104 protein-coding genes (2 of these 104 only partly in view) are annotated in these 115,343 nt (G+C 67.8%); 36 read left to right on the top strand and 68 right to left on the bottom strand.

The window, feature by feature from the left end; genetic code table 11:
* Both H1R19_RS04605 and H1R19_RS04600 read right to left on the bottom strand, forming a co-directional pair.
* On the bottom strand, positions 1–526 hold the 5' portion of the coding sequence (locus H1R19_RS04605; RefSeq protein WP_219850677.1) for a UvrD-helicase domain-containing protein. It extends 2,717 nt beyond the left edge of the window; only the first 526 of its 3,243 coding nucleotides appear in the window; the start codon lies at positions 524–526; its stop codon lies off the left edge, out of view.
* Position 527: 1 nt separating this feature from the next.
* Complete coding sequence (locus H1R19_RS04600) at positions 528–3,338, bottom strand: PD-(D/E)XK nuclease family protein (RefSeq protein ID WP_219850676.1); 2,811 nt, start codon at positions 3,336–3,338, stop codon at positions 528–530.
* A 225-nt stretch (positions 3,339–3,563) separates the two neighbouring features.
* Here H1R19_RS04600 and H1R19_RS04595 point away from each other — a divergent pair, with 225 nt between their 5' ends.
* A complete protein-coding gene (locus H1R19_RS04595; RefSeq protein ID WP_219850675.1) occupies positions 3,564–4,790 on the top strand; it encodes a hypothetical protein in 1,227 nt (408 codons plus the stop codon).
* Positions 4,791–4,858: 68 nt separating this feature from the next.
* On the opposite strand, the gene H1R19_RS04590 is transcribed toward H1R19_RS04595, so the two are convergent.
* The 6 genes from H1R19_RS04590 to H1R19_RS04570 all read right to left on the bottom strand — a co-directional run bounded on the left by H1R19_RS04590 (position 4,859) and on the right by H1R19_RS04570 (position 13,156).
* Positions 4,859–6,409, bottom strand: a complete 1,551-nt coding sequence (locus H1R19_RS04590) for a GTPase domain-containing protein (RefSeq protein WP_219850674.1) — start codon at positions 6,407–6,409, stop codon at positions 4,859–4,861.
* Positions 6,406–10,194, bottom strand: a complete 3,789-nt coding sequence (locus H1R19_RS04585; protein ID WP_219850673.1) for a GTPase — start codon at positions 10,192–10,194, stop codon at positions 6,406–6,408. The genes H1R19_RS04590 and H1R19_RS04585 overlap by 4 nt, the downstream gene beginning before the upstream one ends.
* A gap of 307 nt (positions 10,195–10,501) precedes the next feature.
* Complete coding sequence (locus H1R19_RS23155) at positions 10,502–11,377, bottom strand: hypothetical protein (protein WP_244970872.1); 876 nt, start codon at positions 11,375–11,377, stop codon at positions 10,502–10,504.
* Positions 11,301–12,347 carry a DUF262 domain-containing protein gene (locus tag H1R19_RS23150; protein ID WP_244970871.1) on the bottom strand — a complete coding sequence of 349 codons (1,047 nt, stop codon included), beginning with the start codon at positions 12,345–12,347 and terminating at the stop codon, positions 11,301–11,303. Before H1R19_RS23150 ends, H1R19_RS23155 begins: the two co-directional genes overlap by 77 nt.
* Before the next feature lie 49 nt (positions 12,348–12,396).
* A complete protein-coding gene (locus H1R19_RS04575; RefSeq protein ID WP_219850672.1) occupies positions 12,397–12,738 on the bottom strand; it encodes a hypothetical protein in 342 nt (113 codons plus the stop codon).
* Complete coding sequence (locus H1R19_RS04570; protein ID WP_219850671.1) at positions 12,731–13,156, bottom strand: hypothetical protein; 426 nt, start codon at positions 13,154–13,156, stop codon at positions 12,731–12,733. Before H1R19_RS04570 ends, H1R19_RS04575 begins: the two co-directional genes overlap by 8 nt.
* A gap of 51 nt (positions 13,157–13,207) precedes the next feature.
* Here H1R19_RS04570 and H1R19_RS04565 point away from each other — a divergent pair, with 51 nt between their 5' ends.
* Both H1R19_RS04565 and H1R19_RS04560 read left to right on the top strand, forming a co-directional pair.
* Positions 13,208–13,522, top strand: coding sequence for a hypothetical protein (locus tag H1R19_RS04565; RefSeq protein ID WP_219850670.1), 315 nt, complete (start codon positions 13,208–13,210; stop codon positions 13,520–13,522).
* Between the two features lie 66 nt (positions 13,523–13,588).
* On the top strand, positions 13,589–14,209 hold the full coding sequence (locus tag H1R19_RS04560; RefSeq protein WP_219850669.1) for a hypothetical protein: 621 nt from the start codon (positions 13,589–13,591) through the stop codon (positions 14,207–14,209).
* 183 nt (positions 14,210–14,392) lie between these two features.
* Here the strand turns inward: H1R19_RS04560 and H1R19_RS04555 are convergent, their stop codons facing one another.
* The 3 genes from H1R19_RS04555 to H1R19_RS04545 form a co-directional block, all read right to left on the bottom strand.
* Positions 14,393–15,556, bottom strand: coding sequence for an acyl-CoA dehydrogenase (locus H1R19_RS04555; RefSeq protein WP_188329634.1), 1,164 nt, complete (start codon positions 15,554–15,556; stop codon positions 14,393–14,395).
* A 143-nt stretch (positions 15,557–15,699) separates the two neighbouring features.
* Entirely contained in the window at positions 15,700–16,410 is a 711-nt protein-coding gene (locus H1R19_RS04550) for a TetR family transcriptional regulator (protein WP_219850668.1), read from the bottom strand.
* Between the two features lie 56 nt (positions 16,411–16,466).
* Positions 16,467–18,146 carry an AMP-binding protein gene (locus tag H1R19_RS04545; protein WP_219850667.1) on the bottom strand — a complete coding sequence of 560 codons (1,680 nt, stop codon included), beginning with the start codon at positions 18,144–18,146 and terminating at the stop codon, positions 16,467–16,469.
* A gap of 220 nt (positions 18,147–18,366) precedes the next feature.
* Here H1R19_RS04545 and H1R19_RS04540 point away from each other — a divergent pair, with 220 nt between their 5' ends.
* Positions 18,367–20,424 carry an acyl-CoA dehydrogenase family protein gene (locus H1R19_RS04540; protein ID WP_188329631.1) on the top strand — a complete coding sequence of 686 codons (2,058 nt, stop codon included), beginning with the start codon at positions 18,367–18,369 and terminating at the stop codon, positions 20,422–20,424.
* 10 nt (positions 20,425–20,434) lie between these two features.
* On the opposite strand, the gene H1R19_RS04535 is transcribed toward H1R19_RS04540, so the two are convergent.
* A complete protein-coding gene (locus H1R19_RS04535) occupies positions 20,435–21,712 on the bottom strand; it encodes an amidohydrolase (RefSeq protein WP_188329630.1) in 1,278 nt (425 codons plus the stop codon).
* 326 nt (positions 21,713–22,038) lie between these two features.
* Between H1R19_RS04535 and H1R19_RS04530 the strand changes: the two genes are divergently transcribed.
* Together H1R19_RS04530 and H1R19_RS04525 are read left to right on the top strand one after the other, a co-directional pair.
* Complete coding sequence (locus H1R19_RS04530) at positions 22,039–22,953, top strand: manganese catalase (RefSeq protein ID WP_188329629.1); 915 nt, start codon at positions 22,039–22,041, stop codon at positions 22,951–22,953.
* A gap of 94 nt (positions 22,954–23,047) precedes the next feature.
* The gene (locus H1R19_RS04525) at positions 23,048–23,758 is read left to right on the top strand and encodes a hypothetical protein (protein ID WP_219850666.1); all 711 of its coding nucleotides are present in this window, start codon (positions 23,048–23,050) and stop codon (positions 23,756–23,758) included.
* Here the strand turns inward: H1R19_RS04525 and H1R19_RS04520 are convergent.
* The 9 genes from H1R19_RS04520 to H1R19_RS04480 all read right to left on the bottom strand — a co-directional run bounded on the left by H1R19_RS04520 (position 23,740) and on the right by H1R19_RS04480 (position 31,884).
* Positions 23,740–24,306, bottom strand: a complete 567-nt coding sequence (locus H1R19_RS04520) for a DUF3093 domain-containing protein (RefSeq protein WP_219850665.1) — start codon at positions 24,304–24,306, stop codon at positions 23,740–23,742. The two genes, H1R19_RS04525 and H1R19_RS04520, sit on opposite strands and share 19 nt — an antisense overlap.
* Entirely contained in the window at positions 24,303–24,743 is a 441-nt protein-coding gene (locus tag H1R19_RS04515) for a hypothetical protein (RefSeq protein WP_219850664.1), read from the bottom strand. The genes H1R19_RS04520 and H1R19_RS04515 overlap by 4 nt, the downstream gene beginning before the upstream one ends.
* Entirely contained in the window at positions 24,740–25,558 is an 819-nt protein-coding gene (locus H1R19_RS04510) for a hypothetical protein (RefSeq protein ID WP_188329625.1), read from the bottom strand. The genes H1R19_RS04515 and H1R19_RS04510 overlap by 4 nt, the downstream gene beginning before the upstream one ends.
* 83 nt (positions 25,559–25,641) lie before the next feature.
* Positions 25,642–26,619: a porphobilinogen synthase gene (gene hemB, locus H1R19_RS04505; protein WP_188329624.1), complete on the bottom strand. Its 978-nt coding sequence runs from the start codon at positions 26,617–26,619 to the stop codon at positions 25,642–25,644.
* Position 26,620: 1 nt separating this feature from the next.
* Positions 26,621–28,294 carry a bifunctional uroporphyrinogen-III C-methyltransferase/uroporphyrinogen-III synthase gene (locus H1R19_RS04500; protein WP_188329623.1) on the bottom strand — a complete coding sequence of 558 codons (1,674 nt, stop codon included), beginning with the start codon at positions 28,292–28,294 and terminating at the stop codon, positions 26,621–26,623.
* A 48-nt stretch (positions 28,295–28,342) separates the two neighbouring features.
* Entirely contained in the window at positions 28,343–29,287 is a 945-nt protein-coding gene (gene hemC, locus H1R19_RS04495) for a hydroxymethylbilane synthase (RefSeq protein WP_188329622.1), read from the bottom strand.
* The gene (locus H1R19_RS04490) at positions 29,284–30,690 is read right to left on the bottom strand and encodes a glutamyl-tRNA reductase (RefSeq protein ID WP_188329621.1); all 1,407 of its coding nucleotides are present in this window, start codon (positions 30,688–30,690) and stop codon (positions 29,284–29,286) included. The genes hemC and H1R19_RS04490 overlap by 4 nt, the downstream gene beginning before the upstream one ends.
* Positions 30,687–31,508 (bottom strand): redox-sensing transcriptional repressor Rex, encoded by an 822-nt coding sequence (locus H1R19_RS04485; RefSeq protein WP_188329744.1) that lies wholly within the window; start codon positions 31,506–31,508, stop codon positions 30,687–30,689. Before H1R19_RS04485 ends, H1R19_RS04490 begins: the two co-directional genes overlap by 4 nt.
* Before the next feature lie 121 nt (positions 31,509–31,629).
* The gene (locus H1R19_RS04480; protein WP_219850663.1) at positions 31,630–31,884 is read right to left on the bottom strand and encodes a glutaredoxin family protein; all 255 of its coding nucleotides are present in this window, start codon (positions 31,882–31,884) and stop codon (positions 31,630–31,632) included.
* A gap of 161 nt (positions 31,885–32,045) precedes the next feature.
* On the opposite strand from H1R19_RS04480, the gene H1R19_RS04475 reads away from it, so the two are divergent.
* The gene (locus tag H1R19_RS04475) at positions 32,046–33,176 is read left to right on the top strand and encodes an HAD family hydrolase (RefSeq protein WP_219850662.1); all 1,131 of its coding nucleotides are present in this window, start codon (positions 32,046–32,048) and stop codon (positions 33,174–33,176) included.
* Positions 33,177–33,366: 190 nt separating this feature from the next.
* Here H1R19_RS04475 and H1R19_RS04470 read toward each other — a convergent pair whose 3' ends face one another.
* The 10 genes from H1R19_RS04470 to H1R19_RS04425 all read right to left on the bottom strand — a co-directional run bounded on the left by H1R19_RS04470 (position 33,367) and on the right by H1R19_RS04425 (position 44,303).
* On the bottom strand, positions 33,367–34,530 hold the full coding sequence (locus H1R19_RS04470; protein WP_219850661.1) for a zinc-binding dehydrogenase: 1,164 nt from the start codon (positions 34,528–34,530) through the stop codon (positions 33,367–33,369).
* 62 nt (positions 34,531–34,592) lie between these two features.
* Positions 34,593–35,780, bottom strand: a complete 1,188-nt coding sequence (locus tag H1R19_RS04465; protein WP_188329617.1) for a lysophospholipid acyltransferase family protein — start codon at positions 35,778–35,780, stop codon at positions 34,593–34,595.
* 480 nt (positions 35,781–36,260) lie between these two features.
* Positions 36,261–37,313 (bottom strand): NAD-dependent epimerase/dehydratase family protein, encoded by a 1,053-nt coding sequence (locus tag H1R19_RS04460; RefSeq protein WP_188329616.1) that lies wholly within the window; start codon positions 37,311–37,313, stop codon positions 36,261–36,263.
* A gap of 231 nt (positions 37,314–37,544) precedes the next feature.
* Entirely contained in the window at positions 37,545–37,646 is a 102-nt protein-coding gene (locus H1R19_RS04455; RefSeq protein WP_003402602.1) for a 30S ribosomal protein bS22, read from the bottom strand.
* Between the two features lie 329 nt (positions 37,647–37,975).
* Positions 37,976–38,209 (bottom strand): helix-turn-helix domain-containing protein, encoded by a 234-nt coding sequence (locus H1R19_RS04450; RefSeq protein WP_188329615.1) that lies wholly within the window; start codon positions 38,207–38,209, stop codon positions 37,976–37,978.
* Positions 38,210–38,396: 187 nt separating this feature from the next.
* Positions 38,397–39,257: a pyrroline-5-carboxylate reductase gene (gene proC, locus H1R19_RS04445; protein ID WP_188329614.1), complete on the bottom strand. Its 861-nt coding sequence runs from the start codon at positions 39,255–39,257 to the stop codon at positions 38,397–38,399.
* 6 nt (positions 39,258–39,263) lie between these two features.
* Positions 39,264–40,121, bottom strand: coding sequence for a thioesterase family protein (locus tag H1R19_RS04440; protein WP_188329613.1), 858 nt, complete (start codon positions 40,119–40,121; stop codon positions 39,264–39,266).
* 51 nt (positions 40,122–40,172) lie between these two features.
* Entirely contained in the window at positions 40,173–41,099 is a 927-nt protein-coding gene (locus H1R19_RS04435) for a sugar phosphate isomerase/epimerase family protein (RefSeq protein WP_219850660.1), read from the bottom strand.
* 14 nt (positions 41,100–41,113) lie between these two features.
* Entirely contained in the window at positions 41,114–43,195 is a 2,082-nt protein-coding gene (locus tag H1R19_RS04430; protein ID WP_219850659.1) for a hypothetical protein, read from the bottom strand.
* A 130-nt stretch (positions 43,196–43,325) separates the two neighbouring features.
* Positions 43,326–44,303, bottom strand: a complete 978-nt coding sequence (locus H1R19_RS04425) for a Ppx/GppA family phosphatase (protein WP_188329610.1) — start codon at positions 44,301–44,303, stop codon at positions 43,326–43,328.
* Between the two features lie 54 nt (positions 44,304–44,357).
* On the opposite strand from H1R19_RS04425, the gene H1R19_RS04420 reads away from it, so the two are divergent.
* Positions 44,358–45,218, top strand: a complete 861-nt coding sequence (locus H1R19_RS04420; RefSeq protein ID WP_188329609.1) for a DUF3109 family protein — start codon at positions 44,358–44,360, stop codon at positions 45,216–45,218.
* A gap of 17 nt (positions 45,219–45,235) precedes the next feature.
* On the opposite strand, the gene H1R19_RS04415 is transcribed toward H1R19_RS04420, so the two are convergent.
* The 4 genes from H1R19_RS04415 to H1R19_RS04400 form a co-directional block, all read right to left on the bottom strand.
* A complete protein-coding gene (locus H1R19_RS04415) occupies positions 45,236–45,922 on the bottom strand; it encodes a response regulator transcription factor (protein WP_188329608.1) in 687 nt (228 codons plus the stop codon).
* A complete protein-coding gene (locus tag H1R19_RS04410; RefSeq protein ID WP_188329607.1) occupies positions 45,919–47,331 on the bottom strand; it encodes a sensor histidine kinase in 1,413 nt (470 codons plus the stop codon). Before H1R19_RS04410 ends, H1R19_RS04415 begins: the two co-directional genes overlap by 4 nt.
* Before the next feature lie 161 nt (positions 47,332–47,492).
* Positions 47,493–47,813 carry a GNAT family N-acetyltransferase gene (locus H1R19_RS04405; protein ID WP_188329606.1) on the bottom strand — a complete coding sequence of 107 codons (321 nt, stop codon included), beginning with the start codon at positions 47,811–47,813 and terminating at the stop codon, positions 47,493–47,495.
* A 108-nt stretch (positions 47,814–47,921) separates the two neighbouring features.
* Complete coding sequence (locus H1R19_RS04400; RefSeq protein WP_188329605.1) at positions 47,922–48,668, bottom strand: phosphoglyceromutase; 747 nt, start codon at positions 48,666–48,668, stop codon at positions 47,922–47,924.
* Positions 48,669–48,770: 102 nt separating this feature from the next.
* On the opposite strand from H1R19_RS04400, the gene H1R19_RS04395 reads away from it, so the two are divergent.
* Positions 48,771–50,216 (top strand): APC family permease, encoded by a 1,446-nt coding sequence (locus H1R19_RS04395; protein ID WP_188329604.1) that lies wholly within the window; start codon positions 48,771–48,773, stop codon positions 50,214–50,216.
* 119 nt (positions 50,217–50,335) lie between these two features.
* On the opposite strand, the gene H1R19_RS04390 is transcribed toward H1R19_RS04395, so the two are convergent.
* The 3 genes from H1R19_RS04390 to mshA all read right to left on the bottom strand — a co-directional run bounded on the left by H1R19_RS04390 (position 50,336) and on the right by mshA (position 54,130).
* On the bottom strand, positions 50,336–51,940 hold the full coding sequence (locus H1R19_RS04390) for an AMP-binding protein (RefSeq protein ID WP_219850658.1): 1,605 nt from the start codon (positions 51,938–51,940) through the stop codon (positions 50,336–50,338).
* Positions 51,941–52,092: 152 nt separating this feature from the next.
* Positions 52,093–52,704 (bottom strand): type III secretion system chaperone family protein, encoded by a 612-nt coding sequence (locus H1R19_RS04385; RefSeq protein ID WP_188329602.1) that lies wholly within the window; start codon positions 52,702–52,704, stop codon positions 52,093–52,095.
* Between the two features lie 70 nt (positions 52,705–52,774).
* Positions 52,775–54,130, bottom strand: a complete 1,356-nt coding sequence (gene mshA, locus H1R19_RS04380; protein ID WP_188329601.1) for a D-inositol-3-phosphate glycosyltransferase — start codon at positions 54,128–54,130, stop codon at positions 52,775–52,777.
* 131 nt (positions 54,131–54,261) lie between these two features.
* Between mshA and H1R19_RS04375 the strand changes: the two genes are divergently transcribed.
* From H1R19_RS04375 to H1R19_RS04365, 3 genes are read left to right on the top strand one after another with little or no spacing between them, the layout of a single operon-like run.
* A complete protein-coding gene (locus tag H1R19_RS04375; RefSeq protein WP_219850657.1) occupies positions 54,262–55,194 on the top strand; it encodes a metal ABC transporter solute-binding protein, Zn/Mn family in 933 nt (310 codons plus the stop codon).
* 5 nt (positions 55,195–55,199) lie between these two features.
* Positions 55,200–56,003 (top strand): metal ABC transporter ATP-binding protein, encoded by an 804-nt coding sequence (locus tag H1R19_RS04370; RefSeq protein WP_219850656.1) that lies wholly within the window; start codon positions 55,200–55,202, stop codon positions 56,001–56,003.
* Complete coding sequence (locus H1R19_RS04365; RefSeq protein WP_372631643.1) at positions 56,000–56,887, top strand: metal ABC transporter permease; 888 nt, start codon at positions 56,000–56,002, stop codon at positions 56,885–56,887. The genes H1R19_RS04370 and H1R19_RS04365 overlap by 4 nt, the downstream gene beginning before the upstream one ends.
* A gap of 24 nt (positions 56,888–56,911) precedes the next feature.
* Here H1R19_RS04365 and H1R19_RS04360 read toward each other — a convergent pair whose 3' ends face one another.
* The gene (locus tag H1R19_RS04360) at positions 56,912–57,466 is read right to left on the bottom strand and encodes a DUF2599 domain-containing protein (protein ID WP_244970870.1); all 555 of its coding nucleotides are present in this window, start codon (positions 57,464–57,466) and stop codon (positions 56,912–56,914) included.
* Between the two features lie 28 nt (positions 57,467–57,494).
* Positions 57,495–58,307, bottom strand: coding sequence for a crotonase/enoyl-CoA hydratase family protein (locus H1R19_RS04355; RefSeq protein WP_219850655.1), 813 nt, complete (start codon positions 58,305–58,307; stop codon positions 57,495–57,497).
* Between the two features lie 229 nt (positions 58,308–58,536).
* On the opposite strand from H1R19_RS04355, the gene H1R19_RS04350 reads away from it, so the two are divergent.
* On the top strand, positions 58,537–59,340 hold the full coding sequence (locus H1R19_RS04350; RefSeq protein ID WP_188329597.1) for an alpha/beta fold hydrolase: 804 nt from the start codon (positions 58,537–58,539) through the stop codon (positions 59,338–59,340).
* Between the two features lie 60 nt (positions 59,341–59,400).
* Here the strand turns inward: H1R19_RS04350 and H1R19_RS04345 are convergent, their stop codons facing one another.
* Positions 59,401–60,954 (bottom strand): carboxylesterase/lipase family protein, encoded by a 1,554-nt coding sequence (locus H1R19_RS04345; protein ID WP_188329596.1) that lies wholly within the window; start codon positions 60,952–60,954, stop codon positions 59,401–59,403.
* 104 nt (positions 60,955–61,058) lie between these two features.
* Between H1R19_RS04345 and H1R19_RS04340 the strand changes: the two genes are divergently transcribed.
* Positions 61,059–61,811, top strand: a complete 753-nt coding sequence (locus H1R19_RS04340; protein ID WP_188329595.1) for a LamB/YcsF family protein — start codon at positions 61,059–61,061, stop codon at positions 61,809–61,811.
* A 52-nt stretch (positions 61,812–61,863) separates the two neighbouring features.
* On the opposite strand, the gene rlmB is transcribed toward H1R19_RS04340, so the two are convergent.
* From rlmB to H1R19_RS04315, 5 genes are all read right to left on the bottom strand, one after another.
* Complete coding sequence (gene rlmB, locus H1R19_RS04335) at positions 61,864–62,814, bottom strand: 23S rRNA (guanosine(2251)-2'-O)-methyltransferase RlmB (RefSeq protein WP_188329594.1); 951 nt, start codon at positions 62,812–62,814, stop codon at positions 61,864–61,866.
* Positions 62,814–64,205: a cysteine--tRNA ligase gene (cysS, locus tag H1R19_RS04330; protein ID WP_188329593.1), complete on the bottom strand. Its 1,392-nt coding sequence runs from the start codon at positions 64,203–64,205 to the stop codon at positions 62,814–62,816. The genes rlmB and cysS overlap by 1 nt, the downstream gene beginning before the upstream one ends.
* A 91-nt stretch (positions 64,206–64,296) precedes the next feature.
* Positions 64,297–65,628, bottom strand: a complete 1,332-nt coding sequence (locus H1R19_RS04325) for a condensation domain-containing protein (RefSeq protein WP_188329592.1) — start codon at positions 65,626–65,628, stop codon at positions 64,297–64,299.
* Complete coding sequence (locus H1R19_RS04320) at positions 65,625–67,082, bottom strand: condensation domain-containing protein (RefSeq protein ID WP_188329591.1); 1,458 nt, start codon at positions 67,080–67,082, stop codon at positions 65,625–65,627. The genes H1R19_RS04325 and H1R19_RS04320 overlap by 4 nt, the downstream gene beginning before the upstream one ends.
* Entirely contained in the window at positions 67,082–68,602 is a 1,521-nt protein-coding gene (locus H1R19_RS04315) for a condensation domain-containing protein (protein ID WP_219850654.1), read from the bottom strand. The genes H1R19_RS04320 and H1R19_RS04315 overlap by 1 nt, the downstream gene beginning before the upstream one ends.
* A 756-nt stretch (positions 68,603–69,358) precedes the next feature.
* On the opposite strand from H1R19_RS04315, the gene H1R19_RS04310 reads away from it, so the two are divergent.
* Positions 69,359–70,714 (top strand): condensation domain-containing protein, encoded by a 1,356-nt coding sequence (locus tag H1R19_RS04310; RefSeq protein WP_219850653.1) that lies wholly within the window; start codon positions 69,359–69,361, stop codon positions 70,712–70,714.
* Positions 70,711–71,949: a nucleotide disphospho-sugar-binding domain-containing protein gene (locus H1R19_RS04305; protein WP_219850652.1), complete on the top strand. Its 1,239-nt coding sequence runs from the start codon at positions 70,711–70,713 to the stop codon at positions 71,947–71,949. Before H1R19_RS04310 ends, H1R19_RS04305 begins: the two co-directional genes overlap by 4 nt.
* Here the strand turns inward: H1R19_RS04305 and ispF are convergent.
* Genes ispF through H1R19_RS04290 form a run of 3 tightly spaced genes read right to left on the bottom strand, consistent with a single transcriptional unit; the run spans position 71,946 to position 73,621 of the window.
* Positions 71,946–72,413: a 2-C-methyl-D-erythritol 2,4-cyclodiphosphate synthase gene (ispF, locus tag H1R19_RS04300; RefSeq protein ID WP_219850651.1), complete on the bottom strand. Its 468-nt coding sequence runs from the start codon at positions 72,411–72,413 to the stop codon at positions 71,946–71,948. The genes H1R19_RS04305 and ispF overlap by 4 nt on opposite strands.
* Positions 72,410–73,102 carry a 2-C-methyl-D-erythritol 4-phosphate cytidylyltransferase gene (ispD, locus tag H1R19_RS04295; protein WP_219850650.1) on the bottom strand — a complete coding sequence of 231 codons (693 nt, stop codon included), beginning with the start codon at positions 73,100–73,102 and terminating at the stop codon, positions 72,410–72,412. The genes ispF and ispD overlap by 4 nt, the downstream gene beginning before the upstream one ends.
* A 30-nt stretch (positions 73,103–73,132) precedes the next feature.
* Positions 73,133–73,621 carry a CarD family transcriptional regulator gene (locus H1R19_RS04290; protein ID WP_188329585.1) on the bottom strand — a complete coding sequence of 163 codons (489 nt, stop codon included), beginning with the start codon at positions 73,619–73,621 and terminating at the stop codon, positions 73,133–73,135.
* A 344-nt stretch (positions 73,622–73,965) separates the two neighbouring features.
* On the opposite strand from H1R19_RS04290, the gene H1R19_RS04285 reads away from it, so the two are divergent.
* Together H1R19_RS04285 and radA are read left to right on the top strand one after the other, a co-directional pair.
* Positions 73,966–74,667 (top strand): copper chaperone PCu(A)C domain-containing protein, encoded by a 702-nt coding sequence (locus H1R19_RS04285; RefSeq protein WP_188329584.1) that lies wholly within the window; start codon positions 73,966–73,968, stop codon positions 74,665–74,667.
* A gap of 85 nt (positions 74,668–74,752) precedes the next feature.
* The gene (gene radA, locus H1R19_RS04280) at positions 74,753–76,132 is read left to right on the top strand and encodes a DNA repair protein RadA (RefSeq protein WP_219850649.1); all 1,380 of its coding nucleotides are present in this window, start codon (positions 74,753–74,755) and stop codon (positions 76,130–76,132) included.
* Positions 76,133–76,163: 31 nt separating this feature from the next.
* Here the strand turns inward: radA and H1R19_RS04275 are convergent, their stop codons facing one another.
* Positions 76,164–76,694 (bottom strand): PaaI family thioesterase, encoded by a 531-nt coding sequence (locus H1R19_RS04275; protein ID WP_188329741.1) that lies wholly within the window; start codon positions 76,692–76,694, stop codon positions 76,164–76,166.
* Between the two features lie 107 nt (positions 76,695–76,801).
* Between H1R19_RS04275 and disA the strand changes: the two genes are divergently transcribed.
* On the top strand, positions 76,802–77,887 hold the full coding sequence (gene disA / locus H1R19_RS04270) for a DNA integrity scanning diadenylate cyclase DisA (RefSeq protein WP_188329582.1): 1,086 nt from the start codon (positions 76,802–76,804) through the stop codon (positions 77,885–77,887).
* 53 nt (positions 77,888–77,940) lie between these two features.
* Here disA and H1R19_RS04265 read toward each other — a convergent pair whose 3' ends face one another.
* Positions 77,941–78,720, bottom strand: a complete 780-nt coding sequence (locus H1R19_RS04265; RefSeq protein ID WP_188329581.1) for a hypothetical protein — start codon at positions 78,718–78,720, stop codon at positions 77,941–77,943.
* Between the two features lie 125 nt (positions 78,721–78,845).
* On the bottom strand, positions 78,846–79,496 hold the full coding sequence (locus H1R19_RS04260) for a carbonic anhydrase (protein ID WP_188329580.1): 651 nt from the start codon (positions 79,494–79,496) through the stop codon (positions 78,846–78,848).
* Here H1R19_RS04260 and H1R19_RS04255 point away from each other — a divergent pair.
* Together H1R19_RS04255 and H1R19_RS04250 are read left to right on the top strand one after the other, a co-directional pair.
* Positions 79,495–80,394: an HhH-GPD family protein gene (locus tag H1R19_RS04255; protein ID WP_188329579.1), complete on the top strand. Its 900-nt coding sequence runs from the start codon at positions 79,495–79,497 to the stop codon at positions 80,392–80,394. The genes H1R19_RS04260 and H1R19_RS04255 overlap by 2 nt on opposite strands.
* Positions 80,395–80,551: 157 nt before the next feature.
* Positions 80,552–81,535, top strand: coding sequence for a hypothetical protein (locus tag H1R19_RS04250; RefSeq protein ID WP_219850648.1), 984 nt, complete (start codon positions 80,552–80,554; stop codon positions 81,533–81,535).
* A gap of 93 nt (positions 81,536–81,628) precedes the next feature.
* Here the strand turns inward: H1R19_RS04250 and H1R19_RS04245 are convergent, their stop codons facing one another.
* Positions 81,629–82,447 (bottom strand): alpha/beta fold hydrolase, encoded by an 819-nt coding sequence (locus H1R19_RS04245; protein ID WP_219850647.1) that lies wholly within the window; start codon positions 82,445–82,447, stop codon positions 81,629–81,631.
* Positions 82,448–82,556: 109 nt separating this feature from the next.
* Between H1R19_RS04245 and H1R19_RS04240 the strand changes: the two genes are divergently transcribed.
* From H1R19_RS04240 to H1R19_RS04230, 3 genes are all read left to right on the top strand, one after another.
* The gene (locus tag H1R19_RS04240) at positions 82,557–82,865 is read left to right on the top strand and encodes an antibiotic biosynthesis monooxygenase family protein (RefSeq protein ID WP_188329576.1); all 309 of its coding nucleotides are present in this window, start codon (positions 82,557–82,559) and stop codon (positions 82,863–82,865) included.
* Positions 82,866–82,918: 53 nt separating this feature from the next.
* Positions 82,919–83,551: an LON peptidase substrate-binding domain-containing protein gene (locus H1R19_RS04235; RefSeq protein ID WP_219850646.1), complete on the top strand. Its 633-nt coding sequence runs from the start codon at positions 82,919–82,921 to the stop codon at positions 83,549–83,551.
* Positions 83,552–83,685: 134 nt separating this feature from the next.
* Complete coding sequence (locus tag H1R19_RS04230) at positions 83,686–85,185, top strand: aldehyde dehydrogenase (protein ID WP_219850645.1); 1,500 nt, start codon at positions 83,686–83,688, stop codon at positions 85,183–85,185.
* A gap of 79 nt (positions 85,186–85,264) precedes the next feature.
* Here H1R19_RS04230 and cydC read toward each other — a convergent pair whose 3' ends face one another.
* From cydC to H1R19_RS04205, 5 genes are all read right to left on the bottom strand, one after another.
* Positions 85,265–86,974: a thiol reductant ABC exporter subunit CydC gene (gene cydC / locus H1R19_RS04225; RefSeq protein ID WP_219850644.1), complete on the bottom strand. Its 1,710-nt coding sequence runs from the start codon at positions 86,972–86,974 to the stop codon at positions 85,265–85,267.
* The gene (cydD, locus tag H1R19_RS04220) at positions 86,964–88,640 is read right to left on the bottom strand and encodes a thiol reductant ABC exporter subunit CydD (RefSeq protein WP_244970869.1); all 1,677 of its coding nucleotides are present in this window, start codon (positions 88,638–88,640) and stop codon (positions 86,964–86,966) included. Before cydD ends, cydC begins: the two co-directional genes overlap by 11 nt.
* Positions 88,641–88,687: 47 nt before the next feature.
* Positions 88,688–89,770, bottom strand: coding sequence for a cytochrome d ubiquinol oxidase subunit II (cydB, locus tag H1R19_RS04215; protein ID WP_188329571.1), 1,083 nt, complete (start codon positions 89,768–89,770; stop codon positions 88,688–88,690).
* A gap of 42 nt (positions 89,771–89,812) precedes the next feature.
* On the bottom strand, positions 89,813–91,393 hold the full coding sequence (locus H1R19_RS04210) for a cytochrome ubiquinol oxidase subunit I (protein WP_188329570.1): 1,581 nt from the start codon (positions 91,391–91,393) through the stop codon (positions 89,813–89,815).
* 223 nt (positions 91,394–91,616) lie between these two features.
* Complete coding sequence (locus H1R19_RS04205; RefSeq protein ID WP_219850642.1) at positions 91,617–92,486, bottom strand: aminodeoxychorismate lyase; 870 nt, start codon at positions 92,484–92,486, stop codon at positions 91,617–91,619.
* A 74-nt stretch (positions 92,487–92,560) separates the two neighbouring features.
* Here H1R19_RS04205 and ygfZ point away from each other — a divergent pair, with 74 nt between their 5' ends.
* The 3 genes from ygfZ to H1R19_RS04190 all read left to right on the top strand — a co-directional run bounded on the left by ygfZ (position 92,561) and on the right by H1R19_RS04190 (position 94,695).
* Complete coding sequence (gene ygfZ / locus H1R19_RS04200; protein ID WP_219850641.1) at positions 92,561–93,739, top strand: CAF17-like 4Fe-4S cluster assembly/insertion protein YgfZ; 1,179 nt, start codon at positions 92,561–92,563, stop codon at positions 93,737–93,739.
* A 3-nt stretch (positions 93,740–93,742) separates the two neighbouring features.
* On the top strand, positions 93,743–94,420 hold the full coding sequence (locus tag H1R19_RS04195; RefSeq protein ID WP_244970868.1) for an MOSC domain-containing protein: 678 nt from the start codon (positions 93,743–93,745) through the stop codon (positions 94,418–94,420).
* Between the two features lie 95 nt (positions 94,421–94,515).
* The gene (locus tag H1R19_RS04190; RefSeq protein ID WP_188329567.1) at positions 94,516–94,695 is read left to right on the top strand and encodes a DUF3073 domain-containing protein; all 180 of its coding nucleotides are present in this window, start codon (positions 94,516–94,518) and stop codon (positions 94,693–94,695) included.
* 300 nt (positions 94,696–94,995) lie between these two features.
* On the opposite strand, the gene purM is transcribed toward H1R19_RS04190, so the two are convergent.
* From purM to H1R19_RS04175, 3 genes are all read right to left on the bottom strand, one after another.
* Entirely contained in the window at positions 94,996–96,132 is a 1,137-nt protein-coding gene (gene purM / locus H1R19_RS04185; protein WP_188329566.1) for a phosphoribosylformylglycinamidine cyclo-ligase, read from the bottom strand.
* 102 nt (positions 96,133–96,234) lie between these two features.
* Positions 96,235–97,836 (bottom strand): amidophosphoribosyltransferase, encoded by a 1,602-nt coding sequence (purF, locus tag H1R19_RS04180; RefSeq protein ID WP_188329565.1) that lies wholly within the window; start codon positions 97,834–97,836, stop codon positions 96,235–96,237.
* Between the two features lie 170 nt (positions 97,837–98,006).
* A complete protein-coding gene (locus H1R19_RS04175; protein WP_188329564.1) occupies positions 98,007–98,429 on the bottom strand; it encodes a sterol carrier family protein in 423 nt (140 codons plus the stop codon).
* 67 nt (positions 98,430–98,496) lie between these two features.
* Between H1R19_RS04175 and H1R19_RS04170 the strand changes: the two genes are divergently transcribed.
* Positions 98,497–100,005 (top strand): glutamate-cysteine ligase family protein, encoded by a 1,509-nt coding sequence (locus tag H1R19_RS04170; protein ID WP_188329563.1) that lies wholly within the window; start codon positions 98,497–98,499, stop codon positions 100,003–100,005.
* Between the two features lie 9 nt (positions 100,006–100,014).
* Here H1R19_RS04170 and H1R19_RS04165 read toward each other — a convergent pair whose 3' ends face one another.
* Entirely contained in the window at positions 100,015–101,094 is a 1,080-nt protein-coding gene (locus H1R19_RS04165; RefSeq protein ID WP_219850640.1) for an NAD(P)H-dependent amine dehydrogenase family protein, read from the bottom strand.
* A gap of 111 nt (positions 101,095–101,205) precedes the next feature.
* Between H1R19_RS04165 and H1R19_RS04160 the strand changes: the two genes are divergently transcribed.
* Positions 101,206–102,123 carry a glycerophosphodiester phosphodiesterase gene (locus tag H1R19_RS04160; RefSeq protein WP_219850639.1) on the top strand — a complete coding sequence of 306 codons (918 nt, stop codon included), beginning with the start codon at positions 101,206–101,208 and terminating at the stop codon, positions 102,121–102,123.
* Here H1R19_RS04160 and H1R19_RS04155 read toward each other — a convergent pair.
* The 3 genes from H1R19_RS04155 to purL all read right to left on the bottom strand — a co-directional run bounded on the left by H1R19_RS04155 (position 102,112) and on the right by purL (position 105,358).
* Positions 102,112–102,468, bottom strand: a complete 357-nt coding sequence (locus H1R19_RS04155; protein ID WP_219851520.1) for a DUF2752 domain-containing protein — start codon at positions 102,466–102,468, stop codon at positions 102,112–102,114. The two genes, H1R19_RS04160 and H1R19_RS04155, sit on opposite strands and share 12 nt — an antisense overlap.
* Positions 102,469–102,556: 88 nt before the next feature.
* Positions 102,557–102,925 (bottom strand): CD225/dispanin family protein, encoded by a 369-nt coding sequence (locus H1R19_RS04150; RefSeq protein WP_219850638.1) that lies wholly within the window; start codon positions 102,923–102,925, stop codon positions 102,557–102,559.
* A gap of 135 nt (positions 102,926–103,060) precedes the next feature.
* Entirely contained in the window at positions 103,061–105,358 is a 2,298-nt protein-coding gene (purL, locus tag H1R19_RS04145) for a phosphoribosylformylglycinamidine synthase subunit PurL (RefSeq protein ID WP_219850637.1), read from the bottom strand.
* A gap of 243 nt (positions 105,359–105,601) precedes the next feature.
* Here purL and eccA point away from each other — a divergent pair, with 243 nt between their 5' ends.
* The 3 genes from eccA to H1R19_RS04130 are packed head-to-tail and all read left to right on the top strand — an operon-like array spanning position 105,602 to position 108,434.
* Positions 105,602–107,401 (top strand): type VII secretion AAA-ATPase EccA, encoded by a 1,800-nt coding sequence (eccA, locus tag H1R19_RS04140; protein WP_219850636.1) that lies wholly within the window; start codon positions 105,602–105,604, stop codon positions 107,399–107,401.
* Between the two features lie 41 nt (positions 107,402–107,442).
* A complete protein-coding gene (locus tag H1R19_RS04135) occupies positions 107,443–107,880 on the top strand; it encodes a hypothetical protein (RefSeq protein ID WP_244970867.1) in 438 nt (145 codons plus the stop codon).
* Positions 107,881–107,894: 14 nt separating this feature from the next.
* On the top strand, positions 107,895–108,434 hold the full coding sequence (locus H1R19_RS04130) for a hypothetical protein (protein WP_188329556.1): 540 nt from the start codon (positions 107,895–107,897) through the stop codon (positions 108,432–108,434).
* A 19-nt stretch (positions 108,435–108,453) separates the two neighbouring features.
* Here H1R19_RS04130 and H1R19_RS04125 read toward each other — a convergent pair whose 3' ends face one another.
* From H1R19_RS04125 to cysD, 3 genes are all read right to left on the bottom strand, one after another.
* Complete coding sequence (locus tag H1R19_RS04125) at positions 108,454–109,221, bottom strand: 3'(2'),5'-bisphosphate nucleotidase CysQ (protein WP_188329555.1); 768 nt, start codon at positions 109,219–109,221, stop codon at positions 108,454–108,456.
* Between the two features lie 84 nt (positions 109,222–109,305).
* The gene (gene cysC / locus H1R19_RS04120; protein WP_219850635.1) at positions 109,306–111,168 is read right to left on the bottom strand and encodes an adenylyl-sulfate kinase; all 1,863 of its coding nucleotides are present in this window, start codon (positions 111,166–111,168) and stop codon (positions 109,306–109,308) included.
* Positions 111,168–112,118: a sulfate adenylyltransferase subunit CysD gene (gene cysD, locus H1R19_RS04115; protein ID WP_188329553.1), complete on the bottom strand. Its 951-nt coding sequence runs from the start codon at positions 112,116–112,118 to the stop codon at positions 111,168–111,170. Before cysD ends, cysC begins: the two co-directional genes overlap by 1 nt.
* A gap of 45 nt (positions 112,119–112,163) precedes the next feature.
* On the opposite strand from cysD, the gene H1R19_RS04110 reads away from it, so the two are divergent.
* The 4 genes from H1R19_RS04110 to H1R19_RS04095 all read left to right on the top strand — a co-directional run.
* On the top strand, positions 112,164–113,093 hold the full coding sequence (locus tag H1R19_RS04110) for an IclR family transcriptional regulator (protein WP_219850634.1): 930 nt from the start codon (positions 112,164–112,166) through the stop codon (positions 113,091–113,093).
* A 114-nt stretch (positions 113,094–113,207) separates the two neighbouring features.
* Positions 113,208–113,687: a hypothetical protein gene (locus H1R19_RS04105; RefSeq protein ID WP_219850633.1), complete on the top strand. Its 480-nt coding sequence runs from the start codon at positions 113,208–113,210 to the stop codon at positions 113,685–113,687.
* A 67-nt stretch (positions 113,688–113,754) separates the two neighbouring features.
* Positions 113,755–114,672, top strand: coding sequence for an enoyl-CoA hydratase (locus tag H1R19_RS04100; RefSeq protein ID WP_219850632.1), 918 nt, complete (start codon positions 113,755–113,757; stop codon positions 114,670–114,672).
* Between the two features lies 1 nt (position 114,673).
* Positions 114,674–115,343 carry the 5' portion of an acyl-CoA dehydrogenase family protein gene (locus H1R19_RS04095; RefSeq protein ID WP_188329549.1) on the top strand. It continues 497 nt past the right edge of the window, so only the first 670 of its 1,167 coding nucleotides appear in the window; the start codon lies at positions 114,674–114,676; the stop codon falls past the right edge of the window.

Here is a 115,343-nt window from a genome sequence, read left to right as displayed (position 1 = left end):
GCGCGTCGGCGAGTGTGCGCATCTGGTCGAGCGATGCTCCGGCGGCCATCACGATGCCCATGGCGTCGACCAGCATGGGTGGGGCGTCGTCGGTGAACAGTCGGGTGCGCATGCGACGCCAGCGGCGTTCGAAGGACAGCTGGGAGCCCATGGCGTCGACGACCGCGATGTGTGGTGGCACACCGGCTTCGAGGGGATGCTCGCCGATGATGCAGGCCGCGAACGCGTGCAGCGTCCCGATGGCTGCGGTGTCGATCTGTTCGAGAGCGGCTCGCGCACGGTCGGTGTCGTGTCTGGCGAGTTCGACACGCACGCGTTCGCGGAGTTCGGCTGCGGCTTTCTCGGTGAAGGTGATGGCGGCGACGGCGTCGAGTTCGATGCGGTCGTGCAGCACGAGGTGACAGATGCGGCCGACCAGCGAATGGGTCTTGCCGCTGCCGGCGCCGGCTTCGACGAACAGGGTGGCGCCGGTGTCGGTGGTGATGCGATCGCGCGCAGCCTGGTCGGCGAGTTGTGCTGCGGTCATCTCAGCCTCCGTACTTCTGCACGTAGTCGGACAGTTCGTCGACGTGTTCCAGTGCGGCCCAGGCGCGTCGCAGCCCGGCACGTCCGAGGAGGTCGATGACGGGCAGGTCCCAGTGGGTGTCTTCGATCTTGGGCGGGAAGTAGCCGGCCCGGATCGACTTGTGCACGAGCGTCATGTCGTCGATGAGGGTGGCGACGACATCGGCGGTGACGGGGTAGCCGACCGAGGCGAACTTGCCTTTGCTGGTGATGAACCAGTACCGAGCTTCGACGTCGGCGCCGAAGGTGCGGGCGAACAGTCCGTAGACGGGAAGCTGGAATTGCAGACCCGAGTTGGTGGGTGTGCTCTCGGCGAGGTCCTTGTACTTGTCGGCCTTGCCGGTCTTGTAGTCGGTGACGCGGATGCGGCCGCCATGGTGGCGATCGATGCGGTCGATCTGCCCGCAGAAGCGAATCTTGTTCTCGCCCAGTGCCAGCGAGACCTCGTGAGTGCCGGGCGCGTCGAGGCCGAAGTCCGCCTCCGCGTGAGTCGGCCGCCAACCGTCGGCGGCGTCGGTGTGGTCGTGGGTGAACCATTCGTCCAGGTCGCGCATGATGGTGCCGCGGTCCTTGGCCCACAGCTGTTCGAGCCAGCCCGGACTGTTGGCCTGCGCCTCGTCGAGAACTTTTTCAGCAACAATCCGCAGGCGGGCGAGATCGAGCTCTGCGCCGTCCATGGTCGCGCGGACGTACCGCTCGAGAATGGTGTGGATCAGGGTCCCCCGCGTCAATGCGTCGATCTGGGCGATCTCGTCGGGGTCGTCGAGGGCACGCAGGCGCAGGATGTGTTCGAGGAAGTACTGGTAGGGGCTCTGCACCCACAGTTCGAGGCCGGTCGGCGACACCGGCTGATCGAAGGTGGTGATGAGTCCGCTGACCGACGACAGGTTGCCGTTGAACCGGGTGAAGCGGCCGTTGAGGCGGTCGCTGCGCATGTGCATGCCACGGTTGATGATCGGATCGTCGAGCGCGCCGCGACGACTGTCTGCTGGGACGGCGGCGAGTTCGCGGAGGCGCCATTCGGTGTCGGAGGCCGCGGAGGCGCCGATGCGCTCGTCGGCGCGTTGGGCCGCGACGTCGAAGGAGTCGACTGCAACGATCTGCGGCGAATTCTCCGTCGCGCGTTGCCAGTTGACGACGTCGACGTCGCGCCCGGCGAGATCGGCCAGCGCCGGGAGTAGCCAGCGGGACGGTACCTTCTCGGCGCCGCCGCGCAGGTTACCGCGCGGGAACGTGACGACCCGTTCGGCGCGGCCGGCGCTCACAGCACCGGCGAAGGCGAGGCGTTGGCGTTCCATGTGATCGCGGGCGGTGATGCCGATCAGTTCCGGCGGGAGAAGCGGGTCGTCGCGGCGGGGTGTGGGCACGATGCCTTCGGCAGCACCGACGACGACGCAGACGTCGAGGTCGCGGCCGACTCCCGATGAAATCGGTGCGACCGTGACGCCTGCACCCGACGTCCCGTGCATGCCTCGGTGCGCGTTCAGCCGGATCGAGACCGCGTCGAGCACCCGAGCCGCGGTGGGTTGCGGTGCGATGCCGTCCATCAGGGCGATTCCCGCGCAGTCGGCGCGGATCGCGGCGAGGTCTGCGACCGCGGTCTCGCGTTTCGGCGTGCGAAAGTAGGTGGCGAGCAAGGTGTTCAGATGTCCGGCGACGGTGGCCCAGTCCGGCGCGTCGACGAGAGCGCGCAGGTCGGCCTGCAGGCGACGGACGTAGGAGTGGACGGCAGCGGCCCTGGCGTGGTGCTTCTCGTGCGCGGCGACGCGGGTGAGGCGCTCCCAGTCGTCACCGCCGACGATGGGTTCGTCGCTGCGCGTGAGGCGTTCGATTTGAGGCTGCGTGATCGGCGTGTCGTCGAGTTCGGGGCGTCGGAGTGAGCCTTCGGCGAGGAGGGTGAACAGTTCCCGTCGGGGCATCGCGTCGTGGTCGAGTGCCAGCAGACCGAGTAGTGCGCGACCGGTGGGACGGTCGACGAGGGTGTGGCATTCGGGTCCGGTGAACGCGATGTGGCCGGCGGTGAGGTGCTCGTGGAGCAGCGGCAGGTAGGGGTCGTCGGTGCCGTAGAAGATGCCGATGCGGTGGCCGGGCACCCCGCTGGCGAGGTGTTTGCGGACCAGCCGGACGACAGCGCGGATCTCGTCGTCGGCGTCGGAGGTGTGGATGACCTGGGTGGGTGAGACGTGGGTGTTCGCGTCGATGGTCTCGCCGCAGCGCCGGAGCTCACGGAGAAGGGCTTGCTCGGCGGGCGTGTGAGCGGCCGGGTGATGGACGATCACCGACCCGAGCTCGTCTAGTCGTTCGGCGGCGACCGAATACGCCTCCTGCTGAGGGTAATACGAGCCGGTCAAACGCTCCGTGGTGGCGCGATGGATACGCAGCAGATCGGCGACGAGGGGCGTCGGCGACTGCATCGCCGGCTCGGCGATACCGGTGAGTTCCCAGGCTGCGCTCGCGAGCGCCTGTGACGTGATGGGCTCGTCGGCAACGTCGGCGAAGACGCCCGGCGCGTCGGCGAGGACCCGCTGGACCGCCGCCTCCAGGAGCGGATACTGCAACGGTTGGCGAGGCGCGAGAGCGGGTGCGGCAAGCTTGTCCACCACCTGCGCAAGCGTGAGGACGCTGGTGTTGGCCACTCCCTGCGTCCGCGCCAGGTGATGCAGGACGTCCCGGCCGGAGCCGTGGCTCGGCACGATGACGGTGACCTGGGTCAGCGGTGAGCCGGACTTGGCGCGGGACACCGCCTCCGTCAACTGGTCCATCACGGTGGGCATGGGGTCATCATGCCTGGTGGGTGTGACATGGTGACCGAACCTGCGAAATCCTCTCCAGCCCCATCGAGCGAACAAAGTGCACGACACGTCTGGGCAGCAGACTCGTTTAGCGTCGCGGGAACGCTATTCCCCGCTCGACGCCCCCGTTGCGATTCCGGTGCCAACAGAGTTATAGATTCGTTTGACGGCAGTCGTTCTCGTACCGGGTTCCGAAGGAATACATGCATGGGTTCATCGCTCGAGGTTCCGAGTGTCAGCAGCATTCGGTCTGCACTGCAGGACATCCCAGGGGCCATGCGGGAAGACGTGCCTCTCCCCGAGTTCGTCGAGATCGGCGGCGATCCGGCGCTCGAGGTACCGAACTCCACCGACCTATCGGTCGTGGGTGTCGACACCGAGGACTTTGAGATCGAGGACCAGACGTTCGCCGACGACCCCATGGTGTTCTTCGAGGTTCCACCGGAGATCACCGACGACGACCTCCGGAACGCGCTCGGAAAAGAGCGCCTGGAGCAATTGCAGCGTCTCGAACAGATCCACGGCTTAGACGCTCTCGGATGGTACGTCACATTCCACCAGCGCTCCTATCAGCACGGCGTTCACATTCCGTTCGACGGTGTTGTCTACCTGGCCATCCGAGCTTTCAGTACCCTCCCACTACCGACGTCACGAAAGGTGGAACTCGCCTTCCACGCAATCGCACGACACGAGCTGTTTCACTTCTCGGTGGACTGTATGGCGGCGAACTGGGAGCTTGCCACCGGAGTGAGCGTGTTCTGGCCTGCGGCGGCGGAGCTTCGCAATTCGAACGGGTACGACGAATTGGAAGAAGCCCTCGCCAACGCCTACATGTTGCGCGGCTTCCGCCACCCGAGCCAGGTCCTGTCCAACTCGGGTGGCGCCTACGGCGCACTTAAGGAGTTCTGCAAGCAGCAACCCGCCGGGTACTGCGACGGTCCGGATTACGCGCGGTCCCGCAGCCATTACCTCGACCACTGTCGCCAGCTCTCGCGCGATCACCACAAGTCCTCCGCGCCGACTTGGCGTGCACCCGACGCTCTGGACCCCCTGATCTTCTACCCGGGGCTGGTGCGCGTCGACTGGACCCGCTGCCCGATCATCGTCCACGATCGCGACGATCTGCTGATGACGCTCGGGATCGGGATTTCGGCGTTTCGCACGATCCTGGAGATTACGGAAACGTCAGGTTTCACACGATCACTGCGCAAACTCGACAAACGCTTGCAGAAGCAATGGCAAATACGGAAGGCCGACTTGAAGAGGTCGACCGCACTTAAGAGTCTTGATTTCAAACGCTGGAAACCGGGTGGCCCGAACTACTACTCGGTGCGGGTGGACAGCAACTTCCGAGCCCACCTTCGCTATAATCCGGATGAGACAGTCTGGGCCGCAGAGGACATCGGCAACCATAAAGCCATGGGGCACGGCTGAGGACACCTTCTCGACGAGTCCGCGCGGCGCCATGTTTGCTCTGGAGTCCGCGCCCACCGGCGGGACGATCAGAGGTTACTTCCCTCCTGTACCGCCGTCTCCAAGTCTTGGACTATCCTTCGTAGACTCTCGTCGAGCGCCGCCTGCTCACCCGACTCGGCGTCGATCAATGCCCGTACGTCTTCGACGAACGGGGCCCACGCATCGTTCGCCTGACGCGTACATTCACTCACCGCTTCCGTCAGGCTGTAGGCAGCCGCACCCTGACCACCCGCCATGGCGGCATTCCGGTCATCCACGATCTTCGCGATGTACAGTGCGACGGGAAAGGCCGCTTCCGCGATGGCAACACCTCGCACAGTGTGGTTGGAACCCTTTGCAGAAGAGGCTTTCTCTTGGACACCCTGCGTCGCCTTCAGCAAGGCGATCAACATCGGCCCCAGGTCCTCCACGTGACGCGAGTATCCACTGTTCGGATCGACTGTCGGCGCCGAGTCAACCGAAGCGACAAGCGAGACGAAGCCATCCCACGAAGGCCTGGCACGGTCCCGGTCGCCCGCCTTGCCGATCGATGTTTTCAGTCTCTGGAGGCGTGCTTCATGCTTGGTGAACCAACGATCAAGTGCGATCTCGATCTCGCGCTGTAGATCTCGGGCTGAATTGTCTTGCGCGGTCCACGATTGGTCGAAGACCTCTTCGACCAGACCGTTCAAGTCCGCGCGCGCTGCTCGGTCCAGGACTTCGAGCTCACTCAACCAACTGTTGCGTCGTGCCACGCCGTGCGACGCGACTTCGGCACTGGCCGTGAACTCGGCCAGCCGATCGTGCAATTCCCGAAGAACCTCAGAGACAACCGCTTTCCAGTACCGCTGACCTGCTGCGCGTCGGAGTCCCGATAGCGACGCCGTCGAGATCTGCTCGATAGCGTCGGCCAGTTCGCGCATGCCGTCCCAGTCTCGATAGGCATCCCATTCCTCGCGATCCACGTCGAGGTCGGGACCTGCCGTCTGGAAAGGGTCTTGAGCCACGACATACACTCGTTCGCGATCCACCTGATCGAACACGTCGAGAAGCTCCCGCACCTTGCGGTCGCCCAGTTCACGGTAGCCATCCGCGTCGTACTCAGGATTCGCGCCGGCCTCGTCGAAACGCGAGATGACGAACCACAAGGCACCCTCTGGCCATCCAGCGCAAGCGACCTCCCGAAGTACATCGCGCTCAGCGGTGGCGAGTTGCGGTGTCAGAACCGCAACCCCGATGTCGGTCAATCCGACTGCTGCCAGCGCACGTTCGGAGTTGTTCTGGGCGCGAATATCGGATGCGCCGACCACGAAGCCCGGTGTGTCTCGTGCGATGCAGCCGGCGAGTTCCACCTCGTTCACTTCGAAGGTCTCGTGGCGCGCGCTGATCGTCAGCCATTCGGGAACCTGGGCTCCCGCATCGATGAGCAGACGACGCAGGAGCGAACTCTTACCCGTGTCATACGCGCCGAAAAGAGTCACCACAGGACGATCCAGCCGCTCGAACGCGGTCCACTCTGTCTCATACCGCTCGGCCAGCGAGCCGCCAGGGATGTGCTCTAGCCACTTTCGTACTGCGGTGATGTCGATCTGGTTCACGCCCGCCCACTTTCTGTGCCGGTCAGTTCATCCGCGGAGTCCAGTAACGCCTCGACTCTGCGCGCTCGGGCGGACGCAGAACCCACAAGGTCCTGAAACACCCTGGTGCGCTGGGAGTGCTCGTCAAGCAGCGCTTCGAGCTCTGCCATTCGCTCGACGAGGAAGCGGACGGGACCGGGTTCCTCGTCACCGTCCACGATGCCGACCAGTAGTTCCTCAGCGCGCCTGTCGATCGCCTCGGCGGCACGAGCCTGCTGGTCTTGATGCTCGTTAGCCTTGCGCGCGTCATTCGCCATCGCCGCAGCGTCGGCCGCGGCGGCGACGACTGCCAGGACCGCACCAGCCTTCGCCACCTTCGCTCCGCCTTTCACCGCGCCCCAGGGTTTGAACTTGTGGCCGAGTTGCTTACCGATCTGGTAGACCGCGTCGCGGCTACCAAAGGCTTTCACCAGCGGCGCGAGGTTTCCGGCTGTCTCGCCCACACCCTCGGCCACGTCGTCGAGCCAGTCGCGGTCGGCGGTCTGGAAGCCGACGCCGTCACCGGTCATCACCTCGAACTGGGCTGAACGGCTCTCGCGTCCGATGGCCGACTCGTGTTCACTACGCCATTCGTCGATCGTCTTCGCCGCCTCATCGAGGAACCGCTGCAAGTCCGTTTCGACTTGTGGCTCCCGCCACCAAGTTTCGACGAGGTCCCTCAGTTTGGCGTTATCCTTGCGGTCGATCCCGTGGACTCTTGACTTCGCGTCCGATGCAAGACGCTGGATGATCCTGTGAGCTCGCTCGCGGAGAGAATCCGAAATGATCGACGCATCCGTATGGGCCGCCCGCACAGCACCCATCAGTGGTTCGAGTCGATGAATATCGGCACGGACTTCGTCCTGCTGAAGATGAAGGTCTCGCATCCTGCGCTTCAGCGCCGTGACAGCGCTATCGAATGCAGCGGCGACACTGGCCGAAGACACCACGTCGTCAGGCAGCTCCGCAATTGCCTCGATCAGTGCACCGACACCGTCCCAAGCTCTGTTCCCGTCGAAATCATGCTTGTCGAGTTCGTGGTCTCCGCCCGCAAGTCCATAAGGATCTCCCGACAGGACATGTACCCGGTCGACCCCGACGTCGATGGAGCGCCGCGCGAGAGCCGCGCACAGCTCCTCGCGTTTCCGCTGCGCCAGATTGAGAAAGGTGTCGGGCGTCGTCAGCGGGTCCGCACCCAGCTCGTCACAGCGGTTGATGAGAAAGATCATCCGGTCTCCTTTGGCAGCGTGTTCTGACGAACCACGCGCAAGTTGCTCCAAGAGCGCGGTGTCGCCGACGAGGAGGTTGATATGGACGACAACGAAGACGAGTGCCGACTCGACAGCCGACTGGACCGCGTGCTGCGCATGCCCGGGATCTCCGCCCTGCAATCCAGGCGTGTCGACGAGGTCGAATCGGGGCAGCTCGTATCGGTCGGATGCTTCGGTTGCGGGGACCGCGCGGATGTCGATCGATTCGGTCGCACGCACGTCGTTCTCGAGAAGTATGCGGCGGATCAATGACGATTTACCTGAGTTGTAGTCACCGAAGACAGACAGGACGGGTTTCGCGCGTGCCACACCCGAAAATGACTGTGTCACTTCAAGAAGGCCAGGGTCTCTCAGCGCCTCCGCTTCGACCTCATCCCGCCAAGCTCTGATGCTCACGGTCGGCGGTGCCGCCCACAGTTCGATGATCGCGTCGCACAACCTGCGTTTGTCTGATTCGTGCCGCTCCGCATACATGACTCGTGTGCCGGGGTCCACTTGTGGGACGTGCCCTGAGGAATCAGCACTGTCGAGCCAGTCCTCTCCCAACAGAACTCGAGTCAAGTCGGTGCGTGTATCGGCGAGTTGCTCCTGCGCGCGAATGAGGACGTTTTGCGGCGCACGAGAAGCCCCGATCGAGTTAGCGCCGACGTTCAGCGCGTCAACCAACTTTTCGACCCGGCCACGTGCCCTTCGGAGAAGGACTGTTTGTGTGAGCAGTTCGATGGCCGACTCCGACACGAGTACCCACGCCGCTTCACGACTCCCACGGACAACGAGATTCTCGTAGTCATCGAAGGTCTGGTTCACCGCGCGATGGCTATTCGCGATTGCCTCGACTCGCGCTTTGCGCGCGGCCTCTTCAGACCGTTCACTCAGACGTTTACCGAAACGCTGCTGAAGCTGACCTGCGACTCCGACGCCAGCGACAGCCACACCGGCGACCCAGCCAGCGGGATTCCAGAAGTTCGCGATCGCAACCGGCACCGCGAGCGCACCGAGACCGACGGCAATGCCCCCACCTTGGACGAACTTGCCCGCCGCCCCGCTGCCGTCCGAACCTCGGATGGCAGCGGCACGCGCGGTCGCAGAATGGTCCAGCACAGACTGTTGCCCTGCCGCCATGTCGAGTTCACGCTCGAGGAACGTCTGCCGGTCGGTCCACACTGTGTCGATGGCCGTTCGGATCGCAGTTTCGTCGAACACGGCCTTCGTGAACTCCGCTTCATCGATGGTTCGATGGTCGTTAAACGCATTCTCAATCAGCTCATCTGCTGCGGTTCGCGCCTTCCGGCGACACTGCGCCAGATGAGAGGCGCTGAGGTACCGGACGTAGCGATCCAACGAGCCCTTGGCCGGGGACGTGTACGGGCGGCCCCTGGTCGCTTCCGCAGCTGCGACGAGATCCACTTCCGCGGGCTGCAGCCATTTTTCCCGTTCCTCACCCTCCGGATACCCGAGGATCGCGAACAGGGATTCGATCTCGCGATCGAGTGCACCCGCTTGTTTCTCTATCGCACCTGCCAGCCGGCTCAATTCTTCGGCCGACCGCTTGCAGCGCGCCCGGACATCCTCGCGCAGCGCGTTGAGACGCAGGTCCGCGGCGCCCTCTACGATCGCCGCGGTGATCAACCGTTCCAGAGTCTCGAAGTTCGACCAGCGCGTAAGCGTCTCGGTCCCGAATTCCTCTCGTTCATGAAGGAAGTCCTCTCGGCCCGGTCCGTGAAAAGGCGTGGCCGCCCGTGCGAAAAGGGCACGCCGACTATGCACCGCGACGACGGGGGTGTCCGGCAGCCCGATGTTCGCGAGCTCGGTCCGAATGTTGTCAGCATGCTGGCGAACCGATTCAGACAGGTTCTTCCGCCGTCTCCTCGGAACCTTGATCGGGTCCCGCCATCGCGGATTGCGAACGTTGAGCACTACCGCAACCGGCTTCCCGTAGTCGCGGACCCAGTCGGCGATCTTCGAGAACTCCATGGCTTGCTGGCTCTGGTTGTCGAAGCACAGGAGCACGATGTCAGCGATTTCCACCGCTCTACGTGCCCTCATCTCGAGGTCATCACGGCTTTCGGTCCTGCCCCAACCGTTGATCCCGGGAGTGTCGTAGAGCCGGCAACCGCGCCACTCGATATGCCGGACGTCGGTCGTCCAGTCACTCGCTCCGGGCGATACATAACTGCCGTCGAGTTCGCCGAATGCCGACAGGAGAGTGCTCTTGCCCACTCCGGTGCGGCCGAAGAACGCGATGTTGAACGTTCCGAGCGCGTCCCGTTCGCGGTCGAGGTGTGTTCGCAGCTCACGGGGTATCCCCCGAACGATGTCTTCGAGCTCTCGGATCAACGGAGGCTGCTCGCCCGCGTTATCCGCGCTTTCGTCCACGGTCTTAGCGAACGCGGCCACCAGGCGGTCTACGACGTCATCCAACAGGGACAGTTCCGCGCGACCTCGTTCAATCGCACCGCTGACGGCGTCTTGCAGGGACGTCGGTTCGGAAGTCATTCACCAACCCGTTTTCCGACTCCAAAGGCGGTTCCCCCACCCTCCGGCATTGTCGCCGACACCTCGCCCCCGCTTCCTTCCACCGAGCCCGTCACGAGCCTCCCACACAGAATGCACCAGAGGTCTGACAACAGCACCGGGTACCGCAAATGCGGCTCGAACCCGCGTGGATCGCAGCTGGCCCCTACGCACGGCTTCCTGTCGGACCACCGGCTCAACCCCCTAACGCTGCGCCGCCTCCGACAGCGCAGCGGGTAGAGGCAGATCACCCTGCAACGCGGCTAACGCATCTACGGCTGGACTTGATCTAGTCGGCCTCGTCAGGAAGTTCTTCGATCTCGGCAATCTCAAACTGGGTCGAGTCTTCTGAAGCGCCATGACCTACGTCTCGTGGAACCGCCTTACCCATCGCTTCCTCAACCAGGTCGCACAGACGTTTCCGCCGCTCGACGAAGAACGTATCGAAGTCATCGGTCCGGAGTGCCTGAGAGGGAACGAGGTGCGCCTCGAGCAGACCATCGACCTTACTTGCGTCGATCTGCGCCTTCTGCTCGATCTTGGACAGGTAGCTGGATGGCGCCGCGCCGCCGATCGTGCGGTTGGTCACCGCAGAAATCGCCGTCTTGTTTACGATGCTCTCCCGACGTTCGTCATCAATCGACTGGCTCTCGCACCATTTCTTCGGGAAGATGTGATGTATGTCGACCGCAAGGCTCACGTACTGCACTTTGTCGAGAGCCTTGTCCTCCATCCAGTCCCGAGCACCGTTGCCGAGCAGTAGAGCATAAATTCCCTTGTAGGCGGCCGCGTTACGCGTCCTAAGGGAGTGGAGCCTCGACTCGACGAACGTGGCGTCGTTGACAGTATTGGGCGTGACTGATCCGGCCTCGCCGGTCGCCCATTCCGGCACTTGCTCAAGGTCGCGAACGAACCGTGTCTCGATCGCACCGCCGTATAGCTCACCCAAGATGCCACACCAGAACCACCGCACCAGCTTCCCGCAGGGTCCGAGAAGATCGGCGTCGTGACCCATAACCACTCGGATGGCAGCGAGGGGTACGAGCTGCTTCGGATACGGTAGAAACTTGGTGTCGAACACATGGCGGTCAGCCAGAAAATCCGACGCCCAGACGAAAGCTTCCCGTAACGGACCGACCCACTCCAAGTAGTCGTCGAGCGTCAACTTCAATACGTACGTCTTCGCGCTTCGCAGATACGGCAGGCGGGCGAGGGCCGATGTGCGCAAGGTTGCGCTTACGAGTGGTGAGGAGCGTTACAGCCTGCAAGAAGTCGGTATTCTCGATGCCCGCGAGTACCGGATAGGCGGCGAACTTCGCCTGTGTCTCCTTCCAGTCATCGTTGAGCCGAAAGTCGGTGCCATGGGACTCGTAGTAGGCGGGGTCTCCGGCGAACGTCGCAGTCAACAACTCGAAAACATTGAGAGGGAGGCCACCGACATTGACTTTCTCAAACACTGTGGCAACGGCACCCTTGCTGGTGTCCTTGTCGAGTTCGATCGCCGGAATGGTGTAGGTACCAGTCGGTTTGATAACTTCGTCGTTGAACGCCTTGATGAGGCCGAGGTCATTCATGTCGGTCAAGAGCCATGTCATCGAATCCCCGAAGATCAGGTTCACTGGAAACAGGCCTGCTGCTCGCTGCTTCTCGGGTGTCGAAACATCGAGAACGATGTCTTTCCCAAAATTGGTTCGCTCTATACCGTCACCGGGCAGCGACAACACCGCCTCATCGATCCGGTCGTCACCTTCCACCGCCAGACGCATGTCAATGAAGTAGCGGCGGTCTATGCGTTTGCCTCGACTGTCCATCGTGTGCACGACACCGTCGCCGGTAAGTGCCTGGGTGAGCGACGTCAACCGCTGCTGACCGTCGAGCAACAACAGCTCAGCCTTCGTGCCGGCCGGCACACTTGCTCCCTCGATCGGGCGAGGTTTGAATCGAATTTGGTCGTTGCTTGTGTTGAGCAACATCACTACACCCAGCGGGTGCCTGCGGAGGACGGTCACGAGCAACTGGCGAATCCGCTCGTCTTCCCACTTGTAACCACGTTGGAAGTCGGGCAACTGAATCTTTCCGGACTGTGCCCACTTCAAATACTCGCTGAGCTCATACAGCGGTGTCTGAAACCCCATAAGTAGATGTTCCTTTCGCTCCAGTACACCTCGATTGGCGCCGGTTCGGTTACGCCGGTTCAGCCCGCAGACGTCGGTAGATGGCCGGGACAAGCTCCGACACCAACTTGTCTCGGATCACTGCGTTGTTCAGAATCTGGGTGGAGAGGTCGGCGTGCGCATCCATAGCCTCGATCACGGCTCCGTTGAACTCGACGTCGATGTCGGGGCTCGCCTCGAACTGGGATTGGGAGTTGTTGCGGGCCTGCATCTTCAAGTTCTCGCTCTCCTCAAGCTTGTTACGCAGATGCGAAATGACGCCCCGCACGTCGGCATCCGTGTGATCGCCTTCGAAGAGGTCGTTGATGGTGGCGATGACCTCGTCGAGCTCGACAAGGTCAGGGTCACGCACGATACCGCTGCCACCACCTTCTCCCGCCGGCTGCAGCTGCGCACCCCCCGGCAAGGGTTGCACTGCTTGTGGCTTGTTGGTTTTGCCGCAGATACTCGAAGTCCACGCCGGAGAGGTCGATGGCGTGCTGCACGTTTTCACGTCGGATGACCGGGGCCAGGTAGCGCAGGTAGATCGACAGCTTTTCCAGGTCGGGGTCTTCATAGTCGAACAGCTGAGACAGAAAGTCGTACTGACGAAGGAACGTGCCCACGTCCTTGCGGAACAGGTCGAGCTCGTCGGCTGCGACCGTGTCACCCTTGTCGACAGCCTCGCGTTCACGATCACGGAATCGGTGCTGCTCGATACCGCTTATCCCCATTAACCCACCACAGCTCCCCTGGATGTCGGGACTGTCTGCAAGACTGGTGTCGTCCAACCCGAAGAAGCGGCTCCGAAGGAATTTCCAGTGCCTCTGCCAAGTATTGACGTGCATTACCTCGACGTCATCTACTCGCCATTCAGCGGTCGTCCCGCAGAGGGCGACTTCGACCCCGACAATGAGGACCCTACTGCCCTTTTCGTCTACTACGGTGAGGCCACCCACTGGGGATACCTCAACCCAAAGCTGAGGGAAATTCTAGGAACAGACGAAGACGGTCTGGAACTCGAACCGGAGGACCTCGAGGCACGACTCAACGTTGACGGCGGCATCGTTTTGCGCGTCGACACCGACTGGTCTGGCGTCAACACCTACGGGTTCGCACCTGCGGTGAGCACGATCGAGTTCACACCGAGGCCGTGAGAAGACACCATCAGCCCGATGGTTCACCGACACCCTGGTGAAGTACGTCGATAGAGGAGACGCCGCGTGAGCCGCGACCACGCTCTTGCCCGCTTCGAGCAGCTCAGCCAACTGCTTCTCGCGACGCGTCGAGAAGGCCTGACACGCACCCTGACTCCTTCAGAAGTGTCACACGTCGACCGGTGGGAGAAGGAGCGCGCCCAGTTGCGCGAGCAGTTCCCCGACGTCGCCTTCGGTCGCGAGCAGCCGAAGCGCACCATCCGGATCCGCGACGCGAACGCAGAACCGCCCCGGCCCACATCAGCGGTAAAGACGCGCCCTGCCAAACCAAAGGCCAAGGTGAGCCAGAGATCAGATGGCTCAAAGAAGGAATCCGAAGCCCATTCCGCTGCGACGACGAAAGCAACCAAGGAATATAGAGCCCGACTGCTTGAGGAAGTGCATCGCGAAATCAAGCTTCTCCAGACAGCTAATATTCGGACCGGCCTAACCGCGGGCCAACAAAGCCGATTGCGCAAACTGAAATCGTTGAAGCGCCAGCTAGAGTCAACGCCAGCGAAGAAGGCGAAGCCAAAGAAGTTTGTCGTCGACAACACCCCTTCGCGGAAGACTTCTTCCAGTGGAGGCGGACGGATCGGGCTCATCAAGGTGGCACGCGGCGGCTTACGCCAGACCCGCGGGCGCTGAAACTCTTTCGGGCCCTCCCGCGGTGTCCGTTTCCTTCCCGCTCAGCAGATCTGCCGAGCGTGAAGGAAACGGTTGAGAGGGAACGAAAACGCCCCGCCGGTCGAAACCGGCGGGGCGAATCTTGTTGGTTTCGACGCGGCTCCTCGCTGCGCTCGTCACCGGCTCAACCAGCGGGGTGGGCGATCAGCGCAGCAGCGCGCGGCTCATGACGACGCGCTGGATCTGGTTGGTGCCCTCGTAGATCTGGGTGATCTTGGCGTCGCGCATCATGCGCTCGACCGGGAAGTCGCGGGTGTAGCCTGCGCCGCCGAAGAGCTGTACGGCGTCGGTGGTGACCTCCATGGCGACGTCGGAGGCGAAGCACTTCGACGCCGAGGAGATGAAACCGAGGTTCTTCTCGCCGCGCTCCGCGCGGGCAGCCGAGGTGTAGACCATGAGGCGGGCGGCCTCGACCTTCATCGCCATGTCGGCGATCATGAACTCCACGCCCTGGAACGAGCTGATCGGCTTGCCGAACTGCTTGCGGTCCTTGACGTATGCGATCGCCTGGTCGAGCGCGCCCTGGGCGATGCCCACGGCCTGCGCGCCGATGGTCGGGCGGGTGTGGTCGAGGGTCTGCAGCGCGGTCTTGAAACCGGTGCCCTCGTCGCCGATGATGCGGTCCAGCGGGATGGTGCAGTCCTCGAAGTACAGTTCCGCGGTCGGCGAACCCTTGATGCCGAGCTTCTTCTCCAGCGGTCCGACGGTGAAGCCGGGGTCGTCCTTGTGGACCATGAACGCGGAGATGCCGTTGGCCTTCTTCTCCGGGTCGGTCACGGCCATCACGGTGTACCAGGTCGACTTGCCGCCGTTGGTGATCCAGCACTTGGAGCCGTTGAGCACCCAGTTGTTGCCGTCCTTGCGCGCACGGGTCTTCATGCCCGCGGCGTCGGAACCGGCCTCGCGCTCACTCAGCGCGTAGGACGCCATGGCCTCGCCGGAGGCGATACCGGGCAGCACCTGCTGCTTGAGTTCCTCGGAGCCGTTGAGGATCAGGCCCATGGTGCCGAGCTTGTTGACCGCGGGGATCAGCGACGACGACGCGTCGACGCGGGCGACCTCTTCGATGACGATGCACGCCGCGATGGAGTCGCCACCCTGGCCGCCGTACTCCTCGGGCACGTGGATGGCGTTGAAGCCCGACGCGACGAGCGCGTCGAGAGCTTCTTGCGGGAACCGCGAGTTCTCGTCGACGTCGGCGGCATGGGGTTCGATCTCCTTCTCGGAGAGCGCGCGGATCGCTTCGCGCAGCGCGACGTGCTCCTCCGGGAGCTCGAAGACGTTGAAGTCGGGATTTCCGTAACCCATGACAACTCCTCACGGCACCGCGTGCCAATAGTGAATGGTGACCAGTGCAGCACGGCACTCAGTGCCATGTCAATCCACGGGGGACCTCTCCTCGCCGATTGTCCTCGAATCGGCGGGCAATGTCCCGCCCGAGTTCGTCGAGATCAGGGATTGCCCAGCTCATCGGCCACCCGGCGGGCGATCTCCGCGGGCGATGTGCCCGCCGGATAGGTCACCACGGTGACCTCGCGCCCGGCTCGTTCACCTGCATCGTCCGACAGAGCCGACGCCACCGATCGTGGACTCTCGACACCGAGTGCCACGGACACCCGCGCCAGCTCGGCGCGGAGCCGATCCGGGGTGGCGGCGGCGTCTCCCCTGATCATCTGGCGGAGCAGGTAGTTGTGGGTGCCGGTGATCGCCGCGACATAGGCGACGATGTGCACGGGCGGCTCGTCGGGCAGGCGTCGTCGCAGGAAGTCCTCGAAGGCGCCCTGGTAGCGGTAGGTGGTGACCAGTTCGCGGTCGCGCAGGGCCGGCACCTCCTGGACCACCTGTGCGCGGCGGACGGCGAGTTCGCGGTCTCGCCGGAAGTGCGCGAACACCACCTCGGCGGCCCGGCACACCGCGGTCCAGGGGTCGCCGGTCGAGGAGTCGAGCGTTTCGCCGACCTGCGTGAGCAGCGATTCGTGATCGGCGAAGATCACGTCCTCCTTGGACCCGAACTGGCGGAAGAACGTGCGTCGCGAGATCCCCGCCGCGGCCGCGATCTGCTCGACGGTCGTCGACTCGTATCCGTGCTCGCCGAACAACCGGATGGACTCGGCCACCACCAGCATGCGGAAGCCTGCGGGGTCGGTATCGGCTACGGACATGGGTCAAGTATCACCACACCGCGTGCCGACGCCGGCACGCGTGCGAGAAATCGGTGTCAGGAGCCGGCCGCCTGCTGTCGCAGTTCCGCCTTGAGGACCTTGCCCGTCGGTGTGCGCGGCAGATCCTCGGAGAACACGATGTCGCGGGGCACCTTGTAGCCCGCGAGCAACCGCTTGCCGTGTGCGATGAGGTCGTCGGAGGTCACCGTCTGACCCGCCACCACCAGGACGTACGCGCGGGGCCGTTCGCCCCACTTCTCGTCGGGCACACCGATGACCGCGACGTCGGCGACCGCGTCGTGGCTGACGAGGGCCTGCTCGACCTCGATCGTCGAGATGTTCTCGCCGCCGGAGATGATGATGTCCTTGGCGCGGTCACGCAGCTGAATGTAGCCGTCGGGATGCATCACGCCGAGGTCGCCGGTGTGAAACCAGCCGCCCGCGAACGCCTTCCGCGTCTCGTCGGGATCGCGGAAGTAGCCCGCCATCACGTTGTTGCCGCGCAGGACGATCTCGCCCATCGTCTCGCCGTCGGCGGGCACATCGGTCAGCGGCAGCTGCTCCTGCACGACCACCCGGGCGGTCTCGGCCTGCACCATGCCAACCCCCTGACGGGAGAGTTTGGTGGCTCGTTCGCCGGGTTCCAGTGCGTCCCAGGCCTCTTGGTACTCGCAGATCGTGTACGGGCCGTACACCTCGGTGAGCCCGTACACGTGCACCACGGTCACGCCGATCGCCTCGAGCGCACCGATCACGGTCGGCGACGGCGGCGCGCCCGCGGTGGTGATGCGCAGCGGGGTGTCCAGCCGGTGGGCGCGCGGCGAGCCGACGATCGTCGTACACACCGTCGGCGCGCCGCACATGTGAGTGACCCCGAGCTGCTCGATGGCATCCCAGATCGCGTCGGCGCGCACGGCACGCAGGCAGATGTGCGTCGCGCCGGCATGGGTGACCGCCCACGGGGTGCACCAGCCGTTGCAGTGGAACATCGGCAGCGTCCACAGGTACCGCGACGCCCCGGTGAACTGGTTGTGGAAGGTCTCGCCGAAGGAGTTCAGGTAGGCACCGCGATGGGTGTACATGACGCCCTTGGGTTTTCCGGTGGTCCCCGAGGTGTAGTTGATCGCGATGATCGCGTCCTCGTCGTCGACGACCCACGGGATGGGCGTCGGGTCGAGGGCATCCGCGCCTGCGAGGTGGTCGTCGTAGGACACCAGTCCGGGTATGCCCGCATCGGCCACCGGCCCGGGTGTCTGCCCGAATTCGGGGTCGGCGATCTCCACGACGGTGCCGACGGCGGGCACGTCGTCGATGATCGCGGCGACGGTGTCGCGGAACTCGGCATCGAAGTAGAGGACCGTGGCGCCGGAATGCTGCAGGATGTAGACCAGCTCGGGACCGGCGAGCCGCGAGTTCAGCGCGACGAGGATCCCGCCGGCCAGCGGCACCGCGTAGTGCGCGATCAGCATCTCCGGGATGTTCGGAGCCAGATAGGCCACGCGATCTCCCGGTGTGATCGCCTCGCGCAGCACCCGTGCCAGGCGCTGGACGTGGTCGCCGAACTCGGCATAGGAGTACCGGCGCTCGCCGTAGACGATGGCCTCGCGGTCAGGGAAGACCGCCGCGGAACGTTCGAGGAAGCGGAGCGGGGTCAGTTCGGAACGGTTCGCGCCCTCCCAGTCGGCGGTCGCCGGCCCCGCGTCGGCCGCGAGTGGATCTGGGGTGAACTCCGACATCTTTCCTCCGTGCCTCGTGTCACCGGTTCCGCCGATGTGACGGCACCTTGCTACGACGGGCATGAAGGGTATCGGTCACACCACGACGCCGACACCCCCCGAAGAGGGGGTCCGACGCCGCGAACGTGACCGGTTTGGTGCGTGGCCGCAGGCCGTAGCGGGTACCCCAAAAAGCGGGTTTCCCGGCGGAGGACCTGTGAGCACTACGTACGGTGGATACATGGCAACTCCCACCGAGAGTCCCTCACCGACGACCACCCCGTCCACCCCGATCGCGAAAGAACCCACCATCGACGATCCGGTGCCCACGGCCGATGTCTCCGCCGACGACGAGCTGTCGGCCGAGGAACGCGCACTTCTCGTCGACAACCTGCGCTACGTCCTCGACGGCCGCTGGCGCTCGACCAGGGACACGGTGCGCGAGAACTCCAACCGCGCGGACCTGCTCCCCGACCCCTCGCGCACCCTCGAGCAGGCCCGTGCGCACACCCTCGAGGTGATGCGGGAGCTGGCATCACAGGGCTTCGCCGCGGCAGGATTCGCCTCAGACCACGGCGGCACCGGCGACATCGGTGCGTCGATCACCGCCATCGAGATGCTCGGCTACGCCGACCTGTCACTGATGGTCAAGGCCGGCGTGCAGTGGGGTCTGTTCGGCGGGGCCGTGGAGAACCTCGGCACCGAACGTCACCACCAGAAGTACGTGCCCGGCATCATCGACCTCGACGTCCTGGGCTGCTTCGCGATGACCGAGACGGGCCACGGGTCCAACGTCCAGGCGATCGAGACCACCGCGACCTACGACCCGGCCGCCCGCGAGTTCGTGATCAACTCCCCCACCCCGTCGTCGCGCAAGGACTACATCGGCGGCGCCGCCGAGCACGCCCGTTACGCCGCGGTGTTCGCACAGCTGATCACCGGCGGCCCCGACGAAGAGCCGTCCGGACGCGGCGTGCACTGTCTCGTGGTGCCCATTCGCGACGAGGACGGCAACGATCTGCCCGGTGTCACCACCAGCGACTGCGGCTACAAGGGCGGGCTCGCCGGTGTGGACAACGGTCGCATCATGTTCGACAACGTCCGCGTCCCGGCGGAGAACCTGCTCAACCGCTACGGCGACGTCGCCGACGACGGCAGCTACAGCTCGCCGATCGAGAACGCCAACCGCCGCTTCTTCACGATGCTCGGCACCCTCATCCGCGGCCGGGTGAGCGTCGCGGCCACCGCAGGTGCCGCGGGCCGCAAGGCCCTCACCCTCGCCACCCGCTACGGTCTGATCCGCAAGCAGTTCGAGGCGCCCGACGCCACCGACGAGATCACCGTTCTGGACTACCTGGGTCATCAGCGAAAGCTGTTGCCGCTCATCGCCAAATCCTATGCGATCGCGTTCGCCCAGAACGAGATCGTCGCCGAGCTGCACGAGGTCCAGTCGGTCGCACCCGACGACTCCGACGCCGGCCGGCAGCGTCAGCTCGAGGGCCAGGCCGCAGGCCTGAAGGCCTACGCCACCTGGCACGCCTCGCATGCGATCAACGTCAGCCGGGAGGCCTGTGGCGGTGCAGGCTATCTCGACGAGAACCAGCTGTCGATCATGCGCGGCGACATCGACGTGTTCACCACCTTCGAAGGTGACAACACGATCATGACGCAGCTGATCGCCAAGGAACTGCTGTCGGCGTATTCCGAAGACGTGCAGGGCCTTTCGGCCGGCGGCTGGGTGCGGTTCATCGCCGGCATGGCGCGCGACGTGGTCGTCGAGAAGACTGCGGTGCGCCAGGTGGTGCAGACACTGCTCGACAGCTCCGACGAGGACACCGAGAAGTCGGCACTGACCGACCGCAGCACCCAGATCAGGCTGTTCCGCGATCGCGAGGACCACCTCGTGCGCACCTGCGCCCAGCGCTTGCGCCGGGCGCTCGACGACGAGAACGACGATTTCGAGGTGTTCAACAACGCGCAGGACCACCTGCTCAAGGTCGGCCAGGCACACATCGAACGAGTCGTACTCGAAGCCTTCATCGAGGCGATCGGGAGCTGCGATTCCCGTTCGGCCGCTGAACTTCTGGGCAAGGTCTGCGACCTGTTCGTCTACTCCGCACTCGAGGACGACCTGTCGTGGTTCCTGATGCACCGGCACATCTCGGTCGAGCGCGCCAAGGCGATCCGACGCGGTGTCAACGAGCTGTGCCAGGAACTGCGCCCGCACGCGCGGTCGCTGGTCGACGCCTTCGGCGTGCCCGAGGAGTTGCTGCGCGCACCGATGCTCGTCAACGGCTAGAGCGCACGGCTCAACCCGGTAGCCACGTCCTCACCGCGAGGATGAGGGCGCGCACCCCGATGGTCAGCGTCGGGTCGATCACCGGCGCGTAGTGCGGTGAGTGATTCGACGGGATGCTCAGCAGGGCGGGGTCGGTCAGGATCGACTGCGCCGGCCCCGTCCCCAGCGTCGTGAACAACGTCGGGTCGGCGCCGCCCAGCAGCCAATAGGACAGCGGCGCACCGGAGCTGGTGGCGAGGATGCCCACGTCCTCGCTGCCGGCCCCGGCACCCGGGTCGAAGATCATGTTCTCCCCCAACCACTCCGCGAACGCACCGAGCGTCGTGCCCAGTGCCGCGGCGTCGTTGGTGACGACGGGAAACCGTTCGATCTCGGTGATGGTCGGGTCGTCGGGCGCACCCGCTGTCGCGGCCTCCCCCGCCACGATGCGGCCGACCGCGTCGAGGATGCGTTGCCGCACCGCGGCGTCGTAGCTGCGGATGTTGAGCTGGATCTCGGCGGTGTTGGGGATCACGTTCGCGGCGTCGCCCGCGTGGATCGACCCGACGGTGAGCACAGCCGTTGCGGTACTGGGTATCTCGCGGGAGACGATGGTCTGCAGGCGCATCACCGTCGACGCGGCGAGCACCACCGGATCCACCGACGCCTCGGGCATCGAGCCGTGGGCGCCCCGCCCCACCAACCGCACGCGGAGCGAATCCGAACCGGCATAGGCCGGGCCGGGGTGGGCGGCGATGGTGCCTGCGGGCAGCGGTGCCACGTGCTGGCCGAGCACCACGTCGGGCTTCGGGAACCGGTCGAACAGCCCGTCGTCGACCATGGACTGGGCGCCGGAGCCGAGTTCCTCGGCGGGCTGGAACACGGTCAGCAGCGTGCCCCGCCACGACGACCGGTCCCCCGCCAGGATCGCTGCGGCGCCGAGCAGGCAGGTGGTGTGCAGGTCGTGACCGCACGCGTGCGCCACCGGCACGGTCTTGCCGGCGGCGTCGGTGTAGGTGACGGTGCTGGCGTAGTCGAGACCGGTGTCCTCGCGTACGGGCAGCGCATCCATGTCGGCGCGCAGCAGCGCCGTGGGCCCGGTCCCGTTGCGCAGCACCCCGACCACGCCGGTCCCGCCGACGCCGGTGGTCACCTCGAATCCGGCCGCGCCCAGCCGTTCGGCGACGATGCCGGAAGTCCGGTGCTCGGTGAAACCCAGCTCCGGATGCCGGTGCAGATCCTTGTACAGATCGACCAGGCCCGGGTCGATGGCGATGTCGGAGATTGTGGTGGCACCGGTTGTCGTCATGTGAGCCTCGAACTCTGCCGGGAGGAGAACCCGGCGGCTGGTCGGCGTGCGGGCGAGGTCCGCGGGCACGGTGTGCGTACATCTGCCAGTGTGCCCGCAACCCGCACTTCACGATCGCGTTTTCCGGGTTCGGGATCGGCATCCCCCGTTCCACGATCCGAATTGTTTGAACCCTGTCGCATCGGGCATCCCATGGAGACCGACGTCGTGCAGCAAACCGCCGCGTCGGGTGTGCAACATGGCGAGCCGCCGTCTCCCACCCCGACTTCGCCGATGCCGCCGAACGACCCATCTCGGGTGACAACACCATTTCGTGAGGGGAATTCATGTTCCGCCACACCGATTACATGCAATTCGACGTCAAGCCGGAGAAGCCGGACCCCGTCTACGCCCGCAAACTCCAAGAGCTGCTCGGCGGGGCCTACGGCGAGATGACCGTCACCATGCAGTACCTCATGCAGGGCTGGAACTGCCGCATGAAGGGCAAGTACAAGGACATGATCATGGACATCGCGACCGAGGAGATCGGTCACGTGGAGATGATCGCCACCATGGTCGCCCGCCTGCTCGAAGGTGCTCCGGTCACCGATTCCACCGCCAACGCCCTCGGCGATCCGGTGGTCGCGGCGGTGCTGGGTGGCTCGGATCCCACGCAGGCCGTCTTCTCCGGCGGCGGACCCCGCCTTGCCGACAGCAACGGCGTGCCGTGGAACAGCGGCTACATCACACACAGTGGCAACCTGCTCGCGGACTTCCACGCCAATGTGACCGCCGAAGCCCAGGGTCGTGTGGCGACCGCACGTCTCTGGCACATGACCGACGACCCTGGCGTCAAGGACATGCTGCGCTTCAACCTGGCTCGTGACACCTTCCATCAGAATCTCTGGCTCAAGGGCATCGAGGAGCTGAAGGCCGACGGCCTGGAGGGCACCATCGCTCCCAACGACCTCTTCGACGAGGAGTACAGCGAGCACGCCAGCACCCTGTGGCACCTGTCCGACGGTGCGGACTCGGACAAGGGCGGCTGGGCCAGCGGCCCCACCCCCGATGGCGCGCACGAGTTCAAGTTCCTGGCCGATCCGCAGCCGCTCGGCGACCGCCAGTCCGGTCCCCCGCCGGACCCGAAGCTCTACGTCACCTACGACGGGTCGATGGGCACGCCGCAGAAGCCCAAGTTCGGCACGGAGAAGGGCCTCATGGGCAAGATCAAGGACGTCGTCGATCCCGATCCGAGCGGATAAGTCAGTTCGGTGACGCAGTGCGCGCCCGGTCGTGAGCCCGCATGGGTTCACGGCCGGGCCGCGCTCGTCCTCCCTCGACCACCCGGAGTTGACGATGAACACACTTCCTGACCTGATCACCGCGCCGTTCGGCTGGCTCAGCGCGCTCCGCCACGCGCGGGTGTTCCACCCCGACGGGCTGCTCTGCGGCGGTAGTGCCGCGGTCTCCGGCGACCATCCGCTCCCCTTCCGCAGCGGCCCGGTGTCGGTGCGGGTGTCCAAGGGGATCGGCACGCCCGGCGGGCTGCCCGACATCGTCGGCCTCGCCATCCGTTTTCCCGCCTCATCGTCGCCCGCGACCGACACCGCCACCGCCGCGCGTTCGCCGGGCACCACCGCGGCGGGTGCGTGGGACCTCCTGCTCGCGGGGCCGGCACCGCTGTCCGGACGGCTCCCGGTACCGCTGCCGACCACTCACTGGGCCACCGAGGTCTCGAGCCTGACGCCGTACCGCCACGACGGTGAGCTGTACTGGATTCGCGCCCGCATTCTCGAGCCCGCCGACGCCTCGGGACTCTCGATCGAGGATCTGGCCGCCTTCGTGCGGCAGAACAAGCCGATCGTGATCATCCTCGAAGCCGGCAGCCGACGTTTCGTACCGATCGCGCGCATCGAACTCGATCATCTCCTGACCGGTCTCGACGTCGACTTCGATCCGATCCTGCACAAACCGGACGGCGTCGAGTTCGCGCCGTCGTGGCTGGGCGACCTACGACGCCGCGCCTACCGCGACAGCCGGGCCGGACGTCATTCGGTGGCGTCCTGATCGGTCGGCTTGTCCGGGAGGCGTTTCCCGGAAGCCTTCGTTGTTCCCTTGGGAGGTAATCCCAGGCGCACGGCCTCGTGGGCCTGGGTGAGTTCGCTGCGGAGCCGCTCGACATCGCGCGCCCACGCCTGTGCGAGCCGGCCGTCGGCCAGTTCCACACCGATGCCCCGGCGCCTGCGCGGTACGCCGTGCAGCTCACCGAGCGCCGAGCTGCTCTCCCAGTCCTCGGGGGCGTGGCCGTGGTTGGGCGGGAAGATCTTCTCGATGTCGGCCAGCGGGGTGGTCACGGTGCCCTGACGCAGGGCCGTCTCGGTCAGTTCGACGCTGACGTGGCGTCGCGCCGCGGTGACCTGCACGAGCGAGAACCCGAACAGGACCACGAAGAACACCGCCAGCACCGGCCAGTGCACCTGCCCGGGACCCAGGATCTCCATCAGGAGAACCGCCCCCACGAGCAGCGGTCCGATGAGGACCACCCAGCGACTGCCGCCGGACTCGTGGAACAGAACCTCACCCGGGTCCGCGTCGGAGATCTCGTCGTCGCTCACGGGTTCTTCTTGCGCGGACGCGACTTCTTGGGTTCGGGGGCTTTGCCGGTGTACCAGGTCTCCGGGTCCGGCCGGTAGGCCAGCAGCGACCCGAAGAGGCCGATGAGCGCGGCGATCAACGCAAGGGCGAAGAGCGGAGATCCGAGACCGACGCTGAGGAACAGGAGCATCGCGACGACGACGAGCGTCAACGCCGACAGCGACGACCGCCATCGCACGTCGCCGGTGAAGGCCTTGCTGCCGAGCAGGACATAGGCGACGCCCACGACGATGACCATCACACCGAGCACCCCGGAGGCGACGGTGCCCGAGTCGGCGACCGCCGACAGGATCACCACGAGCGCGCCCAGCAGGACGAGCAGCGCACCCGATGCGAGCCAGCACCGGTAGGCCCAGACGACGAGTTTCGGACGCTGCTCCGGGTCGGGACTTGTCACTGGTTCTTCGGTCCTTCGCTCGGGCTGTCGGGATGCCGCTCGGAGGCGTCCTTCTCACGATGTTCGCTGTCACCATACGGGCTGTCACCCGGGGGCGCGGCGTGCTGGGACGGGGTGCCGGACCGGCCGTACGGATTCTGGCCGTACGGATTCTGGCCGTACGGGTTCTGGCCATAGGGGTTCTGCCCGTAGGGGTTCTGCCCGTACGGATTCTGGCCGTACGGATTCTGGCCATAGGGATTCTGGCCGGGTGCGCCGGGATACGGCGTCGACGACGGGAGGACCGGCTGTGGCTTGCGTGCGGCGGCCATCGTGCGGCAATACGTCTCCGAGTCCCCGCGCATCAGCAGCACGGTCGCACCCAGCGCCGCGACGCCGCTGATCACCAGCGGGACCATCGCCCACGCCGGCGAGGTGTTGCCTGCGAAGAGTGAGAACAGCAGGCTGACCGCGACGTAGACCCCCATCGCCGACAGCACGATGCGCGCCCAGTTGTACCCCTTGCGGGTGAACCACACGATCAGCGCGGTGATCGCGGTCAGGAAGACCGACATCGCGACCAGGACACCGACCACGAAGCCCGACGACGTCATGAACTCGAGCTGGTCGGACGTCACACCTTCCGGGGGCGCCGAACGGACCTGGTCGCGCACGGTGTCGACGAACGTTCCCGTCTGCGCGAACAGCGCCACGATCTGCCCGACGACCACCGCCACCCACAGCTCGACGGCGATGGAGACGGAGTCGGGGATCTTCGGTTTCGACGACTCGAACGGATCGGGTGGCATGCGGGCCGGGTCGAACGGTGCGGACATGGGTCCAGCCTAGTGAACCCCACCCGGGACAGCGTCAGGCCGCACGACGGCGGGCCGGCCGACGTCGGTCAGGACGACCGCGGTCAGGACAGCCGCTCGGCGACCTCGGCCGCCCAGTAGGTCAGGATGATCGACGCCCCGGCCCGGCGAATCGAGGTCAGCGACTCCAGGATCGCCGCGTCCCGGTCGATCCAGCCCCGTTCGGCGGCGGCGGTGATCATCGAGTACTCGCCGCTGATCTGGTAGGCCGCCACGGGTACGTCACTCATCTCGGCGACGTCGCGCACGATGTCGAGGTAGCTCATGGCCGGTTTCACCATCACCATGTCGGCGCCCTCCTCGAGGTCGAGCCGCACCTCGCGCAGTGCCTCGATCCGGTTGGCGGCGTCCTGCTGATAGGTGCGCCGGTCACCTTCGAGCGACGACCCGACGGCCTCGCGGAACGGACCGTAGAACGCCGAGGCATATTTGGCCGCATAGGCGAGGATTCCGGTGTCGGCGAACCCCTCGGCGTCGAGCGCGGCGCGGATGGCGGCAACCTGGCCGTCCATCATCCCGCTCGGACCGAGCAGATGTGCACCGGCGCGTGCCTGCGCCAGCGACATCGAGATGTACCTCTCGAGGGTCACGTCGTTGTCGACCCGACCGCGGCCGTCGACGACCCCGCAGTGACCATGATCAGTGAACTCGTCGAGGCAGGTGTCGGCCATCAGGACGGTGGCATCGCCGAGGTCGTCGGACAGGATCCGCAGGGCCCGGTTGAGGACGCCGTCATCGGCGTCGGCCCCCGAGCCGGTCGCGTCCTTGTCCTCCGCGCGCGGCACCCCGAACAACATCAGCCCGCCGACGCCGGCCGCCACCGCCTGCGCGGCGGCGGCCCGCAACGAGTCCATCGTGTGCTGGACGACGCCGGGCATCGAGGAGATGGGACGCGGGGCGTCGATGCCGTCGGCGACGAACATCGGCAACACCAGCTGCCTCGGTGCCAGCGTGGTCTCGGCCACCAGCCGGCGCATCGCCGGGGTGGTCCGCAGTCGCCGGGGCCGGATCACGGGTGACATGTCAGGAACGCGACCGACGAGACTTCTTGCGCGGGGGCGGAAGTGCACCCTCGGCACGCAGTCGGGCGGCATGCTCGGCGAGCGCGTCGACCAGTTCGAGCACCGACGCGTTCTCCGGCTGCACATCCACGCGCAGACCGAATTCCGTTGCCGTCTCGGCAGTCTTGGGGCCGATGCAGGCAACGATGGTGCGCGCGTGCGGCTTTCCGGCGATACCGACCAGGTTGCGGACCGTGGAGCTCGAGGTGAAGCAGACCGCGTCGAAACCGCCGGTCTTGATCATCTCGCGGGTCTCGGCGGGCGGCGGTGCCGCCCGCACGGTGCGGTAGGCGGTGACGTCGTCGATCTCCCAGCCGCGGTCCCGCAGACCCTCGGAGAGGGTCTCGGTGGCGATGTCGGCGCGCGGCAGCAGGATCCGGTTGACCGGATCGAACACGTCGTCGTAGGGCGGGAACTCCTCGAGCAGCCCGAGTGAGCTCTGCTCACCCGACGGCACGAGTTCGGGGTTGATACCGAAGGAACGCACCTTCTCTGCGGTGGCCTCGCCGACGCAGGCGATCTTCACCCCGGAGAAGGCCCGGGCGTCGAGACCGAACTCGGCGAACTTCTCCCACACCGCGCGGACCGCGTTGGTCGAGGTGAACACGACCCACTGGTAGCGGCCGTCCACCAGACCCTTGACCGCGCGTTCCATCTGCGCGGGACTCCGGGGCGGTTCGACGGCGATCGTCGGCACTTCCTTGGGCATCGCGCCGTGACTGACGAGGCGCTCGCTCATGTCGCCGGCCTGGTCCTTGGTGCGCGGCACCAGCACGGTCCAGCCGTACAGGGCGCGCGACTCCCACCAGGAGAGCTTGCCGCGGGCGCCGACGACCTTGCCGATGGTGACGACCAGCGGACCGGTCAGCGCGTTGCCCTGCTCGTTGAGGGTGGCGAGGGTGGCCTCGATGGTCCGCTGGGCGCAGGTGGTGCCGTTGATGGTGATCGCGGCGGGGGTCTGCGGAGCCATGCCGTGCTCGGTGAGTGCACTCGCGGTCTCGGCCAGGTGACCCGACGTCGCGTGCAGCACCAGCGGGCCCGGTGCGGCGGCCAGGGCCGCCCAGTCGACCTCGCCGCGCACATCGGCCTCGGTGTGCGTGGAGCCCAGCGGCATGCCCGCGTAGCTCGGGACCACCGACGCCGCGGGCAGGCCCGGGAGCACCTCGAAGGTCACCGAGGTCCGCGCGACGGCGTTGACCTCGGCGAGCACCGAGTCGGTGGTCAGCGGGTCACCGGCCACCACCCGCACGACATCGTCGCCGTTGCGGGCCGCGGCGACCAGGGTCTTGGCGACCTCGGCCGGGTCGCCGAGTGCCGGGCGCACCACCGACTCCTCCTCGGCCGGGGCGTCGGCCTCGGGGGCCGGCACATCCTTGGCCTCGGCGGCGTCACCGGTGTCGGCGTCGTCGGCGGGCTTGTCGGCCTTCTTGGTGGACCGACGGGTGTCTGGGGCTGGTTCATCGCGATGTGCACTACCGATCAGCGACACCACCGCTGCGGGCACATCGGGGTCGATGTAGGCCGTGGTCGCGTTGATGATCACGGTGCGTGCCCGCACGGTGAGCAGGTCAGGATCTCCTGGACCCGACCCCACGAACAGGATCCGTCCGGGGTTTGCCTTCTTCGTACGGCTCATGGGTTCGCACTCTCCTGCCCTCCTCAGAGGGCTGCAGTTCGTTCTCTGCTAGGGAGAGTTGACGAGTTCGCCCGCTCCCAGCTCCAGCAGTTCGGCGGCGAGACCCTTGCCAAGTTGAACAGCGCGATCGACCGGACCCACCACCGAGGCGCGGATCACATCCGATCCGTCCTCGGCCGCCACTGCCGCGCGAAGCGACAGTTCGGCGAAGATGTGCCCATCCTCATCGATCGACTCGACCACCTCGGCGATCGCACCGACCGGTGCGGTGCAACCGGCTTCGAGAGCCGACAGCACCGCCCGTTCGGCCTCGATGGCCGCGCGGGTGGACTCGTCGTCCAACTCGGCGAGAATTCTCACCAGTTCGGCATCGTCTGAGCGGCACTCCACAGCGAGTGCACCCTGCGCCGGAGCCGGCAGCATGACCACCGGATCGAGCGCCTCGGTGACCCTGTCGGTCCGCCCGATGCGCGCAAGTCCGGCGCGGGCGACCACGACTGCGTCGAGTTCGCCGCTGGCGACTTTGCCCAACCGAGAATCTAGGTTGCCTCTTAGGGGGCGGATTTCCAAACCGAGACCCAATGCCCTAAGCTGTGCCGCCCTGCGGGGCGCCGAGGTTCCGATGACCGATCCCGGAGGCAGCTCCCCCAGCACCAGTCCGTCCCTGCTGACCAGGGCATCCCGGGGATCCTCGCGGGTGGGGACGGCCGCGATCGTGAGGCCCTCTTCGGGCGCGGTGGGCAGGTCCTTGTAGGAGTGCACCGCGACGTCGACCTCGTCGTTGTGCAGCGCGACGCGGATGGCGGTGGTGAAGACCCCGACGCCGATCTCGGCCACCGGTGCCGCCGAGGCGTCACCCGCGGTCTTGATGATGACCAGCTCGGCCGGGTGCCCGGCGGCGGTCAGCGCGTCGGCGATGGTCTGCGCCTGGGTCGTGGCCAGCAGGGAGCCCCGCGTACCGACCCGGATCGGCGCGGTGGGAGTTGTGCTCATCGGTCACCCTGCTCGACGACGCGGTCCGTGGGACCTGATTGCGGACCGAGGTGATCGGGAGCCGAAACCGCCTCCGCCGCACCTGGTTTGAGTTCGAACAGCTCGCGCAGCGCCTCGGCGTAGTGATCGCCGGCAGGGGTCGACGCCAGCTGCTTCACACGCACCGTCGGCGCATGCAGGAGCTTGTCGACGACGCGACGGACGGTCTTGGTGATCTCGTCGCGCTGCGTCCCCTCGAGGTCGGGCAGCCGGGTCTCGAGACGCAGGATCTCGGCCTCCACCACGTCGGCGGCGCGCTGACGGAGTGCGGCGACGGTCGGGGTGACCTCGGCCTGACGCTGGTGGGTGAGGTAGTCGGCGAGTTCGGCGGCGACGATCGACCGCGCGGCGAGGGTGTCGTTCTCGGCGGCCTGGGTGGCCGAGTCGCCGCGCAGACCCTCGATGTCGACGACGTGCACGCCGGGCAGTCGCCCGGCGGCCGGGTCGACGTTGCGTGGGAGGCCCAGGTCGCAGATCACCAGCGGCATCGGGCGGCCCTGAGTCCGCCCCGTGCCGGCGCCGGCGCGGGCCGCGAGGGCCTCGTGCACGTCGCCGACGCTGACCACCGCACCGACGGCACCGGTGCAGGTGACGACGACATCGGCGGCGGCCATCGCGGCGGGCAGGTCGTCGAATCCGACGCCGGTGACCTTGATGCCGTGATTGGCGCTGATGTTCTCGGCGAGATGCGCGGCGTTCTCGACGGTCCGGTTGACCACGACCATCTCGGTGACGCCCTCACGGGCCAGCTGAGCGGTCGCCAGGCCACCCATGGCGCCTGCGCCGACCACCACGGCGCGGCGCATGACCGGCTCATCGGATGTCGGGTCGGCCAGGACCGTCTTCGCGCGGTGCAGTGCGACGGACACGACGGAGGCCCCCGCGCGGTCGATGCCGGTCTCGGAGTGCACCCGCTTGCCGACGCGCAACGCCTGCTGGGCGAGCTCGTGCAGGACGCGCCCGGCCGACGCGTTGGTGTCGGCACTGAGGTAGGCGTTGCGGATCTGGCCCAGGATCTGCTGTTCACCGACGACCAGCGAGTCGAGGCCCGCGGCGACGGTGAAGAGATGCTCGACGGCGGCCTCGGAGTACCGGACGTAGGCGTGGCGGGTCATGTCGTTGACCGTCATGCCGGAGTGGTCGCCGAGGACCGCGCCCACGGCCTCGAGCGCCGGGTGGAAGGCATCGACGACCGCGTATATCTCCACGCGGTTGCAGGTCGAGACCAGCATGGCCTCCGATATCGCCCGCGACGAGAGCAACTCGTCGACCAGTTTGGGGCGGTCGTGGTCGGAGACCGCCAACCGCTCGAGCACCTCGACCGGCGCACTACGGTGCGACACCCCGAACAACAGAACACTCACGCTGTCACCGTTTCTTCACCCATTGCATTTCCCTGGCGTCCGTCGGCCGCCTTCACCCCGCGCGACGACTTGATGTCGCTGCGTGAGGAGTCCTTGAGGTCGTTCCGTCGAGCCTGCGTGGGGGCCTGTGTGGTGCCACGAGAGGCCTGGAACGCCAGTACCTGTAGTTCCAAGGCTAGATCAACTTGTCTGACGGCAACATCCGACTCCGTCGTCAGCGCCACCGGCGTGACGTTGAGCACCTGCCGGACACCCGCCTCGACGAAGGCGTCGAAGGCCCGTTGGGCGTCGTCGTCGGCGGTCGCGACGACGGCGATCTCGATCGCGGGCGACACCCGGGCACAGGTCGCCGCGATGTCGGCCAGGGGCGCGACCACGGGACCTTCGGGTTCCAGGGTGGTGCCGGCGAGCGCGGGATCGGCGTCGAACATGGCGGCCACCCGGAAGCCGCGGCCGAAGCCCGTGTGGGCCAGCAGCGCACGGCCGAGCTGACCCGCGCCGGCGAGGGCGACGGTGTGGATGCTGTCGGTGTGCAGGGTCATCGAGATGCGGGCGGTGAGCCGTCCGACGTCGTATCCGACGCCGCGCACACCCTTGGCGTCCACGTACGAGAGATCCTTGCGCAAGATCGCGGGGTTGACCCCGGCGGCGGTGGCCAGCTCGCCGCTGGAGGCGACCAGGACGCCGCGGCGGCTGAATGAACGCAGCACGTACAGGTAGGTGGCGAGCCGCGCGACGGTCGGTTCGGGGATCGTGCCGGCGTCCGCGACGGGCGCGGGAGGGTCTGCATCGGCTGACTTCGGACGATCGGCGCCCACGCTCACCCCCACGTCTCCCGACTCACTCCCGGCTTCCACCGCGATCGTTCGAGGATATAACCCCGCGTGTGAATCTGTTCACATGGGGGCACGAGGTTCGCGGGAGTGTGTTAGCGCCCGCTCACGCCCGCGCGGCGAGGTCGGCCCGCAGACGGGGTTCGTCGACCTCCCAGTAGCTGTGCTCGTCGCCGTCGAGCAGGACCACCGGCAGCCGGTCGCCGTACTCGGCGCGGATGTCGGGGCTTCCGTCTGCGGCGGCACGGTCGACGTCGACCTCGGTGAACTCGACACCCAGGTCGGCGCAGATCCGCGCCAGGTCGAGGCGGGCCGCCGCACAGGCCTGGCATCCCGCACGGGTCAGCAGTTCCAACGTCATGGGAGACCATTTTCGCAGCGTCGCGATCCGCCTCTCGCGCGGGTGAGCCGAACGCGTCCTGCCTGTGTTCCCCGACACCCCGGACGGGCGCCGGACCGTCGAGGCAGGCCGCTAGGCTGGACCGCGCAAGCAGTGCTGGCGCTACGCGTGGGAGGTGGGCGGTGGGCGAGACCCCGGGCCCGGAAGACCGACGATCCGACGACACGCCAGGTGACCCTGCACCCGCTCCCCCGCCCAACCCCGTGCAGGGCGACGGCCCGACCGGTGACGACTGGGAAGCACACGCCGCCCGGGTCGAGTTCACCGACGACTTCGACGAGGACGCCGAACTCCACGGCCTCACCGAGGACGAGACCAGGCGCGTCAGCACGTGGATCTCCCAGCGTGCGAGCGCCGCGACGGGCCGGTTCCGTCAGACCGCGCACGAGCTCCGCCAGACCCTCGCCGGCGAGGCGAGCGCCAAGGCCGCGGTCGACTCGCTGCGGTCCCGCGAACCCTCCGAGATCCCCGGCGAGCCGGCGCGCGACCTGACCGCCGCAGCCTTCTTCGACGTCGACAACACCCTGGTCCAGGGCGCGTCGATCGTGCACTTCGCGCGCGGGCTCGCGGCGCGGAAATACTTCACCTACAGCGACATCATGGACTTCGCCTGGACCCAGGCGAAGTTCCGGATCACCGGCAAGGAGAACGCCCGCGACGTCGCCGAGGGCCGCGAGAAGGCGCTGTCGTTCATCGCCGGGCGCCCGACCTCCGAACTCGCCGAGCTCGGCGAGGAGATCTTCGACGACTACATCGCCGACAAGATCTGGCCGGGGACCCGGGCGCTCGCGCAACGTCACCTCGACGCCGGACAGCAGGTGTGGCTGGTCACCGCGACCCCGGTGGAGCTCGCGCAGACCATCGCCGACCGTCTCGGCCTGACCGGTGCGCTCGGCACCGTCGCCGAGAGCGTCGACGGCGTGTTCACCGGTCGGCTCGTCGGCGACATCCTCCACGGGCCCGGCAAGGCGCACGCCGTGCGTGCACTCGCGATCCGGGAGGGACTGAACCTCAAGCGCTGCACCGCGTACTCCGACTCACACAACGACGTCCCGATGCTGTCGCTGGTCGGCCGCGCGGTGGCGATCAACCCCGACCCCGACCTGCGTGATGTCGCGAAGGTCCGCGGCTGGGAGATGTACGACTTCCGCACCGCCCGCAAGGCGGCGAAGTACGGCGCGGGCACCGCGATCGTCCTGGGTGCGGCAGGGGGCGGCGCCGCGGCGGCCGCGCGGTTACTGCGTCACCGCTGAGTCGCGATCGGTGGTGGATCTGCGGACCGGCACGAAGGCCACGAATCCGCCTCCGCCGGTTCCGAAGTGACCTCGAGACCTCACTTCGACGACGCGACCTCGATCGAAGTCCAGCCGTCGAACCGACGTCGCATGCGACATCAATCCGGTTCGGGGACGGCCTCATCCAGGCGCAACTGCTCACACCCGTTCAGAGCGAATCGATCTCGCTCATGGGATCGATGAGCACCTTCGCGTGGTGCTCGGCGGTACCCAGTGCGTCGAAGGCCGCGGCCACCCCGTCGAGGCCGACGGTCGCGGTGATCATCGGCGCGACGTCGACCTTCCCCTCGGCGATCATCTGCAGGGTCTCGTAGAACTCGGCGGGGTCGTAGACGAACACGAACCGCAACTCGTGTTCCTTGTTCAGGGCCATCGCCGGCCGGAAGGTGTCGGGCTCCATGCACACCCCGACCACGACGATGCGTGAGCGGAACGGCGCATCGGTCACGATGCGTTCGATCATCCCGGGTGCCCCCACGCACTCGAAGACGACCGGGCCCTTCGGCGTCGCACCGAGACGGTCGGCGATGCGGAACAGCGACGACCACGGGGCGAGCGGGATCCGCCGCAGCGTCCGCATCGCGTCGAAGGCAGTACCCAGCAGGTCCTGCGCCTGGGTGACGTACCCGCCGACCTCCGCGCAGCGGTCGAACGGCGAGGTCTCCGCCGGATCGACGACGATGTCGGCGCCGACGCGGGCGGCCAGTGCCCGCCTCCCCTCCGACAGGTCGCTGGCGATGACCGTGCGCACGCCGTCGGCCTTGAGCATCGTGATGACCGCGAGACCGATCGGGCCGCATCCGATCACGACCGCCACGTCGCGGCGCCCCACCTCGCCCCGCCGGACCGCGTGATGGGCGACGGCCATCGGTTCGGTGAGCGCGGCCTCTTCGACGGACAGACCCTCCGGGATCTCGAAGGTCATGTCCTCCGACACCAGCACGAACTGTGCGTACCCGCCCGGCGCCGACTCCGACAGTCCGGTCATGTGCGCCTCGTCGCCGTGGCGGATCATCGGCAGCGACACCACGGGCGTCCCCGGCGCCCACCGCTTGCGGCATCCGGGTCCGTAGGAGACCACCTCGCCGGCGAATTCGTGTCCCATGACCACCGACTGCCCGGACCGCATGAACGCGTCGTAGCCGACCTCGGAGGACACCTGGGCGGTGGCGTCGCAGTGCACGCGCGCATGGAGATCCGACCCACAGATCCCCGAGCGGAGGACTCGTAACAACACCTGGCCCCGGCCCGGTTGCGGGGTGGGTACCTCTTCGACCGTCAGCTCACCGGCTCGACACACGACTGCACGCATGCTCAATGGTTAGCAGGCGCGGACCCGGCGTGGCGTGTGACGCGGCCGGACCCGTCGGAGTATCAGCCGAAGTAGACGCTGCCGCGGCGGCTCAGCATCCGGAAGAGCGTCTGCTGGATCTCCTCGCGCACGTGATCGGTGAGGTCGAAGACCACCATCGGGTCGTCGGCGGACGACTCGTCATAGGAACCGGTCTCGATGGGCCGGCCGAAGTGGATGTGCCACTTCGACGGCAGCGGCACCATGCCGAGCGGTCCGAGCAACGGGAACAGCGGCGTGACCGGGAAATACGGCAGGCCGAGGACCTTGGCGAGCGGTTTGAGGTCGGCGACCATCGGATAGATCTCCTCGGACCCGACGATCGACACCGGGATGATCGGTGCCGCGTTGCGCAGCGCGGTGGTGACGAAACCGCCGCGACCGAATCGCTGCAGCTTGTAGCGGTCCTTGTACAGCTTGCCGATCCCCTTGAAACCCTCCGGCCAGACCGCGGTCAGTTCGCCTGCCCGCAGAAGGCGGTCGGCGTCGTTGGTGCAGGCGAGGGTGGCGCCGAAGCGCCGGGCGACCTCACTGATGCCGGGCGTGTCGAACACCATGTCCGCGGCGAGAACCCGCAGGTACCGTCCATCGGGATGGTTGTCGCGCACCGCGAGCGAGGTGATGATCGCGTCGACGGGGATGGTGCCGGCATGGTTGGCGACCAGCAGCGCACCTCCCTCGAGGGGCAGGTTCTCGATGCCGGTGACCTCGACGCGGAACCACTTCTCGTAGATCTGGCGGATCGCCGGGAACCAGACGGCCTCGGTGAAGTGCGGGTCGAAGCCGAACTCGTCGACCTCGTACTCGCCCGCCATCCGCTCACGGATGAATCCGGCGGTGGAGGTCAGGGTGTCGGCGACAGCCCCGCGCAGACCACCCAGGCTGAACAGCGGACTCGACTTCGACGGTCCGCGGTGTTCGACGCCGAGCGCCGCGTCGGGCAGGGCGATCTCATCGCTGATGGGGGTCACCCGCGCGGTCGGGCTGCCGAAGCCGTCGGTGTTGGGATGACCGGGAGCTTCCGACGATTCTCGTTGCGTCACTGAGCCTTTCGCGCGACTCTGGGGGCCGGTCTGCTGACTCGGGTGGCGTCGACGTCCGGAGTCCCGGGCCCCGCGCCGATCGCCGGTGGAGTCCGGACCCGACGTGTAGAGCTGAATGACTTTCGCGGTTCGCGCGTCGGTCGCTCCGCTACCTGCCAAGATGCTCACCCCTAGTCCGTGTCCTCGGTCGACGATCGCTGATCCACGTCGGGTGGCCGATCGCTACTGCACTGCTGGTTTCCTGCCGCCACAGACACTCTTCGAGCCTGACGACGAGACGTCGGGTCTTCGGTGACCTTGACTTGCTACCCATCACATCGTCGTCGGCGATCGTGCTGCCTGCGACGTTACCGCCCGCGACCTGCCATCGGTGACACTGCCATCGGGGACACTGCCATGGGTGACACTGCTGCCATCGGTGACAGTGCTGCCATCGGTGACGCTGTCGTCGCACTGTCGCCGTTGACAGGAGACGTCGCAGTCGGATCGCAGGCATCGACTCGGAACCGCGGTCCGGCCCCGCCCAGATACCTCTCTCGAATCATTCTCGCCGCGCCTTGTGCGATGTGGGTCTGGCGTCCAAGTCTAGAGGTTGCGGTCACGTTGCGCACGCTCGGATCGACTTCGTCACCATCATGACTCAAAATTTCACTGCAACTGGTGGGCGGCCGAAACCACCCGCCGCTCCAGGGACCGCCAGGCGTCCGCACCGATCACCGGAGTCACCCCGCTGCGCTCGACGAAATCGTCGAGGGTTTCCAGCGTCGTGTACCGCGGGACGAAGCCGAGTTCGGTACGCATCCGGGTGGTGTCCAGCACACGACCGTAGGTGAGGAACTCCGTCTGCGACGACCGCAACTTGGCCGAACGGAGGTCTTGGAACACCCCCGCGATCGGCGCCAGCAGGCCGCTCGGCACCGGCAACTCGACATGTCCGACCCTGCGGATGGCCTGGGTCAGCGTCACCACACCCTCGCCGGAGATGTTGAAGGTGCCCACCTTGCCGGCGAGCGTCACGTACTCCATGGCAGCAAGCGCGTCCTCCTCGTGCAAGAACTGCAACCGGGGCTGATAGCCGAGGACGGTCGGCACCACCGGCGCCGCGAGGTACGAACTGATCCGGGTGGTGATCCGCGGACCGAGCATCGCCTGCGGCCGGACGATCGTGATGTCGATGTCCTGACGCCGGCGTCCCAGGCCACGCACATAGCCTTCGACGTCGAGCAGATCGCGACCGTAGCCGCGCGTGGGTTCACGGCGTGCGCGCGTCTCCTCCGCGAAATGCGACGGGTCGTGGCTGCTGGCACCGTAGACCATGCCCGTGGACCGCAACACGAGCCGCTTGACCGACGGCGTGCGCTGACAGGCCGCGCAGACCTGCATCGCACCGACGACGTTGAACTCCTTGATCGCCGCCGAATGCGGGGCGGTGTCGGCGATCGACGTCGCCGCGTGCACAACGGTGTCCACCTTGTACGACGCCAGCGCCTTGGCGATCGTGGGTCGCCGGATGTCGAGGCGAAGAAACTCCGCCCGGCCCATCCGACGCAGCAGGTCCTTGCGCGGAACACGCGAGTCGACGGCCAGCACGCGCTCGATCTCCGGATTCGCCGCGAGCCTTGCGACCAGGTAGCCACCGAGGAATGTCGACGCCCCCGTGACCAGGACTACCCGGGGCGGGGCGGAGGTGGGTTCGGCCATGCCCAGAGGCTATCGGGGCCGAGCTGATTAAGCCCGCCGAGACGACCCAGAGACGACGAAGGTCCCCGCCCGAGCCGACGCCGATGGACGAAAGGCCTCCCGGCAGCAGCCGGAGCCGGTCACACCAAAGGACCCGCCGAGGCGGGTCCTGACACACCAAAGGACCCGCCGAGGCGGGTCCCGACACACCAAAGGACCCGCCGAGGCGGGTCCTGGTGCCAAGCGGAGTGCTTATTTGCCGAGTTTGCGGCGCTGCACGCGGGTCCTACGCAGCAGCTTGCGGTGCTTCTTCTTCGACATGCGCTTGCGGCGCTTCTTGATAACTGAACCCATCGGGGCGCTTCCTCACGATTGACACTGATGAACTTGATCGACCCTGGTCTGCACTGGGCCGGGACGGAGCCGGGAGCGAAGCGAGCGACCGCAAAAATAGGTAGCGGAGTGCTCACCGGCGCATCCAGGTACGCGACCACCGAGCCTACCGGCCACACATCGGATCAGGAAATCGCGGTACCCATAGGGCCCTTCCGCCACCTGTCCGCAGCCCCGGTTGCCGCACACTCCACGCCCGCCCCAGAGCAGAGATCCCCCGTGGCCGGCACCTGGCCGGCCACGGGGGACCACTGTCTCGAACTGCCTTCAGGCGTGTAGCCGGGCTGCGATCAGCCGGCGTCGAAGTACGACGTCTCCAGATAATCGTGAACCGCCTTCGCGTGCACACGGAACGAGCGTCCGACCCGGACCGCGGGCAGTTCGCCGCTGTGAACGAGACGGTAAACGGTCATCTTCGATACGCGCATCAGCGACGCAACTTCGGCGACGGTGAGAAACTGCGACCCTGAAGTCGCGTTGCTCACTGCGCCCGTCCTGTCACCAGGAGTGTCTGCAGGTGCCATGAATCACTCATACCTCCGTGCACGCGTCGCGGCCGCAGGCTTCCCCTCCTGCGGACATCAGACACGCACGTGCTTAAAGGAGCTTAGCGTGGCGGATGTGAAAAAAGCGACGTGAGGGACCAGGATTTCTGAGATTCCTGTGACTCGACCCCTACATGCTGGGGTTTATCGGCCCGACGACCACAACTCATGGTGTGTCGGTGACCGCGTGTCCCTGACCCAAACCCTCGACCTCCACTCGACGTCCGCCACGCGCGCTGGCCGCCGCGCAGGCACGAGTTGCCTGATAGACGGCGTGCCGGAAGCCGTTCGCCTCGAATTCCCGGATCGCCTCGGCGGTCGTGCCCCCGGGAGAGGTCACCGCGGCACGCAGATCGACCGCGGACAGACCCGAATCGCTGAGCAGGATCCCGGCCCCGCGAATGGTCTGGACGGCCATCTCCGACGCCTGCGCCCGGGTCAGCCCGAGGCCCACACCCGCGTCGATCATCGCCTCGGCCAGCAGGAAGACATAGGCCGGTCCCGAGCCCGACACCGCGGTCACCGCGTCCATCTGCTTCTCGGGTACCACCGCCACCTTGCCGACGGTCTTGAGGATCTTCACCACGGCCTGCAGTTGCTCGTCGGCGACGTAGCGTCCGGCCGACACAGCCGACATCGCCTCGTTGACGAGCATCGGGGTGTTGGGCATGACGCGGATGACCGGGGACCCCGCCTGCAATGCGGACTCGTAGCGCGACAGCGGGATGCCTGCGACCAGGGTCACGGTGACCCGCTCGGTCTCCGAGTCGTCCTCCGCGGAGGTCAGGACACGCAAGATGGAGTCGACGTCGTCGGGCTTGATGGCCAGGAACACGTACTGAGCGGACTCCGCGGCGGACTTCACGTCGGTGACGAGCACGCCGTACTCGTCGGCGATCTCGGCGGCGCGACTCTCGATCTTCTCCGCCACGACCAGGTCCTTGGTCGGGGTGCCTGCACCGATCAGACCGGCGAGCAGGGCTTCACCGATCTTGCCTCCGCCGACGATGGCGATGCGTTGAGTCACGAATGTCTACCTTCCTGAAGGAATGAGGGCCAGCTGCCGGGACTGCGCGACGACCGTCCCGGTCGAGTCCACCACGAGATGATCCTCCTCGAACATCCCGGGGCCGACCTCGGAGCTGGTCGCGGCGAAGCGCAGCCACCCCGGCGCCGGATGCCGGCGGACATAAGTCGTGAGCTGCACCGTCGGCGCCCAGCCGAACAACGCGAGATTCATCACCACCGGCGGTGAGATGTCGCAGACGAGGACGGAGAAGTACTCGTCGGGTTCGATGCCCTTCGGGCGTATCCAGCCGCGAACCAGCGGCTCGCCGGTCTCACCGCGGACGATGGGGAACGTCTCGGAGTCGAGGACGAGATCGATCGCCGCGCCGAGATGGTTGACCTCGGAGATCGGCGACCCGTCGAGCGGGATGCCGGTCGGCGTCGGCTCGGGCGGTGTCCCGTCGAGCACCGTCGGGCCGGAGTGGTGGGGTGCACCGCTGTCCGGACGCGCCATGGTCACCGACGACGAGACGACGGTTCGGCCCTGCTGGACGGCGTCGACGGACAGCACCGTCACGGTACGTCCGCGCTTGCGCACCGAGACCACGAAGTCGACGTCGGCCGCGTCGGGGGCGGTCAGGAAATCACTGGAGATGGCCACCGGGATCATCGCGGCCGCCGCCTCGGCGAGCTTGTCCCCTGCCGGGGTCAGTGCGGTCAGCGCGGTCCGCGCCGCCTTCGCGACGATCATCTGCAGAGTTCCGCCGTGCACCTTGGGCCCGATGGTGAACGTCTCGTCGATGCAGGCGCGCAGCGTGATCGCGTCCGGCCCACCCCGGTCCACCTCGGTCAGCGCCTGAACCTGGGTGATCTTGCTGGTCATCGTCCCGCCTTCGTGGTTGCCCCGGCGCACTCACCACCTGGACCGAAGGAGTCAGTTGCTGATCTGGCCGGTGGGCTCGGGGTGCAGCTCCCGTTTGAGATGCCGCCGGGCAAAATCTAGCGAACGCGCCAGCAGCGCGCTCCGCTCGGGTTTGGTACGTGCGCCGCCCGTGCTGACCTCCAGCACAACCGCACCCGAGAAGTCGCTCGACGCGATGCGGCGACACACCTCGACGCAGGGCTGCGCACCGTCTCCGGGGATGAGGTGTTCGTCCGTCGACGCACCGTCGCCGTCGGCGAGGTGCAGATGACTCAATTGCGAACCCATGCGCTCCAGCAGGTCGAGGGCATCGACTCCGGCCGTGGCGGTGTGCGACAGGTCGAGGGTGTAATGCGCGTAACCGTCGTCGGTCGGATCGATCGACTTGCCGAACGCCGACGCCGCCAGCCCCGGGCCGCCGCCGCGCTTCTCGAGTCGACGCACCGACGACTCCCGCGCCCCGAAGAACCGGTCGGCGCGCATGGGGAACATGTTCTCCACCGCGATCGCGACGCCGCTGTCCTCCTCGAGTTCGGCGACGAGGTCGTCGAAGGCGGAGACGTAGCCCCGCTGCCAGCGGAACGGCGGATGCACGACGACGGTCGGGGCACCGAGATCCTCGGCGGCCTCCACCGAGCGGGCCAGCTTCACGATCGGATCGCGACCCCACACGCGCTGCGAGATGAGCAGACACGGTGCGTGGATCGACAGCACCGGCACCTGATAGTGCTCCGACAGATACTCCACGCGCCGGATGTCCTGGCTGACGGTGTCGCCCCACACCATCAGCTCGATGCCGTCATATCCGAGGTCGGCGGCATACGCGAACGCCGCCTCGGTGTTCTGCGGATACACCGAGGCGGTCGAGAGCCCGACGGGGATCTCGGGCGTCGGCGACGGGACACCCGGCGACTCCGCATCGGGCACGGGCGAATTCATCGGTTCCGGGGGGATCACGCGGCCAACAACACCAGTGGACCGATGGTCACCAGCAGACCCACACCCAACGCGAGCAGCGTCGTCGGCAGATCCTTGGTACGCCGCACGACATGCGAGAGCGTGACGATACCGAAGATCACCAGCACCGCGAGGACCAGCGCGAAATAGGGGTTCCAGCGCCACAGTTCGGTGAAGCCCCAGAACAGGCCCACCCCGATCGCCAGTCCGGCGATCGCCTGACCGAACAACAGCAGCCACGCCGTCACCGGCGAGCCGTCGTCCTCGCGGTCGGTGTCCTGGGCTGATCCGTCCGGGCCTGATCCCTCGGGTTCGGTGACCACCTGGCCCGACGCTGTCCGACCGGCGTCCGCGGTCGCGGCGCTGTCCTCCCGCGCCACGTCCCCACCCGATCCCGGACCGGGGGTCTCGTCGATGTCGGTGGTGTCCTGCAGGGTGTGCGGCCCGGGCGGGCGGCCCGCGGCGTCGTCGGATTCGACGTCCTTGACCAGGTCGACCCGGTCGGTCGCGTCGGACCGATCGGGATCGGACCACGCCCGCGGCGCGGCCCACGCGTGTGTCCGGTCCGACTCGTCCGCATCCGACGCGTCTGCGCTCGACTCGTCTGTGCTCGACTCGTCTGTGCTCGAATCCCCTGCGCTCGAATCCCCGGTGTTCGGCTCGTCGGCGCTCGACCCGTCCGCGTTCGCTTCTCTCGGGCTCGACTCGTCGGCGTTCGCTTCGTGTGCGTTCGAGTCTTCTGCGTGCGACTCTTCTGCGTGCGACTCTTCTGCGCTCGACTCTTCTGCGCTCGACTCGTCCCGGGGCGCGTCGTCGATCGGCTGGATCGCCTCGGTCGGGTGGTCGTCGGTGCGCGACGCCGCCAGAGCCGCAGTCGCCCCACCGGCAGTCGCTGCGGCCGCGGCCGTGGCCATCCAGTCCGAATCCGCCCAGTCCGAACCCCCATCGCCCCGGGCATCAGACGCCGGGTCGTGCGGGTCACGAGCGGCTGCGCCGTGGGCCCGGTCGTCGCCGTGAGTCGGGTCGTCGTGGGTCGGGTCGTCGTGGGTAGGGGCAGCCTTGTTCTTGCGGCCGAACAGCCGCTGGATCAGGCCGCCCTTGCCCTTCCCTGCGGCCTTGGCCGTCGCCGCGGCCCAGCCCTTGGTCGCCGGCTTGTCGGTGTCGCTCTCGACATCGGCGAAATTGCGGTAGGCGTCGAAGTCCATGACCTCGGAGAAACCGCGGTCGCCGCGTTCACGAGGACCGCGGGTGCCGGGGTCGACCTCGGCGAGGTCGTGGGTCACGACGTCTTCGGAGTCGACGACGGCCAGACCCTCGGTGTGACCACCGTGGTCGGGTCCGTCGACGAGCGGGATGATCCCGGTGACCGCGTTGGCCGACTCCTCGTCGACGGGTGCGGTGTCACGCGGCGGGTTCTTTCCCAGGCGACGCGCCACGGCGTCCGAGCTGAAGTCGCGCGTCGACATGGGCGGCGCCTCGCCGAAGGCGGGCATACCGCTGGCGGTCCAGCCGCCCGGGTGGGCCTGCGCCCGGCCCGGACGGGGACGTTCGACGATCGGCCGGTCGTCGGCGGGGCGTCGCGGGATCGGGTTCGTCGACCTCGGGAACGGACCGCTGGGTGCCCCGGACCTGGTCTGTGTCCACGAGTCGGGAGCCGGCCGGGACGGCGCGGCCTTCTCGGCGGCCCGGGACTCGACCTGCTCGGGCTCGGCCGTCGATTCGGGCTCGACGCTCGATTCCGGCTCGGGCTCGACGGTCGCTTCCGGCTCGACGGCCGGTTCCGCGGCCCGCCGGCTGGTCGGTTTCCTCGTCGGTGCCGCGGCCTCCGCCGGTGCTGCTTTCCGCGACGCCGTCTCGGGGCCTGGAGTGTCGGTACCGGACGCCGTGGTGGCGTCGGTGATCTTCGGGATCTCGCCGGTCAGCTCCGATACCGAGACCGACCCGTCGCGGCCCGCGCGACGGCGACCGCGACCGTCACGGGCGCGCGTCGGGGTGTTTCCCCCACCGGCGCCCTGTGACCGGGCGAGCAGTTCCGATACCGAGATGGGTCGAGATTCGGGTTCCGAATCCTTCGACATGAAGTGGCTCCGTCCTCGAACGTCATCGGATGCTTCGTCGAGCGCATCCGCTTGCGGTACTTCTCGGCGTTGTGTCGTCGCCGACCGGCAGACCTCTCCCGGCGTCGCGCCGCGGCGCCACGAGTCCGGCTCAGCCGACGCCCTCCCGGGTGCCGAGCGTCTGTGAGGGCCCGATCGAGTCGGCCGGTTCTGCATCGAGTCGGCGCAGGATCACGCCCTCCCGAAGGGCCCATGGGCAGATTTCCAGTGTATCGACAGCAAGCGCCCGCATCGTGGCCTCGGCGACGAGGGCACCGGCGACGAGCTGTCCCGCCCGATCCGAGCTCACGCCTTCCAGTTCAGCACGGTCGTCCCTCGTCATCCGCGAGATGAAGGAGATGAGCTGTCGCAGCCCACTCGTCGTCAGCACCCGCCGGACCCGCGGTCCGGCGCTCGACGGCGCCGCGCCGGTCAGCCGCGCGAGACTGCGGAAGGTCTTCGACGTCCCGACGCACAGGTCCGGCGCGCCCGGGGCGAGCAGCTCACGTGCCGGAGCGCGCAGCTCGGCGTCGAGCCAGTCCCGCAACACCCCGACGCGGCGCCGGTCGGGCGGGTCGTCGGGCATCCACTCGCGGGTGAGGCGACCGGCGCCGAGCGGGAGCGACAGGGCGACGTCGGGCTCCTCGTCGACCCCGTTGGACATCTCCAGGGAACCGCCGCCGATGTCGAGGGCGAGGATGCGTCCGGCGCTCCACCCGCGCCAGCGGCGGACGGCCAGGGACGTGAGCCGGGCCTCGTCGCGGCCGGAGAGGACCAGCACGCGAACCCCGGTGCGTTTCTCGACCTCGGCGAGCAGCTCGTCGGAGTTGGTGGCGTCGCGCACGGCCGACGTCGCGAACGCCATGATCTGTTCACATCCCGACGTACCGGCGATGTGGGTGAACTCGTCGATCGACTCGATCAGTCTGGACACCGCGCGGTCATTCATGCGGCCGTCGGCATCTATGTGCTCGGCGAGACGCAGAACCGCCTTGGTCGAACTCATCGGGGTGGGGTGGCCGCCGCGATGAGCGTCGACCACCAGGAGGTGGACAGTGTTGCTGCCCACGTCGAGAACTCCTAAGCGCACGCGACAACCGTAGTGCAATCGTCCGGCTCGACCGATCCCGGCTACCGTGTAGTGGTGACCGCCATCTCGCCGTCCGCGCCCCGAATCACACCAGCTCCGGAGGTCGAACTCGACTTTCCGCGCGAATGGTACGAATTCGCCGATCCGGCCGATCCCGAACACGTCGTCCGAGCCGACCTCACGTGGCTGCTCTCGCATTGGACGTGCGTGTTCGGCACCCCCGCCTGCCAGGGCATCCTGCCCGGCCGCGAGACCGACGGTTGCTGCAGTCACGGCGCCTACCTGTCCGACGACGACGATCGCAACACCCTCGCCCGCGGCGTCGCGATGCTGACACCCGAGGACTGGCAGTTCTACAAGAAGGGATCGGGTAAGGATCCGCTGGGACCCAAGGGGTACCTCGAGGAGGGCGACCTCGACGACGAGCCCGCCCTGAAGACACGTCTTCTCAAGGGCGCGTGCATCTTTCTCAATCGTCCCGGCTTCGCCGGCGGCGTCGGCTGCGCGCTGCACTCGATGGCTCTGCGCAAGGGCCTCGAACCCCTCACCGTGAAACCCGATGTGTGCTGGCAACTGCCGGTGCGTCGCGAGCAGGACTGGGTCGAACGCCCCGACGGCACGCAGGTACTCCAGACGACGATCACCGAGTTCGACCGCCGCGGCTGGGGTGAGGGCGGCCACGACCTCCAGTGGTACTGCTCGGGTTCTCCCGACGCCCACGTGGGAGCCAAGCAGGTGTGGGAGTCCTACGCCCCGGAGCTGACCGAACTGATCGGGGCCGCCGCCTACGCGGCGCTCGCCGCAGCCTGTCGACGCCGAAACGGATTGGGCCTCATCGCGATTCACCCGGCCACCCAGGCCGCCACCACCCGCCGGGATACCGACGTCAAGTACGAGCTGCAGCCCCCGGAGTAGCCGGGGGCGCCGGCCCCTCAGGCCTCGAGCTTGTACCCGAGGCCGCGAACGGTGATGAGATGCTTGGGATTTGCCGGGTCCGGCTCGATCTTCGAACGCAGACGCTTGACATGCACGTCGAGCGTCTTGGTGTCGCCGACGTAGTCCACACCCCAGACCCGGTCGATGAGCTGCCCCCTGGTCAGCACCCGCCCAGCGTTGCGCAGCAGATACTCGAGTAGGTCGAACTCCTTGAGCGGCAACGTGATCGGCGCACCACTGACGGAGACCGTATGCCGCTCGACATCCATCCGGACGGGACCGGCCTCGAGCACCCCGATCTCGAGGCCGTCATCGACGGTCTCGCTGCCACGCCGCAGCACCGCGCGGATGCGCGCGATGAGCTCGCGAGCCGAATACGGCTTGGTCACATAGTCATCGGCGCCGAGTTCGAGCCCGACGACCTTGTCGATCTCGGTGTCGCGCGCAGTCACCATGATCACCGGCACATTGGAACGTGTGCGCAGGGCCTTGCAGATCTCGGTACCCGACATCCCGGGCAGCATGAGGTCGAGGAGCACGATGTCGGGGCTGAGGCGGTCGAAGGCCGACAACGCCTGCGCGCCATCGGAGATGACACTGGCCTCGAACCCTTCCTTACGCAGCAGGAACGCCAGCGGGTCCGCCAGCGACTCCTCGTCCTCGACGATCAGTACGTGGGTCAACTCTTGTTTCCTTTGTCGTCGTCACCGGAAGGTGGATTGACCGCAGGCCGGCGGGCCGCCGGCTCCTGCGCGTATTCGGTCTCGTCGGGCCAGCCCGCGTCGGAGAGGTCCTCGGGGATGCAGAGGGTGAAGGTGGAGCCGGTACCCGGCTTGCTCCACAGGTTGATGGTGCCGCCGTGGTTGGCCGCGACGTGTTTGACGATCGCCAGGCCCAGTCCGGTGCCGCCGGTGAGGCGCGAGCGCGCCTGGTCGACGCGGAAGAACCGTTCGAACACGCGCTGCTGGTCGGCGGGCGCGATCCCGATGCCGCGGTCGGTGACCGCGATGGCGACCATGGGCCGGCCGTCGATCTTGATGACGCGACGGCTGACCGACACGGTGGTGCCCGACGGCGAATAGGAGATGGCGTTGGCGATCAGGTTGTTCAGCGCCGTGAGCAGCAGCAGACGGTCACCGCGGATCGTCACCGAGATGGGTGCGTCGGCCCGCAGCTCGATGGCGGCCGCCTCCGCTGCCAGGGTCGACGCCGCGATCGCGTCGTCGATGAGGGCGTCGACGTCGATGCGGGTGAACTCCGGGGTGTCTCCGCCCTGCAGACGCGAGAGCGCGAGCAGTTCGCTGACCATGTTGCCCATGCGTTTGGTCTCACCCACCACCCGGCGGCCGAAGTGCTGGACCGAGTCGGTGTCGTCGGCCGATTCGAGCATGGCCTCGGCGAGCAGGCCGATGGCACCCACCGGCGTCTTGAGTTCGTGCGAGACGTTCGCGACGAAGTCGCGGCGGGTGGCCTCCACGCGCTTGTGCTCGGTGTCGTCGAGGCCGTAGACGACGGCGTAGCGCTCGTCGCCCTGGGCGACCAGGCGGGCGAGGCAACGCACGTGCTCGACGGTGGGCCGCGGGGTGCGGCCGGTCGAGACGAAACCGAGGCTCGACGTCGGTGGACTGAACTCGAAGTGCCGTTCGGCGCCGGTGTCGAGGATCTCTTTCACTGCATCCCAGACCGGGTCGGCGAGGAGCATCTCGCGCACCATCCCGAGCTCGACCGCACGCTGGTTGTAGAGGACCACGTCGCGGAACTCGTCGACCACCGCGACCGCGGTGGACGAGTTGCGCACCACCATGCTCAGCAGGCCTGCCTTGGTCATACGACCGTCGGAGGTCGTGGACCGGACATCGGAGTCGCGGGCCTCCGCGGACGCGGGGACCTCGCGCGAGGTCGGTTCCGGACTGCGGGTGCGGGGGGTGGCGACGCGCTGCCCGCCGTCACCGGCCGCGGCTCTGCGCGGGAAGAACCTGGCAGGCACGAGTCCCCGGGGCCACCCGCTGTCGCGGATGTGCCGACCGATGAAGACACCGAGGAAGAGCGCGAGTACGAACGCGATCGTCGCGGCTGAGATAGCGGCGGTCACGTGTGCAGCTTACGGCCCGACGAACACCGGACGCACATCTGACAGGGGTGTTCGGCAGCTGTTCACGCGGTGTTCGCCGGAGTCCCGGCGGGAACGCGGGACGGCCGTGACCTGGCTCTCACCGCGCCGAGCTCTCGCTACCGGAACTCACTGCCGACCCCTCACTGCGGGACCCGAACCGCCAAGTCGGCGAACTCGGGATGGCGTTCGATGAACCGCTGCACGTAGGAACACACCGGGACGACCTGCTTGCCGCTGCCACGGATGTCCTCGAGCACGACCCGAACGAGTTGGGCCGCATAGCCCTTACCGCTGTACTGCTCCCGGACCACGGTGTGCGTCAGCACCACCTGATACGGCTCCGAGACATAGTCGACGTAACCGACCACCTCGTCCTCACCGAACTGGTCGGTCACGAGTACCGCCTCATAGCGTTCCTGGGCAGGTGAATGGTCGAATCGCAAGGTACCCACATCCGCCATGCCGTCTAATGTAGCGCGCGTCACACTATCGGCGCCATGGCGAGATGTGTTACAAGTCCCGAATTGCGTCGTCGGCGGTGGACACGTCCTCCCGTGCGGCCCGTGCCCCTACTTCTGGCCCTGCGCGGCGACCGCGGCCGCACCGGCGGCGGCGGCTTCGGGATCGAGGTAGGTGCCGCCCGGATTGAGCGGCTTGAGGTTCTCGTCGAGGTCGTAGCGCAACGGGTTGCCGGTGGGGATGTTCAGGCCGGCGATGTCCTCGTCGGAGATGCCGTCGAGATACTTGACGAGGGCACGCAGCGAGTTGCCGTGCGCGGCGATGAGCACCGTCTTGCCCGCCTTGATGTCCGCCGAGATCGTCTCGGTGAAGTACGGGATCATCCGCGCGACGACGTCCTTGAGGCACTCCGTCAGCGGCACCTCGTCGAGGTCGGCGTAGCGCGGGTCGCCCACCTGGCTGTACTCGGCGTCGGGCTCGATCGCCGGGGGCGGGGTGTCGTAGCTGCGACGCCACAGCATGAACTGCTCCTGGCCGTACTTCTCCAGCGTGTCGGCCTTGTTGAGCCCCTGCAACGCCCCGTAGTGCCGTTCGTTGAGGCGCCAGTCGCGGACGACCGGAATCCAGTGCCGGTCGGCGGTGTCGAGCGCGATCTGCGCGGTCGAGATCGCACGACGCAGCAACGACGTGTAGAGCACGTCCGGCAGGACGTCGTGTTCGACGAGGAGTTCACCCGCGCGGACGGCCTCGGCCTTGCCCTTCTCCGTCAGCGCCACGTCCACCCAGCCGGTGAACTGATTGGACGCATTCCATTCGCTCTCGCCGTGACGCATCAGGATCAGGGTGCCGTTGCTCATGGCGGATAGTTTTCCACAGTCCGCGCGTGCCGTCGGGGCGGGATGGTGGGCAAGCGCTCGATTCGACGCGCAAGTTCGACGAGGTGGGTCTAGCGTAAGCGCATGACAGCCAGCACCAGCGCCGGCGAGACCGGTCAGAATGCCGAAAAGCAGCCCGAGCTCAAACGCGTACTCGGCTGGAAGTTGTTGTTGTTGTTCATCATCGGCGACATCCTGGGTACCGGCGTGTACGCGCTCACCGGCCAGGTGGCCGGCGAGGTCGGTGGCGCCGCATGGGTGCCGTTCCTGATCGCATTCACGGTCGCGACGCTCACCGCGTTCTCCTACCTCGAACTGGTGACGAAGTACCCGCAGGCCGCGGGTGCAGCCCTGTACGTGCACAAGGCCTTCGGCATCCACTTCATCACGTTCATCGTCCTGTTCACGGTGATGTGTTCGGGTATCACCTCGGCGACGACGGCCTCGCGGGCCTTCGCGGTGAACATGCTGACCGCGTTCACCGGTGACTCCCCCGACGCCACCAACCCCGCGCTCTTCGCGATCGCCATCGGCTTCCTGCTGCTGGTCATGTTCGTCAACTTCCGCGGTGTCGCCGAAGGTGTGGGCACCAATGTGGTCCTGACGCTGGTGGAGCTGACCGGTCTGCTTCTCGTGTTGTTCATCGGCTACTGGTTCATCGTCGGCGGCAACGCCGACCACTGGGATTCGGTGGTGGCCTTCGACAGCCCCGACGACAAGAACGCCTTCATCGCGGTCACCGCGGCCACCTCACTGGCCTTCTTCGCGCTCGTCGGATTCGAGGACTCGGTCAACATGGCCGAGGAGTGCAAGGACCCGGTCCGCATCTTCCCGAAGGTGATGCTGAGCGGCCTCGGTATCACCGCCGTGGTGTACGTCCTCATCGCGATCTGCGCGGTCGCCATCGTGCCCGTCGGCGTGTTGGCCGAGAGCGAGACACCGCTCGTCGACGTCGTCCAGACCGCCGCCCCGGATTTCCCGATGTCCGATCTGCTTCCGTGGATCTCGATGTTCGCCGTCGCCAACACCGCGCTCATCAACATGATGATGGCGAGCCGTCTCCTGTACGGGATGGCCAAGCAGGGGGTGCTCCCCAAATTCCTCGCCTACGTGCACCCGGGGCGCCGGACGCCGTTCGCCGCGATCATCTTCACCACGGTCGTCGCCCTGTGCCTGCTGGCCTACGTCAGCGCCGACCCGAAGGGCTCCATCGTCGGCCTGCTCGGCGGCACCACCGCATTGTTGCTCCTGGCGGTGTTCACCGTGGTCAACATCGCGGTCCTGGTTCTGCGCCGGGACAAGGTCGAGCACAAGCATTTCCGCACGTACACCCCGATCGCTGTGGTCGGCGCGGTGACCTGCGGGTACCTGACCCTGCCGTTCACCGGCCGCGATCCCGAGCAGTACGTCGTCGCCGGCTGGTTGCTCCTCTTCGGCGTCATCCTGTGGGGTCTCACCTACTGGTGGAACAAGCGCACCGGGGTGGTGGAGGTCGCCTATGACGACATCCCCCCGCACGAGATCCCCTGAATCGAACCGAACCCGATCGCCCCATGACCCTGATCGCCTAGACCCCGATCGCCTAGACCCCGATCCCTATGACGTTGTGCCCGGAAACCGGGCACAACGTCATAGGGATTCCAGCAGGACTACTTCCGGAGATCCTTGCGCAGGATCTTGCCCGACGCCGACTTCGGGATCGCCTCGATGAACTCCACCGCACGAACCTTCTTGTGCGGAGCCACCTTCGACGCCACGAACTCCATCACCTCATCGGCAGTGAGCTCCGCACCCGGCTGAGCCACCACGAACGCCTTGGGGATCTCCTCACCCTCGGCATCGAGCACCCCGATCACCGCCGCATCCGCGATCTTGTCGTTTGTCAGCAGCAACGCCTCCAACTCCGCCGGCGGCACCTGATAACCCTTGTACTTGATCAGCTCCTTGAGCCGATCGACGATGTAGACACACCCCGTCGGATCGACCTGCGCCATGTCGCCGGTGTGGAGGTATCCGTCGGCGTCGATGGTGTCCGCGGTCGCCTGCTCGTTGTTGAGGTACCCCAGCATCACGTTGGGTCCCTTCACCCACAGCTCACCGGGCTCGGACAATCCCTCGCTCGGCAACCCGATCTCGGCACCCGTGCCCGGGTCGACGATCTTGTTCTCCGAATTGGGTACCGCCCACCCCGTCGAGGACAACGGCGGGTCCTGCCGGCCCAGCAACCCCGGGGTATCGGCCGGGATGATGTGGCTCACCGGCGAGAGCTCGCTCATCCCATAGCCCTGCAGCATGTGCAGATCCAGCCGCTTGGCCACCGCCTGGCCCAACTCGTCGTCCAGCGGCGCGGCCCCCGACATCATCGTGTGCAACGAGCTCAAATCGTAGTTGTCGATGATCGGATGCTTGGCCAATGCCACCGCCACCGGCGGCGCGATATACGCCATCGTCACCTTGTGGTTCTGGATGTTCTCCAAGAACTCCACCAGATCGAACCGCGGCATCACCACCAGCGACGCGCGATTGAACAACGCCGCATTCAACAGCACGGTCATCCCGTAGATGTGGAAGAACGGCAACACCGCGATCACCACATCATCGGCACCCATCCCCTGCAACGGGCGGATCTGGGCGACGTTGGCCACCAGATTGCGATGCGAGAGGGCCACACCCTTCGGATTACCGGTCGTGCCCGAGGAGTACGGCAACACCGCCACATGGGTGGCCGGATCAAACGACACCTCCGGCGCCGCCAGCCCCGCCCCCAGCAGATCCGCCGCATTCGGGTGCCCCGACGCATCCTGCCCGTCCCCGTCCAACACGATCAGATCGACATCGGCCAACCCCACCTCAGCGGCGGCAGCCTTGGCCTGCTCGAGCATCGGCGAGATCGTCACCAGCATCTTCGCGCCCGAATCCCGCAACTGCTTGGCGATCTCCGGGGCGGTGAACAACGCATTGATCGTCGTCGCCGTCCCCCCGGCCCGCAGGATGCCGTGGAACACCGTCGCGAACGCCGGAATGTTCGGCGACAGAATCCCCACCACATCACCCACGCCGACGCCCCGCGACGCCAACGCACCCGCGGCCGCCTCGATCTGCGAGATCAGCTGCCCATACGTAGTCGTCGCACCCGACTTCGGGTCCACCAGCGCCGTACGTCCCAGATCCCCCTCGGCCATCGAGCCGAACAGAAACTCGAACACGCTCACATCAGGGATCTCGACATCGGGAAAAGGACTGCTGAAACTCATGGCACCTCCGTTGATGGGTTCTCGCGCCCGCGCATCGTACCAACCAGCGTTGACACGGTGTGACGTGGACCTCGGTCGAATTCTACGACCCGACGCAGCTCCGGCAGCGGAATGGGCCGACCACCCGCGCCACGGGACACACGCACGCTCGGTCAGTCGGCAGTGCCGGACCGGGCCTCGCTCGAACTCTGCGCACCCTCGACGACCGATTCGCCGGGCACATAACGGCCTTCGAGGGGAGCGCCCGCCTCGGGTAACGATTCCTTGTCGATGAGATGCTCGAAGGCGAGGAGGTTTCGCAGCGATTCACCGCGCGAGACCCGCCACGCCCACTCCCGCTGGATGGAGGCGAGGAAGCCGAGTTCGAGAAGGGTGTTGAAGTCGCCGTCGGCGGCCTCGAGGACCTGCCCCAGGATGCGATCGACCTCACCGGAGCTCAGCGCGTCCGCCGAGATCCGGCCGACCAGGTAGATGTCACCGGTGTTGTCGATGGTGTAGGCGACCCCGTACAAACGGCGGTTGCGCTTCAGCAGGTACTTGTAGACGCCTGCGTGGTTCTCGTCGGGCCTGCGACAGACGAACGCCTCGACCCGGACCCCGTGCTCGCTGGCCGACAGCAGCACCGTGGTCTTGAGTTTGCGTTCGCCCGGGAGCTCGAGGACGACGTGGTCGATGTCGGCCCCACCGCCGTCCTTGCGCGTGTAGGGGATCTCGTTCTCGGTCAGTGTCTTCTCGAGCAGGTCGATGACCTCGGTGCGGCTCACGCCCGTCCTCTCCTCGATGGTGCTCCGGTGAAACCTCATGCCGTGGCCGCCCGTTCGCCGGGCGTACGCCTCAGACGCTCGCGCGCGAACGCCGTCGCCGCCAGCGTCGCCGGACCCGCGTCGATCCGCCCGGCGCCACAGCCGCGCCGGCCCGGTCGGCGTCGCGACGCTCGGCGAACGACGTCATCGCCCGCCCGTAACTCTCGATGAGTTGATCGACGGTGTGCTCCCACGAGAACTGCTCGGCGTGCAATCTGGCGTTCTGACCGAGTTCACGGAGCAGGTCCGGTTGCGCGAGAAGCTTTTCCAGGGCGTTCGTCCAGTCACCGACGGCGTGCCCGTTGACGAGTACCCCGGTCCGGCCGTCGGCGACGGCCACCCCGAGACCGCCCACGTTGGCGGCGATGACCGGCGTTCCGCACGCCTGCGCCTCGATGGCGACGAGACCGAAACTCTCCGAATGACTGGGCACCGCGACCACATCCGACGCCCGGTAGACCTGCACCAGCCGATCCGAGGGCTGCGGCGGCAGGAACGTCACCGAGTCGGAGATCCCCAGTGCGGCAACCTGTTCCATCAACGCTGTCGGCCGCTGGAGCCCGGAACCCGACGGCCCGCCCACCACCAGCACACGCAGCTTGCGGCCGGTGGCGGCAGCCTCGGCGATCAGCGGCGCGGCCGCCGAGACCAGCAGGTCCGGCGCCTTGAGAGGCTGGATGCGTCCGACGAAGGTCACGATCGTCTCGTCGGGGTCGAGCCCCAGCGCCGCGCGGGCGGCCGACGAGGAGCCCGGCGTGTAGCAGTCCAGATCGGCCCCGGGCGTCACCACGTCGATACGCTCCCCGGCGGCGTCGTACATCGAGAGGAGTTCGGCTGCTTCGGTTTCGGTGTTCGCCACCAGACGGTCGGCCTCGCCGACGACCTGTTGCTCACCGATCACGCGGAGCTGCGGTTCAGCGGTGTCCCCGTCCGCCAGCGCCGCGTTCTTGACCGCCGCCAACGTGTGCGCGGTGTGCACCAGCGGCACGCCCCACCGGTCACGGGCGAGCCAACCGACCTGCCCCGAAAGCCAGTAGTGCGAGTGGATCACGTCGTAATGACCCGGCGCCTGGGCGGCCTCGGCGCGCAGCACCCCGGCGGTGAAGGCACACAGCTGCGCGGGCAGATCACGCTTGTCGAGCCCCTCGAAGGGCCCCGCGACCACGTGCCGGACCGTCACACCGGGTGCGGCCGCGACCGTGGGCGCGTCGGTCGAGGAAGTCGCCCGCGTGAAGATCTCGACCTCGACGCCGCGTCGCGCCAGCCGGATGGCCGTCTGCCAGACGTAGACGTTCAGGCCGCCGGCGTCCCCGGTGCCCGGTTGCGCCAGCGGCGACGTGTGCACGGAGATCAGCGCGACACGCCGCGGCAACGGGCTCGAGGTCATGGTGTCCACCATAGAGAAATGGCCGAGACGAAGGTGCCACGCCCTGGTCGGGCGACCACGCCCTTCGCGCTCAGCCCGGACATCACCTAGACTGCTTTCGGTAACGATTGTCATTTGCGTAAAGGTTGGCGATGAGGAAGACACTGTTGGCTGCGGCCGGCGCGCTGTCCGCGGCGGCCCTGGTGCTGTCCGGATGCTCCGGGAACCCCGGCGACGGCGACGGCACCCCGACAGTGGTGACCTCCACCAACGTCTGGGGCTCGGTGGCGGCCGCGGTGGCCGGCGACAAGGCCACCGTCACGGCGCTCTACACCAACGCCGACGGCGATCCCCATGAGTTCGAGCCCTCCGCCGCCGACACCGCGACGGTCGCCGACGCCGACATCATCGTCCTCAACGGCGGCCACTACGACGCCTACATGGAACGGGCCGCCGAGTCGTCCGGCGCCACGGTCATCGACGCGTACGCCCTCACCGGCGAGCAGGATGACCACGACGGACATGACGGCGACGGACACGACCACGGCGACATGAACGAGCACGTCTTCTACGACCTGCCCGTCGTCGCGAAGGTCGCCGACCGGGTCGCCGACGCCCTGTCCGACAAGGACCCCGCCAACGCCGAGACCTACCGGGCCAACGCCGAGACCTTCACCACCGGCATCGACGGCCTGCGCCAGCAGCTCACCACCATCCGGGAGCGCCACGACGGCACGAAGGTCGCGCAGACCGAACCCCTGGCGGGTTATCTGCTCGACGAGGCCGGACTCGTCGACATCGCTCCGGCCGGCTTCACCCAGGCCGTCGAAGAAGGTCAGTCACCCTCGGCAGCCGATCGTGCCGCGATGCAGGACCTGCTCGCCGCCCGCACGGCGAAGGCACTCATCTACAACACCCAGGCCGTCGACCCGGTGACGCAGGCGATGCTCGGCGTCGCGGAGTCCGCGGGTGTGCCCGTGGTCGAGTTCACCGAGACCCTGCCCGACGGCGTCACCGACTACCTCGCCTGGCAGGCCGCGCAGATCGACGCCCTCGCCGCCGCGCTGGACGCCGGGGCCAGGTGAACGCGGTGACAGCCGGAACCGACCCGGTGGTCTCGTTCTCGGGCGCGCGGCTCGGCTTCGGCGACCGCGTCCTCTGGGACGATCTCGATCTGACGATCCGGCCGGGCGAGTTCGTGGCGGTCCTCGGTCCCAACGGCTCGGGCAAGACGTCGTTCCTGCGGGTCCTGTTGCGCCAGTACCCCCTCGACCGCGGCACCGTCACCACGACCGACGCGATCGGCTACATCCCTCAGCAGCACGCCGACGAGTCCGACCCGATGGCACTGCGCGGCCGTGATCTCGTCGGCTTCGGCGTCGACGGGAGCCGGTGGGGTCTGGGGCTGCGGGGGCGTGCGCGCCGTCGCGAGCTGGTGGACAGCGCGCTGGCCGCGGTGGGTTCCCTCCCCTACGCCGACGCCCCGCTCGGCGTCCTGTCGGGCGGCGAGCAGCAGCGGCTCCGCGTCGCGCAGGCCGTGGTCAGTGATCCCGAGCTGCTGCTCTGCGACGAGCCCCTGGCCAGCCTCGACCCGACCAACCAGCACGTCGTGGTCGATCTCATCGACGATCGTCGACGCCGCGCGGGGACCGCAGTCGTGTTCGTGACCCACGAGATCAACCCGATCCTCCCCTACGTCGACCGGGTGCTGTACCTGGTCGGCGGCCGTTTCCGCATCGGGACGCCCGCCGAGGTGATGACGACGGAGACGCTCAGCGAGCTGTACGGCAGCGACGTCGAGGTGTTGCGGGTCAACGGTCGTCTGGTGGTCATCGGCGGCGAGGACGCCCACCACTGCGTCGACGACCACGCTGTGCCCGGCGGACACGCGTGAGCGCGGCCACCATCGCGTCGGGAGCCACGCTCGCCGCCGAACGCGACTTCAGCGATCTCTGGGATTTCTCCGAGACCGTCAACCTGCTCGGCTACGACTTCATGCAGCAGGCGTTGCTCGCGATGGTCTTGCTGGGCCTACTCGGCGGGCTGCTCGGTCCGCTGATCGTCGCGCGGCAGATGTCGTTCGCGGTGCACGGCGCGAGCGAGCTGTCGGTGACCGGTGCCGCAGCCGCGCTGCTCCTCGGGTTCAGCGTCAACCTCGGCGGTGTCATCGGTGCGGTGATCGCCGCCGCGGTCTTCGGGTTCCTCGGGAACAAGGCGCGCGAACGCGATTCGGTGATCGGCGTGGTGATGGCGTTCGGACTCGGCATCGGCGTGTTGTTCCTCGCGCTGTACGGCCGCATCGGCACCGGTTTCGCGCTGTTGACCGGGCAGGTGGTCAGCGTCGGACTCGACGGCCTGGTCGCGATCGCGATCACCACCGTCGTGGTGGTCGCCGTCCTCGCGGTGATCTACCGGCCGCTGCTCTTCGCCTCCACCGATCCGCGGGTCGCGCAGGCGCACGGCGTGCCGGTGCGGGCGTTGTCGGTGATCTTCGCGGTCATCATGGGCCTGGCCTGCGCGCAGGGCGTCCAGATCATCGGCGCGCTGCTGGTGATGTCGCTGATGATCACCCCGGGTGCCGCCGCGGCGCGCGTCACCGCCAATCCGGTACGCGCCCTGGTGCTCTCGGTCATCTTCGCCGAGATCGCCGCGGTCGGCGGCCTGCTGCTGTCGTTGGCCCCCAAGTTGCCGGTGTCGGTCTTCGTCACGATCATCTCGTTCGCCATCTACGTCGTGTGCCGCGCCATCGGCAGTCGCCGCGTGCACAGCACGCGCTGACCGCAACGCCGGAGTCCGGGCCGCTCAGTACTCCTCGGCGAATCCGGGGTTGCAGCGAGAGCCGACCATGTCCTCGTCGGTGACGACCGGTCGTCCGGGTTCGAGGTTCCAGCTCGGTTTCTCCGGTTCGACGAGTCGCGCGTAACGCCAGTGGCAGTCGAACTGGGCCTGCATGCCGGGTGTGTCGGCGCCGGGGTCGAGTGCGAGCACCTCGGCCCAGGCCACCGTCTGCGCCCCGACCTCGTCGGTGTAGCGGCCGGAGGTCGTGGGGAAGACCGACAGACTCGGCCCCACCTCGGTGTCCGTCCAGGCCACCCGCTCGACGTATGGGGGCCGATGGACGACCGTCGTGGTCGCCGGCCGGCCGGCCGGCGCCGACGGATACGGCGTCACCTCGGGCACGGACTCCGGCGCCGTCTGAGCGGTGGGAGTGGTCGTCGGGTTGCTGATTCCGGCGGCGACCTGATCCGACGATCCGCCGCATGCGGCCAGCACCACCGCGAGGGCGATCATCGCGGTTCCGGTCACCGCCGATCTGGTCAGCCGTTGGATCCTCGGTGTCGGACGGGGCAGGCGCATGCCCCGATGCTAGTGGCGCCTGCCATGCTCAGCCGTCGGTGTGCCCCGGTGCCGGATCGACGACGGGATGGCCCTCGAACTCACCATGACGGCCGGCCCCGGACGAGAATCTCGACGCCCCGGCCGCCGCGCTGTCGCCGAGTGACACCAGCCCGTGCCGGAACTCGTTGAGCAGGGCCTCGTCCTCGCCGAGGGAGTGCTGTTCGAGAACGGAGAACCGGTCGTGCCGCAGGCACGTCTGCGGGAACGCGGCCAGGTCGGCGGCGAGTTCCTGTGCCGCGCGCAGGGCAGTGCCTGCCGGGACCACCCGACTGACCAGACCCATCCGGAGCGCCTCGTCGGCGTCCACCGACCTGCCGGTCAGGATGAGGTCCAGCGCCGGGCCGGTGCCGATCAGCCGCGGCAGGCGCACGGTGCCGCCGTCGATCAGGGGAACGCCCCAACGACGGCAGTACACGCCGAATACGGCGTCGGAATCGGCGACCCGCAGATCCGCCCAGATCGCCAGCTCGAGGCCGCCGGCAACCGCGTGGCCGGACACGGCGGCGATGACCGGTTTGGACAATGTCATGCGCGTGGGCCCCATGGGACCGTCGCCGTCGGCGGCGACCCGGTTACCGTCACCGGCGCTGATGGCCTTGAGATCGGCTCCGGCACAGAATGTCCCGCCTTCTCCGTGGAGGACGGCCACCGCGGCGTCGGGGTCGTCGTCGAAGGCCCGAAAAGCACTGGTCAATGCCTCGGCGGTGCTCCGGTCGACCGCGTTGCGGACCTCCGGCCGGTTGATGCCGATCGTGGTGACCGGCCCGCTCCTGCTGACGCGGACGACGTCGTCTCCCATGGCAGTTCCTCTCCTCGCGGTCGCCGGACGAAATGGCCACCACGCGTGCCCATCATCCAACACCGGTGCGGAACCACGCCTGACTTGCGACGACGACGCTCCTGTCGTTTCGATTCGCAAACGTTCCGCCGCGACGAAGCCGATGTCTGCCACCATGGCGAGAGAGCGACCATGGCAGTCATGGCCGGCGGCCCGGAGGCCGACGATGTCCGGCGACTCGAGGAGCGGTATGCGGCAGGTTCACGCCGGCGATCACGTCGACGGCGGCGAGTACGTCGACATCGCGGGCGCGATGATCTGGCACTTCACCGCCGGCGAACCACACGGTCCACCGACTGTGCTACTTCACGGACTCTTCGCCTCGGCGTCGACATGGGGCACCCAGATCGCCGGGTTCCTCGAGGCCGGTCAGCAGGTCTTCGTCCCCGAACGCACCGGACACGGACACAGCCCCGATGTGCCGGGCGATTTCAGCTGCGAGCAGGTCGCCGAACGCACCATCGCCTACCTCGAGCAGGTCGTCGGACGGTCGGCCAATCTCGTCGGCTGGGCCGACGGCGCCGCGATCGCTCTGCTCGTGGCGCGCGACCGTCCGGATCTGGTGAACCGGCTCGTCTTCGTCGGCGGGTACGTCAACAGCGGGGGCCGGATGGACGCCGAGTTCGTCGACCGGATCGCGCGCCGGGACCCGCTCGCGGTGGACTACCTCCGCGTCCACTACGACGCCACGTCGCCCGACGGTCCTGAGCATTTCGCCGTCATCTACGACAAGACGATCCGCATGCTCGCCGCTGAACCCGAGTACGACATCGCCGAGTTCGCGCACGTCGACGTGCCGACGCTGGTGGTGGTCCCCGACCGCGGGATAGTGCGCCTCGAACACGCACTCGAACTGTCCCGGACGCTTCCGCGCGGACGGCTCGCGGTGATCCCCGGCACCTACATCCTCCCGGTGGAGTCGCCGGAGTTGTTCAACCCGCTGGTCCTGTCGTTCCTGGCCGCCGACCCGCCGTCGGTATGGGAGTTCAGCTGACCGTCCCGGCCCCAGAGCGTCCCGGCCCAGAGCGTCCCGACGCTCGCACCGCAGGGCCGCTCAGGCGGTCTGGCCCGAGTGCACCCGATACCAGGCCTGGCGCCGCAGCGTGTCGGGATCGGCGACGACGCGGTCGGGGTCGTCGATGACCAGGACCTTGCGGTCGGCGGTGGTGTACGCCGGCCAGCCGAGCCCGGGGTCACCGGTTCGGGCGAACCCACCCCAACGACCCTGTACGCCCTGGGTGATTCGGCCGCTGCCGGGCCAGTCCGCGATGGCCAGACCCGCGCCCATCGGGGCGCGGTAGGCGCCGAAGACGCTGAAGAGTTCGGTGGCGTGGGTGGCGCCGAAGCCGGTGACCCCGAGGATCTTGGTCTGGTAGTCGTAGCGGTACACATAGGTCGGCGCGACCGCGCTGTGCCCGTCGGCGAACGCGGTCATCGGCGCCCAGAAGATCGAGTCGCCGGCCAGCCGGATCCGGTCGCGGTCGCCGTCCTCGTAGTGCGAGGCGATCTCGCGCCGGACCTCGTCGTCCTCGACCCTCATCAGGGTCCGTTCGGCGTCGGGCAGGACGTTCCAGAGCTTGGCGAACAGCTTTCCCTCGTCCTTGTTGCTGCCGATCACCAGGGGTACCGGCTGCGTCAGGCCCTCGGTGGCGGCCTTCAGCGGCGAGCGCGGCAGCAGGTCACCGTCGACGACCGGGGCGAACGGGATCGCCCCGCCGGCGGTCTTGGTCGCGAACCGCATCAGCCGGTTACCCGCCTCCAGCAGCAACGCCGGGTTCGGCACGGTGAGCAGTCGTTGCGCCTCGGCCGGATCGACGGGCGGCTCAACGCGGTCCATCGACGTCGCACGACGCTGCGGGTCCCGCAGCAGCCGGACGAACTCGTCGGCATAGACCGTGGCGGCATCCTGCTCGACGATGAGTTCGGGTGCGGGGCTCTGGGCGATCGCATGCTGGTAGAGACCGGCGGTCGAGGGCGCCGACAGCAGTGCGAGCACCGAGGACCCGCCGGCACTCTCGCCGAAGACGGTGACGTTGCCGGGGTCACCGCCGAACGCGGCGATGTTGTCGGCGACCCATCGCAGCGCCGCGATCTGATCGCGCAGACCCACGTTGGTGTCGAACGGGCGGTCGTCGGTCGCGTACTGGCTCAGGTCGAGGAATCCGAAGGGGCCGAACCGGTATTGGATGGTCACCACGACGACGTCCTGCGCGCGGGCGAGGAATGCGCCGTCGTAGAGGGGCGTCGCGGCCGTTCCGAGGATGAAGGCACCGCCGTGGATGAACACCATCACCGGACGCGGCTTCGACGAGGTGACATCCGGTGAGAACACGTTGAGGGTGAGACAGTCCTCGGCCATCGGCGCGAACTTGCCGGGCGCCACCGCGGTGAACCGCTTCTCCTGGATCGCCGCCTTGGCCAGCTTGGTGCAGTCGCGCACGCCGGGCCAGTCGTGGGCCGGTTCCGGGGCGCGGAACCGCCGATGCGCCACGGGCGGCGCGGCAAAGGGAATGCCCCGCCAGCTGATGGTCCCCCTGCGCAGACGCTTGCCGCGTGCGCCCCCGACGACGCCGTTGGCCGTGGTCACCTTACTGTCCAGTAATGCCATGTCCTTCACCGTAGACGAATGGGCCGCCTTCCCGGCGGGAGAACCGTGATCGACACCCGGCACCGATCGTCCGGACCTCCCGGGCGCGCCCGTAGGATGCCCGCATGGACGCCGCCGGCCCGCGCATCGATCTCAACGCCGATCTGGGCGAGGGGCTGGGCGACGACGCGGCGATGCTGACGATCGTGACGAGCGCGAACGTCGCCTGCGGCTTTCATGCGGGCAACCCCGCCGACCTGCTGACGACCTGCCGGGCGGCGGTGGCCGCCGGGGTCCGGATCGGCGCCCAGGTCTCCTACCCCGACCGCAGCGGCTTCGGCCGCCGGTTCATGGAGATGACCACACCGGATCTCGTCGCCGACCTGGTCTACCAGATCGGCGCACTCGACGCTTTGGCCCGATCCGTCGGCGGCGCGGTGACGTATGTGAAACCCCATGGCGCGCTGTACAACACGGTGGTCCATCACATACAGCAGGCCGATGCGGTGGTGACGGCGGTACGTGATGTGAACCCCGGGCTCGCGGTGATGGGACTCGCCGGCTCGCAGGTCCTCGCACGCGCCGAGCGTGCCGGCCTGCCGATCATCACCGAGGCCTTCGCCGACCGCGCCTACACCCCGGAGGGCACGCTGGTCCCCCGCGGCGAGCAGGGCGCGGTGCTCTCCGACAGCGCGGCGATCGCCGGCCGGGTCGTGGAGATGACGACGTCGGGGCGGGTCACCGCCATCGACGGCACGGTGATCGGCGTCGACGCCGAGTCGATCTGCCTGCACGGCGACACCCCGGGGGCGCTCGGACACGCCCGCGCGGTCCGCGAGGCCCTCGCCGAGGCCGGGGTCCTCATCAGAGCGTCCTGAGTACCCCGGACCCTGAGCAGCCCGGGCCCTGATCGTCTGCGCGCGGATCTGCCTACCGGCGGCGCTGGCGGGCGAACTCGGCGAGCACCACGCCGGCCGCGACGGAGGCGTTGAGGCTCTCGACGTCACCGGCCATCGGGATGGACAGGATCGAATCGCAGCTCTCGCGGACGAGCCGGGACAGTCCCTTGCCCTCCGAACCCACCACGATGACCGTGGGTCCGCTGCCGTCGTAGTCGTCGAGGGTGACGTCGCCGTCGGCGTCGAGGCCGACGAGCTGGGCCCCCGATTCGGCCCAATCCTTGAGCGTGCGAGTCAGATTCGTCGCCCGCGCGACCGGGAGCCGAGCCGCGGCGCCGGCGCTCGTCCGCCACGCGACGGCGGTGACGCTGGCACTGCGACGGGCGGGGATCAGCACACCGTGCCCGCCGAACGCGGCCACCGAACGGATCACCGCGCCGAGGTTGCGCGGGTCGGTGATGTTGTCGAGCGCCACCAGCAGCGGCGGGGTGCCGCTCGCCTTGGCCTCGGCCATCAGATCGTCGGGATGGGCGTACTGGTATTCCGGCACCTGCAGGGCGATACCCTGATGTAAACCGTTGGTCGACAAGCGATCCAGCTCCGGCTTGCCCACCTCGAGGATCGAGATGCCCGCGTCGCCGGCCATCCTGACCGCTTCCGCCACACGATCGTCGGGTTCGGAGTTGGTCGCGATGTAGAGCGCGGTCGCCGGGACGCCGGCACGCAGGCATTCCACCACCGGGTTGCGCCCCAACACGTATTCGGGTCCGTCGTCCTTGGCGCGCGGGCCGCCCCGGCCGCCGGCAGGCTTGGTCGTGGCCTTGGCCCGCTTGTGCGCCGCGTGGTACGGCCGGTCGACGGCCTTCGGCGTCGCTCCGCGGGCCTCGAGACCGCGGCGGCGCTGGCCGCCCGACCCGACGGTCTGCCCCTTTTTGGTACCCGACTTGCGGATCGCACCCTTACGCTTGGAATTCCCTGCCATCACGCCTCACCCTTCAATGCCCATTGCGCGCCATCGGGGGTGTCGGTGACCTCGATGCCGGCCTCGGCCAGCCGGTCCCGAACCGCGTCCGCGGTGGCCCAGTCCTTGTCGGCGCGCGCGTCTGCGCGCCGCTGTAGCTCGGCCCGCACCAGCACGTCGAGTGCCGAGGTGGCGGCCGAATCGTCGGTGGCGCCTGCCCACTGGTCGTCCAGCGGGTCGACGCCGAGAATGCCCATCATCGCCCGCACCGAGGAGGCCGCTGCCAGCGCGGCGGCGCCGTCGCCTGCCTCGAGTGCGGTGTTGCCCTGGCGGACCACGTTGTGCACGACCGCAAGAGCCGCAGGCACGCCGAGGTCGTCGTCGAGGGCGGCGGCGAACTCCGCGTCGATGTCGCCGATCACGACGTCGGCGACCCGCGCCGCGACACGCTCGACGAAGGACTCCACGCGCCGGTACCCGGCAGCAGCCTCGGTGAGCGCACCCGGCGAGTACTCCAGCATCGACCGGTAGTGGGCGCTGCCCAGGTAGTAACGCAGTTCCACGGCGCGCACTCGCTGCAGCATCGCCGGGATCGACACGACGTTGCCCAGCGACTTGCTCATCTTCTCGCCACCCATGGTGACCCAGCCGTTGTGTAACCAGTACCGCGCGAACCGATCTCCGGCGCCGTGCGCCTGGGCGATCTCGTTCTCGTGATGCGGGAAGATCAAATCCATTCCACCGCAGTGGATGTCGAACTCAGAACCGAGGAGACTGGTGGCCATCGCCGAGCATTCCAGGTGCCAGCCCGGACGGCCGGGGCCCCACGGGGTCGGCCACGACGGCTCACCCGGCTTGGCCGCCTTCCACAGCGTGAAGTCACGGGGATCGCGCTTGCCGGTACCCGCACTCTCACCCTGGTGCACGTCGTCGAGCCGGTGCCCGGAGAGCGAACCGTAATCGGGCAGGCTGCGGACGTCGAAGTAGACGTTGCCGTCGGCGACGTAGGCGTGACCGCGGTCGATCAGCCGTTCCATGTACTCGACCATCTGGGTGACGAAACCGGTCGCACGCGGTTCCGCCGACGGCGGCAACACACCGAGCGCACGGTAGGCGTCGTCGAAGGCGCGTTCGTGGGTGGCCGCCCACTCCCACCACGGACGTCCCGCCTCGGCGGCCTTCCGGAGGATCTTGTCGTCGATGTCGGTCACGTTGCGCACGAACAACACGTCGAGGCCCTTGTGCGCCAGCCAGCGACGCAGGATGTCGAAGGCGATACCGCTGCGGACGTGACCGATGTGCGGCACCCCCTGGACCGTCGCCCCGCACAGGTACACCGATGCCTGGCCAGGGTGCAGCGGCACGAAGTCGCGCACCTCTCGGGAGTCGGTGTCATACAGGCGCAGGGTCACGACCGGCAATCCTACCGGACCACGACCGAGCCTCTGACCGCCCGCAGCCGCGGCCAGGGCGTTCCCCCCGGCGCCCGACGACCTGCGGACATCAGCGCCGGCCGGACCCGACGACCCGCTCGGTCACCTCGATGACCAGCCTGCTCATCGTCTCCAGGGTCTCGGTCAGCACCGCGACGGCACGCTCGGTGTGCGGATGCCGCACCCGCACGTGGATACCGTCGTCGTCTCGCCAGAACCACCACTGTGCGGTGTCGGTGGACTTGTGGCTCGAGATCTGTTGTGCCCGTACACCGGAGTGCGGCGCGGGGAGGCGCGTGTAGTCCACGTACGACATCATGAAGACGTCGCTGCGACCGGCCCGCAGCCTGTCGCCGAACGCGGCGTACACCGGCGTCAGACCGATCTCCGCGAGCGGCAGGGCCGCCGAGAGCCGGGCGGTGTTGCGGTGCATCGCGGTGAACAGATCGTCGGCCGCGCTGATCCACATCGGCGCGTTGCCCACCGACCACCCGACGCAGCCGGGTCCGGCCCCGGTTCCGGTGGGCACCACGGTGGCCACCTCCTCGGGACCGCCGGCGAGGTTGATCGCCATCGCGGCGCAGGTGAGCACCGCCGGATACGTGCGCCCACCGTGGTCGTGGACCACCGAGCTGAACTCCCGGGCGGCGTCGCCGGAGAGCAGGGTGGCGACCATCGTGTGCATGTCGGCGTCGGCGCCCTCCGGCACACCGAGATCGAGGGGGAACTCCGGGACCGTCCACCCGGTGGAGGCGAGGAACTGCGCCCAGCCGTCGAGCCGGGGGTCGTCGGCCGTCACCGAGGCCTCCCTGTCGGCGACCCGGCACAAGGCGTCCAGGCCCGACGCCGCGGGCGCGAGGCCGCGGCCGCCCAAGAGCTCGCAGATCTCGTTCGACAGCAGCGCCAGGGATCGGGCGTCGACATAGCAGTGGTCGAATCCGCAGACCAGTGTCGTACTCGCGGGCCGGATGACCGCGGCGAGGTAGTGCGGCATCGGTTCGAACGGATTGCAGGTCGCGGTGATGTCCGCGGTCAGCTTCGCGGCGAACGCATCGGCCCGCAGGCCCGCGTCGGCCTCGCGGCCTTCCTCCTTGACGTCCACCCCGGCGTGCAGGAGACGCTGGTACCCCGCCTCGGTGCGTACGTAGTGGCTGCGCAGCACATCGTGCCGCGCGATGACGGTCGCCGCGACCTCGCCGAGGAGGTCGTGGTCGAGCTTCTCCGGGAAGTCCAGCGTCAGGGCGATCCAGCCCGGCTGCCCCTGCGACACCGAATCCAGGTGGAAGCGTTCGTTCTCCGACACCGGGGCGATCGCGCGTGCCGCGCAACCGCCCGGGACCGGCCGCCACCGGACGAGTTCACCCGGCTCGACCTGCCAGGCCTCTGAGCTCGAGAGCTTCATCGGGCACTCCTCGCATCTCTCGCGTAATCGGTCAGGATGGCCCCGACACGTGCCAGGTGTTCGACGATCGACGCACGGGCCACCTCGTTGTCCGGGACGTGCGACCGCACGACGAGGCCTGCCTCGGTCCGCGTGAACCAGAGGTTCGCGTTCCGCGTGGCGCCCACGCCGCTGAATGTCTGCATGGCCGGCAGGGCGGGGTCGTCACCGACCGGCAACCGCCCGAGATCGGTGTAGGACACCATGTACGGACTGCCGTCGAGTCCGCGGAAGACACCTTCGGCGGCCAGCTTCGCCAGCACGGCGTGCGCGGGCACCGTGGCGGCGCGGCGGGCGACCCGCACGCTGTCGGTGGCAGCTCGCACCAGATCGTCGAATGAGGCGTCCCCGCAGTCCGGGACGGCCACGACGATGGGCGCGAAGTTGCACAGCCAGCCCTGCGTCCACTGGTGGCCGGATCCACGTGTGGCCAGCACCGTGGACACGAAGAACTGCGATTCGCCGGTGAGCTCACGATGCCGGGTGGCCAGCGCCGCATACAGAAGACCCGCGAAACTCCCCCCGTCGGAGGCGATCCGGTTGTCGCAGGCGGCGAGCATCGCCGGATCGAGGAGCCACTGCTCGAGCGCGACCCCCGGTTGCGGGTTCTCGTCGGTCAACCCGAGCTCCAGCGGGCAGCGGGGTGCACGACCGTCGTTGGCCACCAACGCATTCCGCCATACGTCGAGGCGTTGGTCGGCGGAATCCAGCGCCGCCGCGGCGGCGCGTTCGTCGAGTACCGCCTCGCCGAATGTTCCCGCAGGCGCCAGTTCGGCGGTTTCGCCCGCGGCGTGCGCCCGGTACAGGGTGGCGATCTCGATCAGCGCGAGCGCCGAGGAGTACCCGTCACCGTGAGCATGATCGGTGGCGACGAAGAAGGTGAATCCGTCGTCGGCCGTGGCTGCACCCCACCATGAACCCGGGATCAGTTCTGCCCGAGCCGATTCCGACGCCCGACGGCCCACGAACGCACCGAGTTCGGCGTCGCCGACGACAACCGGCGTGCGGTCGGCGACGACGATCTCGAAGCATTCGGGCGGCGCCACCCACCGCTCCGGCCCGGTGGGGCCCGCCCGATAGTGGGCACGCAGCTCCTCGTGGCGACGGACGAAGTCGGTGAGCGCCCGGCTCATCGCCTCCTGATCGAGAGGAACATCGAATCGTGTTGCAGCCGTTAGGAAACCGGTATGGTCCTCCCCACGGGTCCGCTTGTCCGCCATCGTCGCGAGATGGTCGGACTGCAGAAACGACACTCCCTCGCCCCACCGGTGGGATGCACCGGCGACACGCTCGGCGTCGCGCAGCTCCCATTCGACGATCCGCCCACCGACCAGGTGCGGACGGAGCCGGGGGGTCAGCGCCCCGGGCTCACCGAACCCGGGTGCGGAGGGCGTGAACTGCAGGGTACGGGTCATCAGTCGCCGAAAGCTGCGGACGAGCCCCCGGTCAGTCCTGCGATCGGCATTCCCGAGGCCACCGAATCCGCCGGGCGGTAGGTGTACTCGCAGTCGCCGTCGGCGACGACCGTGTTCAGGATCGCATGGAAGGTCGAGAGAAACACCTCCACCGCGGGCGCCATCTCACCGGACGGGAAACGCGCGGACACGTTGACGCCGTTCGGGATGCGGTTGATCCAGAAATACACCTCGTCGGCGTCCCGCGTTGCGCTGCGCAGAACCCGGGCCTGACGCGGCGACCACTGGGCCGCACCTTCGGCGTGACGCAGGTCGATGTAGGACACCACGAATCCCGGCGGTGTCACGTCGCCGCCGATGAGTTCGGCGACGGGCGCGAACGGGGCCGCTCCCACGTCCTTGTACTGGGCCGTGGTGGACGCGACGGTCGTCAGCGCGTCGGTGAACTTCAGCGGCCGCCCGGGGCGGATCGCGACCGGGATGATCCCGACGAACCATCCCACGGCCTCGCCCCACTCGATGGCGTTGCGGGTGTGGACCGGGCCGATGAACCGCAGGTCGGCGCTGCCGGTCAGGGCCGCCGACGTCATCGACAGCGCGGTGTAGATACCGGCCGTCATCGACGAACCCGCACTCTTGCACACCGCCTCGAAACGCTTGGTGTCCGCGGCGTCGAGCAACCAATGCGACAGCGTCGTCTGGAAACCGTTCTCCGGCTCACGATTCGGCGTGATCGTGCGCGGCGCACCGGCCGGGACGTCGAACCGGGGAAAACGCGGGATGGGTTCGGGCTGCACGTCGGTCGCGGTGTCGTCGAAGAAGTTGCGCCACTGGCTGACCGCGACGTTGTTGGCGTCGATCTGCGCGCCCAGTCGACGCTCTGCGTCACTGAAGTCCAGGTAGCTGCCGAATTCGGCCAGGCCGTGCGGCGCGTCGGCGACCTCGGCGTCGTAGAGCGCGGTGAGCTCGCGGATCGCGAAAACCTGGGTATAGGCGTCCATCACGGTGTGGTCGGCGGCGAACACCACAAGGAAGCCGTCCTCGTCGCCGGGCGGCTCGATGGTGACCGCGACGCAATGGGGCCAGCTCAGCGGGGTGATCGTGCGGTTGAAGTAGTCGGTGACGAGCTCGGCCACCTCGTCAGCCGGGAGGTCGGACCCGAATGCGTTCTCGCGCACCGAGACCGCGTCGGCTGCGACGGTGATCCGGGTCAGGTCGCCCTGCGGATGGAGCGGTTCGTGGACTCGGACCGAGGTACGGAAGGCCTCGTGGCGGCGGTACCACGCGATGATCGTGCGGGCGAACGCATCGCGATCGAGCGGGCGCTCGATGCGGAACGCGGTGCCGATCCACTGGCTGTGCCAGTCGGCCCCCTCCCGAACCGCCCGGCGGGCGTGCTCGAGATGCATATACGACAACTGTCGAGAATCGGTCTGCCATTCGGCTGCGTCGACCGCGGGCTCCCACGCGGTCACAGTGCCGCCGGGCATCGAATATTCGGTCAGCTCAGTGTATTCCATCACAACCTCCCGTGTTCACACACGTACCGGCCCCCGACAGATGGTCTTGCTCGGCCCCTCCCCTGAGGCCTGACGCGTCAGCGTCGCGGATGATGCCTACGCCGGCCGACGCCGGCGCGGACACACCCGTTCGACATCGAAGGCGTCTCCCGGCCCGGGGAATCCGGGCGATCGGCGAATCGTCTCTGGTGTCATTGATCACAGGCCCCGATCCGCACCGCGATGCCGGCGGACCGCTGGTGTGATGCGTCTCTCTTCGGCGGGACTGCCCACCCGATCGCCGGACCCGACGCCCGCGGCGTCTCGGCCCCGGCTCTGACATGAGGCCAGAAGCGTTGTCGTGCGCATCTTTACGCGGCGATCTGTATTGCGGCGGGTAGCACCCGTCATCCGTCGCGTCCTTTCGGATTCTGCAGGAAGAATGTGGTCGATGGAGAAGAGTCGTGACAAGGATCTTCGGGCCCACCGGTCCAGCGGTCCTTCACAATGGTCACGACAGTAACCCGATTCGGCTGCAATTGATAGTTCAGCGAGCGAAATAAATGTTCGCAAGTGGCCGTCGAACGATCAGCGGAAACAATGGTCGAGGACTTATTTGTCTTCGCAACGGTGCCGAGGCTCGTCGATCGGCGCCCACCGCGGCCCCTCCGGTATGGTTTGCACGTCTTCGCGCTCCGCGCGGCCTCGGAGGTCCGCGGCGTGAACGCTCGTCCACAGGTCACCGACCCCATCGGTATGCACGAACGGTAGGTGCACATGAACTTCGGATCCCTCGTCCGCCACGCCCCCGGCGTGGCCCAGGACGCCACCGTCGACCGGCTCACCGCCGACGACGACCTCTTCGTCCGCATGGACGTCATTCTCGGTCTCCCCGTCGTGAACCAGACGCTGTGGAGGTTTCCGGGCACCACCGACGTCGACGCCATCGCATCGCTCGCCGAGAAGCTGCGCCACGGCCGCCTGAGCAGGCTCGTCGCGAGGCACCGCGGGCCCGGCCGCGCGTACTGGCGGTACACCCCCGATGCCGGCGATCTCTCCGTGCAGACCGACCCCGTCCCGGTGGGTGAAGAAGAGGCGTGGGGGCGCGCGCAGGCCGACGCCCCACTCGACGTCGTCAACGGGCCGGCGTGGCGACTCGCCGTCGCCCGGACCGCGGATGACAGCTCCGTGCTGGTCTCGCTGATCATCTCCCACGTCATAGCCGACGGCGGTACGGGCGCGGTCGCGGTCATCGAGGCCGTCCACGGTCTCGACTACGCCCCGGGCGCCACGCCCGGCCTCGTCGACAACGTCCGCGACGCGGCGGATCTGCTGTGGACGGCCGGCAGGACGGCCTTCGGCATGTGGCGGGCCGGGCGAGCCGGACCGCCGGCCTCACCGGTCCGCGTCACCGCCGGCACCCTCCCGACGACCGACCTGTCCGCCGCCGAGACCGCACCCAACGTCACCGTCCTGATCCCGCTCGCGGACTACACCGCCGCCGCGACGGCGCGCGGCGGCACCGACAACAGCCTCTTCGCCGCCCTGATGGTGGGGATCCTCGAGCGCTGCGGCCGCGTGTCCGCCGGCGACGTGGTACCGGTGTCGCTGCCCGTGTCGTCCCGCACGCTCGACGACCGGCGGGCCAATGCGACGTCGGGGGCCACCGCCTTCGTCGAGGTACTGCCCGGACGCTACGACGACCTCACCGATGTGCGCGTCGCCTGCAAGGATGCCTATGGCCGGCTGTCCGCCAACTCCGGTGCGGTCGCCCAGCGCGCCGTGGTCCTGCAGGCGCTGAGCGATTCGGTCACCCGCCGCCTCACCGCCAACGTGACCACCCCGCTGTGCCTGGCGTCGAATGTCGGACAGGTGCCCGACGAGTTCGCCACGCTCGGCACCGAACAGCGTGCGGCCGTGTCGATCCGGGCGATCACCGCAACCAAGGACCTCACCCGGCTGCGTGACCGCAAGGGCGGCATCAGCGGATGGTTCGCGATCAACGCCGACCACGTCATGTTCAGTATCAGTTCACTGGATCCGGTGCGCCTCCCCGACGTCGCCGCTGTCCGCACCCTTGTCGACGACGAGCTCGCCGCGTGGGGACTGCGCGGAACGTCCTGGGGCGCATGAGGTTCGCGTTCGCCGTCCACGGCAGCCGAGGGGACATACAGCCGGCGGTCGCGATCGGTGCCGAGCTCGCCCGCCGAGGGCATGAGGTCCGGTTCGCGGTCCCCGAGGATCTGGTCGACCTGACCGCCGCGACCGGTCTGCCGACCCGGACGCTGGCGCCGTCGACCGCCGAACTCCTGGCCAGTCCGTTGGTGAAGGAGCGGTTGAAGTCCAAGAATCCGCGGGTTCGACTGCGGGCACTCGGGGAGGTCTCCGAGCACGGACGCGCGACGTCGGAGCAGGTGATGGGTGAGCTCGCCGACATCTCCGACCTTCTCGTCACCGGACCCCTGGCACAGGACCGGGCGGACGCGATCGCGCAGAGTCGCGGAATCGCTTTCGTGCCTCTGCATTACTGCCCGCTCCGCCCCAACACGAGCCTCGACGTCCGCTACCGCACTTACCCGCGCCCGGTCTCCCGGGCGATGTGGCGGCTGGCCGATCAGACGTACTGGATGACGGTGCGCGGCGCGGACCGCAGGTTGCGCGACGAACTCGGGCTCCCGCCGGTGAAGGGCCCGCTCGGCGGCCGGCTCCGAGGCCGCGGTGTGCCCGAGATCCAGGCCTACGACGCGGCACTCTTCCCCGGTCTCGCCCGGGACTGGGGTTCTCAACGTCCCCTCGTCGGATTCCTGTTGCCCGACAAAGATGTTCGCGAGGCAATGACTGTGGGCGGTGACTCGACGCAGCAGGCCACCGACTGGGCCATCGCCGACGAGCCGCCCGTCTACGTCGGCTTCGGCAGCATGAAGATCACCGGCGAGCAGATCAACGGCATCGTGTCGGCCCTGCTCGACCGCGGTCTGCGGGTCATCGGGCACACCGATCACGCACTACCCGGTCATGATCGGCTGCTGCACATCGACACCCCCGTCGACCACGAGGCCCTGCTGCCCCGTTGTCGCGGGGCGGTGCACCACGGTGGTGCGGGCACGACCGCGGCCGCGACCCGCGCGGGCATCCCCTCGGTGATCGCCTGGCTCAGCGCCGACCAGCCGATGTGGGCGGCGGCCCTTCGTAAAGCGGGTGCGGGAGCGGGCAATCGGCTCACACGGTTCTCACCGTCGGATCTGGACCCGCTCACCGACCCCGCGGTCGCGACGAATGCCGCGCGTCTCGCCGGACAACTCACGCCGCCCGCCGAAGCGGTCGACCGGGCCTGCGAGATCCTTCTGGGCGCCTGCGCGTCGAGCTAGGAGGCGGCGGCGAGAAGTGCGGTCGCCACCGCCGCGATTCCCTCGCCGCGGCCGGTCATGCCGAGTCCGTCGGTGGTGGTCGCCGACACCGAGACCGGCCCGCCGAGCGCGTCGGAGAGGACTTTCTGCGCCTCGGCACGACGCGGCCCGATCTTGGGCCGGTTGCCGACGACCTGCACCGCGGCATTGACCAGCTGCAGCCCCTCGGCCTCGAGGAGTGTCCGTACGTGTTCGAGCATCGCAACCCCGGAGACGCCCGCCCATTCGGGTCGCCCGGTGCCGAACACCGAACCGACGTCGCCGAGTCCGGCGGCGGAGAGAACCGCGTCGCACAGCGCGTGGGCGCCGACGTCACCGTCGGAGTGACCTTCGCAGCCGGGTTGGTCGGGAAAGTGCAGACCCACCATCCAGCACTCGGCGGACGCGTCGATGCGGTGGGCGTCGGTACCGATCCCGACCCTCATCGTCGGCCCACGATGCTGCGCACGATGCGTAGGTCCCACGGTGTGGTGATCTTCATGGCGAGGGGGTCTCCCGGGACGATGTGGACGTCGATACCGCATCGCTCGGCCAGGCCGGCGTCGTCGGTCGCGAGACCGGAGTCGTCGGCATGTGCACGCAGAAGCGCATCGCGGGTGAACCCCTGCGGGGTCTGGACGGCGCGCAGCTGATCGCGGTCGACGGTCCTCGACACACGTTCGAGGCCACCGTCGTCCGGTGTGACCTGCTTGAGCGTGTCGACGACCGGTATCCCCGGCACCACAGCGGGATGACCGGCGAGCACGGCGTCGACGACGCAGGTGAAGACAGAAGCGGGGGTGAGCGGCCGGGCGGCGTCGTGCACGAGGATGACCTCGGCAGCTCCCGCGGCGGCGATACCGGCGCGGACCGAATCCGCTCGATGAGCCCCGCCGGCCACCACCGTCACCTCGGGCAGCAGAAAACGGGTCCGGGCGACCATGTCGGCGGGCACCACGACGACGATCGACGCCCCGAGAGACTCAGGGACATTGTCGACGCAACGTTCGATGATGCTCCGACCACAGAGGTCGACGAACGCTTTGGGGACCGGCTCGCCGAGTCGGGTGCCCGACCCGGCAGCCGGAATGATGACACAGACATCTGCGCCGGAATTCTCCGGCGTAGTGGTCACTGATGATTCCTGATCCAGGTGGACCCGACGTCAGGAAGCCGCGGCGAGGACCTCGTCGAGCATGAGTGCGGCCTTCTCGTCGTCGGTGTTCTGCGCGAGCGAGAGCTCGTCGACGAGCACGCGACGTGCACGGGTCAGCATCCGCTTCTCACCGGCCGACAGGCCACGATCCTGCTCACGACGCCACAGGTCGCGCACGATCTCGGCGACCTTGATGATGTCGCCCGAGATCAGCTTCTCCTGGTTTGCCTTGAACCGGCGAGCCCAGTTGGTCGGCTCCTCGGTGTGCGGAGCCCGTAGGACCTGGAAGACCTCGTCGAGGCCCTCTCGTCCGACCACATCTCGGACGCCCACGTAGTCGAGCTTGGTCGAGGGAATCTGAACGGTCATGTCACCGTCGGCAACCTTGAGAACAAGGTATTCGATCTGCTCACCCTTGATGGTCCGGGTCACGATGTCTTCGACCCGAGCAGCACCGTGATGGGGGTAAACGACGGTGTCGCCAACTTTGAAATTCAATGTTCCTTGCCCCTTTCGAGTAGAGCCAGTCTAGCACGGGTGTTCCGAGGGACCCACCCAACGGTGCAGGTCAACGCGGTGAACACGTTTCACACCCGGCTCTTTCGAGGTCGCGAGGGGTGTCGGCGGAACACGCGACACCCCTTGCGGCACCGCTCCGGAACTGTTGGGAACATGACGGCGGACACAGCCCGCGACGCCACCGCCTGCACCCCGGAACCCAACGCGCGACGACGAATCAGGCACCCGGGGGGACTTTTCCATCACGCGCCCACTACGCTGCGTAGTGCAGGGTGTCGCGCGCTGCATGTCGGCTTCGTATGACCTTGGAGGATCGGGTGTCAGTGCTTTCACTATCCGCACGGCGGTCGGCGGTTCGGCCATCTCGTCTGGCCACCGCGGTGGCCGCGATCGGCATGGCGGTCGCCCTCGGCACCACCGGGTGCAGCGCGGGGCAGATCTCGCAGACCGCCAACCAGCTGCCCGCGGTGAACGGCGCCAACGTGAACTACGGCGCACTCGAGCTCCGTGACGTGCAGATCCTGTTCCCCGAGCAGGACGCACCGACGGTCTTCGGCAACGGCGGACCCTTCGAGCTCGCGTTCGCGGTCGCGAACTCCGACGACCTCGATTACTACCGCCTGAAGGAGATCACCGCCGAAAAGGGCAAGGTCGAGTTCACCGAGGGCGCCGACTCCGACGACCGGATCATCCCGCCGGGACAGGCGCTTCGCGGCGGCCTCCCGGTCGGTGCGAACACCGCGATCGAGAAGAAGGTCACCGCCGAGCTGACCGGCGCGGGCAAGACCGTCGCCGCCGGACTCACCACGGACCTGACCTTCCACTTCGAGAAGCGTGACGCCAACGGCTCGTGGATCGATGCCGGCGAGACCACCGTGCAGACCCCGGTGGACGCGGGCGCCGAACTCGAGCGCGTCAACGTCCCCCGTAACGCAGAGCCGACGTTCTACAACCAGCACCACGATGAGGGCGGCGACGCGGGCCACGAAGGTGGCGACGAACACAGCGAAGACGGCGGTCACTGACCGTTCGACGACTTTTCCGAACGGGGCCCGGCGATTGCCGGGCCTCGTTCGTTGTTCTGTCGGGCCCCACCCCTAGGCTGTCCGGGTGGCCAAACCCAAATCGTCGTTCCGATGCACCGGTTGCGGCCATCAGGTCGCCAAATGGGTCGGGCGGTGTCCCGAATGCGGCGAGTGGGGAACGATCGGCGAGGTCGCGACCGGCCCGGCGTCGTCGAGGTCGACGCCCGCGGTCGCGCCGACGAGCCCCGCCCTGCGCATCACCGAGGTCGACGCGGAGTCCTCGGCAGCCGTCCCCACCGGCATCGGCGAACTCGACCGGGTACTCGGGCGCGGCGTCGTGCCGGGTTCGGTCATCCTCCTCGCCGGCGAGCCGGGCGTCGGCAAGTCGACGCTGCTCCTCGAGGCGGTCAAACACTGGGCGGCCGCCGACCGTACCGCGCTCTACATCACCGGCGAGGAGTCGGCCGGACAGGTCCGCATGCGGGCCGAACGCACCGGCGCGGTGCACCCGAATGTGTATCTGGCCGCCGAAACCGACCTCGCGACCATCCTCGGCCACGTCGACTCGGTACGTCCGTCACTGATGATCGTCGACTCCGTGCAGACGGTCGTCGCATCCGGCGCCGAAGGCGTCACCGGCGGCGTGACCCAGATCCGTGCCGTCACCACCGCGCTGGTCTCGCTGGCCAAGAATCGCGGCGTCGCGGTGATCCTGGTCGGGCATGTCACCAAGGAGGGCGCGGTCGCGGGCCCGCGGTCGCTCGAGCACCTCGTCGACGTCGTCCTGGCCTTCGAAGGTGACAAGCATTCGACGCTGCGCATGGTCCGCGGCGTCAAGAACCGCTTCGGCGCGGCCGACGAGGTCGGCTGTTTCGAGCAGCGCGACGACGGCATCCACCAGGTACCGGATCCGTCGGGCATCTTTCTGCATCAACGTGATTCCGATGTCAGCGGCAGCGTGACGATGGTGACGATGGACGGCAAGCGCGCACTCGTCGGTGAGATCCAGGCGCTCGCCAACGGCACCGAGATGAACAATCCGCGTCGCGCGGTGTCCGGCCTGGACATGAACCGGGTGGCGATGGTGCTCGCCGTCCTCCAGGCGCGGGGCGGACGCAAGGAGCTCGCGAAATCCGAGGTCTACCTCTCGACGGTCGGCGGCATGCGGGTCACCGAGCCGGCCGCCGACCTCGCCATCGCGCTCTCGGTCTATTCGACTCTCACCGGTCGGCCCGTCCCCCAGTCGACCGTGGTGATCGGTGAGGTCGGCCTCGGCGGCGAGGTCCGCCGCGTCTCCGCGGTCGCGCGGCGCCTGGCCGAGGCCCGACGACTCGGTTTCCGCGAGGCGATCATCCCCGCCGCCACCGACGAGGAACTCCCCCGGGGCATCAAGATCGTCCGTGTCGCGAACCTGGCCGACGCGATGGCTCGACGAGCCGCCGACCCGGTCAGCGCGCCGTTCTGACCCCCCGGCCGCCCGACGTATCCGCAAAGCCCTACGGGCGGTGCATGCGGTCCTTGTACTCCTGCGCCTTCGCACTGTTCTCGACGTGGTCGGCGAAGTGCTCGCGCACGTCGACGGTCACGAACACTCCGTTGGCGCGGGCGACGGGACGGTCCGGATCCCCGAGGTGCGCAACGGCTTCGGCGTAGATCTTGCGGCGCTGCTTGCCCAGGATCGAGGCCTCGATGTGCAGGGTCTTGCCCACCGGGATCGGCGCGAGGAAGTCGACCTGCAGGTGCACGGTCACCCCCGGCGGGCCGATGAGGCGCGGCAACATGCCCATCACGTCGTCGAATGCGCTGGACAGGATCCCGCCGTGGATGACCCCGGGCCCGCCCTCCATCCACTGTTCGACCGGCATCCGGGCGTCGACGGTGAAACCCTCGCCCGCGTGCACCGTGAGATGCAGGCCGCGGGGGGAATCGACGCCACAGCCGAAGCACGACTTGTTGTGGCTGCGCATGGGCTCGCCCGGCTTGGACGTCTTCGGGTGGCGTACGAGCTCGTCGAGTTCATCGGGCACCACAAAGCTGCTGCTCTTCACATCCCGGTACCCTAGTCACATTGCGGCCGCCGGTGTCGCGGGGTGTGCGACCCCGCGAGGTGCCGGGCCGGCATCGAAGGGGAGACATGGTTGCCGAAGCGGTGAAGTCCGAGCTCGCCCGCGAGACCCTGGCGCGCGTCGCGCCCGGCACCCCGCTCCGCGACGGGCTCGAGCGCATCCTGCGCGGCGGTACGGGCGCCCTCATCGTCCTCGGACACGATTCCGACGTCGAGAAGATCTGTGACGGCGGGTTCCACCTCGACGTCGAGTTCGCCCCCACCCGGCTGCGTGAGCTCGCCAAGATGGACGGCGCCGTGGTCATGTCCACCGACGGCAAGCGCATCGTGCGTGCCAACGTCCAGCTGGTCCCCGACCCGTCCATCCCCACCGAGGAGTCGGGCACGCGGCACCGCGCGGCCGAACGCACCGCCATCCAGACCGGCCACCCCGTCATCTCGGTGAGTGCGTCGATGTCCATCGTCAGCGTCTACGTCGACGGTGCTCGTCGGGTGGTCGAGAGCCCCGACCCCATCCTGTCGCGCGCCAACGTCGCGCTGGCCACCCTCGAGCGATACAAGGCCCGCCTCGACGAGGTGATCTCGGCCCTGTCCCGCGCCGAGATCGAGGATTACGTCCTGTTGCGCGATGCGATGTCGACGGCACAGCGCATGGAGATGGTCCGGCGGGTGTCGGTCGAGATCGAGGAGTACGTCCTCGAACTCGGCGTCAACGGCCGGCAGGTCAGTCTGCAGCTCGAGGAACTCATCAGCGACAACGACACCATGCGCGAGCTGCTCGTCCGCGATTACTACGCCAGCCCGGAGCCCGCCACCGCCGAAGACGTGCGACAGACACTCGAGGTGATCGAGAACCTCAGTGACGCAGATCTACTCGATCTCACACTGCTCGCGGGGGCATTCGGGTATCCGACGACGATCGACGCCCAGGACACCGCGATGAGCCCGCGGGGCTACCGGCTGCTCGCGCGGATCTCGCGGCTGCAGTTCGCCCATGTGGACCGCCTCGTGCGCAGCTTCGGCACCCTGCAGGCGTTGCTGGCGAGTTCCTCCGCCGATCTGCAGGCCGTCGAGGGCATCGGCAGCATCTGGGCCCGGCACATCCGTGAGGGATTGTCGCGGCTGGCCGAGACCAGCATCGAACGCTACGACTAGAGAACCAGGGTTCCCGACGATCGGGGTTCCCCGACGACTGGGGTTCCCGACGACTAGGGCTCTTGCGCCGGTGCGACCACGTTGAACGTGATCGGGAACGACTCGCGCTCGCCGATCTTGCCGATGGCCGAATACGACCCGGCGGGGATCTGGGTGCGGGGACGCTCGCAACCCGGGCTGCTCGTGGTGCCCGACCAGGTGATGTCGTCCTTGACCTGCTGTGCGGGCTTGAGCACCACGTTGTTGACCGTGTAGAGCGGCGAACAGTCGCGGGCCGACCACAGTGTGCGGGTCCCGTCGAGAGTCCGCACGATGACGTTCTGTACGGACTTGCCGACGTCGCGGGTGCATTCCGACAGCCCCGCGTTGGTGGTCACGATGGTGAACACCGGCTTCTGGCCGATCGTGTAGGTCGGCTTGTCGGTGTAGAGAACCACCGAGATCGCCTGATCCGGGCAGAGGTTGGGTCCCCCGGGAGCGCCGGGAACCCCTGCGGGACTCGCCGATTCGGGGGGCGTGGTGGCACCGGCGGGCGGACCTGCGGGTGTGCCACCGCCACCGCCGCCGCCCGAGCCGGAGTCGGGTGCGCCGGGCGCACCCGACTCACCACCGGCGGGCGCTTCCGATGACGGCGGAGCAGAAGCCGGGGTCGACGCCGAGGCGCTCGCCGGAGCGGAGCCCTTGGCGGCGGTGTTCTGCGGATCGCCACCGCTCGACGTCATCCAGACAATCAGCGCGACAACCAAACCGACGATGACCACGGCACCACCCACGGCGACGACGCGGCGTCGCCAATAGATCTCGGGTGGCAGCGGGCCCTGGGGTTCGATCACGCCTCCCACGCTAACGGCCGGGTCTTGACTTCCGGCTGATCACGTGCGGCGTGTCGCGACCGAAAAACGGTCCCCAACAGGCAAAGTCTAGAGTTCGCCTTCAGGTTCTGGAGGTTTCCGACGCTCTATGCGGTCTCGGCCTGCGGCACGGCGCTGGGCCGTTCGCCGATGTCGCCGTACACGCCCTGCAGGCTCACCTTGCCCTCGTTGAGCTGGTAGGTGAGGCCGACGATGGCGAGCCGCCCGGTGCTGATCTTGTCGGCGATGATGCGGCTGCGCTGCATGAGCAACTGTCCGGTCTCCACGACATGCCGCGCCTCGAACTCATCGACACGGGTGAGGCCTTCGCTGCGGCCGGCGAGGATGCTGGGGGTGACCCGCTCCACGACGTCGCGGATGTAGCCGCCCGGGATCTGCAGATCGTCGAGGGCGTCGAGCGTGGCCTTGACCGCCCCGCAACTGTCGTGTCCCAGGATGACGATGAGGGGAACGCTGAGCACCTCGACCGCGTATTCGAGCGACCCCAGGACCGCCGAGTCGATGACATGACCGGCGGTGCGCACCACGAACATGTCGCCCAGACCCTGGTCGAAGATGATCTCGGCCGAGAGCCTGGAATCGGCGCAGCCGAACAGCACCACGTGGGGGTGCTGCCCGCCCGCGAGTCGCGCGCGATCCTCGATACCCTGGCTCGGATGCAGAGATTCTCCCGCCACAAAGCGGTCGTTGCCGTCACGCAGAATGTGCCACGCCTCACGTGGTGTCTTTCCGATCATGCTCAATAGTGTGCCACCGGGCCGTCTGCTCGGTTGGTTCGATACCCATGAACGCGATCTCCCGTGGCGGGACCCGGCGTGCAGCGGCTGGCAGATCCTCATCAGCGAGATCATGCTGCAGCAGACCCCGGTGGCGCGGGTCGTCGGGCCGTGGCAGGACTGGGTCCGCCGCTGGCCGGTGCCCTCGGCGATGGCCGCGGAGCCGGCCGGAGAGGTCCTGCGCGCCTGGGGCAAGCTCGGCTACCCGCGACGCGCGCTTCGTCTCCATGAGTGCGCGAAGGTCCTGGCACGCGATCACGACGACCGCGTTCCCGACGACGTCGAGACGATGCTGACCCTGCCCGGCATCGGCGACTACACCGCGCGGGCGGTCGCCTGTTTCGCCTACGGCCAACCGGTTCCGGTGGTCGACACCAATGTTCGGCGCGTGATCGCGCGTGCCGTCCACGGACGCGAACAGCCGGCGAACCCGTCGCGGCGCGATCTGGCCGACGCGCAGGCGCTCCTGCCCAGATCCGACGACGGCTCCTATACAGCCACCGCGCCGCGGTTCTCCGCGGCGCTCATGGAACTCGGCGCGTTGGTGTGCACGGCCCGAAACCCCCAGTGCGACAACTGCCCACTCGTCGATTGCACCTGGGTTCGGCTCGGCCGGCCGGTACACACCGGACCGCCCCGACGAACGCAGAAGTTCGCCGGCACCGACCGCCAGGTCCGCGGCCTCCTGCTGGACGTCCTGCGCGGAACGAACGTTGCGGTGGACCGTTCGAAGCTCGACGTGGTGTGGACCTCCGACACCGCCCAGCGCGATCGCGCACTGGATTCCCTGCTCGTCGACGGCCTGGTCGAGCTCACCACCGACGGGCGCTACTGCCTGGCGGGCGAGGGCGACTCGTGACCGACGCGGCGGCAACGGCCCCCGGACACGGTGCGGCCTCGTCGACGACGAGCAGGCCGACGGGCGCGCATAATTCGTGTTGCGCCCATTGACCAGTCGTTTGAACGTTCGGAGATAGCTTCCCGCAGCGGTCGAATCGTTGCTAGTGTCCCGGTCCATGAGCCAGCCGCCGTATCCCCCTGTCCCGCCGCCGGACCCGCAGCAGCCGGGGGGCTTCCCCGGTCAGCCGCCCCAGTACGGCCAGCAACCCCAGTACGGGCAACCGCCCCAGTACGGGCAGCAGCCACCGCCCCCTCCCCCCTACGGCCAGCAGCCGCCGCCCCCGCAGTACGGGCAGCAGCCACCGCAGTACGGGCAGACGCCTCCTCCGCCGGGCGCGCAGTACGGGGACGCCGGCGCCTACCCCGGCGCCCCGATTCCTCCCGGCGGCCCCATGGACACGGGCAAGATCGATGTGGGCACGGCGTTCTCGTGGGCCTTCGGCAAGTTCAAGAACAATGCCGGCGCGATGATCCTGCCGGGCCTCGTGGTGTTCCTGCTCGGCGCCGCACTCATCGCGGTGGGGTTCTCCGCGGCGGCGCTGTTCGGCACCACCGAGACCGTCGATTACGGCAACGGTTACACCTACCAAGAGACGTCGCTGGGTCTCGGCGGCTCCATCCTCTTCGGCCTCGTGTACCTCGTGTTCATCCTGGGCCTGCTCTACATCCAGGCGAGCATCATCTCCGGCGCGGTCCGCGTCGCCAACGGCGAACCGGTCACCGCGAAGTCGTTCCTGACCCCAATCCGCTTCGGGCCGGTCGTCGGCACCGCGATCCTGGTCGGCATCATCACGGGGATCGGCTACGCGCTGTGCATCATCCCCGGGCTCGTCGCGATGTTCTTCCTGATGTTCTCGGTCGTCGCGACCATCGACAAGAGCCTCTCGCCGATCAACGCGATGAAGACGTCGTTCGAGCTGACCAAGTCGAAGGTCGGCGACTCGCTGATCACCCTGCTGGTCACCTACGCGATCAACCTCGTCGGTGTACTCGTCTGCTACATCGGGCTCATCGTCGCCGCACCGATCGCACAGTTGTTCCTGGTGCACTGCTGGCGCCGGCTCACCGGTGGCCCGATCGCGCCCGCCGACCCGACCTGACACCACCTCCCACCTCTTCGGGGGCGCACACGATTCGTCGTGTGCGTCCCGAATTACGTTGGGGCCCTTCCTCGGTGAGCTTCCGGGAATGGTTCAGGAGTCCAGGCCCGACAAGAACGCCTCCACCGCACCGCGATACACGTGTGGGGAGTCGTCGTGGACGAGGTGACCTGCACCGGGCACCCTCAGATGCTGTGCACGTTCGTTGACCGCGGACATCTGCTCCATCTGGCCGGGCGGGGTGACCGTGTATTCGGCCTCGATCAGCAGCGCGGGCACCTTCACCGCGCGCCACTGCGCCCAGAAGTCGCGGGTGCCCCACTCCTCGGCGATCGCGCTCCACACCGGGATTCGCCCGTGGAGCCGACCGTCGTCGAAGGCCTCGAAGAAGTAGCGGCCGGCCACCGGACCGAACATGGCCACCGCCTCCTCGGCGGAGCCGAAGCGGTCGGGCCACGACTCGAACCACGGCGTCCAGTTGGCGGTGGTCCGGCCGCGGAAGTCCGGCGCCATGTCCTCGACGACCAGCGCCGAGACGAGTTCGGGATAGGTCGCCGCGGCGCACCAGGCGTGCAGTGCGCCCATCGAATGTCCGACGAGGACGGCCGGCCCCTGGTCGATCCAGGTGAGGATCTCCGCGAGATCGGCGACGAAGCGATCGGTCGAGAGTTCGGTTGCGCGATCCGGGTCCCCGGCGTCGTGGAATTCGGCGCCGGTGTGGAACGCGGCGTCGTAGGTGAACACCCGACCGTACCGACGCAACCACGGGATCTGCCGACGCCACGTCCGCCCCCGGCCCATCAATCCGTGCAGCAAGACGATGGGGCGGGTCGCGGGGTCCGCGGGGTCGAGCGCATCCGGACCCCCGTGGTCACGGAGTCCGGTCTCGGCGTGGGCACGGCCGTCGAACATGCCAGAAACTGTAGACCGGAGCGCGGCGGCGAAAAGTTCGGGATGGAGCGCGGCGGAAGTGTCACATGATGTGCGCGAACGCGACTCCGACAGCGCCTATGGTGGACGCATGTCTGTTGTGAAGATCAACGCAATCTCTGTTCCCGAAGGTGCCGGCCCCGAACTCGAGAAGCGGTTCGCCAACCGCGCGCACTCGGTCGACGGGTCCAAGGGTTTCCTCGGATTCCAGCTCCTGCGCCCCGTCAAGGGCGACGATCGCTACTTCGTCGTGACGCAGTGGGAGTCCGAGGAGGACTTCCAGGCATGGGCGTCGGGCCCGGCGCGGGAGGCTCACGCCGGCGAGCGCGCCAAGCCGGTCGCCTCGGGCGCCGATCTGCTGGAGTTCGAGGTCGTGCTCGACGCCAGGCCCCGGTCCTGAGTGAGCCCGTCCTGAGTTCCGGACCGGCATCCGAGGAGACCTTCGTCGCCCCGATGTTCCCGCTCGGCACCGCACTGTTGCCGAGCGCGGAACTGCCGTTGCGCATCTTCGAGCCGCGCTACCGACAGATGCTGTCCGATCATGTCGACACCTCCGCAGATCCTCCGACCGCCAGCTTCGGCGTGGTGCTGATCGCGCGCGGTGTGGAAGTGGGCGGCGGGGATGTGCGCTGCGACGTCGGCGCGATGGCCCACGCGGAGATCACCGATCGCTTCCCCGACGGCCGCGCCGACCTCACCTGCACCGGCACGTACCGGTTCCGGATCGTCGAGTGGTTGCCCGACGACCCGTATCCCCGGGCCCGCGTCCAGCGGTTGCCCGAGCAGACACCCACCCCCGCGGACTTGGCCCGCCTCGATGCGATGAATCAGCGTCTGTACTCGTTGATGCGCCAGAAGTTCGAGTTCGAGGGGCAAGACCCCGAGCCGGTGATCGCTGCGCTGGCCATCATGGACGCCGATCCCGCCATCGCCGGCATCTCGCCGATCCACCGGTTCGCCGGCCGGGTCACGTCCCAGCCGCACGATCAGCAACGTCTTCTCGAGGCCGACGCCCCGGCCGGTCAGCTCGATGTGCTCGACGACGTACTCGACGGGATGGAGGCCCGGCTGCACTTCGGCCGGTGAGGTTCGCACTCCCCCTGGCACAAAAGTTAGAACGTGTTCTAGTATTGCGTGTGCTGTAGTTCACACTTGCCCGCCGAAGGTCAGTACCACTGCCGGCGCAGGCAAGGACCCGCCCTTTTGAGGAGCCCACGCGCATGACCGAGACCGTCGAGTCCCACTCCACAACCCTCGCCGGTGGCGGCGACCAACCCCAGCTGCTCATCGGGGGCCGATGGGCCGACCCGCATTCCGCCGAGACCCTCGAGGTCTTCTCCCCGGCCACCGGCGAACGCGTCGGCTCGGTCCCCGAGGCCGACGCCACCGACGTCGACACGGCCGTCCGGGCGGCCCGCGCCGCCTTCGATTCCGGCGTCTGGAGTTCGACGCCTCCCGCGCAGCGCGCCGACATCATCGGCAGGGTCGCCGACATGATCGACGAGCGTGGTGACGAGATCACCGCGCTGGTGTCGGCGGAGATGGGCGCACCGCCGAGCGCGATCGCCACGTTGCAGCAGCTGCCGGGCACCGGCGTCTTGCGGGCGTACGCGAACGCCGCCCGCAACTACCAGTGGGAGGAGTACCGGACCGGCCTGTTCGGCACCACCCGCATCACCCGCGAGGCGGTCGGTGTCGTCGGCGCGATCTGCGCCTGGAACGTCCCGCTGTTCATCACCTGCAACAAGATGGGCGCCGCGCTGGCCGCCGGCTGCTCGGTGGTCCTCAAGCCCGCCCCGGAGACCCCGCTGACCGGCAACTACGTCGCCCAGTTGTTCATCGAGGCGGGTGTGCCCGCCGAGGCCATCTCGGTGGTCACCGGCGGCACCGAGACCGGACAGGCGCTCGTCGCGCATCCCGACGTCGACAAGATCACCTTCACCGGCTCCACCGCCGCGGGCAAGGCCATCGGCGCCGCCTGCGCGGAGACACTCAAGCGGTGTTCGCTGGAACTCGGCGGCAAGTCCGCGGCCATCGTCCTCGACGACGTCGACATCGCCGCCAATGCCTTCATGCTCACGTTCCTTGGCCTGTTCAACACCGGGCAGGCCTGCGTCGCGCAGACCCGAATCCTGGTGCCGCGCAGTCGGCAGGACGAGATCGTGGCGGCCATGGTCGAGGCCGCCAAGGCGATGAAGGTCGGGCTGCCGTCCGACCCGGAGGCCCAGCTGGGCCCGCTGATCACCGAGAAGCAGCGCATCAAGGTCGAGGAGTACGTCGAACTCGGCAAGAAGGCCGGCGCCACGGCGGTTCTCGAGAGCGAGCGACCCGAGGGCCTCGACTCCGGCTACTTCCTCACCCCGACGATCTTCACCGGCGTCACCAACGACATGGCGATCGCCCAGGAGGAGATCTTCGGGCCCGTACTGTCGGTGATCGCCTACGACGACGTCGACGAGGCCATCGCCATCGCCAACGACTCCAGCTACGGACTCGCCGGCACGGTGTGGACCGACGACGTCGAACGCGGCATCGAGATCTCCACCAAGATCCGCACCGGAACCTTCGGGATCAATTGGTACGCAATCGATCCGGAGTCGCCGTTCGGTGGCTACAAGAACTCCGGCATCGGCCGCGAGAACGGCCGCGAGGGCCTCGAGTCATTCCTCGAGCACAAGTCGACGATGCTGCCGATGGGGTACGAGGCGCCCACCAGCTAGAACCCCGCACTCTCACAGGGCGGTTCGCTCCACCCACCCCGATCCGTGTGACGTTGTGTCCGGGATCCCGGACACAACGTCATACGGATCGAGTCTCGGCTCCCGTCAGGTCCAGCACATTCGCGGGGTCCAGCTCGGCCGGCGGCTGATGGGTCACCACCACGACGATCCGGTCGGGTCCGAACAGATCGTCGTCGATACCGAGGAGACGGCGGAGCAGGAGCTCGGCGTCGTCGGCGTCGAGGTGTTCGGTCGGTTCGTCGAGCAGAACGACCGGCGCCGGGTGGAGCAGTGCTCGCGCCAGCAACAATCGTCGACGCTGGCCGCCGCTGACGGCGTCGGCACCGCCGGCGATGGTGGTGTCCAATCCGTCGGGAAGTGTTGCGGCCCAGGGGCCGAGTCCGACGGCGGCCAGCGCGTCCGTGATCTGTTCGTCGGAGGCGTTTCCGCGTGCCACTCGCAGATTCTCCCGGACCGACGTCGAGAAGATGTGCGCTTCCTCGGCGAAATAGCAACCCGCCGAACGTAACTCGACGTCTGAGTCATCGGCGTCGTCGACGCAGACGATCCCGCCCGCCATCGGCGGGAGCAACCCGGCGAGGGTGAGCAGCAGCGTCGACTTGCCGACGCCGCTGGGCCCCACCACCGCAAGTCGCGAACCGGGACGCAGATCCAGGTCGACGCCGGTCTGCGGACCCAGGATCCCGCGGTCCTCTCGACCCCACCGCAGACCGGCCGTCGACAGCCGCACCGGCGAATCGTGTACCTCCACGTCGGGGACGGCGACACCGTCGGCACGCGCGCCGTCGACGAGCGCCATCACCCTGGCTGCGCTCTGGCGGCTGCGTTCGATCTGCAGGCCCGCCTCGGTGAGCGGTGCGGTGGACTCGAAGGCCGACAGGGGCAGGAGGACGAGCACACCCAGGATCATCGGGGTCAGTCCCTCTCCCGACGCCACCCCGGCGAGCGAACCGGCGTTCTCGGATGCGAGCTGGATGGCGATCACACATGCGGCGAGTAGCGAGACGCCCATCGCGATGGGGGTGGCGGCAGCCGCGGATGCCTGCCATCGGATCCCGCGATCGGTGGCGTCGAGGTGCCTGCGGTCCGCCTCCGCGGCCGCAGCCAGCACCGCGGACCGACGGCGTGCGACGACGAGTTCGGAGGCGTGCCACAGCGCCGCGGTCGACGCCTCCGCGGAGTCGGTCGCGGCGCGTGCCCCGTCGCGGACGGTCTGTGCCCCACCGCGGGCGGCCAGCCACGGCGCGAGGCAACCGCTGACGATCAACGCGACGGCGAGCACCAGCGCTGCCGGCACCGACACCAGTGCCATCACCACCACCGCGGCCACCGCGGTGGTCACGCCGACACCGATCGGGATCAGTCCGCGGATGAGCGCGTTGCCGATCTCGTCGATGTCGTCGCCGGTACGGGTGAGCAGGTCGCCCCGGCGCAGGGTCACCGAATAGGCCGGCGAACCGGTCGCGAGAGCGGTGTACAACCGTTCGCGGCAGGTGGCCATCGCATGTAGTGCGAGATCGTGGGTGGCCAGCCGTTCGAGGTAGCGGAACACGCCGCGTGAGATCCCCAGCGCCCGAACCGCGGTGATCGCGACCGACAGGTAGAGCACGGGCGGCATCTGCCACGCACGGGTGATCAGCCATGCGGACAGCGCGGCCAGACCGAGGGCCGACAACGCCCCGCCGACCCCGAGCATCAGTGCCTTCGCAACCGGCCGTCCACGCAGTCCGAGGAAGCCCAGCGCCCGTACGAGTGGGTCATCGCGCATGGAGCACCTCCGGGAACTCGATGACGCGGTCGGCGTATTCACGCGCGACGCCGCGATGGGCGACCACGACGACCGTGTCGCCTGCGCGGGCACGGTCCCGGAGCGCTCGGAGCACGTCGCGTTCGGACGCCTCGTCGAGGTGCGCGGTCGGTTCGTCGAGCAGCAGCAACGGGGCCGGCGACGCGAGCACCCGGGTCAGTGCGAGCCGCTGCCGCTGTCCGGCGGACAAGCCGACCCCGCCGGCACCCAGTCGGGTGCCGAGTCGCCGGGGCAGTTCGGACACGACGGCGTCGAATCCGCTGGCGGCCGCGGCACGTTCGGCCGCATCGCGACGCAACGCACCGAAGAGTTCCACGTTCTCCCCGACCGTCCCGGGGACGATGACGGGCTGCTGGGGCAACCAGGCGATCTGTTCGTGAAGCGTCTCGTGGTCGGCCTCGGCCACCGGGATCGACCCGATCAGCACCGATCCGTCGTCGGGTGCGATCAGCCCCATGATGGCGGCGAGCGCGGTCGACTTCCCCGACCCGTTGGGCCCGCTGAGCACGGTGAGCGAACCCGGTTCGATGGTGGCGCGCAGGCACTCCGGCGCCCAGCCGTCGCGGCCGTGCACCCCGAGGTCGAGCAACGAGATCGGCTCCCCGGCAACCGAGATGCCCCGCGCACCCGTCCCGGTCACCCGATCAGCGGCGTTCTCCGCCTCGCCTGCCGAGGCGTCCATCAGCTCGAACACCTGCCCCGCCGCGGTGAGCCCGTCGGTCGAATTGTGGAACTGCATGCCGACCCGACGCAGCGGAAGATAGGCCTCGGGCGCCAGGATCAGCGCGAAAACACCGGCGTAGAGCGACATCTCGCCGTAGACCAGGCGCAGGCCGATGCCCACCGCGACCAGCGCGACGCACAGGGTGGCCAGGAGTTCGAGGACGGCTCCGGACAGGAACGCCACCCGCAGCGAACTCATCGTGCTGCGACGGTGCGCCTCACCGAGTTCGGCGACCCGGGCCGCGGGTGCCCCGGCCCGGTTCAGTGCGCGCAGCGTCGGCAGACCGGCGATCAGGTCCAGAAGCTGCGCACTGAGCCTGCTCATCGTCTCGAGTTTGCGCGTGGTGCGATCGCGTGTCATCAATCCGACGAGAACCATGAAGAGCGGGATCAGAGGCAACGTGATGAGGATGATGAGTGCCGACGGCCAGTCGGCGAAGGCGATCACCACCGTCACCGTCGGAGTCACGATCGCCGACGTGACGAGGGCGGGCAGATACCCGGACAGGTACGGCCCCAACGCATCCAGCCCCCGCAGCAGCACCGTTCCGGCGTGGTCGCGGATCGCCGACAGCGTCCGCGGCGAGGTCCGGCGCGGATCGGTGAGCACGTCGAGGGCCTCGGCCCGCAATTCGGCGATGGCCCGCTCGGCGGCCCGGTGTGCGTAGCGGTCGTGGCCGTAGGCCATCGCCGCCCGCGCACCCATCGCCGCGGTCAGGATCACGAGGTGGGTCCACTGCGCGTCGAAGGAACGCCGCCCGGGGAAGACGATCAGTTCCGACAGGATCGACGCCACCATCCCCGCCGCGACGATGATGGCGATCACCTCGGCGACCGCGAACACCGCGGTGACCGCGACGTAGCGTCGGGTCGTCGGCGAATACCGCAGCAGACGCGGGTCCACCGGCGGCCCCGCGGAACCCGGGGCGGAGACCCGCGGCCGGGGAGGTCTCACTCGCCGAATGCCCGCAGCGACCGCAGACCCGAGGGCTTGGGCATCTGCTCGACGGACAGTCGCTTGCGGAACACCCAGTAGGTCCAGGCCTGGTATCCGATCACCACGGGGGTGACGAGGACAGCGGCCCAGGTCATCACGACGAGTGTGTAATGGCTCGACGACGTGTTGTCGATGGTGAGGTCGAAGGCCGGATCGGTGGTCGAGGGCAGCACCTCGGGGAACAACGACCCGAACAGCGCCGCCACGGTGGCTGCGATGGCAATCGAGGTGGCGGCGAAAGCCATTCCCTCTCTGCGCATCTGGGTGGCCGCCACCATCACCAGGGCCGCCACCGCCGCGATCAGGACCGGTATCCAGGTCCAGGTGCTGCCGTAGGCGAACTGGGTCCACAGCAGGAACGACGCCGCGACGACCAGCGTCGGGATCGCCAGACGCGACGCGTACCGCATGGAGTCCTCCCGCAGAACGCCACCGGTCTTCAGGGACAGGAAGACCGCGCCGTGGGTCAGAAAGGCCAGCAGGGTGGTCAGACCGCCCAGCAGCGCATACGGGTTGAGCAGGTTGAAGAATCCACCGGTGTACTGGGCGTCGGCATCGATGGGCAGGCCGCGGATCACGTTCGCGAACGCGACTCCCCACAGTATCGCCGGAATCCACGATCCGAGTCCGATACCGACGTCGCACCACATCCGCCACCGCGGGTTGTCGATCTTTCCGCGCCATTCGATCGCGCAGACCCGGGTGATCAACCCGATCAGGATCAGGAACAGCGGAAAGTAGAAGGCGGAGAACATGGTTGCGTACCATCCGCCGAAAGCGGCGAACAGTGCGCCGCCGGCGGTGATCAACCACACCTCATTGCCGTCCCAGACCGGTCCGATGGTGTTGAGCAGCACACGACGCCGGGTGTCGGGGTCGGCTGCCGGCTCGTCGGGCGACACCTTCTCGTCCCCGCCGGTGTGGCTGCGGCCGAGGACGGGCATGAGCATGCCGACGCCGTAGTCGAATCCCTCGAGGACGAAGTACCCGACGAACAGCACTGCGATGATCAGGAACCAGATCTCCGGAAGTCCCACTGGTCTCTCCTATTCTGGGTGTGACGCTTCGGGTGTTCGCCGCTAGTACGCGAACGAGAGCTGTTTGGGCTCATCGCTGTCGGCGTCGGGGTCGGAGTGACCAGGTGGTCTCGAGTCGTAGGTGGCGGGACCTTCGATCACATACCTCCGCTGGAGCATGAACCACACCACGCCCAACGCCCCGTACAGCAGGGTGAAGCCGATCAGTGTCACCCACACCATCCCCGCCGAGTGATTCGACACACCGTTCTGCACGAGCATGTTGATCCGCAACGGATCGAGGTCGTTCTCCCAGTTGGGTGCGACGACCCACGGCTGGCGCCCCATCTCGGTGAAGATCCAGCCGGAACTGTTGGCCAGGAAGGGCGTCGGGATCATCCACAGCGCCAGCAGCCCGAACTTGCGGGATTCCACGACACGCTTGCGGCGAGTGAGCCACAGTCCGCCCAGGGCCACGACCACGGACCCCAGCGCCCAGGTGATCATGGCGCGGAACGCCCAGTAGGTGACGAAGAGGTTGGGTGCGAAGTTCTGGCCGGGCGCCACGCCGGGTTGTCCGGCAAGCGCTTCGGTGTATTGCTGCTGTAACTCCTCGACCCCCTGCAGGGTGCTGTCGAAACTGTGATCGGCGAGGAACGACAGCATCTTCGGGACCTCGATGATGTGCTCGATGTTCTCGCAGTTGTTCTGTCGCCCGATGGCCAGCACCGAGAATCCCGCACCGGTCTCGGTCTCACAGAGCGATTCCGCCGCAGCCATTTTCATGGGTTGCTGATTGAACATGATCTGGGACTGGAGGTCTCCGGTGATGAACAGTGCCACGCCGGACACGATGGTGACCCACAGCGCGAAGCGGGTGACGGGCCGCCAGAAGTGCCGGGCGTCGCGCTCGAGATCCTCCGGCGTGGCGTCGATGTGGCTCGGCGAGGTGGTCTTGGGCATCTCCGAGGTGTCGCCGGTCTCGATGGCCTCGCGAAGTTTCTTGGCGCGCCAGGAATTCCGGGCCATCCACCAGCAGCCGATGGCGGCGACGAAGGTGCCCGCGGTGAGGAACGCGCCGGCGATCACGTGCGGGAACGCCGCGAGCGTCGTGCTGTTGGTGATCACCGCCCAGAAGTCGTTCATCCGCGGCCGGTCGCGGGTCTCGTCCCAGACCACGCCGACCGGGTGCTGCATCCATGAGTTCGCGGCGATGATGAAGTACGCCGAGGCGATGACGCCTGCGGATGCCAGCCAGATGCATGCCAGATGCACCCTGCGCGGTAGCCGGTCCCAGCCGAAGATCCACAGTCCGATGAACGTCGACTCCAGGAAGAACGCGACGAGTCCCTCCAGGGCCAGCGGGGCCCCGAAGACGTCGGCGACGAATCGACTGTACTCGCTCCAGTTCATGCCGAACTGGAACTCCTGCACGATGCCGGTGGCGACGCCGAGCGCGAAGTTGATCAGGAAGAGCTTCCCGAAGAACTTCGTCGCACGCAGCCACTGCTCGTTCCCGGTCACGTGCCACACGGTCTGCATCACCGCGATCATCGGCGCGAGACCGATGGTCAGCGGCACCAGGATGAAGTGATAGACGGTCGTGATCCCGAATTGCCATCTGGAGACGTCCAGAGCGTCCATATCTCGCCTCGAATCGAGTTGCCGTTCCCGGGCCGGGGTGGGCGGAGCGGGTCGAAAGATCCCTACTACTACCAGTAGTAGTAGGGCTTGGGCGCGACGTTACCCCTGGTCACGGAGGGGGACAAGCGCCAAAGGTCCCGCGACGGCGCGGTCGCGGGTGTGTTCGCTCTCATCGCCGCGGCGGTGTGCCGGGCTACTTGCGATCAGTGAGGAGTGACCGAGATCAATTGTGATCGACGGAGATCGCGCGGTCTACCAAAGCGGAGAATTTCTTCGAGTCCGACGGGACGGGCATCACGTACCGGTTGAGGTGGGTGACCCGGGCCGCGAGGGTCACGCTGCTGACCAGCCAGACCGAATCGGCCGCGACGAGGTCTTCGGGCCGCAGGACCTCTGCCTTGGTCTTCCACCCCTCCTGGACCGCCAGATCGAAGACGGCCCGGACCGTTGTCGATTCCAGGATCCCGGTCTCGGAGGGCGGGGTGACCAGCGTGTCCCCGTAGACGGCGACCACGGTCGATCGGGGCCCCTCGAGGACGACGCCTTCGCTGCTCACGAAGATCACGTCGTCGTAGCCCTCCGACGCCGCATGCCGCAGCGCGGCCATGTTGGTGGCGTAGCTGAGCGTCTTGACGCCGAGCAGCTGCCAGGGCGCACGCGCGGCGAGGTCGATCGAGAATCCCCGGTCGAGGGTGATCACCGAGACGCCCTCGGTCCGCGCCGTGACGACGCGCTCGGGCACCGCGTCGACGGTCACATATCCCGTCGGCGTCGAACCGTGTTCGCGCCCACGCGTGTAGACCAGGCGCAGCAGGGCTTCGCCCGACGTCCCGTGGGCCTTCGTCCACGCCTCGACGGCGGCGTCGACGGCGTCGTGCCACACGTCGAGATCCGGCTTGTCCAGGTCCATCGCGGCCGCACTGCGGGCCAGCCGCTCGAGGTGGAGCCGGACGCAACGCGCCCGCCCCGAGCGGACGAGCAGGGTCTCGAAGATGCCGTCGCCGCGGACGGCGGCGAGGTCGTCGGCGTGCAGGAAGGGTGCATCGGCGTCGTGCTGCGTGCCGTCGAGCGTGACCAGGATCGAATCCGACATGGCTAGAAGGCTGCCATGTGTCCCCGGCCGGTGCTCCCCGCCCCCGGGGCCGCAGTGACCCGTAGAATCGACGCGTGAGCCGTTCACCCATCCTGACCAGGCATTCCGAGGGCGGGGCGGTCCCCGGTCCCGGAGAACTCAACTCGACCGACACCGCGTGGCACTACGGCGACCCGCTCGGCGAGCAACGCGCCGCATCCTCCGGGGTGATCATCGTCGACCGTTCCGACCGCGCGGTCATCGAGATCGCCGGCGCCGAACGTCTCAGCTGGCTGCACACGATCTCCAGCCAGCACATCGCCGATCTCCCCGACCGATCGAGCGCGGAGAACCTGTCCCTCGACGCCAACGGCCGCATCGAGGAACATTTCGTCGTCACCGACGTCGACGGCGTCACCTGGATCGACACCGAGGGCCCGCGCGGCGAGCCGCTTCTGGGCTTCCTCGGCAAGATGGTGTTCTGGGCCAAGGCGCAACCGGCGGCACGTCCGGACATGAAGGCCGTGACCCTGATCGGCCCGGGCGCCCTCGACGGCCCGGTCGCAGATCTCCTCGAGATCGGTGCCGACGCCCGGATCTACCAGGCCGGCTCACTGCCCGAGTCGCACCACGAGGACGAACCCCTCGGCTTCTGGCGACGGATGCCGCCCTTCGGCGAGCATGCCGGCCTGCCGGTCGTCGACCTCCTCGTGCCCGAGTACGTACTGATGCGCTGGTGGGACACGCTGACCGAGGCGGGCGCACGGATGGCGGGCAGCTGGGCATACGACGCCCTGCGCGTCGCGGCGCTGCGCCCTCGCCTGGGAGCCGACACCGACGAGCGGACGATCCCCCACGAGGTCAACTGGATCGGCGGACCCGACGAGCTCGGCGCCGTTCACCTGGACAAGGGGTGTTACCGCGGCCAGGAGACGGTGGCCCGGGTCCACAACCTGGGCAAGTCACCTCGGCGCCTGGTGCTGTTGCACCTCGACGGCAGTTCCGACGAGCGACCCACCACCGGCGACCCGGTCACCGCGGGCGGGCGCACCGTGGGCCGGGTGGGCACCGTCGTCGACCACTACGAGTGGGGACCGATCGCGCTCGCCCTCGTCAAGCGCAACGTCGGCGCCGACGTCGAGTTGACCGTCGGCACCGACGCCACGATCAGCGCTCGGATCGACCCCGACTCGGTCCGCGAGGACGAGCGCGTCCAGGCCGGCCGTGCGGCCGTGGAGCGGCTCCGCGGCGGCTCGTCGACGCCGGGAGCCTGAAGAGTGGGCACAGGCTCGGTCCTGGCGGTGTGCGCGGCCGTCGAGGACGTGATGCTCGACGGCATCGGCCGCTCGGCCATCGACAAGCGCCCGCAGTCCGGTCGGGTCGAGGTGAACGAACTCGGACTCGTCTCCGACCACGTGGGCAACAAGCGGTATCACGGCGGCATCGATCAGGCCGTCTACGCCTACTCCGACGCCGAGGCGCGGCGGTGGTCCGACGAGCTCGGACGTGAGCTTCCTTACGGGTGGTTCGGCGAGAACCTCCGGATCGACGGCGTGGAGGTCAGCGGCGCACTGGTCGGCGAGCGGTGGGCCGTCGGGAACGACGGACTCGTCCTCGAGGTCACCATCCCGCGTGTCCCGTGCAAGACCTTCGCGGTGTGGGCGGGTGAGCCCGGGTGGATGAAGCGCTTCATGAGCCAGGCGGATTTCGGCACCTACCTGCGGGTTGTCCATCCGGGCACCGTGGGCGCGGGTGATCCGGTCTCGGTCGTGGCGCGTCCCGACCACGGGGTGCGGTCGCGGCATCTGCTCGTCGGCGGCGATCCCGAAGCCATCCGGAAACTGCTCGAGCGAGACGATCTCCCGGTCAAGGTCCGCCGCGAGGCTCGCAAGGTCGTGGCCAAGTCGGAACGCCGCGACGGCGTGGCGAGGCAGGGCGGACAACACAAATCCTAGAGGCGCGCTAGACTGGTCAGCACGACAGAATTACTTCAAGAGAACGGGGCCGCCAAGTTGTTTGGCCGCCCCGTCATTGTGCGAGGGGGTCCCATATGGGCCGCGGCCGGGCAAAGGCAAAGCAGACGAAGGTTGCACGTCAGCTGAAGTACTCCACGCCGAACACCGATCTGGAAAGTCTGCAGCGCGAACTTTCCGGGCAGAGCGATCCGGTTGTACGCCGACCGGATCCGGTGGACGAGTGGGTGGACGAGGAGGAGTGGCGACGCGCGTGACGCGCACGCTCCACGGGCGCAGTCTCGTTCCTCGCACCCGGCATCACCCCAACATCTTTTCCGTGTGAACGGGCCCGCGGCGACGCGGGTCATCTTCACGTACGGACCCGTGGCTCACCGCCTCCCAAGGTCCGTACCGGGGTGATCCGAACATCAGCGACAACTGAATATCGAAGTTCGAACAATTCCATTCGCACAACGAAGAAGCTCGCCGTGGGAGATCCCATCGGCGAGCTTCTTCGTTGTGTTTGTCGCTGTGCGTGTTTGTCGCTGTGCCGGTGGTGAGACCGTCCCGCCCGCCTAGAAGCGCGGGTGCTCCCCCATCAGGGAGACGCGCGCGCCGGCCTCGGCGCTCTTGGGCTCGTTCGACCGCTTGATCGTGCCGAGGACCCAGTTGTCCACGTGGCGGGCGGTCAGGACCGCCTGCGCACGATCGGTGTCCTCGGGGGCGACGACGGCGACCATGCCGACACCCATGTTGAAGGTGCGCTCCATCTCGAGCTGTTCGACGCGGCCGCGCTGCGCGATGAGCGCGAAGATCGGTGCGGGAGTCCAGGTGTTGCGTTCCAGCTCGGCCACGAGACCCTGCGGGATGACGCGTGCCAGGTTCTCGGCCAGTCCACCGCCGGTGATGTGCGCGAAGGTGCGAACATCGGCCTCGGCGATCAGCGCGAGGCAGTCGCGGGCGTAGATGCGAGTGGGCTCGAGCAGCTCTTCACCCAGGCTGCGCCCGAACTCCTCGACGTGGCCGAAGAGGTCCATGTGGCCCCACTCGAGCAGCACCTTGCGTGCCAGCGAGTAGCCATTGGAGTGCAGTCCCGACGCTCCCATGGCGATGACGACATCGCCGGCACGGACACGATCGGGGGTGAGGACGTTGTCGGCCTCCACGACGCCGACCGCCGTGGCGGACAGGTCGTAGTGGTTGTCCTGCATCAAACCGGGATGCTCGGCGGTCTCACCGCCGAGAAGTGCGCAGCCGGCTTCGACACAGCCGTCGGCGATACCGGCGACGATCTGCGCGACGGTTTCCGGGACGACCTTGCCCACCGCGATGTAGTCCTGCAGGAACAGCGGTTCGGCACCGCAGACGACGAGGTCGTCTACGCACATCGCGACGAGGTCGCGGCCGACGGTGTCGTGTTTGTCGATGGCCTGGGCGATGGCGAGCTTGGTACCCACGCCATCGCTGGCGGCGGCGAGGACCGGCTCCCGGTAGTTGCCCTTGAGCGCGAACAGCCCCGAGAAGCCGCCGATACCGCCGAGCACCTCGGGCCGCGACGCGCGCTTGGCGTGCGGTGCGATGAGCTCCACTGCTCGCTCGCCGGCGTCGATGTCGACCCCGGCCGCCGCGTACGAGGCCTGCGTCCCGCCCTCAGGCGTCGAGGTCGACGCGGCGCCTGCCGTCTCATCGGCAGCAGCATCCCGCTCCGTCATCACCGCAGCACTCCCTGTCACAAGCTTGTTCTGGGTCCAAAAAATTCTCTCGGCGGGTTCGCCGACGGGTCACACGGTACCGGAGCGCCGATCGAGCCGGACCTACGGCCGCATGACGGCACTGACGTTGTCATTCGGCTTCGACAGCGGGTCCACCGTCCGATCGCCTGCGGCACTCGCGAGCATCTGCTCGAGGACGGCCTTGCCCATGGAGGTCTCCTTGGGCAGCTCGATCGGGTATTCGCCGTCGAAACAGGCCGCGCACAGTGCCGACGCAGACTGGCCCGTCGAGTTGATCATCTCGTCGGTGCTGATGTAGCCGAGCGAGTCCGCGCCGATCGCCTGGCGAACCCCCTCGACCATCCCGGCCTCGGATTCCATGCCGTTGGCGATGAGTTCGGCAGGCGAGGCGAAGTCGATGCCGTAGAAGCACGGCCAGCGAACCGGACTCGACGCGATACGCACGTGGACCTCGGTCGCACCGGCCTCACGCAGCATCCGGATCAGGGCGCGCTGGGTGTTGCCGCGCACGATCGAGTCGTCGACGACGATGAGCCGCTTGCCGCGGATGACCTCGCGCAGCGGGTTGAGTTTGAGTCGGATGCCGAGCTGACGGATCGTCTGCGACGGCTGGATGAAGGTCCGGCCGACGTAGGCGTTCTTCATGAGGCCCTGGCCGTACGGGATTCCCGACCCCTGGGCGAAACCGACGGCGGCGGGCACGCCCGACTCCGGCACCGGGATGACCAGGTCGCCCTCCGCGGGATGCTCTTTGGCGAGTCGCCGCCCGATCTCCACGCGCGTGGAGTGCACCGACCGGCCGTTGATCACCGAGTCCGGCCGGGCCAGGTAGACGTATTCGAAGACGCACCCGCGCGGGGTGGGCTCGGCGAAGCGCGAGCTGCGCACGCCGTCGGCGTCGATGGCCAGCAGTTCGCCCGGCTCGATGTCACGGACGAAGGACGCACCGACGATGTCGAGGGCGGCTGTCTCCGAGGCGACGACCCAGCCGCGGTCGAGGCGGCCGAGGGACAGCGGACGCACGCCGTGCGGGTCACGCGCGGCGTAGAGCGTGTGCTCGTCCATGAAGGTGAGGCAGAAGGCACCCTTGAGGGTCGGCAGGAGTTCCATCGCGGCCTGCTCGATCGAGCTGTCCGCGGCGCCGTGCGCCAGCAGCGCACCTACGACGTCGGAGTCCGACGTCGCGGCCGAACTCTTGATGCCGTGTTCACGGGCGCGAGCGGCGAGCTCGGAGGTGTTGACGAGGTTGCCGTTGTGACCGAGGGCGACACCGGTTCCGGCGTCGGTGGTCCGGAAGATCGGCTGGGAGTTCTCCCACGTGGTCGAGCCGGTGGTGGAGTAGCGGCAGTGCCCGATGGCGACGTGTCCGCTCATCGCGCCGAGCGTCTGCTCGTCGAACACCTGGCTGACCAGACCCAGGTCCTTGAAGACGACGACCTGGCTGCCGTCGCCGACCGCGATGCCCGCGGCTTCCTGACCACGATGCTGCAACGCGTAGAGGCCGTAGTAGCTCAGCTTGGCGACGTCCTCGCCCGGGGCCCAGACCCCGAAGACACCACACTCTTCGCGGGGTTCGTTCTCGGGTTCGTCCAGCGGGGCCGGGTTGCCGGCGCGCGCCGAGCACCCACCGGTCGGCGTCGTGGGAGCGAGCAGGTTCACGTTGGCGATCGAACGATCAGTCATCGACTAGCTCCCTGGGGCTGCGAATCGGTACAACACGGCTGTGAAAGTGAATGGGCTGGGAGACAGTTCGCAGTTTACGTGCCCGTCGCCTCCCATTGCGAATCTTGCAGCGGTGTGGAGGCGGACGGAATTCCATACGGACATCGGTGAGTGACCGATCACACTCCCCCTCAGGCACCCGGCGCCGGCCCGTCGGCGGCGACGGGGACGAGGGGCAGCAGGTCGGCCACCAGCTCGGCGCGATGCCCGGAGGAGTCCACTCCCCCGGCGGCGAGTGCCTCGTCGTAACGCAGCAGCCCGGTCACGAGCAGCAGCCAGGTGCGCGGCGAGGTCTCGACGACGTTGGGCGGCGTTCCTCGTGTGTGACGGGGACCTTCGATGCACTGCACCGCGACGAACGGCGGCACCCGCACCTCCACGGAGTTGCCCGGCGCGATCTGTTCGAGGGTGCGGGCGGAGAGTCGGACCGCGGCGGCGATCGCCGCTCGCGACGGTGCGGGCGCATTCTCGTCGACGAGCCAGTCCGCGACCGCGAGGACGGCGGCGCGGACCTCGGTGGGGTCCACTCTCTTACGCGTCGGCACACACGCCATCTTGCATCAGGGTCCGAACGTGCTCCAGCAGGGTTCGGCACAGCCCGCATCGGGCAGTATTGACCGCATGGGTGCCGAGGTGACCAAGCAGCAGTTCACCGGTGAAGACCGGGTCCGCTTCCGACGGCAGGTCGGCCGGGGAACCGAGGCGATCGCCCGGATGCTCGCCGACGGGTTGTTCACCGATCAGGGCCGACCGCCCAGGCCGTTGCTCGGCATGGAAGTCGAGCTCAACCTCGTCGACGAACACATGCGACCGTCGATGGCCAACGCCGAGGTGCTCGAGGCCATCGCCGACCCCGACTACCAGACCGAGCTGGGCCAGTTCAACATCGAGATCAACGTCGCGCCGCGCCCTTTCACCACCGATGACACGATCTCCCTCGAAGATGCGCTGCGCCGGTCGTTGAACCGCGCCGAGGAGCGGGCGTCGCAGACCTCGAGTCACCTCGTGATGATCGGCATGCTGCCCACCCTCAAGGCCGAACACTTTGCCCATCACTGGATCTCGGCCAACCCCCGCTACGACCTGCTGAACGAGCAGATCTTCGCCGCACGCGGCGAGGACCTCGAGATCGACATCAGCGGAATGCCGCTGACCGAACGCCACGACCCCGAGCACCTGCACACCTCGACCGACTCGATCCTGCCCGAAGCGGCCTGCACCTCCCTGCAGCTGCACCTTCGTGTGGCGCCGGAAGACTTTGCCGCGCATTGGAATGCGGCGCAGGCGATCGCCGGGGTGCAGGTGGCCATCGCCGGCAACTCGCCGTTCCTGGCCGAGACCGCACTCTGGCACGAGAGCCGGATACCGGTCTTCGAGCAGGCCACCGACACCCGGCCGCTCGAACTGAAGAACCAGGGCGTGCGGCCCCGGGTGTGGTTCGGCGAGCGCTGGATCAACACGATCTTCGACCTGTTCGAGGAGAACACCCGGTACTTCCCGGCACTTCTCCCGGTGTCCACCGACATCGACCCGCTGGCCGAACTCGAGGCCGGACGTACCCCGGCCCTCGACGAACTCCGCCTGCACAACGGCACCGTGTACCGATGGAACCGTCCGGTCTACGACGTCGTCGACGGCCATGCCCACCTGCGGGTCGAGAACCGCGTGTTGCCCGCGGGTCCCACCGTCGTGGACACCATGGCCAACGCGGCGTTCTACTACGGCGTCGTGCGCGGCCTGTTCGAGGCCGAACGGCCCCTGTGGTCGCAGATGTCGTTCAACGCCGCCGCCGAGAACCTGCAGTCCGGCGCCCGCTCCGGTTTCGAATCGCAGCTGTACTGGCCGAACGTCGGCTGGGTGCGGCCCGACGAACTCGTCCTGCGCAGATTGCTGGAGCTGGCCGAGCAGGGACTGACCTCATACGGACTGTCGGAGAAGGCGCGCGCCCGCTACCTCGGAGTCATCGAGGGACGCTGCGTGTCCCGCCAGTCCGGCTCGGTGTGGCAGCGACACGCGGTCGCCGCCCGCGAGAAGGCAGGCGAGAGTCGTGCCGAGGCACTCAACGGCATGCTGCGGGACTACGTCACGCACATGCACGAAGGCGAACCCGTCCACACCTGGGAGGTGTGAGCCACCGGCTCACCTGCCGGCGACGAGCCCGCGCCCGGTCACCAGCGGCAAATCCAGCGCAGTGACCAGGCCCGGTTTCGCATCCACCACGGCGGCAACGGAATTCACCAGACGCATGGCGGTGACGATCATCCCGGAGACGTTGTGGTCGCCGTGCTCGCCGTGGTGGGAGAACTCGACGGCCATCTCCGGTTCGCCGGAGATCGCGATACGGTAGCAGCCGTCGCCGTCGTTCGGCGACGGCCACTGCGGGCACTGCTCGGGATGTGTGCGCGTGTAATGTTCCAGCACAACACGATCCACGCCGTCGACCTGTCCGGCCACCTCGAACCGGAGCGCCGCCATCGTGCCCTTGCCGATCTCGACGGACACCGTCGAGTAGTCGCGGTCGGCTTCCACCCGCTCCACACGTTCGAGCAGCGGCTCGTCGAGCACGAGGTCGAGTCCGGCGGCGATCTGCCGGACGACGCTTCCCCACGCCATCGACAGGATGCCCGGTGCGAGCAGCAGCGGGGTGGCATCCATCGGTTGCCCGAAGCCGAACAGGTCCCGCATCACGACCGGCTGATAGTAGGTCGAATAGTCGGCGATCTCCTGGCAGCGCACCTCGTCGATGCGTTGCGAGAGACTCGTCATCGCCAGGGGCAGAGCATCATTGGCGAAACCGGGATCGATGCCGTTGACGTGCAGACTGGCGTTGCCCTTCCGTCCGGCGTCCTCGATGCGCTCGAGCAGCGAGTCGGGCAGGATGCCGTGCGGGAACTGCAGCACCACCGGCCCGCTCGACACCACGTTGATGCCGTTGGAGACGAAGAAGATCAGGTCCTCGATGGCCTCCATGACCCGGTCATCGGTCATCGCGGTGTGCACGATGCAGTCCGGCTTCAACGCGATCAGCGCGTCGCGGTCGTTCGTCGCCTCGACACCGAGTTCGCGCCCGAGGCCTGCCAGTTCACCGGAATCCCTGCCGACCTTGGCCGGGTCGGACACCCACACCCCCACGAGGTCGAGGTCCGGCCGGGCGTCGATCCCGGCGATGGCATGTCGTCCGACTGTTCCGGTCGACCATTCGACCACGCGCAGAGTCATGTCCCTCAAACTAGAACACGTTTCAACTCCGGCGTGGGCGTTCGGCGAGAACGCCTCTGCCGCGCGCAGAGTTCCTCCCCACCTGCCCCTGCGGAGCTAGGCTCACAGGCGATGACCCCGACACCGCCGGGCCCGGCGCGGGCCCCTCTGTACATCGACCACGCCGGCCACCGGACCATGATCAAGTGGCACCGCGCCCGTCGTCGCGCCGACGACCCGGCCTTCACCGCGAGCCGGATCGTCGAAGGCATGCGACTCGGTGCGAGTGTCGAGATCGACCTGGTCATCCATGCCGACCGCGGCTTCGCCGTCTTGCACGACCGCATCGTCGACCGGGCCACCACCGGAACCGGCGCGGTGTCGGCTCTGCCCGCGGCACACCTACGGGAACTGTCCCTGCGCGACAACCACGGCCGAGCACTCGACGAGCGGGTCCTGCTCCTCGAAGATCTGACCGGCCTGTTCACCGGCATCGACATCGCACCCGGCGCGCTCCTGCAACTCGACTTCAAGGAGGACGACGCGGCACTCGACGCCGCCGCCGTCGACACCTTCGCGAGGAGCGTGGCACCCTTCGCCTCGCATTACATCCTGTCGTGCGGCGACGCCGCGGCCGTGGAGACGTTGACCTCGGCCGCGCCGGGAATCCGGATCGGTTACGACCCTTGCCATCACGGCGCCGCCGAGGCAGCGATCAGATCCGGCGACTTCGACGGCTTCGTCGACGCCGCGGTGGCAGCCTCACCGAAGGCCGAGATGATCTATCTCGAGAACCGGCTGATACTCGCGGCGGAGGGTCGCGGTCACGATCTGGTAGGCGCATTCCACGATCACCACCGCCTTGTCGACGGATACACGGTCACCCGAGTCGGCCCGCAGGTGGCCCCGGACATCAAGCGGCTGTTGGAGTTACGGGTCGACCAAATCACCACCGACGATCCCGAGGCGCTGGTCGCACTCGATCTCCGCGCCCCGTCGCCCGGTGCGGGTTGCCGCCTCATCCGATGGTTCCGACGCTCAGACATGTAGCGACCAGAGCGGTTCGACGGGGATGTTGCGGACGACGAACCATCCGAGAACCACGATGAGGGCGACAACGCCCGAGTACCTGAGGTTCTGCCAACCGCGGAGGTGACGACCCGTCCACAACCGCACGCAGTAGGTCCCGAATGCAAAGAGCAACAACCCGATTGCGAGGACACCGAACGCGTTGTAGTGGAGCGCCGCCGGGACATCGCCGTGCAGCAACGAGTAGATCGCCCGCAGTGAGCCGCATCCGGGACAGGTCACCCCGAAGATCAGCTTCGTCGGACATACCGGGAGGGCACCACCCGGTGTCGTGGGATCGCCGAACCAGACGGCGGCACAGAGCATGCCGGTACCGGCGACGACGGTCGCCGGCCCGAGGACACGATGTTCCGAGAGGGCCGACACCCGTCGCAGGACGGCCCCCTCGAAACCCTCAGTACGTCGACGTGGACGATGCGCCGAGGAGGATGACAAAGAAGATGACATAGACGATGACGAACAGGACCCCGAGAACGAGCGAGGTGATCGCACTCCACATCGCCCACTTCTTGGCCTCGTCGGCGGCGCGCTGCGCACCGGCGTAATCGCCTGCGGCCCAGAGCTTGCTGACCGATGTCGACTTGACGATCGACACGATGCCCAGCGGCAGACAGCACAACACCGTCGACAGGATCGCCCACACGAGATTGTTGTCCGGCTCCGGCCCGGCCGGGTTCCCGCCCGGGAAACCCCCGTAGGGCTGCTGCCCGTAACCACCCGCACCGTAGTTCGAAGGCTGGTTCGGATCATAGGGATAACTCATCGGGGCCCTTTCACTCTTGTCAGAGAACCCCAGGAGCGTAACCGAGGCGGCAAGCGCCGGGATACTCCTCGCACCGAGATTGATTCCATTGACTTACGCACACATCCATGCAGGTAAGGACGTTGCGAGCCGCAACTACGCGGTGTCGCCGAACAGTCTCGGCAGGGTGCCCTCGTGCGCCTCGCGGAGTTCGGTGAGCGGGACCGAGAAGTAGTCCTGGACCTCGACCGAGTCGCTGCCCTGATCGACCACACCGATCCGCGTCCACGGCATCCCGCGGGCGTCGAGCATCGCCACGAAGCGCGACTCCTCGGTGCGCGGCACCGCGACGAGCACGCGGCCTGCGGATTCGGAGAACAGCCACACGAACGGGTCGGCGTCCTCGGGCAGCAGCACCCGGCAGCCGGTCTCGCCGGCGAGCGCGGCCTCGACAACCGTCTGGATGAGTCCACCCTCGCTGAGATCGTGTGCGGCGGAAACCAATCCGTCGCGCGACGCCGCGGCCAGGATGTCCGCCAGCAGACGCTCACGTTCCAGGTCGACCTGCGGGGGCACACCGCCGAGGTGGTCGTAGGCGACCTGCGCCCAGATCGACCCGTCGAACTCGTCGCGGGTCTCCCCCAGCAGGATCAGGGTCTCGCCGGGTTCGGTGCCGATCCCGGTGGGGATACGGCGGTGCACGTCGTCGATGACACCGAGCACACCGATGACCGGGGTCGGCAGGATGGGCGTCGCACCGGTCTGGTTGTAGAAGCTGACGTTGCCGCCGGTGACCGGGATACCGAGTTGCGCACAACCGTCGGCGAGTCCGCGGACGGCCTGCTGGAACTGCCACATCACCGCCGGGTCCTCCGGTGAACCGAAGTTGAGACAGTTGGTGACGGCCTTCGGCGTCGCACCGGACACGGCGACGTTGCGGTACGCCTCCGCCAGTGCGAGCTGCGCACCGCGGTACGGGTCGAGGAAGGTGTAGCGGCCCGACGCATCGGTCGCCAATGCGATTCCGCGGCCGGTCTTCTCGTCGATGCGGATCATGCCCGAGTCGGCGTGCTCGGCGAGAACGGTGTTCCCGCGGACGTACCGGTCGTACTGGTCGGTGATGAACTTGCGGCTGCACAGCGCGGGCGAGGCGAGCATCGACAGCAACGTCTCGCGCAGCTGGTCGGGGGTGCTCGGGCGCTGCAGCGGCTCGGTCGTCGACGCCTCGACGGTGTCCTGCCACTCCGGACGCGCCACGGGGCGCTCGTACACGGGACCGTCGTGGGCGACGGTGCGCGGCGGCACGTCGACGACGGTCTCGCCGTGCCACTCGATCACCAGGTGCTCGCCGTCGGTGACCTCGCCGATCTCGGTGGCGAGGACATCCCACTTGCGGCAGACCTCGAGGAACTTCTCGACGTTGTCGGGGGTCACGACCGCACACATGCGTTCCTGCGACTCGCTGGAGAGCACCTCCGCCGGCGTCATCCCCTTGGCGCGCATCGGGACCTTCTCCAGGTCGATGTGCATGCCACCGTCGCCGGCGGCCGCGAGCTCGCTGGTGGCACAGGCCAATCCGGCTCCGCCGAGGTCCTGGATGCCCACGACCAGTCCGGCGTGATACAGCTCGAGGCAGCACTCGATGAGCACCTTCTCGGTGAACGGATCGCCCACCTGCACGCTCGGCAACTTCTTGCGGTTCGGACCCGAACCCTCGCCCTCGTCGTCGAAGGTCTCCGACGCCAGGACCGAGACACCGCCGATGCCGTCGAGGCCGGTACGCGCACCGAACAGGATGATCTTGTTACCGGCGCCCGAGGCGAAGGCCAGATGCAGGTCCTCGGTGCGCAGGACGCCCGCGCACAGCGCGTTGACGAGGGGGTTGCCCGCGTAGCTGGCGTCGAAGACGGTCTCGCCGCCGATGTTCGGCAGGCCCAGGGAATTGCCGTAACCACCGACGCCGCGGACCACACCGTCGACGACCCGGCGGGTGTCGGGGGCGTCGGCCGGGCCGAAGCGCAGCTGGTCCATCACCGCGATCGGGCGGGCACCCATGGCCATGATGTCGCGCACGATGCCGCCGACACCGGTGGCCGCACCCTGGTAGGGCTCGACGTAACTCGGATGGTTGTGCGACTCGACCTTGAAGGTGACCGCCCAGCCGTCGCCGATGTCGACGACGCCGGCGTTCTCGCCGATACCGGCGAGCATGCTCGCGCGCATCTCCTCGGTGGTGGTCTCGCCGAAGTACCGCAGGTGCACCTTCGACGACTTGTAGCTGCAGTGCTCGGACCACATCACCGAGTACATGGCGAGTTCGGCGTCGGTGGGCCGGCGGCCCAGGATCTCGCGGATCCGCGCGTACTCGTCGTCCTTGAGACCTAGTTCGCGGAACGGCTGCGGATGATCCGGGGACTGGGAAGCGGCTGAGACGGTATCCACCTGGGCACTCACGCTGACAAGTCTAGGCGGGGCCGGGAGGTTCCGGCCGACGGGGCATCGCGCGGACGTATCGGCTCCCCCGGCGGCGTCGGACGAACCGTCTGGGAGATCTGTGACCGGCGTCGCGCCGATCTAGCGATAGTCTGTTCACCTGAGCCGGACGGGTGCGCCCCGGGTGGGCTGCGCACGGCAGCGTTTGCGCAGCGCCGACGGCCGGGCCGCGCAGGGGATGCCAGGGAACACAGGGGGGAAGCGATGGCCGATGTCCGCAAGGCGAGGGCACTGTTCGAACTCGGCGTCCTGTCCCTGAACATCCCCGTCGAAGGTCAGGAACCGATCAACAACCCGGCCCAGGCCACCAAGGCGTTCACCCGCGCCACCGAATGGGACCCGACACTCGGCGACGCCTGGATCGGCAGGCTCGCCTGCGGCGACAACAGCAACGAGGTCCTCCTCGGTCTGTACCGGGCACGTGCCTCGATCGGGGCCGCGCAGCGCAGGCTCGGCCTTCCGCCGGGCACGATCGTCGGCCGGTGGTACACCGGCATGTTCATCGACTACCCGGCGTCCACCCCGGTCGAGGCCACCGCCGCCTATGCATCGAGCCTGATCCGGGGGGCCGATTTCGCCGGGGCCGAGGAGGCCCTCGACGAGGTCCCGCCCGCGCACCGGATTCCGGTTGTGGACTTCGTCCGCGCATTCCTGCACTTCACCACCCAGCGCTGGCCCGATGTCCTGACCGCACTCACCCGCTCGGACCGCTGGGGCGACCCCTACATGCAGGCGGTGGCCGACTTCATGGCCGGCACGTCGTGCGTCCACCTCGGCATGCTGGGCGAGGGCATGCGCCGGCTGCAGAACGCGATCGACGGCCCGATCGCGGCCTGCGCGACGCAGGCGATGTTCGCCTACGGTCTCGCGCTGCGCGCGCAGGGGCACGAGGAGAAGGCCAAATCGATGTTCGAGCAGGCCTATGCACGCGATCCATCGCTGTCGGCGGCGGCCGAGGCCTTGCGATCGCCGTCGATGCGCCTGACCGCGACCACCCCGGAGGAGATCGCCGAACGCACCGACCGGTGGGACCCGAAGTCGGTGCCCGATCACACCGAGACGCTGGTCTCGACGTCCGCGGCGTCCGGTGAGATGGGCGCCCTGGTGACCGACGCGCAACGCGAACTCGACGAACAGATCGGCCTGGAGTCGGTCAAGCAGCAGGTGGCGAAGCTCCAGTCGTCTGCGACCCTCGCCAAGGTCCGCGCCGATCGCGGCCTGTCGACGTCGGCGCGCAGCCTGCATCTGGCGTTCACCGGGCCTCCCGGTACCGGCAAGACGACGGTGGCGCGCATCGTCGCCAAGATCTACTGCGGACTCGGCTTCATCAAGACCGACAAGGTGGTCGAGGCGACGCGCCGCGACCTGGTCGGCGAGCACCTCGGCAGCACCGCCATCAAGACCTCGGCACTCATCGATTCGGCCATGGACGGTGTGCTGTTCATCGACGAGGCGTACACCCTCATCCAGCAGGGACTCTCCGGCGGCGACGCGTTCGGCCGTGAGGCCGTGGACACCCTGCTGGCCCGCATGGAAGACGACCGGGACCGCCTGGTGGTCATCATCGCCGGCTACGACTCCGAGATCGACCGGTTCCTCGCCGCCAACGACGGCCTCTCGTCACGCTTCGCCCGCCGGGTGCGTTTCGAGTCCTACACGCCCGGTGAACTCGCCCGCATCGGCGAGTTCATCGCCCGCAAGCGGGACTCGCTGCTCACCGATGAGGCGATGATCGAGATCGAACAGGCCTGCGGGCCGCTCTATCACGACGTCCGCGATCACCGGGGGACGACGCGACGAGCCACCGACCTGGCGGGCAACGGCCGTTTCATCCGCAACATCATCGAGGCCGCCGAGGAAGAGCGCGAGTTCCGGCTCAGCACCGCAGGCGATTTCGACGCCCTGACAGCCGACGACCTGATGCGCATCGAGACCGACGATGTGAAGGCGGCCATTTCCGGGGTGTTGTCGGGGCTCGTGCGCTCCGAACGCCCGTCCCCTTAGCCTGTTTCGATCCCCGTCCGAGCTCTGCGAGAGGTTGCGTCATGCCCACCCCCGATGTCCGTCTTCGACGTCCCGGTACACCGCGGACGGTTGCCGTCGCCGGACTGATCGCGGCCGTGGGCCTCGCCCTCGGCGCCTGCTCCGCCGACCCCGAGCCCGCATCCTCCCCGTCCACGACGCCCCTGAGCTCGACGGCCCAGATCTCACCGCCCCAGTCCTCGACGCCACCTTCGTCCCCCGAGGCGTCGAGCACCGCGGCCACCGCGAACACGACCGCGACCCGGACCGGCGACGGCGAGGCCACGTCGTTGACGTGCAAGCAGTTCCGGGCGCAGGACGACGCCGCGCGAGAAGAGACCGTGACGCAGCTGGGCGTGACGTCGAATGCGCAGCAGGTGGCCGCCGTTGCGGCGACGGTCTGTCTGAGCCGCCCCGACGACAAGATCTCCGACGTCGTCGACGAACTCGTCCCGCGCTGATACTTTCTCGAACCATGACCGCCCGCCCGTGGACGCTGCTGCACGGCCCCTTGTTCACGCGCAGCAACCCGCTCGAGCGAAAGCACGCGGCGCAGCGGATCAGCGCCTACATCTACGGCAACATCCTGATCCTCGCCGCGCTGATCCCGCTGCACGTCACCGATGACTTCGTCGGCATCCTCATCCTCCTCGGCACCGCGGGATCGACCTTCGTCGCGCACGTGTTCGCCGAGGCCGTCGCGCGGCGGGTGAACGACGGGACGCCCGCGCCGTCGAAGGCCAGCGTGCTGGGACACCTACGCGACTCGGTGCCCATCCTGACCTCGGCGTCGGTACCGTGCGTGATCCTGGCGATGGGGTGGCTCGACTGGATCGAGCCGCGCACCGCGCAGCTGGCCGCCGAGATCGTGATCCTGGCGCGCATCGGCGGGACGGTGTTCGTCATCGATCGCCTGAACAACGAACGTCCCGGTCGGGCAACGTTGCTCGGGGCGTCCGCGGTCACCGTGGTGGCGACGGCGATCGTCGTCATCAAGGTCATCGTGACGCACTGAGACCCGGCCGGGCCGGCGATCAGCCTCCGGCGCCCTCGGTGGTCACCGTCAGGATCGCCTCGGTGTATTCGGGACGGCAGATGATCAGGTCGGGCAGGTAGGTGTCCTCGTTGTTGTAGACCAGCGGCGAGCCGTCGATCCGGCCGCACCACAGGCCTTTCGCCTTGGCCACGGCGACCGGCGCGGCCGAATCCCACTCGTACTGGCCGCCGGCGTGGACATAGGCTTCAGCCTCGCCGCGGACCACGGCCATCGCCTTGGCACCCGCGGACCCCATCTGCAGCACCTCGCCGCCCATCGCGGCGGCCACCTCATCGGCGAAAGCCGGGGGGCGAGAACTACTCACGACGACGCGCGGCACTCCACTGCGGGGTCGCGACGCCAGCCCTTCGGCGGGTTCGACGGCGGTGTCGTCGTCGAGGTAGGTCACCCCGAGCGCCGGCAGCGCGACCGCCCCCGCGATCAGTCCGTCGGTCGCCGACCACAGGGCGACGTGCACCGCCCAATCGGTGCGATCGGTCGTCCCGTACTCGCGGGTGCCGTCGACGGGGTCGACGATCCAGACCCGGGAGGCACCCAGGCGAGATTTGTCGTCCGCCGATTCCTCCGACAACACCGCATCGTCGGGCCGTTCCTCGGCCAGCCTGCCGAGGATGAGGTCGTCGGCCTGCCGGTCTCCGGCATCGCCGAGTTCCCTGCCCGACAGGCCGCTGTTGCGGCGGATGTCCAGCAGGAGTTCGCCTGCGGCGGTGGCGAGTTCACCGGCAAGTGCGCGATCGTCGGTCACGAGTTCCCTCTCGGTTGGTTCCCCGGGCTCCGGTGAGCTGTACCCAGCGGCACCCGTTCGCAATCACGGGCCTGCGGATCGAGGTCACAGTCCGAGGTTACGGAGCACCAGATCGGCGGCGTCTGTGGGCGCACCGTCGTCGGGGGTGATGATCAGTTCGGCGTTCGTCGGCCGTTCGTAGGGCGAGTCGATGCCGGTGAACTGGCTGATCTCTCCCCGCCGCGCCTTGCCGTACAGCCCCTTCGGGTCTCGGCGCTCGCATTCCTCGATCGGGGTGTCGACGAAGATCTCGTAGAACGGCAGACCGCGCTGGGCGTGGATCTCGCGGGCCCGTTGCCGTTCCTCGGCGAACGGACTGATCAGCGAGACGATGGCGATCGACCCCGAATCGGCGAACAACGCGGCGACCTCACTGGTCCGGCGGATGTTCTCGCGCCGGTCGTCGTCGGAGAAGCCGAGGTCGGAGTTGAGTCCGTGCCGCAGGTTGTCACCGTCCATCAGATACGCGGGGCGCCCCTCCGCGACGAATCGGCGTTCGAGTTCCACCGCCAGCGACGATTTGCCCGACCCCGACAGCCCGGTCAGCCAGATCGTGGCGCCCTGGTGTGGCCGGTGTTCGCGGGAGACCTTGGTGGACTGCCAGACGACGTGACTGTCGTGGCTGACGGGCGCGGTGATCATGCCCGCGCCGACGGTGCGGTTGGTGACCTCGTCGATCAGGATGAAGCTGCCGGTGTCCCGGTTGCGCCGGTAGGAGTCGAACATGACCGGGTCCTGGGTGTGCAGGGTGACCCGGCCGATCTCGTTGAGCGACAACCCTTCGGCCTGCTCGTCACGATGCAGCGAGTTCACGTCGAGCCGGTAATTGAGCCCGCTGACCTGTGCGCGGGTGAGGCGGGTACCGCACAGCAACTGATAGCGGGTCCCCTGGCTCAGTTCGGCGTCCTCGGCGAACCAGCACACCATCGCGTCGAGGTCGCGGCCCACATACGGACGGTTGTTGGGCCGGGCGAGCATGTCGCCGCGCACGATGTCGATCTCGTCGGCGAGCTCCACCGACACCGCCATCGACGCGAACGCCTCGTCGACCCGGACTCCACCCGGAGCCCAGATGTCGGTGATGGTCGTACTGAAACCACTTGGCAGGACGACGACTTCGTCACCGATGGCGAACACGCCGCCGGCGACGGTACCCGCGTACGCGCGGTGATCGTTGCCGTCGCTGCGCTGGGGACGGATCACGTACTGGACCGGCAACCGGGCGTCGATGAGGTTGCGGTCGGAGGCGATGTAGACGTTCTCGAGATGGTTGAGCAGCGGCCGTCCCTCATACCAGGGCATGTGCACCGACTGCTCGACCACGTTGTCGCCGCGCAACGCCGACAACGGGATGAACGTCAGGTCGACGACGTTGAGCTTGGCCGCGAAATCGACGAAGTCGGCGCAGATCTCGTCGAACCGTTCCTGAGACCACTCGACGAGGTCCATCTTGTTGACGCAGATCGTCAGGTGCGGGATGCCGAGCAACGACGACAGGAAGGCATGGCGCCGGGTCTGTTCGAGGACCCCTTTGCGGGCGTCGATGAGGATCATGGCGAGGTCGGCGGTCGACGCCCCGGTCACCATGTTGCGGGTGTACTGCACGTGCCCGGGGGTGTCGGCGATGATGAATTTCCGCTTGGGCGTGGCGAAATAGCGATATGCGACATCGATGGTGATGCCCTGCTCACGTTCGGCGCGCAGGCCGTCGGTCAGCAGTGCGAGGTTCGCGTACTCGTCGCCGCGCTCGGCGCTGGTCCGCTCGATGGACTCGAGTTGGTCGGTGAAGATCGCCTTCGAGTCGTAGAGGAGGCGGCCGATGAGCGTCGACTTGCCGTCGTCGACCGATCCCGCGGTCGCCAGGCGCAGCATCTCGGTGGCGCCCCCGGGCACGCTGCCGATACTCATCAGAAGTACCCCTCTTTCTTGCGGTCTTCCATGCCCGACTCCGAGATCCGGTCGTCGGCGCGGGTAGCGCCGCGTTCGGTCAGTCTCGTCACCTCGATCTCCTCGATCACCTTGGTGACGTCGTCGGCGCCCGACAGCACACAGCCGGTGCAGGTGGCGTCGCCGACCGTCCGGAACCGCACGGTCTCGGTCCGCGCCTCCTCACCGGGAAGGGTCTGCAGGAAACGGGTTTTCGCCAGCAGCATGCCGTCGCGCGGGATCACCTCGCGCTCGTGGGCGTAGTAGATCGACGGGAGATCGATGTTCTCGGCGGCGATGTACTGCCAGATGTCGAGTTCGGTCCAGTTCGACAGCGGGAAGACCCTGATGTGCTCGCCCTTGGCATGACGTCCGTTGTAGAGCCGCCACAGTTCGGGACGTTGCTCACGCGGATTCCAGGCCCCGAACCGGTCACGGAAGCTGAACACCCGCTCCTTGGCGCGCGCCTTCTCCTCGTCGCGGCGCGCACCGCCGAACACCGCGTCGAAGCGGTTCTCGGTGATGCCGCGAAGCAATGCGGCTGTCTGCAACCGGTTACGGCTGGCACCGGGCCCGGTCTGTTCGACGACGCGTCCGGCGTCGATGTCGTCCTGGACCGAGCTCACGATGAGCCGGACGCCGGTGTCGGCGACCACGCGGTCGCGGTAGGCGATCACCTCGTCGAAGTTGTGGCCGGTGTCGACGTGCATGAGCGGGAACGGGATCGGCGCGGGCCAGAAGGCCTTGCGGGCGAGGTGGAACATGACCACGGAGTCCTTGCCGCCCGAGAACAGCAGGACCGGACGTTCGAAGGTCGCCGCGACCTCGCGGAAGATGTGCACCGACTCGGCCTCGAGTTCGGCGAGGTGCGACAGTTCGTAGCCGTGCTGGTGGACGTGCCGGTTGTCGGTGTCGGTCCTGCTCGTCACCATGCGCCCCCTTGACATGTCGAATATTCGACACTAAGTGTTGACAATGTGACACAAACCGTAGGTGACCTTTCGGAGCCGCGTCAACCGGCGCGCGCCGCGTCGCCGCCGACATCGCGGGTCGTGCGCATCGTCGAACTCCTGGCCGGTGCGGGTCAACCCCCTCTGACCCTGGCCGAGATCGTGCGTCGGACCGGACTGTCCCGCGCAACCGCGCACGCGATCGTGTCCGAACTCGTCGAGCAGGGATGGCTCGTCCGCGATTCCGTGTCGGGCACATTCGCCATCGGTCCCGCCTTCGTCGCCCTCGCGCGGATCGCCGGCGGCGCCGACCACCTCACCCCCTGGGCCGCAGCGGCGGCGCGCGACCTCTGCCATCGGTTCGAGATCCCCTGCTTCGTCGCCCGGCGCACCTCGCCGGACATGGTGACCCTCACCGCGCACGCCTTCCCGCCTCATCTGGCCCCCGACTCCGAACCCCATCCGTGGCTGCGCAACGGCAGCCGCATCCGGCTCCGGCCGCCGATCTGCCGCGAGTTCATCGCCTGGGATTCCGCGGACTCACAAGCGGCCTGGATCGCGCAGGCGGCCGAGTCCAGCCGCACTCGTCTACGACTGGTCCTCGACGTCGTCGCCGAACGCGGCTATTCGATCGAGCGGATGACCGACGACCATGCGGCGATCATCGGGGCACTGGGCTCGCTCGACACCGTCTCGGACACCCTCCGCGCCCGGGTCGGCGATCTGCTCACCGAGCTGTCGTTGATCGACTACCTCCCCGAAGAGGTCGACGCCTGCGCCGCCACCGGCGCCGACATCCCGGTGGTCACCATCGGCGCACCGATCTTCGACGCCGGACGACGCGTGGTCGCCGCGCTCGTCGCCTGCCCCAACAACGCGCTCGGCGCCGACGACCTGCACGAGCTCGCCGAGTCGGCGCGACTCGCCGCCGAGGCGGTCTCGGCCCACCTGCGCTGAGCAGCAGGCAGGCACCCCATCGAATGACCGACTCGGAGCGGAAACCAGTACGAATCATTCCGACTGCGGGAAACTGTCACCACCAGAGTCACGTCATCTTCGAGGAGTCGGCCCATGTCCAGCACCAAGACGATCACCCGATTGGCCTCCGCCGCCATCGCACTGGCCTCGGCAGCAGTTCTCGGCGTCGCCGGAACCGGCACCGGCGACGCCGCCCCGGTGTCACGCGAGTTCCCCCTGTCGAACTGCGTCGGGCTGAGCCCGAACGTGGTCGACGTGCCGTTCCTGGCGCGACGCACCATCGTCAGTTCTTACGGTGGCAACGCCTATATCGCCGTCGACTTCCCCAGCTACTTCCCCGGCGGTTACCAGTCCGCCGCCCGCCTGGACTGGCGCAACCCCGGCACCGGCAAGCGCGGCACCAAGATCAGCAATGTCCGGGTGAACCCGCCCTACCAGGGCGTCCACTACTTCGTTCTACCGCAGAAGCAGATCGGCAAGGGCCGCGTCGACGTCACCTTCAGCGCGGTCAATCGCAACGCGTTGTGGGCCATCCCGTCGACGAGCTGCACCGGGACGATCGTCGTGCCTTGAGGCGTCCGGGCACTCCTTCGGGACCGGGCCTTACCAACCAAGCACTTGCTAGGTTAGTCTCGTGGGCATGAGCGAAGCCGTCATCCCGCCCCCACTCGGACCCGACGATCTGGGCCCGGACACCTCACCCGTCGCCTATGAGACCGGTGGACCCGAGGGCGCCGTCGCGTATGTGACGCTGAACCGCCCCGAATACCGCAACGCGCAGAACTCGGTGATGACCTATTCGCTCGACGCGGCCTTCCGCAAGGCGGTCGAGGACTCCTCGGTCAAGGTCATCGTGCTGCGCGCCAACGGCAAGCACTTCTCGGCCGGACACGACATCGGCACCCCCGAACGCGACTTCGACACCTACTACGAGAACGCCGCGGTCCTGCACTGGGATCACACCGACAAGACCGGCGCCGACCAGCGCCTCGCCCGCGAGATGGAGGTCTACATGGGGATGTGCCGCCGCTGGCGGGAGATCCCCAAGCCGCTGATCGCACAGGTGCACGGCGCCTGCATCGCCGGCGGCCTGATGCTCGCCTGGATCTGCGACTTCATCGTCGCCTCCGACGACGCATTCTTCTCCGACCCGGTGGCACGCATGGGCATCCCCGGCGTCGAGTACTTCGCACACGCCTACGCACTCGGCACCCGGCGGGCCAAGGAGATCCTGTTCACCGGTGAACGTTTCACCGCCACACAGGCCGCCGACTGGGGCATGGTCAACCACGTCGTGCCGCGAGATGACCTGCAGACCAAGGTCAACGAGATCGCCGAGAAGGCCGTCGCGATGCCGATGCAAGGGCTCTTCCTCAGCAAGAAGGCCGTCAACATCTGCGAAGACCAGATGGGACTGCGCAATTCGATGGACTCGGTCTTCGGCTGGCACCACTACGCGCATTCGGCCAACGCCGAGGCCGGTGGCGACTCACTGGGCGGCATGGACGCGAAATCGATGAAGGCCGGCGCGACAACGCCTTCGGGATCGGGGAGCTGACATGGACCTGATGTTCGACGACGCCGCCGAGGCGTTCCGCGCCGAAGTACGTACCTGGATGGCGGACAACGTTCCGCAAGAACCCCTCCCGTCGATGGACACCGCCGAGGGTTTCGAGGCCCACCGTGAGTGGGAGCGGAAGCTGGCCGCCGATCGCATGTCGGTGGTCAGTTGGCCGGAGGAGTTCGGCGGACGCGACGCACCACTGCTGCACTGGGTCATCTTCGAGGAGGAGTACTACCGTTCCGGTGCGCCCGGCCGCGTGAGCCAGAACGGCATCTTCCTGCTGGCACCCACCCTGTTCGAACACGCGAGTCCCGCACAGCTCGAGAACATCCTGCCCAAGATGGCCAACGCCGAGGAGATCTGGGGCCAGGCGTGGAGCGAGCCGGAGGCCGGCAGTGACCTCGCGTCGTTGCGGTCGACCGCGGTGCGCACCGAGGGCGGCTGGCTGCTCAGCGGCCAGAAGACCTGGAGCTCACGCTCGAGCTTCGCCGACCGCGCCTTCGGTCTGTTCCGCACCGACAAGCAGGCGCAACGGCACAAGGGCCTGACCTATTTCATGTTCGACCTGCGCGCCGAGGGCGTCACCGTCCGCCCCATCGCACAGCTCGACGGCGAGGCCGGATTCGCAGAAGTGTTCCTGGAGAACGTCTTCGTCCCCGACGACC

This window comes from Gordonia jinghuaiqii, from assembly GCF_014041935.1.
GTDB classification, from domain to species: Bacteria; Actinomycetota; Actinomycetes; order Mycobacteriales; family Mycobacteriaceae; genus Gordonia; species Gordonia jinghuaiqii.
The sequence above is the reverse complement of the archived record's forward strand: the minus strand, read 5'-3'. Positions and strand labels throughout refer to the sequence as shown.

Excerpts from the sequence above, each read along its gene's own strand:
- H1R19_RS04450 (WP_188329615.1), bottom strand. The coding sequence starts at position 38,209 with ATGGCACCTGCAGACACTCCTGGTGACAGGACGGGCGCAGTGAGCAAC.
- H1R19_RS04600 (WP_219850676.1), bottom strand. The coding sequence starts at position 3,338 with ATGCCCACCGTGATGGACCAGTTGACGGAGGCGGTGTCCCGCGCCAAG.
- H1R19_RS04525 (WP_219850666.1), top strand. The coding sequence starts at position 23,048 with ATGAACACACTTCCTGACCTGATCACCGCGCCGTTCGGCTGGCTCAGC.
- purM (WP_188329566.1), bottom strand. The coding sequence starts at position 96,132 with ATGACGGAGCGGGATGCTGCTGCCGATGAGACGGCAGGCGCCGCGTCG.
- H1R19_RS04530 (WP_188329629.1), top strand. The coding sequence starts at position 22,039 with ATGTTCCGCCACACCGATTACATGCAATTCGACGTCAAGCCGGAGAAG.
- H1R19_RS04470 (WP_219850661.1), bottom strand. The coding sequence starts at position 34,530 with ATGCGTGCAGTCGTGTGTCGAGCCGGTGAGCTGACGGTCGAAGAGGTA.
- H1R19_RS04375 (WP_219850657.1), top strand. The coding sequence starts at position 54,262 with ATGAGGAAGACACTGTTGGCTGCGGCCGGCGCGCTGTCCGCGGCGGCC.
- H1R19_RS04165 (WP_219850640.1), bottom strand. The coding sequence starts at position 101,094 with ATGACTCTGCGCGTGGTCGAATGGTCGACCGGAACAGTCGGACGACAT.
- purF (WP_188329565.1), bottom strand. The coding sequence starts at position 97,836 with ATGACTGATCGTTCGATCGCCAACGTGAACCTGCTCGCTCCCACGACG.
- H1R19_RS04545 (WP_219850667.1), bottom strand. The coding sequence starts at position 18,146 with ATGTCGGAGTTCACCCCAGATCCACTCGCGGCCGACGCGGGGCCGGCG.
- H1R19_RS04155 (WP_219851520.1), bottom strand. The coding sequence starts at position 102,468 with ATGCTCTGTGCCGCCGTCTGGTTCGGCGATCCCACGACACCGGGTGGT.
- hemB (WP_188329624.1), bottom strand. The coding sequence starts at position 26,619 with ATGTCACCCGTGATCCGGCCCCGGCGACTGCGGACCACCCCGGCGATG.
- H1R19_RS04345 (WP_188329596.1), bottom strand. The coding sequence starts at position 60,954 with ATGGCATTACTGGACAGTAAGGTGACCACGGCCAACGGCGTCGTCGGG.
- eccA (WP_219850636.1), top strand. The coding sequence starts at position 105,602 with ATGGCCGATGTCCGCAAGGCGAGGGCACTGTTCGAACTCGGCGTCCTG.
- H1R19_RS04315 (WP_219850654.1), bottom strand. The coding sequence starts at position 68,602 with ATGGAATACACTGAGCTGACCGAATATTCGATGCCCGGCGGCACTGTG.
- H1R19_RS04105 (WP_219850633.1), top strand. The coding sequence starts at position 113,208 with ATGTCCAGCACCAAGACGATCACCCGATTGGCCTCCGCCGCCATCGCA.
- ispF (WP_219850651.1), bottom strand. The coding sequence starts at position 72,413 with ATGAGGGTCGGGATCGGTACCGACGCCCACCGCATCGACGCGTCCGCC.
- H1R19_RS04230 (WP_219850645.1), top strand. The coding sequence starts at position 83,686 with ATGACCGAGACCGTCGAGTCCCACTCCACAACCCTCGCCGGTGGCGGC.
- H1R19_RS04500 (WP_188329623.1), bottom strand. The coding sequence starts at position 28,294 with ATGAGCCGTACGAAGAAGGCAAACCCCGGACGGATCCTGTTCGTGGGG.
- H1R19_RS04205 (WP_219850642.1), bottom strand. The coding sequence starts at position 92,486 with ATGTCGGATTCGATCCTGGTCACGCTCGACGGCACGCAGCACGACGCC.
- H1R19_RS04480 (WP_219850663.1), bottom strand. The coding sequence starts at position 31,884 with ATGACGTTGGAACTGCTGACCCGTGCGGGATGCCAGGCCTGTGCGGCG.
- H1R19_RS04540 (WP_188329631.1), top strand. The coding sequence starts at position 18,367 with ATGGCAACTCCCACCGAGAGTCCCTCACCGACGACCACCCCGTCCACC.
- H1R19_RS04190 (WP_188329567.1), top strand. The coding sequence starts at position 94,516 with ATGGGCCGCGGCCGGGCAAAGGCAAAGCAGACGAAGGTTGCACGTCAG.
- H1R19_RS04430 (WP_219850659.1), bottom strand. The coding sequence starts at position 43,195 with ATGTCGAAGGATTCGGAACCCGAATCTCGACCCATCTCGGTATCGGAA.
- H1R19_RS04405 (WP_188329606.1), bottom strand. The coding sequence starts at position 47,813 with ATGGCGGATGTGGGTACCTTGCGATTCGACCATTCACCTGCCCAGGAA.
- H1R19_RS04340 (WP_188329595.1), top strand. The coding sequence starts at position 61,059 with ATGGACGCCGCCGGCCCGCGCATCGATCTCAACGCCGATCTGGGCGAG.
- H1R19_RS04325 (WP_188329592.1), bottom strand. The coding sequence starts at position 65,628 with ATGAAGCTCTCGAGCTCAGAGGCCTGGCAGGTCGAGCCGGGTGAACTC.
- H1R19_RS04555 (WP_188329634.1), bottom strand. The coding sequence starts at position 15,556 with ATGGGTTACGGAAATCCCGACTTCAACGTCTTCGAGCTCCCGGAGGAG.
- cysD (WP_188329553.1), bottom strand. The coding sequence starts at position 112,118 with ATGGTGACGAGCAGGACCGACACCGACAACCGGCACGTCCACCAGCAC.
- H1R19_RS04455 (WP_003402602.1), bottom strand. The coding sequence starts at position 37,646 with ATGGGTTCAGTTATCAAGAAGCGCCGCAAGCGCATGTCGAAGAAGAAG.
- H1R19_RS04400 (WP_188329605.1), bottom strand. The coding sequence starts at position 48,668 with ATGAGCAACGGCACCCTGATCCTGATGCGTCACGGCGAGAGCGAATGG.
- H1R19_RS04360 (WP_244970870.1), bottom strand. The coding sequence starts at position 57,466 with ATGCGCCTGCCCCGTCCGACACCGAGGATCCAACGGCTGACCAGATCG.
- H1R19_RS04130 (WP_188329556.1), top strand. The coding sequence starts at position 107,895 with ATGACCGCCCGCCCGTGGACGCTGCTGCACGGCCCCTTGTTCACGCGC.
- H1R19_RS04210 (WP_188329570.1), bottom strand. The coding sequence starts at position 91,393 with ATGGACGCTCTGGACGTCTCCAGATGGCAATTCGGGATCACGACCGTC.
- H1R19_RS04585 (WP_219850673.1), bottom strand. The coding sequence starts at position 10,194 with ATGACTTCCGAACCGACGTCCCTGCAAGACGCCGTCAGCGGTGCGATT.
- H1R19_RS04100 (WP_219850632.1), top strand. The coding sequence starts at position 113,755 with ATGAGCGAAGCCGTCATCCCGCCCCCACTCGGACCCGACGATCTGGGC.
- H1R19_RS04160 (WP_219850639.1), top strand. The coding sequence starts at position 101,206 with ATGACCCCGACACCGCCGGGCCCGGCGCGGGCCCCTCTGTACATCGAC.
- H1R19_RS04250 (WP_219850648.1), top strand. The coding sequence starts at position 80,552 with ATGAGCCAGCCGCCGTATCCCCCTGTCCCGCCGCCGGACCCGCAGCAG.
- H1R19_RS04460 (WP_188329616.1), bottom strand. The coding sequence starts at position 37,313 with ATGGCCGAACCCACCTCCGCCCCGCCCCGGGTAGTCCTGGTCACGGGG.
- H1R19_RS04395 (WP_188329604.1), top strand. The coding sequence starts at position 48,771 with ATGACAGCCAGCACCAGCGCCGGCGAGACCGGTCAGAATGCCGAAAAG.
- H1R19_RS04170 (WP_188329563.1), top strand. The coding sequence starts at position 98,497 with ATGGGTGCCGAGGTGACCAAGCAGCAGTTCACCGGTGAAGACCGGGTC.
- H1R19_RS04320 (WP_188329591.1), bottom strand. The coding sequence starts at position 67,082 with ATGACCCGTACCCTGCAGTTCACGCCCTCCGCACCCGGGTTCGGTGAG.
- H1R19_RS04175 (WP_188329564.1), bottom strand. The coding sequence starts at position 98,429 with ATGGCGTGTGTGCCGACGCGTAAGAGAGTGGACCCCACCGAGGTCCGC.
- H1R19_RS04255 (WP_188329579.1), top strand. The coding sequence starts at position 79,495 with ATGCTCAATAGTGTGCCACCGGGCCGTCTGCTCGGTTGGTTCGATACC.
- H1R19_RS04550 (WP_219850668.1), bottom strand. The coding sequence starts at position 16,410 with ATGTCCGTAGCCGATACCGACCCCGCAGGCTTCCGCATGCTGGTGGTG.
- H1R19_RS04535 (WP_188329630.1), bottom strand. The coding sequence starts at position 21,712 with ATGACGACAACCGGTGCCACCACAATCTCCGACATCGCCATCGACCCG.
- H1R19_RS04435 (WP_219850660.1), bottom strand. The coding sequence starts at position 41,099 with ATGAATTCGCCCGTGCCCGATGCGGAGTCGCCGGGTGTCCCGTCGCCG.
- mshA (WP_188329601.1), bottom strand. The coding sequence starts at position 54,130 with ATGACCTCGAGCCCGTTGCCGCGGCGTGTCGCGCTGATCTCCGTGCAC.
- hemC (WP_188329622.1), bottom strand. The coding sequence starts at position 29,287 with ATGAGCACAACTCCCACCGCGCCGATCCGGGTCGGTACGCGGGGCTCC.
- H1R19_RS04245 (WP_219850647.1), bottom strand. The coding sequence starts at position 82,447 with ATGTTCGACGGCCGTGCCCACGCCGAGACCGGACTCCGTGACCACGGG.
- H1R19_RS04595 (WP_219850675.1), top strand. The coding sequence starts at position 3,564 with ATGGGTTCATCGCTCGAGGTTCCGAGTGTCAGCAGCATTCGGTCTGCA.
- rlmB (WP_188329594.1), bottom strand. The coding sequence starts at position 62,814 with ATGGCAGGGAATTCCAAGCGTAAGGGTGCGATCCGCAAGTCGGGTACC.
- cysC (WP_219850635.1), bottom strand. The coding sequence starts at position 111,168 with ATGAGTATCGGCAGCGTGCCCGGGGGCGCCACCGAGATGCTGCGCCTG.
- H1R19_RS04310 (WP_219850653.1), top strand. The coding sequence starts at position 69,359 with ATGAACTTCGGATCCCTCGTCCGCCACGCCCCCGGCGTGGCCCAGGAC.
- H1R19_RS04510 (WP_188329625.1), bottom strand. The coding sequence starts at position 25,558 with ATGTCCGCACCGTTCGACCCGGCCCGCATGCCACCCGATCCGTTCGAG.
- H1R19_RS04260 (WP_188329580.1), bottom strand. The coding sequence starts at position 79,496 with ATGATCGGAAAGACACCACGTGAGGCGTGGCACATTCTGCGTGACGGC.
- H1R19_RS04390 (WP_219850658.1), bottom strand. The coding sequence starts at position 51,940 with ATGAGTTTCAGCAGTCCTTTTCCCGATGTCGAGATCCCTGATGTGAGC.
- H1R19_RS04305 (WP_219850652.1), top strand. The coding sequence starts at position 70,711 with ATGAGGTTCGCGTTCGCCGTCCACGGCAGCCGAGGGGACATACAGCCG.
- H1R19_RS04355 (WP_219850655.1), bottom strand. The coding sequence starts at position 58,307 with ATGGGAGACGACGTCGTCCGCGTCAGCAGGAGCGGGCCGGTCACCACG.
- cydC (WP_219850644.1), bottom strand. The coding sequence starts at position 86,974 with ATGCGCGATGACCCACTCGTACGGGCGCTGGGCTTCCTCGGACTGCGT.
- disA (WP_188329582.1), top strand. The coding sequence starts at position 76,802 with ATGGTTGCCGAAGCGGTGAAGTCCGAGCTCGCCCGCGAGACCCTGGCG.
- H1R19_RS04235 (WP_219850646.1), top strand. The coding sequence starts at position 82,919 with ATGTTCCCGCTCGGCACCGCACTGTTGCCGAGCGCGGAACTGCCGTTG.
- H1R19_RS04150 (WP_219850638.1), bottom strand. The coding sequence starts at position 102,925 with ATGAGTTATCCCTATGATCCGAACCAGCCTTCGAACTACGGTGCGGGT.
- H1R19_RS23150 (WP_244970871.1), bottom strand. The coding sequence starts at position 12,347 with ATGGGGTTTCAGACACCGCTGTATGAGCTCAGCGAGTATTTGAAGTGG.
- H1R19_RS04440 (WP_188329613.1), bottom strand. The coding sequence starts at position 40,121 with ATGACCAGCAAGATCACCCAGGTTCAGGCGCTGACCGAGGTGGACCGG.
- H1R19_RS04350 (WP_188329597.1), top strand. The coding sequence starts at position 58,537 with ATGCGGCAGGTTCACGCCGGCGATCACGTCGACGGCGGCGAGTACGTC.
- H1R19_RS04240 (WP_188329576.1), top strand. The coding sequence starts at position 82,557 with ATGTCTGTTGTGAAGATCAACGCAATCTCTGTTCCCGAAGGTGCCGGC.
- H1R19_RS04135 (WP_244970867.1), top strand. The coding sequence starts at position 107,443 with ATGCCCACCCCCGATGTCCGTCTTCGACGTCCCGGTACACCGCGGACG.